Genomic DNA, 115,343 nt, shown 5'->3' with positions numbered 1-115,343 from the left:
CGGGCCGTTCGGCATCGCGGAACGCTTGAACTGGGCGAACGCGAAGAACCGGCGGCAGAAGGTCTCGAGCCAGTGGCGAATCTCCGGGAGGTCGTACGCGATGCGCTTGGGCTCGGGGAAGTTCGGCGGCCACGCCCCGCCGGTCGCGTCGTGCCACGCGTGCCAGGCCAGGAAGCCGATCTTCGACGGGCGCATGCCGTAGCGGAGCACGTGGAACAGGGCGAAATCGTGCAGGGCGTACGGGCCGATCGTGCTCTCGGTCGACTGAAGCTGCTCGCCCGGCACCAGCTCGGGGCTGATCTCGGTGTCGAGCACCGCGCTGAGCACGTCGCCGACCTCGTCGTCGAACAGCCTGCTCGACACGACCCAGCGGATCAGGTGTTGCATGAGGGTCTTGGGTACGCCCCCATTGACGTTGTAGTGGCTCATCTGATCGCCGACGCCGTAGGTGCACCAGCCCAGCGCCAGCTCGGACAGGTCGCCCGTGCCCAGCACGATCCCGCCGCGCTGGTTGGCCAGGCGGAACAGATAGTCGGTGCGCAGCCCGGCCTGCACGTTCTCGAACGTGACGTCGTACACGGGCTCGCCCGAGGCGAAGGGGTGATCCATCTCCGACAGCATCAACTTGGCGGTCGCCGTGATGTCGAGCTCGGCCGAGGTCACGCCCAGCGCCTGCATCAGTCGCAGAGCGTTGTCCTTGGTGTTCGCGCTGGTGGCGAAGCCCGGCATGGTGAAGCCCAGGATGTCGCTGCGCGGCCGGCCGGCCCGGTCCATCGCCTGCGCGGCCACCAGCAGAGCGTGCGTCGAGTCGAGCCCGCCCGAGACCCCGATGACGACCTTGGGGTTCCCGATCGCGCCGAGCCGCTGCTGCAGACCCGCGACCTGAATGTTGTACGCCTCGTAGCAGTCCAACGCGAGCCGCTGGACGTCGGCCGGCACGAAGGGGAACCGCTCGACCCGGCGCCGCAGGCCGAGGTCTTCGTCAGGGGCGTTCAACTGCCACCGTACGGTCCGGAAGCCGCTCGTCCGGGCGGCATGGGTGCGCCGGTTGTCGTCGAAACTGCCCATCCGCAGCCGTTCCTGACGCAACAGGTCGAGGTCGACGTCGGCGATCGCCATGCGGTCGTCGATCGGGAACCGGTCGGTCTCGGCCAGCAGACTCCCGTTCTCGTAGATCATCGTCTGCCCGTCCCACGACAGGTCGGTGCTCGACTCGCCCAGACCCGCGGCGGCATAGAGGTACGCGGCCAGGCAGCGCGCCGACGCCGACTTGCACAGCAGCCGGCGGTCCTCCGCCCGCCCGACGGTGATCGGGCTGCCGGAGAGGTTGAGCAGCACGGTCGCCCCGGCCAGGGCCGCCTCGGCGCTGGGTGGGATCGGCACCCACATGTCCTCGCAGATCTCGACGTGCACGACGAGGCCCGGAATGTCCTCGGCGGCGAAGAGCAGGTCGGTGCCGAACGGGATGTCGTTCCGGTAGAAACCGCCACGCTCGTCGTCACCGGCCGCGATCTGGCGCTTCTCGTAGAACTCACGGTAGTTCGGCAGGTACGACTTGGGCGCGATGCCGAGGATCCGGCCCCGGTGGATGACGACCGCGCAGTTGTAGACCCGGTTGCGGTGGCGCAGCGGGGCGCCGATGACCAGCAGCGGCATCAGGTCGGTCGAGCCGGTCACCACGGTGGCCAGGGCAGTCTCGACGTCGTCGAGCAGGACGTCCTGCATGAGCAGGTCCTCGATCGAATAGCCGCAGAGGCCCAACTCGGGGAAGAGCGCCACGGAGACGCCCTGGTCGGAGCATTCGCGGGCCAGGCGAAGAATCGCGGCGGCGTTCGCGGCCGGATCGGCGATGACGGCGTGGTTGGTGCACGCGGCAACCCGCGCGAACCCGTGCTGATAGATCGACCGGAAGTTCACAGCCCCATCATTCCCCGCGCCCCCGACGAAATCTTCCGGACCCTGGCGGCCGCGCCCGGGTGCCCGTCGGGGCGGGTGGGGGTTCTGGGGGCGTTCGTCAGTAACTTGCGCCGACGATGTGCCGCAGATCTCGCGACAGCGATGACAGATGCGCGGCCGTGTTCCTGGTCTGTACCGCGTCGGCTTCGGTCTTGCGGGTGATCCGGGCGGCTTCGCCGGCGGCGATGGTGATCTGTTCGACCGCGGAGGTCTGCTGCTCGGCGGACAGCTTGATCTCGTGGCCGGCGTCGTCAGCCGCCGACAACAGCGCGGCGACACGCCGAAGCGACGCTTTCCGCCTCGGACACCTCGCTGAGCAGGCGGAGTGCTCTCGGATCCTGAACCTCCGCGCGAAGATCCGCGGACTTGGCGAGGAACTGCTGGCGGTCGACGGCGAGGGCCGTCAGAAATTCCTGTGAACCGTTGAGCAGATACGCTCGGTAGTGTTCGATGCGTCGTTCGATGGAGATACTGAGTTCCAGGCTGTCGGACAGTTGCTGGGTTCCCAACGCCACCACCACATCCTTGCTGCGGATGACCGTGATCACGGTGGCGATCGACGCGACCCCGACAAGCACCGTCAGCGCGACGATCACGGTGAAACCACCGACGAGGCGCCGCCTGAAGCTTTTCTGGGCGTCACCCGACGCTCAGTCGGCGGTGACACGATAGATCCCTCTGTTCAGCAGCGGATCTTTCCTGAGCTCGACCGTGATCTCATCGGCGATGTCCCACCCGCCCGACCCCACGAAATTCGCTTGGCTTTCCGCCAGGCATTGGGCGAGAAGCTGTACCACCGAGAAATAGGACGAGAAGTCGTCGCCCGACAGGCTCACCGTGTAACGGTGTGGCACCCATCTGTCCCCGTCGGCCGAGACGACGATCCGCGCGGCTTCACGCTGCAGCCGGTTCATGACGTCATGGAAGTCGATGGTGCCCGAGACGTGGGGGCCGACGATCCGGCGGAGCGAGGATTCGAAGCGGGCCCAAACGGGCTCTTCGATTCGCCTCGGCCGCACCGGCACGGAGATGAAGCGCTCCAGCGGATATTGGAGGCGTTGCGGGCTTTGGCCGGCGTCGTCGGTCAGGTCGACGACGGCTCGTGTGACATTGCCGAAGAGCCGGTTGCGGGCGATCGAAAGTTTGTCGATGGTTTTGGTGCCGGATCTCTGCGGTTCCGGAAGGTTCTCGCTGAGGAGGCTGGTGCGCAGGCGTAGATAAATTTCATCCAGGGTCCAGAACTCGGGACCTTCGGGGTCACCGTCGTTCAGAAGACTCAGAAGCCGGCCGGTGAAAGCGGTGTACCGCTCTCCGGGAATGACCAAAGCCTCGCGGTTCGCGGGTGCGGCGGTCAGGGTGAAGGTCCCGGAGATACTGACCTTGTCGAGAATTCCCGCCATCGTCGCCGACAGCGGCTCGCCGATCGCCCGTCCGCTGTAGCAGCAGTCCAGGATGACCAGGCGGCGTCGCGCCCGGGTGTCGGTGCAGAACTCTTTGACGTCCTCGAAGTCAAGGGCCGAGAGATTGAGCCACTGGTGGTCGGTGTCGGCGAGGGCCAGGTAGAGCGCGCCGCGCTTGCTCACGAGGCCGTGCCCGGCGTAGTAGACGACCAGGAGGTCAGTGGCCGCTCGACTTGCGACGTGCAGCGCCTTGCCCACTTCGCGGGCATCGGCGTTCGCCGACACGACAGTGCAGTGCGAGGTTGGCAGGCTCAATCCGTGGGCGCCGGTCAGGAGACTCGCCATGCCGGCAACGCTGTCGCCGATCGCGGGATAGTTCGACAGGGAGTCGGATACGAAAGATCCGGATCCGATCAGGACAGCCCGTGACGATGCCGGGTCAGGAAGCACTGATTTCGTGCTCGCCTTCTGTGCGGTCGGCAAAAGCTTCGCTGATCAGCCTTTCTGGATCCTTCACGCGTTTGGCGTCGATGACCACGGACCGGCCCGCTCCGTCACGAATCTCTATCCGCACGTCGGCATTGCGCGGCTGGCTGAGCCAAACCCCCAGGGACGCGGCCAGGACCGACAGCGTCCCTCCGCTGCCCACCGCGACGAGCAGCGCATCCGTCGTCCACGAGAGCACACCCGGATTATTGGCAGTTGGCAAGGGAGTGACCAAACCCGTCAACTCCGGCTCGTAGCTGAGCCAATCTCGCAGGCTCCCCATCATTTCGATGCTCTCGTCCGCGGAGACGGACAGCGTGATTTCCATGACTTCGCCTCCACGAGAACGTGATCCTTTTGTCTCAACGAGGCACGCCGATGCCGGTGACGATCACGGCCACCGAAGTGGCCGAACTCGCAGGGAGTCCGATCGGCCTTGACCCTCACTCGGGTCAGGCTCGCAGAATCGGCGTTGTGAAAGAAGATCGATGGCAGATCGGACAGTTCGCCGAGCTGGTCGGGCTCAGCGTTCCGCAACTGCGACGGTACGACCGGCTGCGGCTGCTCGAGCCGGACGGGCGCGAAGAACAGTCCGGATACCGCTATTACACGCGTGGGCAGACCGGCGCGGCGCGGGTGATCGCGTTGCTCCGGTCGTTGGACATGCCCATCGCCGACGTTCGCCGCGTGCTGGCCGGCGCCGACGAAACCGAGCGGCGCCGGATGTTCCTCGAGCATCGCGCGCGGCTGGAGGCCCGCCTCGACGAAGTCCGCCGCCTGCTGGAGGCCGTGGACGCGCTGACCAAGGAGGACACGATGACCACAGACCCCACGACCTGGCTGCATATGATGCCCCGGCTGCCCGTCACCGACCTGGACCGTTCGATCGCCTACTACCAGGACGCGCTCGGTTTCCGCCTGGCCTGGCGCACCGCCGACGACAGCCTCGCCGCCCTGGCCAGCGGGGAGATCGAGATGCTGCTGCTCGTACCCTGGGCGGGCGACGAGCCGCCCAGGGCCCAAGAGTCGTACGTGTACGTCGAGGATCCCGACGCCCTGTGCGCCGAGTATCGCCAGGCCGGCGCCGACATCGTCGACCCCGTCGCTTCCCGCCCCTACGGCATGCGGGACTTCGTCGTCGAAGACCCGGACGGGCACCGCTTCACTCTCGGCCGCGGCGAGCAGCGGCTGTACGAGGTCGCCGGCCACTACGGCCTGACCCCCGAGACGATCTCCAGGGGCAAATAGGGTTTGACAGCACCGGTCGATGATCATCAGCATGGCCGCATGACAACTCGGGGCGGCATCGCTGAATCGACCGGTGCTGTGCGCCGACTGCCGGGCCCCCGATGACCCTGTAAGAGCAGCAGCGCACCTCCTGGCACCGGGAAAGCCGAGTCTTCCCGGAGCGATCACGCATGTCCCCGTACGGTCTCTATCTGCTCCTCTGCGGTGTCGGCTCGTTCGCCGCCAAGACCGCGTTCACCCTCAACCTGATCTATCAGGCGACGGTCGTCGGGCTGTCGCCGCTTCAGCTCGTGCTGGTCGGCACCCTGATGGAGGCTGTCTGCTTCGTCGCGCAGGTGCCGACCGGTGTCATCGCCGACCGCTACAGCCGTCGCCTGTCGGTGGTCGTCGGCTATCTGCTGATGGGCGCGGGCCTGCTCGTCTGGGGTCTGCTGCCCACCTACGCCGCGATCCTCGTCGCCAACGTGATCTGGGCGATCGGCGCGGTCTGCGTCGACGGCGCCGAGGAGGCGTGGGCCTCCAGCGAGATCGATCAAGAGCAAGTGACCAAGGCCTTTGTACGCGGGGGTCAGCTCGCCCAGGCCGGGACGCTGCTCGGCATCGGCGCCGCGGTCGCCCTCACCGCCGTCGAGCCGGCCCTGCCCATCGTAGTCGGCGCCGTCCTCACCCTGGCCCTCGGTGTTCTGCTGGCCGCAGTGATGACGGAGAACAACTGGACCCCGGCAACGAGAAAGGGCGGCGTGCGGCTCAGTGGTGTCCTGGTCGCCATCGTCGGCGGCACCCTGTTCGCCGGCATGAGCAGCGAGGGCTTCGACCGTCTGAGCCAGCCCTTCCTGCTGCCGCTGCTCGGCGACCACCCCGTCGAGCTGGTCTTCGGCGCCCTGGCCGCGTTCGCCGCGCTCGGGTCCATCGTGGTCACCGGCCTGGCCGGGCGGTGGATCGACGTCGTACGGCCGCAGCGGATCGGCCGCGTCCTGGCGGTGGTGCAGGCGGCCACCGCCGTCGGCATGATCGCTCTAGGCCTGAGTAATCACTGGTGGACGGCGGTCGGTCTCTACCTGGGCGTACGCCTCCTGCGCGACTCCGCCGCACCGATCCTGAACATATGGCTCGTCTCGGCGACCGAACCCGGTTCCCGGGCCACCGTTTTCTCGATCGTGGCCCAGGCCGATGCCCTCGGCCAGGTCGCCGGTGGCCCGCCGGCCGGCGTGGTGGCGCAGCGCGGTGCGATCGGCTCGGGCATCTCGGTCGCCGGCCTGTTCGTGCTGCCCGCGGTCGTGCTCTACGCCCTGGCCGCTCGAGTCAAGCCGGCGGCCGCCGTGCGGGACGCGAGTCAGGCCGGTGGCCTCCGCAGCAGATAGGTGTCCATGATCCAGCCGTGCCGTTCGCGGGCCTCGGTGCGAGCCGCGACGATCTCGTCGCCCACGTCGGCCACGCGACCCGAGCGCAGGATCTCGTCGGGCGTCCCCACATAGGCGCCCCAGAAGATCTCCGCCTCGGGGTAGGAGGTGAAGGCCTGCTGGGCGTCGAGCATGACGACCACGTCGTCGACGCCGTCCGGCCAGCCCTGGGCCAGTCGCCGGCCGGTCGTCACCTCGTACGGCCGGCCGACCCGGTTCAGCGGCGTGCGGTGCTTGGCGGCGAGCGCCGACACGCTGCTGATGCCGGGGATCACCTCGTACTCGAAGCTGATCTCACCCCGGGCGAGGATCTCGTCGAGGATCGCGATCGACGAGTCGTAGAGGGTCGGGTCGCCCCACACCAGGAAGGACCCGGTCTCGTCCTCGCGGAGATGTTCGACCAGCATCTCCTCGATGGCCAGCGCGCGCCGGTGCCGCCAGTCGACGACGGTGCCCTCGTAGTCGGCCGGCGTACGGTCGCGGTCGGGGTCGGGCAGCGAGACCATGCGGCGGGTCGGCTTCGAGTAGCCGCGGATGATCCGCTCCCGCAGGTCGATCATGCTGGCCTTGATCTCGCCCTTGTCGAGCAGGAAGAAGACGTCGGTACGCCCGATCGCCTTGGCCGCTTGCAGGGTGAGGTGGTCCGGGTCGCCCGCGCCGATCCCGATCAGACTGATCTTCCGCACCCGCACCAGTGTGCCCGAGCCCTTGAAGCGCACGGCAGAGCGGGTCACTCGAAGCAGTTCTGGCTTTTCACGACGAGCTGAAGGTAGCTGCAACCCCCCACCAGAACCGAAACCGTACGTCGCATCGTCTTCCCTTTCCCCCCGCTGTTTTTGTTTCGTACGACCGTTGTGATGCGCTCGGCGGGGCTTCAGTTCTGGCTTTCAGGTCACGGAAAGATAACGGGTCAGTCGGGGAGGATCGGGACGGATGGCCCGAGCTCGCGGCCGATCGTGGCCGCGCGGGTCAGCGACGTCGAGCCGAAGCGGTCGCGGACGGCGTCCATGGCCACGTCGAGCCGCTCGTCGCTCGCGGCGTCGAAGAGCGAGAGCTGCACGTGTCCGTCGCCGTCGAGGTTGGTCACCGCAACCCCGACCAAGGTCAGTCCACGTACGGCGATCAGATCGTGGGCCTCGTGCAGCAGGTCGCGGGCGGTCGTGGCGATCGTGCGGGTCTGCATCGTGGCCTTGAGCAGAGACCGCGAGCGGGTGGCCCGGCCGAAGTCGTCGAACCGCAGGCGCACCGTGACCGTGCGGCCGGCCCGGTGGGCGCCGCGCATGCGCCGGGTCACGCGGTCGACCAGGGCGTCGAGCGTGGCCTCGATCTCGGTGAACGGGCGCGGGCGGCGGCCCAGGGCCGACTGGGCGCCGATCGAGCCGCGGCGGTGCCCGACCCGCACGCGCCGGGGGTCGCGGTTGTGGGCGAGGTTGTGCAGGTGGCGCCCGGCGCCGGGCCCGAGCATCGCCACCAGCGCGGCCTCGCCGACCCGGGCCACGTCGCCGACCGTGTCGATGCGGCGTTCGCGCAGTTTGCCGGAGGTGACCGGGCCGACGCCCCAGAGCCGCTCGACGGGCAGCGGGTGCAGGAAGGCCAGCTCGCCCCCGGCCGGCACTTCGAGCAGGCCGTCGGGCTTGCCGACCGCGCTGGCCACCTTGGCCAGGAACTTCGTGCCGGCGATGCCGACCGTGATCGGCAGGCCGACGCGTTCGCGCACCTCGGCCCGCAGGCGGGCGGCGATCTCGCGCGGGGTGCCGCTGACCCGCAGCAGGCCGCTCACGTCGAGGAACGCCTCGTCGATCGAGATGCCCTCGACCAGGGGCGTCGTGTCGCGGAAGATCTCGAAGACGGCCTTGCTGGCGGTCGAGTAGGCCTTCATGCGCGGGGGCACGACGATCGCGTCGGGGCACAGCGCCCGGGCCCGGCCGAGTGCCATCGGGGTGCGTACGCCCCGGGCCTTGGCCTCGTAGCTCGCGGCGAGCACGACACCGCCCCCGACCAGCACGGGCCGGCCACGCAGCCCGGGGTCGTCACGCTGCTCGACCGACGCGTAGAAGGCGTCGAGGTCGGCGTGCAGGATGGCCACGTCGCCACTATAGAACACGTGTTCGAAGAGCGCGTCATCACGCTGAGTGCTGACGACAAAAAGCACCGAGCGATGCCGGGGGCCAGCCCTTGATCACGTAAAACGCCCTGGCCAGCAGGGATACGGCGGGTGGCCGGCGAACGGCAGGACGACAACAGATCGTAACGAAAGATTCGGCCGGATCGTGACGCCGGTCATGTGCGTAGGGGAATTCCGGGGCGAGAATCTCCGTTGGTCAAAACCGGGCCTGGTCCTACCTGTCAGGTCCCCGCAGAAGAGAACTCCGCCTGGAGGAAACCAAAATGTCGCCTCACGGCGCGACGGTTCGGGAGCTCGATCAGCTCACCTGCCGCGTGTTCGACACCACCCGCAGCTCCGGGGCGCGCCTCGCCGCGTACCGGATCGACGGGACCTTCTATGTCGACATCGATCTGCCGGGCATCGACAAGGCCGACATCGACGTCTCGGTGGACGACGGTGTCCTGACCGTGCGCGCCGAGCGCCGCGCGACCGAGGACGTGGCCGGCACACCGGCCGTCGCCCCGGTGACGCGCGAGGTCGACCTGTCCGCGACCGAGAACCTCGACACCGACCGGCTCGAGGCCAACTGTGACGGCGGAGTGGTGACGCTTCGCATCCCGGTGGTCAACGACCCCCGCTCGAGCGAACTGGCGGCCGCCGCCGCCTGACACGAAAAAGCCGCGCTGGAATCAGCGCGGCTTTTTCGTGTGCGGAACTCAGGCGATCTCAGCCACGATCGACTCGACCGGCGGCTCGGCGAAGTGGCACGCCACCCGCTGGCCCACGGCCTTCTCCTCGAGAGCCGGGTCGTTGGTCGTGCAGATGTCCTGTGCCTTCCAGCAGCGCGTACGGAACCGGCAGCCCGACGGCGGGTCGACCGGGCTGGGCACGTCACCGACCAGGCGGATCCGGTTCTTCGGCGGGACGCCGCGCACCACGCCGATGTCGGGCACCGCGGAGAGAAGAGCCTGGGTGTACGGGTGCTGCGGCTTCTCGTAGAGCGTGTCGCGCGGACCCTCCTCGACGACCCGGCCGAGGTACATGACGGCGACGCGGTCGCAGAAGTGCCGCACCACGCCGAGGTCGTGCGCGATGAAGACGAACGCGATGCCGAGTTCCTTGCGCAGGTTCTCGAGCAGGTTCATGACCTGGGCCTGGATCGACACGTCGAGCGCCGACACCGGCTCGTCAGCCACGATGATCTTCGGCCGGGCCGCGAGCGCGCGGGCGATGCCGATGCGCTGGCGCTGACCGCCGGAGAACTCGTGCGGGTAGCGGTTGTAGTGCTCCGGGTTCAGGCCGACGACCTCGAGCAGCTCCTGCACGCGAGCCAGCTCGCCGCTCTTGGCCACCATGTCGTGCGTGCGCAGCGCGGTGCCGACGATCGTGCCGACCGTGTGCCGCGGGTTCAGCGACGAGTACGGGTCCTGGAAGATGAGCTGGATCTCGCGGCGGTAGGGGCGCAACTGGCGCTCCGACATGTGCGCGATGTCCACGCCCTGGTAACGGATCTGGCCGTTCGTCGGCTCGAGCAGCCGGGTGATGAGCCGCGCGGTGGTCGACTTGCCGCAGCCGGACTCGCCGACCAGGCCGAGCGTCTCGCCCGGCTTGAGGGTCAGGTCGACGCCGTCGACGGCCTGCACCCACTTGGTGCCGCGGGACAGGAAGCCGTCGCCCTTGGTCTTGAAGTGCATCTTGACGTTCTCGAGCTCGAGCAGCGGCGCTCCGGGCACCGAGCGGACGCCCGACTTCTTCGCGGTGGTCTCAGTGGTCATGGTCGGTCCTAAGGCAGCCGGGGCAGGACGTCGATCTCGAAGATCCGGTCGGGGTCCTTCAGGTGGCACCGCGAGGTGCGACCGTGGTCCGACGTCCGCGAGATCAGGTCCGGCTTGAGGGTGGTGCAAAGGTCACCCGGCACGCGGTCCTTGAACTCGCACCGCGGGTGGAACGGGCAGCCGCTCGGCACGGCCAGCAGGCTGGGCGGCGAACCGGGGATCGGGTGCAGCGGCTGGGGTTCACCGGTCAGCGCCGGGATGCTTTCGAGCAGACCCCAGGCGTACGGGTGCAGGGGCTCGCCGAGAATCTTGTTGACCGGCCCGTGCTCGACGGCCGTGCCGGCGTACATCACCAGGATGTCGTCGGCGATCTCGGCCACCACCCCGAGGTCGTGCGTGATGAAGACGACCGCGGAGCCGAAGTCACGCTGCAGGTCGGCGATCAGGTCGAGGATCTGCGCCTGCACGGTCACGTCGAGGGCCGTGGTCGGCTCGTCGGCGATCAGCAGCTTGGGGTCGTTGACCAGCGCCATAGCGATCATCGCGCGCTGCCGCATGCCGCCCGAGAACTCGTGCGGGTACTGGTCGACGCGGCGGCGCGGGTTCGGGATGCCGACCCGGCCGAGCATGTCGATCGCCCGGTCCTTGGCCTTGCGCTTGCTGACACTGTGGTGCGCCCGGTACGACTCCACGATCTGGTCGCCGACCGTGAAGTAGGGGTGCAGGGACGACTGCGGGTCCTGGAAGATCATCGCCGCGTCGCCGCCGCGGTAGCCCTCGAGGTCCTTGTCGCTCATGCCGACGACCTCGCGGCCACCGACCTTGATGGACCCGGAGATGCGGGCGACCTTGCGGTCGTGCAGGCCCAGGACCGCCATGCTGGAGACGCTCTTGCCCGAGCCGGACTCGCCGACGATCGCCAGGGTGCGGCGCAGCGGGACCGAGTAGCTCAGGCCCTGCACGGCCCGGACCAGGCCGTCGGCCGTCGGGAACTGCACCTGCAGGTCGGTGACCTCGAGATAGGCCTCCTCGCTCGCCGCCGTCTCGCGGGGAACGCGGGTCACCGTCTGCGGGCCCGGAGTGGTCGTGTCGCTCATGCTGCCGCCTTCGTGCTGCGGGGTGGGGAGAGGGGAACGCTGCGCGGGGTCATCCGAGGCGTACCCGGGGGTCGAGGATGGTGTACGCGATGTCCACGACGAGGTTCATCAACACGAGGACCACCGAGCCGACGAGCACACCGCCCAGCAGGACGGGCAGGTCGTACTGGCCGAAGGCCCGCAGGGTGAGCTGGCCCAGGCCGGGCAGGCCGAAGATGCTCTCGGTGAAGATCGCGCCGGTGAGCTGGAACGCGAGGTCGATGCCGAAGATCGTGACGACCGGGGTGAGGCCCGCGCGCAGGCCGTGCCGATAGACGACGCGGCGGCGGCTGATGCCCTTCGAGGTCGCGGTGCGGATGTAGTCCTGGCCGAGCGTCTCGATCATCGAGGCCCGGGAGTAGCGCGTGTACGCCGCCGCGTTGGTGACGCCGATGCAGAGCCAGGCCGCGAGTAACCCGCTGGCCCAGGTCAGCGGATTCTCCAGGAACGGGGTATAGCGCGTTTCCGGCAGGAAGGTGGCGTAGAGGGCCACGATCAGCGCGAAGACGAAGTAGGGGATCGACTGCACGAACAACGTCGTGCCGACCACCGCCTTGTCGAGCGAGCTCCCTCTGACCTGGGCGGCGATCGTGCCGGCGAGGACGCCGACGATCAGATAGACGACCGCGCCGCCGATGACGATCGAGATGGTGACCGGCAGCGCCTGCGCGAGGAGCTTGGTCACCGGCTGGCCGAGGGTGTACGAGTAGCCGAGGCAGGGCGCGTCACAGTGCTGGACGGTGCCACCGGCGCTGTACTCGCGCCCGACGACGATGCCCTTCATGTAGCTGCCGATCTGCTCCAGCGCCGGCTTGTTCAGGCCGAGGCTGTTCTCGATGTCGGCCACCCGGTCGGGGGTGCAGCGCGGGCCGCAGATCACGCCGGCCGGGTCGGTGGGCGCCAGGAAGAACAACGCGAAGCTGGCCACCAGCGTCACGATCACGACGGAGATCGCGCTCAGGACGCGTTTCAAGATGTACAGCAGCACCGCTTGCTCCTCTTTCATCACGGCGCCGGGTGGGTGTTCCCGGTGGTTTACGACGGCGGGCGGGAACGGTTGCCGTCACGCCGGTTCGACTTACGCCCGGGGTGGCCCAGCCCGCCGTCGGAGGACGCGGACCGGACCACCCCGGTTTACTGCTTGTTACTACCGTCTAACGCGGACTTCAGCTCTTGAGGTACATGTTGCCGAAGTTCGGGACGCCCATCGTCGGGTCGCCGGTCGTGGTGCCGACGTTCTTGCCCTTGATGACGGCCATCTTGTCGTAGTACCACGGGATCGCGACGTACTGCTCCAGGATCTTCTTGTCCAGAGCAGCCCACTTCGACTGCGACTGGTCAGCCGGGAGGCTGGCGATGTCGTCGATCTCCTTGTCGAGAGCCTTGTCGCTCAGCATGCCCCAGCTCTGACCCTCGTCGATGCTCTGCGAGCGGAAGAGGACCGGGAACCACGAACCGCCGGACGGCCAGTCCGAGCACCAGCCGGCCGGGCTCTGGCCCATGTTGACCGGGGCGTCGTAGTCGCCGACCTTCTTGCGGAGGTCGGCCGTGGCGACACCGATCGGCTTGACGACGAAGCCGGCCTTGGTCAGCGCGTCGGCGCGAACCTGGGCGACCTGCTGCGCGATCGGCTTGGTGTTGTCGTAGTACCAGCTGAGCTCGAAGCCGGCCTTACCGGCGGCCTCCAGCATCGCCTTGGCCGCGGCCGGGTCGCCCGCGCCCTCGCCGTCCAGGTCCTCGACCGGGGTGTACTTCTCGTAGCCCGGAACCGAGGGCGGCAGGATGGTGCTGGAACGCTCGGCGACGTAGTCGCTCAGACCAGCGGCCTTGTAGATCGCGTCGTACGGGTACGCCTTGGCGATCGCCTTGCGGACCTCCAGCGGGATCTTGCGGGTGTCGAGCTGGAACACGCGGTTGCAGGGGCTCTCGCCCTGAACCAGCTGCTCCTTCTTGTCACCGGTGAGCTGCGGGATCAGCGTCGCGTCAACGTTGTCGTAGTTGATCGAGTTCGCGTCTTCCGTGCCCGAGCTGTTCAGGATCGCCTGCTGCGCCTTGACGGCGTCAACGCCCCACTTGAAGTTGACGGTGTCCGGGTACTGGTGGCGAGCCGGGTCGGTGTTCGGGTCCCAGTTCGTGTTCTTCTCCAGGACCAGCGAGGTGCCGGCCTGGTAGGACTTGAACTTGTACGGGCCCGTCGACAGCGGGTGGTTCTTGTACTCCTGCTTGGTGTCCTTGGCCTTCGGGATGGGGGTGAACATCGGGAAGGTCAGGTAGAACGGCAGGTCCTGGAACTGCTTCGACAGGTGGATGATCAGGGTGTCGGTGCCCTGGGTCTCCACGCCGGCGTAGGTGTCGCCGTCCTTGTACGGGCCCTTGTACTTGTCGCCGTCCTTGAAGTACGACATCTGGTACGTGGGGCCGTTCTGGAACACGTCGTGCGCGAAGGACCGCTTGATCGAGTACGCCAGGTCCTCGACCTTGACCTCGGTGCCGTCCTCGTACTTGATGCCGGGCTGCATCTTGAACGTCCACGACAGCTTGTCGGCCGACGGGGTGCCCAGGTCGGTGAGGTCCGGGACGAGCGTGGGCTTGCCGTCACGGATGTCGAACTGGGTCGGCGTGCGGAAGATCATCTTGCCGATCTCGTTCGAGTCGACGTAGTAGATGTCCGTCGGGTCGAACGTGTTCGGCGTGACCTGCGCCTGCACGGTGAGGTTGCCGCCCTTGCGGGAACCGGGAACGTCCTTCGCCGGGCCCTTCGCGTTCGGGTCGGTCGCGTTGGCGTGCTGGGTGATCTTGCCGGTGTCGTTCGCACCGCCCGTGTTGTCGTTGTTCGACGACGGGCTGCTGCAGCCTGCGAGGCCGAGCGCCGCGGCGGCGGTTGCCGCTACAGCGACAGTAAATCGCCTTGCCATTTCTCCTCTTCTCATTCTGGGCGTCACCACGTCACCGTCGGGTGCGGGGATCAAATGCGTCACGGATCGAGTCACCGAGCAGGCTCAGCGAAAGCACGACGATCGTGATGGCCGCTACCGGGATCCACAGGTAGAGCGGATCGGCCCGGTAGAAGGTCTGCGCGTTGGCGATCGTCAGGCCCCAGGACGGGGTCGGCTCGGTGAGACCGACTCCGAGATAGGTCAGGCCGGCCTCGGTGACGATGTAGGTCGGCAGGGCCAGCGAGACCGAGATGACGATGGGCGCCACCAGATTCGGCAGCAACTCCTTGAAAAGGATCTTGTGCGTCGGCACGCCGAGCACCTTCGCCGCGGCGACGAACTCCCGCTCGCGCAGCGAGAGCACCTCGCCGCGGATGAGCCGCGCGAGGCTGGCCCAGCCGAAGAAGGAGAGCACGATGATCAAGGCGTAGAAGCGTGCCGTCGACACGTCTTGCGCGGCCGCGTCCTCGGCTGTGCCGACGAAGAAGGAAAGCAGCACGGCCGGGACGGCGATGGCGAACAGCAGGTAGGGCAGGCTCAGGACGAAGTCGATGACCCAGGAGATCACCCGGTCGAGCCAGCCACCGATGAAGCCGGCGATGAGTCCGAAGCAGACGCCGATGATCGTCGTGATCACGGTGACCGAGCCGGCGACGATGAACGACGGCCGTGCGCCGTAGACGAACCGGGCGAACAGGTCGCGGCCCAGGCGTGGCTCGACGCCGAACCAGTGCTCGGACGTCGGCCCGATCGTCGGGAAGCCGTACTGGTCGATCAGGTCTTGATGAAGGGTGGTCGTGTCCTGACCCTCCAGCTTGGCCAGCAACGGCGCGAAGATCGCGACAAGTACGAAGAACAGGAAGATGCTCCCGCAGACGACTGCGACCTTGTCCTTGCGCAGGCGCGCGAGGGCGATCTGGGTCGGCGACTTCCGCCGGGTGTTCACCTTCGTGTTCTGCCCACCGGTCGGCGCTGCCATCGCGTCGGTCGGCGCGCCTGTGCGGGCGAGCTCGGCCTCTTCGATCAGCGGTTCCAAGCGACGGTCACCTCCATCGAACGACACACCTCACATGCGTCGTGCGTGAGAGGTTTTCGGATGCTGCGGGGGGAAAGGTAACCCGAATCGGGGGCGTAGGAAATGAGTTGACGCATCGAATGAATAACGGCCCGCTGAAAGTCGTGCATGATCAACGTCACTGCGAGTGCCCCCTGTGGACGGTGCGAAGCCCCGCGCTCCCCCTCAAACCACCCATATCGACGATCAACTTTGTCTCCGATGTCCGCATTGGAAAGTCAGAGGGCAATCGTACTGTTGCGCAAAGTTATCGAAGATGAACGGGGTTGACGGCAGGTCGCTGTTTCGGCCGAGTTTCCGCGCAGTGTCGATCGTGGCCGGTGGGCGCCGTTGATTCCTCCGGTCAGGAACCCCAGGTGACGCAAGATCTGCGGTCGCGACGTGAACCCGGGACCGTATCGACGGCCATCCCGCCGTACGGGACGCGGTTCCGTGGTGGTCGCGCCAGCCCGACGGTGCGGCCGGGACTACGCGGAGTAAGCCTCGGAATGGGTCCGATAGGGCGGCGCGGGCCATTCCCTATAACGATTGGGACCCCCATTCGGGGCTATTCCACGGTTCGAAGAGCGTCTACGCAGAACTGTCGGTGACATAGACGAAGAGCTACCCCGGAGGTACTCCCGGCTATGACAGGCGGACCGATGGGAGCGTGGGCCACGTCACGTGCTTGCTGCCACGACGCCCCGTGACAACGCTGTCAGCCGGGCAGCGAGGGCTAGATAACACAAAGTGACGTCAACGGCGCGGGGCCAGCGCCGTGAGGATCTCCTCGGCGCGTTCCCGGGCCACCCGCGGGTCGGCGTCGGGCGCCCCGATCAGCGGGTCCCAGTTGAGGTCGTAGAACAGTTCCGTCACGCCCGCGGCCGCGTAGCGATCGGCGCCGGCCCGGATCTGATCCCACCCACCGGACAGCGGTACGGCATCGTCGCGCAGCCCCGGGTGCACGACGGCGCGCACCACGATGCGTACGGCGTCGGGGTCTCGACCGGCCTCCTCGGCCGCTCGCCGCACGATCTGGGTGCCGCGCGCGACCTCGTCGAAGCTCAGCCGGCTGCTGCTGACCCAGCCCGCGGCCAGCCGGCCGGCCCGCCGCAGCGCCACGTCGGCCGTACCGCCGAGCAGCACCGGCGGCCCGCCCGCCTGCACCGGCGACGGCGCCATCGTGCTCGGCGGCACCCGGTAGAGGTCGCCGTCGAAGGACGCCACCGGGTCGTTCCACAGGGTGCCGAGCACGGCCAGGTATTCGGCCACGCGCCGGCCGCGCGGGTTCGGGTCGGAGCCGGTGGCCCGGAACTCGGGCTCGGACCAGCCGGTGCCCAGGCCGAGGTCGAGTCGCCCGCCGGACAGCACGTCGAGGGTCGCGGCCTGCTTGGCCAGGTAGGCCGGCGACACGTACGGAATGTTGATCACGGCGACGCCGAGGCGGATCGTGCTGGTGTGCGCGGCGGCCCAGGTCAGCGCGATCATCGGGTCGAGCACGCTGTGATAGACCGGCAGCATCGCCTGCTCGGCGCCGACCAGCAGCCGCTGGAACGACCAGAGCCCGCTGTAGCCGAGCTGCTCGGCCCGCGCCGCGAACTCGCCCAGCGACACCGGGCCGGCCCATGCTCCCGCCACCGGAGCCCCGCAACTGATCAGCATCAGCTCAGCCTAATCGGCCGCGGCTCTCGCGTATTCGGTGCTCAGGGCCGCGCCGAGCTCGGCCAGCCTGGTGTCGCTCGCCGCGGCCTGCACCGCGGTGATGAAGGCGCCGTAGGCCGCGGCGAGCGCGAGCCGGTCGTCGTCCTGCAGGAGCAGCATGTAGGTGGCCTCGGCCACGCGGCGAAAATCGGCCGGGGTCTCGGCCGGCGGCCCGGCCGGACCGGGTGGGTCGGGTGTCTCGACCGGCTCGTCGGCCTCCAGCGGCGGCTCCGGCCCGGCGAGCTCGGCCCGCAACCGCAGGCTGGCGCTGAGCAGCCCGACCGGCGAGCCCTCGAACAGCGAGGCCGGCTCGTAGTCGCGGGCCACCAGGCCGGCGCCGCGCGCGACCATCTCGTCGTGGTCGGTGCGGATGCGGGCGCCGCCCCAGCCGAGATAGCCGGCCAGCCGGTCGCGGATCGCCGGGATCCGGGTCGACCCGCCGGCCAGCACCACCTGGTCGATGTCGGCCCAGCTCACGCCGTGCGCGGTGCGGGCCGCGGCGATCGCCTCGGTGAGCAGGTCGAGCGTGCGCTGCAGGTCGGGCTCGATCATCGCCTCGAAGTGACGCCGGTTCAGCGACACGCTGGCACTGACCGTGGCGGTGAGCAGCGGCAGCTCGAGCGTGGTGTTGTCGGCGGTCGACAGCTCGCGCTTGCGGATCTCGGCCTCCCACCGCACCCGGCGGCGGATCGCCGGGTCCTGGCTGAGGTCGACGTGGTGCCGCTCGCGGATCTGGCGCAGCGCGTGACCGACGATCAGCTCGTCGAAGTCGTCGCCGCCGAGCCGCTCGTCGCCGGCCGTGCCGAGCACCTCGACCGTGCCGTCGTCGACGCGCACGACCGAGGCGTCGAAGGTGCCGCCGCCGAGGTCGTAGATCGCGTAGACGCCCGGGCGGGTGTCCGCGCGCAGCGCCATCGCGGCCGCGACCGGGTCCTCGACCAGGCGGCGCACGTTGAGCTGGGCCAGCCCGGACGCCTCGCGCAGGGACCGCCGCTGCTCCTCGCCGGCCGCCGCCGAGACGGTCACGACCGCGTCGTGGACGGGCTCGCCGATGAACGCCTCGGCCTGCCGCTTGAGCTCGATGAGCAGGAACGCGCAGACCTCACGGGGCATGTAGGTGCGGCCGCGGAACCGGACACGCTCGCCGCTGCCGAGCCGGCGTTTGATGCCGGCGATGACGTTCTCGGGGTCCTCGGCGGGCGGGACGCCGGCGATCACCTGACCGGACCGGTCCTGACCGACCGCGGCGGGCAGGGTGATGGCCCCGGTCGGGCCGCGCACGAGCTGAAGCTTGGCGCCGTCCCACACCGAGACCGCGCACGAGCTGGTGCCGAGGTCGATCCCGACCACACGATGGTAAAACGGGTACGCGTCGGGATGCTCGGTCAAGGCCGCCCCCTGTGACCAGCAGTGCTCGGTGCTCCGACCCTGAATTTACGGCCGCCGGAAGTCACCGCGATCGATTCGTCGGACATCCGACTGTCAGAGGACAGCCGTTCGAGGATCAGGCGGCGGCGCGTTCGGCGTCGGACAGGGCGTGCTCGGCCCAGCCGATTCGCTGGGCCGAGAGGCCGGCCTTGCGGGCCTGGTGCACGGCCTCGCGCAGCAGCCGCAGCGCCTCGGGCAGGTTGCCCGCGGTCAGCTCGGCCTCGCCGAGCGCGAGGGTGCCGGTGGCGATCCGGCGCGGGTCGCCGTAGCGTTCCCGCAGCACCTGGGACATGCGCAGGTGCCGCAGCCCGCGCTCGGAGTCGCCGGCCACGAAGACGTGGAAGAAGCCGATGTGGCGGTGCACCTCGGAGCGCACCATCTCGTCGGCGTAGCGCTCGGCCAGCTCGAGCGCCTCGGTGTAGAACGGCATCGCGGTCGCCCAGTCGCCGCGCAGCACCTGGTGGACCAGGCCGAGTCCGAAAAGCGACTCGGCCGCCCCGGCCGCGTCGCCCGCCTCGCGCTGGATGCGCAGCGCCGCGGTGAACAGCCGTTCCTCGGTGGCCCAGTCGGCCCGCCGCAGGTCGCCGCCGATCGCCGCGAAGTGGGCCAGCATGCCCAGCCGGCAGAGGGCGGCCGCCTCTTCGACGAGTTGCTCGGTCTCGCAGGCCTGGCGGCGCGCGCCCTCCAGCAACTGCCACGCGGGGAGGAAATCGCCGGTGCGGAAGGCGGCCTCGAGCATCGCCTCGCTGCCCGCGGCCAGCAGCGCGCCCGCGTCCGACTCGCTCCCCATGAGCGCTACGTTAGCGCCTGTTCACCCTCCGATGTGGTGTCAGAACCGGAGGGCCTCGTCGATCGGGGTGGTTCCGGCGAACAGTTCGAAGGTCTGCCCGATCGTGGCCGGCGTGGTCAGGCAGGCGGCCAGTACGGCGGCGACGTCGTCGCGGGGAACCGGGCCGCGACCGCCCATCTCGCGGCTGACGGTGACCAGGCCCGTGCCGGGTTCGTCGGTGAGATGCCCGGGGCGCACGATCGTCCAGTCAAGGTCCGCGCGCGAGGTCACGTACGCGTCGGCCTCGCCCTTGGCGGCCAGGTAGGGGCCCATCGAACCGGCGCCCGAGGACGGGTCGTGGGCGCCGATCGAGGAGACCATCACGTACCGGCGCACGCCCTGGTCGACGGCGGCGTCGGCGAGCTTGACGGCACCGCCGAGATCGACAGTGCGCTTGCGTTCGGGGCCGCTGCCCGCACCGGCGCCGGCCGCGAAGACGACCGCGTCGGCTCCTTTCACGTACGGCGAGAGGGACGCGTCGTTTTCGAGGTCACCGATCACGGGCACCGCCCCGACGGCCTGAAGATCAGCGGCTTGGGACGGCGTACGGATCAGGCCGCGGGCGGTGTGACCCTGATCGGCGAGCAGCTTGAGCAGGCGAAGGGCGACCTGGCCGTGGCCGCCGGCAACGAGAATGTCCATACCCCCAACCTATGCCGAGTCGCGCACGACCAGGGTGGGTTGGAACGTGACCGAGCGCGGCAGCCGGCCCGGCGTCGCGATGTGGGCCATCAGCACCTCGGCCATCTCGGCGGCCATCTCCTCGACCGGCTGACGCACCGTGGTCAGGAGCGGACGGCAGTCGAGCGCGGCGCTGCTGTCGTCGAAGCCGACCACGGCGATGTCGTCGGGCACCCGCCGGCCCAGATCTTGCATAGTGCGCAGGGCACCCTCGGCCATCAGGTCATTCGCGACGAAAAGCCCATCGGTGGCCGGGTGGTCGTCGAGCAGCCGCCGGGCCGCCGCCTCGCCACCGGCCCGGGTGAAGTCGCCCTCGACCGCCGGCACGTCGCCGAAGCCCCGCTGGGCCAGGAACGACCGGAAGCCGTCGAGGCGGTCGAGCCCGGACGGGATGTCGAGCGGCCCGCTGATCGTGGCGAGCCGTCGGCAGCCCCGCCTGAGCAGGCGCTCGGCCGCGAGCCGGGCGCCCAGCCGCTGGTCGACGTCGACGTAACTGACCGCGATCGGCGAGGTGGGCCGGGCCGAGACCACCGCCGGGATGCCCAGCTCGTGCACCTGGCGGGGCAGCGTGTCGTGCTCGTGGCTGCTGATCAGCAGAACGCCGTCGACGTGGCCCTGCCGCAGGTAGCGGATCACCTGGTGGTGGTCGCTGGAGTCGGTGGGGATGACGACCAGGTGGATGTCGTGCGGGCGCAGCGCCCCCGTGGCGCCCGCCGTGACCCGCCCGAAATAGGGGTCGGTGAAGATGCGGTTGAGGAACGAGTGGTTGTCGGGCCGGTCGGGCTCGCTGATCACCAGCGCGACCGAGTTGGAGCGGCGGGTGACCAGGCTGCGGGCGGCCACGTTGGGCACGTACCCGGTCTGGGCGATCGCGCGCTGGACCATCTCGCGGATCTTGGCGTCCACGCTCGGGGCGCCGTTGATCACTCGGGAGACGGTGGCCCGGGACACCCCGGCCGCCTCGGCGACCTGATCCATCGTCGGGTGCTGCCCACCGCGCGCGGGCCGGGTTGTCATGCGGTCCGTTATAGCAGCGCGCTGGGGACGGGTGCCGCCGCCGTCAGGTCCTCCGCCGGCGACACCCGTGGTCATCAGGGTCGTCCGTCGGTGCCGCACTTGACGATGACGCGGATGCAGTCGTTCACCCGCCGCGCCAGCTCGTCCACCGGCCAGGCGTTGAAGAAGTCGCCGTGCATCGTGTAACCCGCGCCGGAGGCCAGCCGGAACTGCGCCGGGTTGCCGTTGACCGGATAGCGCATGACCTGCCGCAGCTTCGGCACGACAACCGGGTGGCTGGACGGGCACGCGTTGTTCACCGGGTAGGCCATGTGGCTCTTGTGATCGGCCGAGTCCAGGTTCACGCCGTCCCAGCAGTGCGGGAAGTCCAGGTAGGACTCCAGCATCGTGCCGGCCGGGCAGGTGACGAAGTCGGGTGACGAGCCGACGTGCCCGGCGTGCAGGCACGACCAGCGCGCGATCGTGTTGTCGCTCGGGCTGGTCGCCCGCGCGTTGCCGGCCACGATCCGCAGGCCGAGCGGGAACGGCTGGGTCTGCGCGATCAGGTCATCACGGACGCCCTCACCCAGGTAGTAGAAGATGCCGGTGGTCGGCTCGACCGGGGTGTTGTTGTTGTAGAGCGTCGGGATCCAGTACGACGACTTGTCGATCGACGGGTTGCAGTTGCTGTTCGCGTTGAGCAGGTCCTGCGTGGTCGAGTAGGCGTTGGTCACCGTGCTGCCGAAGAAGCTGTGCATGTGCGAGGCGCCCGGCATGTTCGGGAAGATGATCGGGTCGTCCGGCAGCCGGTGGCTGAACGGGCAGTCGGCGAGGAACTCCGCGACCCGTACGGCCCCCGGCGGGATCGTCGGCGTGGTGCCCCCGCCTCCCACCCCGTACACCTGGAACTCGGTCAGGGAAACGCCCCACTGCGTTGCCCGTACGGTGGTCTCGAGCCGGACGTAACGACCGGTGCCGCTGACCGTGAGCGCCTGACGTCCGCCGGTGCCGTTGGTCGTCGAGTGCAGCGTGGTCCACGAGGTGCCGTTCGCCGAGATCTTCACGCTGAAGGCCCGCGCGTACGCGGACTCCCAGTTCAGCACCACCGAGGAGACCGTGGCGTTGGCGCCCAGATCGACCTGCAGCCACTGCGGGTCGCTGAAGGCGCTCGACCAGCGGGTGCCCAGGTTGCCGTCGACGGCGTTCGACGCGGGGAACGCGGCCGACTCGGACGAGGACGCGGTGGCGGTCTTGCCTTGCGAGATGAGGGGATCAGCGGCGCTGGCCCGGCTGCCGACGACCAGGATCGAAGCGACGAGAAGGGCTGCGGCGGTCAGTGCTCTCTTTCTCATTTGCTGCCGTCCTTGGGGGAAGGGCCGGGGACGACGAGCGCCCCCGGCCGGGCAGTCACTGATAAACGCGCACGTAGTCGACGAGCATGCGGGACGGGAACGGGGTGGTGGCGTCGATCGGGCCGGGGAAGTCGCCGCCGACCGCCAGGTTGAGGATCAGGTAGAACTTGTGGTCGAAGATCCACGGGCCGCGGGTGGACTCCACGGTGTCCTTCTTGGCGTCGAAGACCTGACGGCCGTCGAGGAAGAAGCGGATGCCTTTGCTGTCCCACTCGGCGGCGTACAGGTGGAAGTCCAGCGACAGGTCCACCCCGGCCGCGTTCTTCTGGCCGTACCCGCCGCCGCCGTTGTAGGCCGGGGCGTGCAGCGTGGTGTACATCTCGCCGGTGTTGCGGCCGAGAACCTCCATGATGTCGATCTCGCCGTTGTAGGGCCACGGGCGGCCGCTGAGGAAGTCCTCGCCCATCATCCAGAACGCCGGCCAAAGACCGTTGCCCTTGGGCACCTTGATGCGCGCCTCGAACCGGCCGTACTGAGCGCTGAACTTGCCGCCGGTGTTCATGCGGGCCGAGGTGTACTGACGGCCCTGGTAGTCCTGGCGGCGAGCCTCGATGACCAGGTTGCCCCCGCCGTCGGTCTGCGCGTTCTCGCTGTTCGGCGTGTAGTACTGGATCTCGCCGTTCTGCGGGACCCCCGGGTCGTAGGTCCACTTCGCGGTGCTCGGCTTGGTGCCGGCCGCGTCGTTGAAGTTGTCCTCGAAGACCAGCCGGGTGGCCGGGAACGTCGGGTCGGCCGGCTTGGCCGGCGGGTTCACCGGGGCGCCACCGGTGCCGTAGATACTGAACTCCCACAGCGAATAGCCGTACGCGCTGCCGCGAGCCGTGCCGTACAGGCGCACGTAACGGCCGGTGCCGGTGGCGTTGATGACGTCCTTGAGACCGTCACCGGTGGTGGTGCTGAAGATCGGGGTCCAGTTGGCGTTGTCGGCCGAGACCTGGATCTGGTAGGCCCGGCCGAACGCCGGGTCCCACTGCAGCACGACCTGGCTGATCTGCGCGGTCGCGCCCAGGTCGACCGAGATCCAGCCCGGGTCGACCCAGCCGGTGGTCGAACTGGTCGCCCAGCGGCTGGCCGGGTCGTTGTCGAACGCCTTGTCCGGGCTGCACGGGTTGCAGTTGACGTCGTTCTGCCAGCTCGACGACTGGGCCGGCTTGCTGTACGACAGCAGGCGCGCGCCACCGGTCGGCGGTGGAGTGGTCGGCGGTGGGGTGGTCGGCGGCGGCGTGGTCGGCGGGGTACCGCCGCCCGAGAACACCTGGAACTCCCAGAACGAGTAGCCGTAGATGGCCAGCGCCCGCTCGGTCAGGTTGATGCGCACGTAGCGGGCGTTGCCGCTCACGGCGATGCTCTGCTGGCCGCCTGTTCCCGTCGTGGTGGCGTACGCCTGGGTGTAGCTCGTGCCGTTGGTCGAGAACTGGATCGTGAACGCCTTGGCGTAGGCGCCCTCCCAGTTGATGGCGATGCGGCTGACGGCGGTGGAGGCGCCGAGGTCGACCTGCCACCACTGGGTCGCGCTGAACGCGCTGGCCCAGCGGGTGCCGTTGTTGCCGTCGACCGCCTCGCCGGGCTGGTAGGCGCCGGCGACCTCGGTCGAGGACGCGGTGGCGGGCTTGCCCTGCGAGACGAGCACCTCGGCGGCGCTGGCCGGTGCGGTGGTGGTGATCAGGAAGGCGGCGAACAGGCCTGCGAGGGCCGAGCCGAGAGCGATGATCCGGGCCGGGGACAGCCGTCTGATCGGCGGTGTCCCGAGCCCGTCCAGGACCGGGGATGTCATGGGGGACTCCTGGGTTCGGGGATGTGTCGGAGCGATTTCGGCCTGGGGAACGGCGTGTGAAAGCGCTCTTCGTGACGACACTGTGAACCGGAGCGTCTAAGCATGTCAATGCCTCGGGAAGCGCTTCCCGGGCATCACCGCAGGTAGACACAGAAAAGCCCGCACGGTTCCGGAACCGTGCGGGCTTGATCAGATCAGCGGCAGAACATGGCTGCCTTAGGCTCGGTAGCGGTAGGCGCCTTCTCCACCCCCGCGTCCTTCACTCCGGACATCTTCGAAATCTCGGGGACGCCGTCACAAATGGACCTGTTCGTCCGAACTGGCAGCTCGAAGTACTCGGACGCCGTCGCCTCGGACATCGTGTCCGGGAGCGGAACGTCCCCCATGATCTCCTTCATCTTGGCGATAGCCTGGGCCTTTGAGTGGAAGACCAGTTCGCCGCCGTCCGGCACCTTGCGCAGCACCGCATCCACGGCGGCCGTCTGGTCGGTGGTGGCGTCCGGCTTCATGACGATCAGCAAGGTGTACTGCTGCACCGCGGGCGGCCGCCAGCCAGCCATAAACAGCGCCGACCCGGTGGCTCCAGCCCCGACGAGCAGCGACACCACCGCAACCGCGGCGATCAGCAACGGTATCCACTGTCCCCGCGGCGGCATGGGTGCCGGCGCCGCGACATCGATGATCTGCTCAGTCACGGCCGCAGACCCTAGCAAGCCGGATCACGGTCTCCGGGGCGTCACCCCGGGCTGGCAACGCCCGCCGCCGTCACTGGTTTGTGGTGACGTGTCAGTTGTCTTCCAGGTCGCCTTCGGTTTCCAGGTAGAGCTGCCGCAGGGCGGTCAGCGTCTCGGGGTCGGGCTCGGCCCAGAGTTTGCGGTCGGCCGCTTCGAGGAGGCGTTCGGTGATGCCGTGCAGGGCCCACGGGTTGGACTGCTGGAAGAACTTCTGGTTCTCCGGGTCCAGGGCGTACGTGGTGGCGAGCTGCTCGTACATCCAGTCGGTGACCACGCCTGCGGTGGCGTCGAAGCCGAACAGGTAGTCGACTGTCGCGGCCAGCTCGAACGCGCCCTTGTAGCCGTGGCGACGCATCGCGGCGATCCAGCGCGGGTTGACCACGCGGGCCCGGAAGATGCGCGCGGTCTCCTCGGTCAGGCTGCGGGTGCGGGTGGCGTCCGGGTTGGTCGAGTCGCCGACATAGGCCGCGGGTGCCTTGCCGGTCAGCGCGCGCACCGTGGCGATCATGCCGCCGTGGTACTGGAAGTAGTCGTCCGAGTCGGCGATGTCGTGCTCGCGGGTGTCGATGTTCTTCGCGGCCACGTCGATCCGGCGGTACGCGTTCTCCATGTCGGGCCGGGCCGGCACACCGTCGAGATCACGGCCGTATGCGAAGCCGCCCCACACGGCGTACACCTCGGCCAGGTCTTTGTCGTCGCGCCAGTTGCGGCTGTCGATCAGAGGCAGAATACCGGCACCGTACGCCCCCGGCCGCGATCCGAAGATGCGCGTGGTGGCCCGCCGCCAGTCGCCGTGGTCGTCCCGGTCGGCCAGGGCATGTTCGCGCACGTAGTTGTCGGGCTCGTCGAGCTCGGCGATCATCGTGAAGGCGTCGTCCATCATGGCCACGACGTGCGGGAACGCGTCGCGGAAGAACCCGGAGATGCGCACGGTGACATCGATGCGGGGGCGGCCCAGCTCTTCGCGCGCGATCGGCTCGAGACCGGTGACCCGTCGTGAGGCAGGGTCCCAGATCGGGCGAACGCCGATGAGGGCCAGAATCTCGGCGATGTCGTCCCCGGCCGTGCGCATGGCGCTGGTGCCCCACGCCGAGAGCCCGACCGACCGGGGCCAGTCGCCGTAATCGGTGCGGTAGCGGGTGAGCAGCGACTCGGCCATGGCCTGCCCGGTCTCCCACGCGAGCGCACTGGGAATCGCCTTGGGATCGACGGAGTAGAAGTTGCGCCCGGTCGGCAGGACGTTGATCAGCCCTCGCAGCGGCGACCCGCTCGGCCCGGCCGGCACGTAGCCGCCGTCCAGCGCGTGCAGCAGATTGGACAGTTCATCGGTGGTGCGCTCAAGCCGCGGCACGACTTCGGTTGCCGCGAACGCGAGCACATCCTGGACCTTGCCCAGGTCAACAACGCCGCCAGTCCCCGTCCCCGCCTCGGGCATTTCCGAGACCTCGGTGACGTCGGCGAGGCGACGGAAAGCAGGAAGCTGAGAGATGCGATCGCGGTCGGTCGGCCAGCCGGCCTCTTCCATCGCGGCGACCAGCTCGCGGGCCAGCGTCTCGACGCGGTCGGTCTCGGCGGTCGAGGCGTCCTCGGCCAGGCCCAGCGCCTCGCGCAAACCCGGGAGCGCCGCCACCTGACCGGCCCACATCTGGCGGGCTCGCAGCATGGCCAGCACGAGGTTGATCCGCGCCTCCCCCACCGGCGCCGCGCCCAGCACGTGCAGGCCGTCGCGGATCTGCACGTCCTTGACCTCGCAGAGCCACCCGTCCACGTGCAGGATGAACTCGTCGAACTCCTCGTCGCCGGGGCGGTTGTCGAGGCCCAGGTCGTGGTCCATGCGGGCGGCCTGGATCAGGGTCCAGATCTGGGCGCGGATCGCCGGGAGCTTGGCCGGGTCGAGCGTCGCGATGTTCGCGTGCTCGTCCAGCAGTTGCTCGAGGCGGGCGATGTCCCCATAGGACTCGGCCCGCGCCATCGGCGGGATCAGGTGGTCGACCAGCGTCGCGTGGGCCCGGCGCTTGGCCTGTGTGCCCTCGCCCGGGTCGTTCACCAGGAACGGGTAGATCAGCGGCAGGTCGCCCAGCGCCGCGTCGGTGCCGTCCGAGGCCGACATGCCCACGTTCTTGCCCGGCAGCCATTCCAGGTTGCCGTGTTTGCCGACGTGCACCACCGCGTGCGCGCCGAAGTCGTCGGCCACCCAGCGGTACGCGGCCAGGTAGTGATGACTCGGCGGCAGATCGGGGTCGTGATAGATCGCGACCGGGTTCGCCCCGAAACCGCGCGGCGGCTGCACCATGACCACGACGTTCTCGTCGCGCAGGGCGGCCAGCACGATGTCACCACCGTCGACGTAGAGCTCGCCGGGCGGCGGCCCCCAGTGCCGCTCGACCGATTCGCGCAGGTCGTCGGGGAGGGTCGAGAACCAGGCCGCGTACGCGTCGCCGGGGATACGTACCTTGTTCTCGCTCAGTTGATCTTCGGTGAGCCAGTCGGGGTCCTGTCCGCCGGCCGCGATCAGCGCGTGGATCAGGCCGTCGCCGTCGTAGGACCCGAAGTTGCCGATCTTGTAGCCACGGGAAGCGAGAGCCGCGAGCAGCGCCACCGTGGACGCGGGAGTGTCGAGCCCGACCGCGTTGCCGATGCGCGAATGCTTGGTCGGATAGGCCGAGAGCATGAGCACGATGCGCCGCTCAGCGGTCGGGATGTGCCGCAACCGCGCGTGGGCCACCGCGATGCCGGCGACACGGGCCGCCCGCTCCTCGTCGGCGACGTAGACCGACAACCCGTCCGGGTCGATCTCTTTGAACGAGAACGGCACCGTGATGATGCGGCCGTCGAACTCGGGGATCGCCACCTGGGTCGCCGCGTCGAGCGGGGAGAGACCGTCGTCGCTGGCCTCCCACGCCGAGCGGCTGCTGGTCAGGCACAGGCCCTGCAGGATCGGCACGTCGAGCCCGGCCAGCACGCCGACGTCCCACGCCTCGTCGTCGCCGCCCGCGCCCACGGTCGCCGGTTTCGTGCCGCCCGCCGCGAGCACGGTCACCACCAGCGCATCCGCCTTGCGCAGCTCAATCAAGAGCTCTTCGGACGCCGTACGCAATGAGGAAGTGAACAGGGGCAACGGGCGCCCGCCCTTGGCCTCGACCGCGCGGCACAGTGCCTCGACGAACGCCGTGTTGCCGGCCATGTGGTGAGCGCGGTAGTAGAGGATCGCGACGGTCGGCCCGGTCGCGGTCGTCTCGCGGGGCAGCGGACCCCAATCGGGCGCGGCCTGCGGCGGGGCGAAGCCGTGACCGGTGAGCAGCACGGTGTCGGAGAGGAAATCGTGCACCGCGGCCAGGTTGTCCGAGCCGCCCTGGGCCAGATAGGTGTGGGTCTCGGCGGCGACGCCGGCCGGAACCGTGGAGAGCTTCATGAGTTCGGCGTCCGGGGCCTGCTCGCCGCCGAGCACGACCACCGGGACCGGCCCGGCGAGCAGTGCGTCGAGGCCCTCTTCCCAGGCCCGCCGACCGCCAAGAATGCGTACGACGACCAGGGAGACGCCGTCGAGCAGGGCGGGGAGGTCGTCGACGGTGGTGCGGGCCGGGTTGGCCAGGCGCCACGGCGAACCGCTGGCACGGGCACTGAGCAGGTCGGTGTCGGAGGTCGACAGCAGCAGGAACACCAAGAGCTCCCCTCGGGGTCCGCGCCCCGGGTAGTAGAGACCACGGCGACCGGAGTTCCTGGCTCCCGGGCCTCTCGGCTCGGTGACAGTGGCGGGACCGCGCCGGAATCGCACCGGCTTCCTCCGCGGCGTCGCCGCTTATGACCCTCCACCCTTCCGGGTGCCCGTGGACGCCGTCAAGGCGGGTCGCGCGGTGTGACGATCCCGACCCGAGGATGCGGATCTGTCGGGGGTCGAACGTAGTATCCGGGCCGTGCCTGCCCGCCAGTCCGACGTCGACGCGTGCCCCGGCGCGCTGCGCCTGCATGCCGCGGCCGACGGTCCGCTCGCCCGCGTGCGCCTGCCCGGCGGGCTGCTGACCGGCGAGCGCCTGGCCGTCCTGGCATCGTTGGCCGCGACCTACGGCGACGGCCACCTCGAGCTGACCTCGCGTGCGAACGTGCAGATCAGAGCGCTACGAGAGGCAGACCCGACCGTGCTGGCGGCCCACCTGCACGCCGCGGGCCTGCTGCCGTCCGAGACCCACGAGACCGTACGCAACATCGCCGCCCCGCCGTTGGCCGACGCCACGCTCCGCGGGTTGGTCGCCGGCCTCGACCGCGCCCTCTGCGCCGACCCGGCCCTGGCCGCCCTCCCCGGCCGCTTCCTCTTCGCCGTGGGCAAAGTCCCGCTGACCGCCGACGTGGCCGCCGTCCCCGACGGAGACGCGTTCACCCTGCACCTGGCCGCCCACGACACGGGCCTGCGCATCCCAGCCAACCGCGTCGTCGAAGCCCTGCTGGCCGCCGCCCACGCCTTCCTGACCGAACGAGCCCGCACCGCATCGAAAGCCTGGCGCCTCCACGAACTCCCCGACGGCCCGAATCGGGTCGCCGCCGAACTGGGCCCGTCGCTCATGAGTGCGCCGTCGTCCGCCGCCGTCGAGGACGAAACATCGATGATCGGCCTGCTGCCGCAGCCGGACGGGCTGGTGGCGGTGGGAGCCCTGGTGCCACTGGGGCGGCTCGGCGGGAAGGCGCTTCAGCTGCTGACGACAGCTCGCCGCCTGGTCTTCACGACGTGGCGCGGGGTCGTGGTGCCCGATCTTACCCACGAGGACGCCCGGCAGTGGGCGCGGGCGCTGGCTGAGGCGGGACTGCCGGTCGACGCCACGTCGCGCTGGGCCGGGGTCACCGCGTGTGCGGGGCGACCCGGTTGTGCGAAATCTCTGGCCGATGTGCGCGCCGATGCCGATGACACCAGCGCCTGGTCGGACGGGCTGCCGGTGCACTGGATCGGCTGCGCGCGCGGCTGCGGCAGCCCGCCCGGCCCGCACGTGCGGGTCGAGGCCACCCCCGCCGGCTATGCCGTGACCCGGCAGCCGGGCGGGGAGACATTCACCGGCGACACGGCCCACGCGGTCGCCGCCGCTAGGAGGAACTGATGGATTACGAGAAGGACGGCGCTGAGATCTATCGGCGTTCCTTCGCCACGATCAGGGCCGAGGCCGATCTGAGCGGCCTGCCCGCCGAGGTCGCCCGGGTCGCCGTGCGCATGATTCACGCCTGCGGCATGGTCGATCTGGTGCGCGATCTGGGCTACAGCTCGCAGGTCGCCGTCGTGGCTCGCAAGGCTCTGCTCTCGGGCGCCCCGGTCCTGTGCGACGCCGAGATGGTCGCCTCCGGCATCACCCGCAAGCGCCTCCCGGCCGGCAACGAGGTCGTCTGCACCCTGCGCGACCCCAGCGTGCCCGAACTGGCCGAAAAGCTGGGCACCACCCGCAGCGCGGCCGCCCTCGACCTGTGGCTCGACCGCCTCGAAGGCTCCGTGGTCGCGATCGGCAACGCCCCGACCGCGCTCTTCCGCCTGCTCGAGATGATCGAGGCCGGTGCCCCGCGCCCGGCGGCCATTCTGGGGATCCCGGTCGGCTTCATCGGTGCGGCCGAGTCGAAGGACGCGCTCGCCGCCACCGACCTGGAACACCTGATCGTCCGGGGCCGCCGCGGCGGCAGCGCCATCACCGCGGCGGCCGTCAACGCCCTGGCCTCCGAGGCGGAGTGAAGTGACCGACAACCCCAGCACCACCGGCAAGCTCTACGGGGTCGGCGTCGGTCCGGGCGACCCCGAGTTGATCACGCTGAAGGCCGCGCGGCTCATCGAGTCGGCCGGCGTGGTGGCCTATCACGCGGCCCGGCACGGACGCAGCAACGCACGGGCGATCGCGGCCGGGCTCCTGCGCGAGGGACAGATCGAGGAACCCCTGATCTACCCGGTGACCACCGAGGACACTGATCACCCGGGCGGCTACCAGGGCGCGATCGACGAGTTCTACGCCGAGGCGGCAGCACGGCTCGCGGCCCACCTCGACGCCGGCCGTGACGTGGTGGTGCTGGCCGAGGGCGACCCGTTCTTCTACGGCTCCTACATGCACATGCACAAAAGGCTGGCCCACCGGTACGACACCACGGTCGTCCCCGGCGTCACGTCGGTCAGCGCCGCGTCGGCCGTACTGGGCCGGCCGCTGATGGAGCGCGACGAGGTGCTGACCGTGCTCCCCGGCACGCTGCCGCCCGCCGAACTGGCCGCCCGCCTGGCCGCCACCGACTCGGCCGCCGTCATGAAGCTCGGCCGCACCTTCGACGGCGTCAAAGAGGCCCTCGCCAAGTCGGGCCGCCTCGACGACGCCTGGTACGTCGAGCGCGCCACCACCGACCGCGAACGGCAGTCGCCGCTCGCGGACGTCGACCCCGAGTCGGTCCCCTACTTCTCGCTGGCCCTCCTGCCGAGCCCGGCCGCGACCGCGTTCGTGGAGGGTGAAAGGGAGTCCGCCACCGACGGCGAGCAGGGCGGGGCGGATGGGCGCGAAGGTTCCGCCCGCGGGCCCGAAAGCCGCGAACCCAACAGGGGCAGCGTCACCGTCGTCGGGCTGGGGCCCGGGGATCCGTTGTGGCTGACGCCGGAGGCACGGGCCGCGCTGGCTCAGGCCGACGATCTGATCGGGTACGTGCCCTACCTCGAGCGGGTTGCTACCGGATCGCACCAGCGGAAGCACCCGTCCGACAACCGGGTCGAGGCCGAGCGGGCCGCGTTCGCCCTCGATCTGGCCAAGCGCGGGCGACGCGTCGCCGTGGTCTCGTCGGGCGATCCGGGGGTGTTCGCGATGGCCGCGGCCGTTCTCGAGGTCAGCGAGGACCCGCAGTGGAAGGACGTCCCCGTGCGGGTCGTCCCCGGGCTCACCGCCGCGCAGGCCGTGGCCAGCCGGGCGGGCGCGCCGCTCGGGCATGACTTCTGCGTCATCTCGCTCTCCGACCGGCTCAAGCCGTGGGACGTGATCGCGGGCCGGCTGGCCGCCGCGGCGAGCGCCGACCTGGTGATCGCGATCTACAACCCGGCCTCGAAGACCCGGCGCGAGCAGCTTGTCAGCGCCAAGGAGCTGCTGCTCCAGCACCGCGACGGTGACGCCCCGGTGGTCGTGGGCCGCGACGTCGGCGGGCCTGCCGAGGCCGTACGGGTCACCACGCTCGCCGAGCTCGACCCGGCGACGGTCGACATGCGCTGCCTGCTGATCATCGGCTCGTCGCAGACCCGCGCGGTCCTGCGCGGCGACGGCGAGACCTTCGTCTACACCCCGCGGCACTACCCGGCCGGGTAGCCGAACGAAAAGCAGCGGCCGGGCACCGATCAGGGTGCCCGGCCGCTGCACCATGCCCGCACCCAGCGGCAACGGCAATGCAATCAGCGATTCCGATACCAGGAAACCATCCGACCGATTGGAGGGGTCGCTCCCGAACCCGTTCCGTACACCTAACGAAGGGCACACCCACGTGATCTCCCCTCGCCGCTTCGCCGCCGTCCTGGCCTCGTCGCTGCTCCTGGGTCTCGCCCTTCCGGGAGCCGCCACCGCCGCCCCGGCAAAGCCCGCCGTCAAGACCGCCGCCGCCAAGACCGCCGCCAAGACGGCTGCCGCGAAGGCGGCCAAGGCGAAGGCCGCCCAGGCCGCCGCGGCCAAAGCCGCCGCCGCCAAGAAGGCCGTCACCGCCAAGGCCACCACGACCGCCAAGACCACCACCGGCACCACGGCCAAGGTCGCCGCCACGACCACGACCGTCCCCACCCTCGCCTCGCGCCTCGCCGGGGTGAAGACCGCCAAGTCGCTCAACTACTACCCGTCCGGCGCCGGCTGGTCGAAGATGTGGACGAACTGGGACCCGGCCAAGATCGACGCCGACCTGGCCAAGGCCGACGCCCTCGGCGCCGACAACGTCCGGATCATCATCTTCCCGTCCACGTTCGGCTGGCCCCGGCCGTGGAACGGCTACCAGGACCGTCTCGCCACGTTCGTCGACACGGCCGCCGCCCGCGGCATGACCGTCAAGTTCACCCTCTTCGACTGGTGGAACGGTTACGGCGAGGTCGCCAACAGCACCTCGTGGGCCACCACGATCCTCAAGCGTTACAAGGACGACAAGCGCGTCCTCTCGGTCGAGCTGCAAAACGAGTTCAACCCGAGCGACGCCGCCGCCGTCGGCTGGGCCAAGAAGATGGTCCCGGCTATGCGTTCGGCGTTCCCGACGATGCCGCTGACCTTCTCGGTCGACGGTCAGAGCGGCGCCCCCGGCATGGCCAAGATCAAGGCTGCGCTGACCGCCAGCCCGCTCGACTACTACGACTTCCACTACTACGGCAACTCCGAGCGCGCGCTCGCCGTGATCAAGAACGCGCAGGCCACCGTCGCCCCGGCCCCGCTGGTGATCGGCGAGGTCGGCCTCAACACGCTGCAGAACACCGAGGGTGAGCAGGCCGCGTTCCTGGCCCGCGTGTTCGAGGGCGCGAAGGCGGCCGGCGTGCAGTCGGTGGCGCCGTGGACGCTCAACGACTTCGTCCAGGGCGCGATCCCGTCGTCCGCCGTCTCCCGCATCCCGGCGCAGTACAGCTACGGCCTCTACCGGGTCGACGGCAGCGCCAAGCCGGCCGCCGCGGTCGTCAAGGCGGGCTGGACCGGCACCGCCCTGCCGGCCTCACTGATGGACCCCAGCTTCGAGTCGACCGTCGGCCTGACCCCGTGGCGGGCCTACCTGCCCGAGCTCGGCCTGGCCGTCAAGACGCAGAGCATGGCGCGCACCGGCAAGTGGTCGGTCAGCATGACCAACACCGGTAAGACCTCCGCCGGTTCGCCGTCCTACCGGGTCGCCCCGATCGCGCCGGTCAAGTCGGGCCAGAAGTGGCACGGCGAGGTGTGGGCCCGGGGCAACGCCGCCACCGGCACCACCCAGATCGCGCTGAGCTGGTTCGACGCCAACGACAAGTGGCTGGGCGGCGCGTCCTCGACGTGGCTGCCGGTGGGCACCACGGGCTGGACCAAGCTGGTCGTCGACGGGGTAGCCCCGGCCGGCTCGGTCAGCATGCAGGTTCACCTCAAGTCGGGCGAGAACAAGGGCACCGTCTGGTTCGACGACGCGCTGATCTCGGCGTCCTGAGGAGCAGACCGAGTAGCGAACCGAGGAGCGGGCTCAGGAGCGGGCTCAGCGACGATCACGCCCATCCGGGCGAACAAGCGAGTGAAGGCGGCCACCGACTGCTCCCACGAGGAGGGGTCGGTGTGCCGCCTTCCGGCGTTCGCGGTGGCGGTCACGATCGCCCCCGCCAGCGCCGACGGCGACCCGGCCGGCACCAGGGTCGTACCGGAATAGCGGGAAGCCGCCTCGACCAGCCCGCCCACGGCGGTGACGACCACCGGAAGCCCGTGACTCATCGCGATGTGCAGCGGCCCGCTGGCCGAGCTGCGCCGATAGGGCAGCACCACCACGTCGGCCGCCGCGAAGAACCCGTCCACCTCGGAGTCGGCCACGTAGCGGTTGACGAACGTGATGCGCGAGCCGGCCGGTGAATCAGCGATCATCGAGGCCGGCAGGGTCCAACCCTCCCACGTCTCCCCCACGACCGTGAGCGTGTAATGCGACGGCAGCTTCCCGAACGCCTCGATCAGATCTTCCAGGCCCTTGTACGGCCGGATCGTCCCGAAGAACAGTAGGCGGCACGATTCAGAAGACGAGCGGGCGGAGGGCACGCAGACGGGCGCTGGCACGGAAACGGGCACGGGCGCTGGCACGGAAACGGGCACGGAGACGCGCTCAGGCACGGCGTGGTGGTCGAACGGCCCGTGCAGCGCGACCTCGTCCGGCACACCTCTGAGGTCGTACGTCTGACGCAGCGCGACCCGGTCGAAGCGGGAGTGCACGACCACGCCGTCGGTCCGCCGCAACAGCGGTTTGATCAGTTTGCGGCAATACAGCGAAGCCCACCGGTGCCGCGCCTCCCCCGTGTCCTGCACCTCGTGGAACTCGATCACGACCTTGATTCCGCACAGTCGTGCGAAAAAGCAGAGCACCAGGTACGAGTGCAGCACGGTGCCCGTCCACCACTGCAGCACCAGCACCTCGGGCCGGAACGCGCGCAGAAACCGCACCGCGCGGATCAGGCTCGGCACCCCCCACCAGTCGACGCCGTCGAAGACGCGCACCTCAGGACCGTACGAAAGCTCACTGAGCCGCTGACCGACCCGCTCGCGGCCGGGGTAGAGCCGCGTGGGCAGCAGTTGCCGCATGAGAATCACGCCGACGTCGTAGCGCGAGGAGAGCGCGTTGCTCAGCCGGCAGGTGTAGTAGCTGATCCCGGAGAGGAATCGCCAGCCGGAGCCGACGACCACGACCCGGGTGCGGCCGTCAGCGGGAAGCGGTGGCGGAAGCGGTGGCGGTGGCGATGCAGGCACGGTAGACCTCCTCGATCTGGGGGACGACGCGGGCGGCGGTGTAGTCCAGCCCGCGCTGGTGACCGGCCGTGCGCAGCCGCGCGGCCAGCCCGGGTTCGGTGAGCAGGCGCTGGATGGCGGCCGCGAGCGCGTCCGGGTCGCCGACGGGAATCTGCAGCCCGGTCTCGCCGTCGCGGATCATGTCGGCCAGCCCGCCCGCCGCGGTGGCGATCAGTGGCGCCCCGGCCAGCAGCGCCTCGACCGCGACCTGCCCCATCGGCTCGAACACCGACGGCACGATGCCCGCCGCCGCACCGTGCCAGGCCGCCATGACCTCGTGGTGCGCGACGTTGTGCCGCACGACGACGCCGGGCGGGATCGGCGGCGTGTCGGTCCGCGGGGTGCCGAGGCAGACCAGAGCGGGCTTCGGCTCGGGCAACCGGGCGTACGCCTCGAAGAGCACGTCGATTCCCTTGTGCGGCCCGAGTTGCCCGACGAAGAGCAGGTACGGCCCGTCCGGCAGCCACCCGGGTCGGGGCGTGGCGCGGGCCAGCGCGTCGAGCCCGTCCGGCACCAGGCTGCTGATCACGCGGATCGGCAGGTCGTCGGGCACCCGGCCGTGCCCGACCCCGTCGGCGACCGCGGGCGAGATCGCCGTGAGCGCGTCGATCCCCCGGTGCCGCTGGACCCGCAGCCCCGTCGCCAGCAGCGCCGACTTCGGCCGGCCGTACTGCTCGGACGCGCACGGCACGCAGCGGCTCAATCGCGGCCCGCCGCACCCGCGCCCGCCCGTCGTGAACGTCTTCTTGACGCAGGTGAACCCGAAGTCGTGGGCCGTGTGCACGTGCGGGCGACCGTCGGGGCCGTGCCGCAACGGCAGGTAGCTGTACATCATCCAGTCGTGGCTGTGCACCACGTCGTAGTCGCCGGTCCGCAGCACCCGCCGGATCGCCGCCGTGGTCAGCGGGTCGGCCGTGGTCGGGTGGAACGGCTTGGTCGCGTCCTGATTCATCCCCGGCAGCAGGGTGTTCGCGATGCTGCGTACGCGCTTCACCCGTACGCCCCTGATCTCCTCGTCGTGCGCGGCGAGCGGCGTCGCCAGCGTGAGCACGGTGACCTCATGCCCGCGCCGCACCAGCTCCTCGCTGCTGGTGGCGATGCTGCGCTCGAGCCCGCCGATCACCGGGGCGTACAGGTTGGACAGATGAAGGATCTTCATGCACGGGCCTTTCGGGCGCGGAGGATGACGCGGGAGACGACGACCACGGCCCCGGCGGTCTGACCGGCCAGCCAGGCGAGCCCGGCCGCCGCAATGCCGGTGCCGGGCAGCCAGAGCCAGGCCAGGGTCAGGCAGACGGTGGCCATCAGCAGGTTGAGGCGCAGGCAACGGCGGAACCGGCCGAGTGAACGCCAGTGGGCGACGGCCAGGTTGGTGATCGCGTCGGGCAGCGCGGCGAGCACGAGAATGCGCAGCAGCAGCTCGCCCTCGGCGGCGTAGCCCGCGCTGAAGAGCCCGAGCACGCGGTCGCCGGCGAAGAACAGCAGCAGCGCCGGGGGTCCGGTCACGGCGACCACGACGGCTACGGCGCGCGGCAGGCCGGCCGAGCCCGCGTTGGTGCGCTCGGCATAGAACGCCGACGCCACCGCGGGCGACACCATGAAGAGCACCGCCGCGGTCATCCAGGCCACGTAGAAGTGGGCGTTGGCCTCGGACCCGAGCCGCGCGGTGACGAGCACGGGTAGCAGCGCGGTCGGACCGGCCTGGGCGAGGTTGATCAGGTGGTGGCCGCCCAGCGAACCCTGCACGTGCCGCACCTCGGCGCCGATCCCCGCCCCACCCAACCGCGCGCCGGGCCGCAGCCGAGGCACCATCGAGACCAGGGTGTACGCCGTGACGGCGACCGACGGCACTGTCCAGGCGAGCAGCACCACGCCCGCTCCGCCCCACCCGGCTCCGGTGAGCACCGCGAGGGTGGCCAGTTTGCCGCCGGCCAGGGCCAGGTTGCGCCCGAGCATCCCGTGGCTGGCCCGGTGCGCGACGAAGACGTGGTCGAGCAGGGTCGACGCGGTCAGCGCGACGGACGTGACCACCAGCGCGGCGACGCCGGACGAGCTACGCAGGAAGGCGAAGTTCGCGGCCAACGAGGGCAGCACGCCGGCCGCGGTGAAGGAGGCGACCGTGGTGGCGCCGCAGCCGAGCAGCAGGCCGGCGCTGACGATGCGGGACCACGCGGCCACGCCGGTGCCGGGCAGCCGCTGGATGAACAGGTGCCCGATGCCCAGATTGGACACCATGCTGACCACGGTCGCGATCGAGATGAGGGCGGTGGCGGCGCCGATCGCGGGCTGGGCCAGCTCGCGGGCGGCCAGCAGCCAGTAGAGGTAGCCGAGCCCGGCGGTGGCGACCGTGCTCGCCATGATCAGCACGCTGTTGCGGGCCAGCGAGTCGCGCGCGACGGTCCTCAGCACCCGGCCGACCCCCGCCCGGCCGGACCCCGACCGTAGAAGACAGTGCTGGTCACGCCGAGGCTGATCTCGATGCGGTGCAGGCAACTGTCGGGCGGCGCGGGCACGTGGACGAAGAACGCGCGGGTGACCCCGGGCTCCACGGCGAGAGCGCGGCCGGAGACGAGCCGCGCGCCGACCCGTACGCGAAGGGGCTCTGCCGCAGCGGGAAGACCGGCTCGGCTCACCCGCAGGGGAACGACCACGCCGCGGGCCGGAATGGAAAGCGGACCGTCGATGTCTCCGGCCCAGCCGTTGAGGGCCAGACTCGTGTAGCCGGGCTCGGGCGGGCGCGGCATCCGGTCGTACGCGGACAGCGTCAGGAACCCGGTCAGCACCGCGAGCAGAGCGGGGATCGTGACCGCGGCGATCGCTCCCGGCAGACGCGGATCGCCGGGCGGGCGACCGGCGCGCTCCCGCAGAAGAACGATCGCGCCGAGCACCGTGACCACGAGCGCGAGCCCGGCCCCGATCGAGCGGGCCCGGATCCCGACGCCGGCGACGTGCAGCACGATCGCCACGAACGGCAGGCTGACCAGCCCGGCCGCGGTGGCCAGACCGATGCGCAGCACCGGGGGCATCGCCTCGCCGGCCAGCGCCCGCAGCCACAACTCGCCCGCCGCGACCAGCACGACCACGCACAGGGCGGCGAAGACCCACGGCCGGCCGGCGCCCAGGACGCCGGCCAGTTCGTCGCCCAGGCCGAGCCCGATCAGCGCGGCGCAGGCCAGCAGGATCAGGCGGGGCGTGGTCATCGGCGCACCGGCTGGTCGAGCGAGTCGAAGTCGAACCGGTAGATCGCGATGTTCCCGCTGTCGTAGATCTTGATCGTCCAGGGGGTGGCGTCGAACTTGGTGAGCTGTCCGAGCGTGAACGCGGGTTTGTCGCTGTGCGGGACCGGCTCGTTGGTCTCGAAATAGATCTGGATCTCCGGCACCTCGCGGGCCATCCGCCGGTCGACCACCAGATAGCCGAAGTTCCACGAGCTGAGCTGCTCGATCAGCCGCGGCGAGACCGCCCGGCCGGGCTGGGCGAGGTAGAGGTCGTAGGTGGGGAACGAGTGCGAGCCGGTGACCGGCCGCTGCCCACCGTACGAGCCGAAGATGAGCCCCGAGTAGCGGTCGGCGACGATCCGCAGATCGCGGCCCTGGGTGGAGCGCAGCCAGTCGGAGGCGGCCTGCACCTCGGGGGTCGACGAGCGGGTGTCCGAGCCGAAGACGGGCGGGCCGGGGAAGCGGTAGGACGGGTTCATGCCGGCCGCGGTGTTGCCGACCATCACGACCGCGCAGACGGCGAGCAGGGCGAACTTCGCCTTCCGCTCGAGGATCGCCACCACGACCGGGGCCACGACCAGGGCGATGCCCAGGTAGCTGAACGCCCACGAACGCCGCGCCCCCTCAGCGCCCGACGGGGTGAGGATCAGCAGTGCCGCCGGGAAGTAGAGCGAGCCGAGCACGAGCATGGCCAGCGCGCCGCTGCGCGACACCGCGTCGCCCTCGGGCCGGCTCCGCAACCGCAGCGCGGCCGCCAGCATCGCGATCGCCGTGACGCCCTGCGCGCCGAACGCGGCGAGCTGCTCCCACCAGGGGGCGACCGACTCACGGAACAGGGTGCGGCCGCCCTCGCCGCTGTCGCCGGCCATCCCGGCGATCTGGTCGAGGGCGCGGGCCAGATAGGGGTCGAGGTAGCCGGCGGTGCGCGGCGCGACGACGCTCAGCCAGGCCACGACGAGCGCGGCGGCCGCGCCGGTCAGCGCCCAGGCGGTCCAGGTGACCGCGCGCGGGGTGCGGCGGCGCAGCGCCCGCACCGAGGCGACCGCGCAGAGGATCAGCATCATGCCGATCAGCCCGAGCGCGGTCAGGTGGTGGGTGGCGATGGTCGCCGCGCAGAGCATGAGCGTCACCGCCGACCAGCCGAGCCGCACCCGGCCGGCCGGCCCGCGCATCGCCCGGTGCAGCGCGACGAGGGTCCACACCAGCAGGGCGATCGCCACCGACTCGTACCCGAACTGGGTGTCGAAGAAGAGGAACGAGCTGTTGAGGCTGTAGATGATCGCGGCCACGGCGGCGGTGCGACCGTCGCGCCAGATCTCCTCGGCCAGCACAGCCACCCCGAGTACGACCAGCAGGTGCGCGACGACCAGCACGAAGAGCGCGGCGTGCCAGATCGAGATGCCGGTGAGCGCCGAGACCGACGCGACCGTCGAGTGCAGACCGGGGAAGTCGCCGACCACCTTGACGATCGGGTTCTGCTCGAAGAGCCGGCCGTCGAGCAGGATGTCGCTGGCCTGGCGCCAGTGCGCGAACTCGTCGTGGAAGAGCGGGCCGTCCGGCGTACGCAGCAATTTCGGCAGGTAGGTGAAGCAGGCATAGGCGGTGAGGATCGCGACCCGCAGGCGGGCGCCGGTGCGGCGGCGCACCAGCCACGCCACCGCGGGCAGCGTGAAGACCAGCATGCCCAGCCAGAACAACCCGAACTGGTGGCCGGTGTCCCACTCGGCGGCGTTGGTCGCCGCAACCAGCAGCGCGGCCCCGGCGGCGCCGGTCACGACCAGCGTGGCGGCACACCAGCCGGTTCTCTCGCGGGCGGGGGCGGGGCTGGGAACGGTGACGGCGAGCTCGAGACGGTCGTCGGGGACCAACCGTGTCAGGGTCATCGGTCGCCGGCCCCGGCACCCGCCCTGGCCTGCTGGATGACGTGGACCGGAGGCGCCACGCTCGCATAGATCTCGCGGGTCGCCAGCACGACGTCGCTCCAGGTCGGCAGCGTGTTGCGGCCGTGCTCGGCCCGGGGGCTGCCGGCCGCGACCCGCAGCGCCTCGGCCAGCGCCACCTCGTCATCCGGGTTGACCAGCCAGAGCGGCGCGCCCGGCGCGGCCATCGCGGCCAGCTCGCGGTGCGCGGGTATGAACGACGCCACGGTCGGAAGGCCGGCGGTCAGCGCGTCGGCAACGGCCATGCCGAACGCCTCGTGGGCCGAGGCCGACACCACCGCGGCGGCCGACGCCATCCGGGCGTGAAAGGCGGCGTCGCCGAGGCGGCCGTGGAAGACGACCCGGTCGGGGAGCAGGCCGAGCCGGGAAGCGAGCTGCTCCCACTCCTCGCGGGCCGGTCCGGCGCCGACGACGTCGAGGCGGTGCTCGGCCGAGAGCTGAGTCATCGCGCGGATCACCCGGTCGACCCGCTTGTAGCGCTCGAGCCGTCCGACGCAGAGGATGCCGCGCCCCGGCTCGGGGCTCACCACCAGGTCGGGGGCCGGGTCGGTGCCGTTGGGGACGACCACCATGCGGCGGCGGGCCTCGGGGAAGTGGCTGGTCAGCAACTCCCGCTCGGCCCGCGTAACACAGACGATGCGGCCGGCGCGGGCCACGATGCGGCGGCCCAGCGGCCGGTAGAGGGGGTGCAGTGCGGCGCGCAGCCGGCTGTGCCCGGTGCCGTGGTAGTGCGGCGTGAACACCAGCGGGGTGCTGTTGGTCAGCGCGGCCGGCAGCGCGGCCAGCGCGTGGTAGCTGTGGGCGTGCAGCACGTCGTAGCGGCCCGCGTTGCCGCGCAGCCAGCGCCACAGCCCCAGCGAGAAGCGGTAGTTCGAGGCCGAGACGGTCAGCGGGAAGCGCCGCACGACGACGCCGTCGATCGTGTCGACCGAGCCGGTCGTGTGCTGGGTGAGCACCTCGACCTCGTCACCGGCGGCGACCAGCGCGGCGCACAACCGGCGTACGTGGGTCTCGACCCCGCCCACGTCGGGGTGGTAAGCGCTGGTGACGACGCCGATCCTCACCGGCTGCGCTCCACCGCGCGGTGGGCGCCGGCTCGGGCGGTACGGCGGCGCGGCCACTCGCGGGCGATGGTGCGCAGCACCCGCAGGCCGTCGGTGAACGCGTTGAGGTTGCTCTCGCCGTGGATGCGGCGCTGCTCGAAGCTGGGGATCTCGACGATCTGCAGGCGGGCCCGGGCCGCGCGCAGGTTGAGCAGGGTCTCGATCTCGAAGCCGTCACCCCAGAGGCGGCGGTCGGCCTCGGTGGTGCTGTCCAGGTCGAACACGTCCAGGTGGCGGGCCCAGAAGGCGTTGTAGCCATAGCAGAGGTCGCTGTAGCCGGTGCTGAACAGCACGTTGACCAGCGTGCTCAGGCAACGGTTGCCGGCCCGGCGCAGCCGCGTGATGTCGGCGCTGCCACCGGCGCCGGAGAACCGCGACCCCTTGGCGAAGTCGGCGCCGGAGCGCAGCGCGGCGATGAAGCTCGGGATCTCCTTCGGGTCGGTCGAGCCGTCGGCGTCGATCATGACCAGGATGTCGCCCGTGGCGGCGGCGAACCCGCAGGCCAGCGCGTTGCCCTTGCCGCGGCGGTTCTGCTGCACGATGCGGATGCCCGGCATCAGGCGGCGGGCGACGTCGACGGTGTCGTCGACCGAGCCGCCGTCGACCAGGATGACCTCGTCGACCTCGGGCAGCGCGGCCATCACGTGCGGCAGGTTCCGCGCCTCGTTGAGGGCCGGAATGATGACGCTGACCAGGGGCTCACTCGCGCCGACGACCACCGGCGGGGGCAGCTCGGTTCCCGCCTGGGGGCGCGCGTAGGGGACCGTAGACATCACTTCACTCCAAGACTCGGTGGGGACGTGCGGGGATGCCGCCGGTGCCGCGTTCGGCACCGGCGGACTACCTGGTCAGGCGCTGGACCCGTCGAGGGTCCAGGAATAGATGTCCTGCTTCGACAGGCCGGTGCCGGTGGAGGCGGTGAAGCCCACCCACGCCGCGTCGTCGCCGACGTGCTCGGCCAGGTCGATCTCGTGCTCCAGCACCAACCGCTCGGTCGCGCCGGAGCTCAGCCGCTTGATGTAGACCCGCAGCAGGCCGTCCTCGGCGTCGTAGACGACCCGGGCGCTGAACGGCCGGCCGAACAGCGAGATCGGCGAGTCGGCGACGTCCGACTGGTAGTTGGGATTTCCGCCCAGCACGACGGCCAGGTGATTGCTGTTCGGGTCGTACGTGTTCTGGTAGGTGTCGAATTCGACCGCCAGGCTCGGCTCGATGCCGCGGTAGCCGACGCCGCCGCCCCAGCCGCCGAGCGCCCGCGGGCCCTCGGTCTGCACGACGAACGCGATGCCGTCGGCGCCCGGCCGGAAGTGGTGAAGGTAGGCCTTGAACGTCGACTCGAACGACTCGGTGACGTCCAGCTTGGTGGTCGACCAGGCCGAGCCCGACTGGCGGTAGCCGCCCGGCGTCAGCCGCAGGATGCGCTGCTTGACCTTGCTGCCCGACGAGACGATGAGGTCCGCGGCGCCGTTACGGTCCAGGCTGTCGGCGGCGCCCTTGAAGGTCGGGTAGTCGATCAGCGGATCCGCGGTGGCCGCCGACGCGCCGACCGGGGTTATGGCGGTAGCTATCGAGAGGGCGAGGGCGGCTACTAGGCCAGCCCCGGCCACCCTCGTGGAACGTGAAGAAGACACAGTTCTGCGCTCCGATTCGGATGATTTGCCCCACTAGGACTGGCTAAAAGTAGGACAGTGCGCAGAGCCTTGTGACCGAGTCGAGACTATTTACCCCGAATCTGATGCAGTCGGTCCGTTACCCACGAATGGAACGCGCCGATGTGGTGCTCACTCGGCACGAGCACACCCCCCTGGGCGTACGCCCGTGAGGCCATCGAAGGCTGGCAGCGCTCGCACGCCTCGAAGTCCTGCCGATTCACCCGATCGAACAGCTCGACCGAGGGACCGAGATCCACCCCGGACGCGACGACCTCGGGCAGGAAGAGCCAGTCGCACTCCACGATCGTGCGGTCGGCGGCCAGCGGGAACATGCGGTGAACGATCGCGTGGTCGGGCACGAGGTTGACAAAAACCTGCGGCTTGATCGTGATCGCGTAGTAGCGGCGGTCCTGCTCGGCGGCGATGGTGCCGATCGGGGTGACACCCTGACCTCCGTCCACGGTGAAGCCCTCGACGCCCGGGCCGAACTCGGCGCCGTGGCCCACGTAGTACTGCGCGGCGTAGCCACCGGCGAACTCGGGCAGCACGCGCACCAGCTCGGGGTGGATCGTCGCGCAGTGGTAGCACTCCATGAAGTTCTCGATGATGAGCTTCCAGTTGGCGCGGACGTCGTACCGGATGCGCCGGCCCACCTCGAGCGCCTCCAGTCCGTAGCGTTCGATCGCGCCGAGGTCGCCCAGGCGCTCCTCGCAGGCCCCCATCACGTCCTGCTCGAACGAGGGCGGGTCATCGGCCAGGCACACCCACACGTAGCCGAGCCACTCCTTGACCGCGACGCTTCGCAAACCGTATTCAACCTGATCGATGTCTGGCATCTTGACCAGGTTGGGCGCCGCCACGAGCTTTCCTTCAAGTGAGTAGGCCCAAGCGTGATAGTCGCACCGAAATGTACGCTTCACCGCGCCCGATTCCTCCGTGCACAGCCGCGCTCCCCGATGCCGGCAGACATTGAGGAAGGCCCGCGCCAACCCGTCCGCGCTTCTCGTGATCAGCAGGTTCTCCCGGCCGACCTGCACAGTGCGGAACGCGCCCGGCGTGCCCACGTCGGAGCTGCGGACGGCGCAGAACCACATGCGCTCGAAGATCAGGTCCTGCTCGCGGGTGAAGATCGACGGGTCGGTGTAGTAGTGGCCGGCGAGCGTGGGGATCAGCGACGAGGCCATGGGGTTACTCCACGGTAGGCGTGAACCGGCGGGGGTCGAAGAGTCCGATCGGGTGAACGGTCGCGTCGCAGGTAGCCAGGTCGGCCAGGATCTCGCCGACCACCGGCACGAACTTGAAGCCGTGGCCCGAGAAGCCGCAGGCCACGACGACCGCCTCGTGCGCGGGGTGGCGCGCGATCACGAAATGCTCGTCGGGGGTGGTGCTGTACATGCAGGGCTCGCCGCGCAGGAACCGGCCGGGCAGGTCGGGCAGGCGCTGCCCGCAGTACTCGACCATCTCGGCGATCTCGCCCTCGTGCACGTCGGTGTCGAGCGTGTCCGGCGTGGTCAGGCTGCCCCGGCGGAAGAACGCGATCTTGGCGCCGCCCGCGGGGCCGTCGATCGCCGGGAAACCGTAGATCTGGCCGCCCTCGGTGTCCTCCCAGATGTAGATCGGGTGCCGGTCGGGCAGGAACGGCTCGACCCCGCCGCGGGGCTGGTACCAGTGCTGCACCTGGCGCTCGATGCGGAACTCGACGCCCAGATCGGCGAGCAGCTCGGGTGCCCACGGGCCGGGCGTCATCACGAGCCGCCCGGCGGTGTAGGAGCCCTGCCCGGTGGTGACCCGCACCCCGTCGCCGACCGGTTCCCAACTCGTCATCGGCTCGTGGAAGCGCAGGTCAGCGCCGTACTTGCCGGCGAGTTCGAGGTTCGCGGCGACGGTGGCCTCGGGGCGTACGAAACCGGCCTTGGCCTCGAAGAGCGCGATCTCGTCGGGCCGGGGCGCGAGGGTCGGGAAGCGGCGGCGCAGCTCGGTCGCGTCGAGAATCTCGTGTTCGAGGCCCCACTGCTCGGCGCTGGCCCGGCTGCCCGCCACCGTCCGGCTCTCCGGGCGGCCGATCATGACGCCGCCGGTCAGGGTGATCACGTCGCGGCCCGAGTCGACGGCGAGCTGGTCGAACAGGTCGTAGGCGCGCAGCAGCAGCGGCACGTATTCGGGACCCTCGAAATAGGACTGCCGGGTGACCCGCGAGCCGCCGTGACTGGCCCCGTGGCTGTGCGCGGGACCGTACTTCTCCAGGCCCAGCACGGTGTGGCCGCGCGCCGCGAGCTGCAGGGCGGCCGCGCTGCCCATGCCGCCGAGACCGACAACGATGACGTCGTACGCCGACATGACGCCTCCTCTAGGTGCGCAACCGTTCGTGAGCGGGGTCGAACAGCGGCTCGGCGGCGACGGTGGCGCCCAGCCGTCGGTCGAAATACCCGATCTGCAGCCTCGTGCCCGGCTCGGTCAGGGCGGTCGGGAGCCAGGCGTACGCGATGGGCGCGCCGATCGTGGGCCCGAAGGCCGCGCTGGTCACGAAGCCGACCGGCGCCCGTCCCGCGTACACCGGCTCGCGGCCCATCGGCACGATACCGACGTCGTCGACCCGCAGGCACGTGAGCTTCTTGGGTGGTGGCGTCTCATCTCGCAGCTCCCGACGCACGGCGAAACCGAGACCCGCTTCGTACGGGGTGTCCTCGGTGCTCATGTCGACGCCCCAGAGCCGGTAGCCCTTCTCGAGGCGCAGGCTGGTGAAGGCGGCCCGTCCGGCGGCGACCAGCCCCAGGTCACGGCCGGCTTCCCAGAGGGTGTCCCACAGCCGGAGCCCGTACGCGGCCGGGGTGTAGATCTCCCAGCCGAGCTCGCCGACGTAGGAGAGCCGCAGCATGGTGACCGGAATCGTGCCGAGATAGCCCTCGCGGGCCTGGAAGTAGCGGAACGCGGCCGGTCCGACGTCGATGTCGGTCAGTGGGGCGACCAGGTCGCGGGCTCGCGGACCCCAGACGCCCAGGCCGCAGGTGCCGCTGGTGACGTCGCGCGCGTCGATGCCGTTCTTCCGCAGCCACAGCAGGTCAAGCGGGCCGTTGACACCGAGCTGGAAGCGCTCCTCGCCCAGGCGGGCCACGGTGATGTCGCTGCGCACGCCGCCGGCCTCGTCGAGCAGCAGGGTGTAGGTGACCGAACCGACCGGCTTGTCGATGTTGTTGCTGGTCAGGCGCTGCAGATCGGCAACGGGCGCCTCGACGGCCAGACGCATGAGCGGGGTCATGTCATAGAGGGCGACGCGCTCCCGCGTGAGGCGGGCCTCGGTCTCGGCGATCGGGGACCAGTGGCGGCTCGACCAGTCATCGCGCGCGTTCGGCGTCGCCGGGGCGGCGTTGGACTCGTACCAGAGAGGTCGCTCCCACCCGGCCGCCTCGCCGAACACGGCGCCGAGCTCGCGCTGGCGGGTGTGGAAGGCGCTGACCCGCACGTCGCGCACCGACGGCGGGTCGAGGGGATGGATGATGTCGTAGACCTCGACAAAACTGCGGACAGACCGTTCTTTCGTGTACGCCGGGGCGAGCTGGGCGTCGTCGAAGCGGTTGAGGTCGCATTCGTGCAGGTCGAAGGTGGGGCGGCCGGTGACCAGCCACTCGGCCAGCTCGCGGGCCGCGCCGGCCGAGTGGGTCACCCAGATCGCCTCGGCGGTCCAGAAGCCGGGCAGGTTCTTGGACTCGCCGAGCAGGGGGAAGCCGTCGGCGGTGAAGGAGAAGACGCCGTTGAAGCCGTCCGTCCGTTCGGCGTCGCGCAGGACGGGAAGCAGGTCGGCGGCGGCGTCCCAGGACTCGGCGAACGTGCCGGCGGTGAACGGGAGCATCGACGGGTGCCCGCCCTCGGCCAGCTCGTCGAGGCTCACCGGCATCGGATCGTGCAGGTAGGAGCCGATGCCCAGCGACTCACCGTGCGCCCGGAAGTAGAGGTCGCGGTCTTGATGGCGGACGATGGGCATCGTGTCCGCAGCGCCGACCCCGCTCGTGCGCACGTATTGGTGGGCCATCGGGAGCAGCGGGATCGTGGTGCCGGCCAGCTCGCCGATTCTCGGACCCCAGAAGCCGGCGCAGCTCACCACGACGTCGGCGAGGTGTTCGCCGGTCGCGGTGCGCACGCCCGCCACCCGGCCGTGCCGCTCGAGCACCTCGGCGACGCGGCTCTGCCCGATGAATCGGGCACCCCGGCCTTCCGCCCGGCGCGCCTGCGTCTCGGCTGCCTTGATCGACCGGGCCAGGCCGTCGGTCGGCACATGCAGCCCGCCGAGGACGCGGTCCTTGTCGAGCAGGGGGAAGAGCTCGGCTGTCTCGACCGGATCGAGCACGGCCGAGCCGATCCCCCACGACTGGCCGAACCCGAACCGGCGGTGCAGCTCACGCAGCCGCTCGGGCGTGGTCGCCACCTCGAGGCTGCCGACCTGGTCGAAGCAGTCGAGCGCCGAGTATTTCTCGACGGTGTAGCGGGCGAGCCGGGCCATCGTGCGCGACGGGTTGGTCTGGAACACGAGGCCCGGCGCGTGTGAGCTGGACCCGCCGGTCACGAAGAGCGGCCCCTGCTCCAGCACCGTGACGTCGGTCCAGCCGCGCACGGTCAGCTCGTCGGCGAGCGCGCACCCGACGATGCCCGCCCCGACGATGACGACCTTGGGGCCGGTCATCGGATCCAGGGCTTCCAGGTGGCCTCGTGCTCGGCCGCCCATTTCTCGGCCGCCTTCTCGGGCGTCATCCCCTGATTGGTGATGTAGTCGGAGACGAGGTTTTGGTCGTCGTTGGTCCACGTGAAGTTCTTGATGAGCTGGTAGGCGGTGCTGTTGGCGTCGGCGAACTTCTTGCTCGCGATCTTGTCGAGCACGTAGTCGGGGTAGTCGCAGGCGACCTTCTTCGGGTCGGCGTCGCAGCCCGTTTTGTAGGCGGGCAGCTTCACCCGCACATACTTCTCCTTCGCGAACAGCCACTGCGGCTCGTAGAAGTAGAAGAGCAGCGGCTTCTTCTGCGCCGAGGCCTGCTGGGCCGCCTTGATGATCGCCGCCTCGCTGCCCGAATAGACGACGGTGTAGTCGAGCTTGAGGTTCTTGACCAGGGCGGCGTCGTTGGTGACGAAGGACGGGTCGCCGGCGAGGAACTGGCCCTTGCCCTTCGACTCCGAGGTCTTGAAGAGGGCCGCGTACTTGTTGAGGTTGTTCCAGTCGGTGATGTCCGGGTGCTCGTCGACCATCCACTGCGGTACGTACCAGCCGATCGTGCCCTTGTTGCCGGTCGGGCCGACGTCGACGGCGACCTTCTTCTGCTCGATGTAGGTCTTCTTCAGGTCGGCGTGGCCCCAGTTCTCGACGATCGCGTCGACCTCGCCGGTCTCGAAGCCCTGCCAGGCGATCTCCTCCTTGAGCTCCTTCTTCTCGACCGTGTAGCCCAGCTCCTTCTCGAGCAGGTGGGCGATGACCGCGGCGTTCGCCTCGTAGCCGACCCACGGGTTGATCGCGAGGTTGACCGTGCCCTTCGGCCCGGCGCTCGGCTCGCTCTCCTCCCCCGCGCCCGAGGTGGCACCGCCGCACGCGGCCAGGCTCGCTATCAGGGCCGCGGTGGCGGCCGTCCGAAGTGTTCTCATCGGCGAGGTCCCTTCGAGTCGTGGAAACCCTGGGTCAGGCGGTCGAGCACGATGCCGAGCAGGACGATGGCGAGACCCGCGGCCAGCCCCTGGCCGAAGAGCTCGCGCTGGGAGAAGCCGGCGACCACGTCGTAGCCGAGGGCGCCCGCGCCGACCAGGCCGCCGACGACGACCATGGCGAGGACCATGACGATTCCCTGGTTGGCCGCGAGCAGCAGGCCACCGCGGGCCATCGGGAGCTGCACCTTCCAGAGCAATTGCCGCGGGGTCGAACCGGCCGAGCGGGCCGCCTCGACGACGGCCGGTGGCACGTCGCGCAGGCCTCGCTCGACCAGCCGCACCACGGGTGGGACGGCGAAGATGACGGCGGCGACGATGGCGGTGAAGCGGCTGGCGCCGAAGAGGGCCACGGCCGGGAGCAGATAGACGAACGAGGGCATCGTCTGCGCAGCATCGAGCACGGGGCGCAGGGCGGTGGCGAGGCGGTCGTGGCGGGCGCAGACGACGCCGGTCGCGACGCCGATCAGCATGGTGAGCACGATCGCGACCAGCACGGTGGCGAGGGTCTGCATCGAGTGCTGCCAGAGGCCGAGCCCGGCCAGGCCCGCGGCGGCCGGGGCGGCCACGGCGGCGGCCCGCCAGCCGCTGATCAGAGTGCCGAAAGCGGCGACCGCGGCCACGAAGAGCCACCACGGGCTCGTGACCAGCACGGTTTCGAGCGGGTCGAGAACGCCGGCGCTGATGCCGTTCTTGAGGCCCTCGGTCACGTCATACCAGTGCAGCTCGATCCAGCCGACCGCGTCGTTGACGGGCGCGGCGAAGGAGTAGGCGGGGAGATCGGCGCTGCCCAGCGGGATGAACGCGGCGGCAACGACGGCAATACCGACTCCGATGCCGCCCCGGATGCTGAGGGAGCGACGGACGCGACGGGCGGCGTTCGTCGTGATCCGGTCGAGCACGACGGCCAGGATCACGATCGCCAGCCCGGCGTCGAAGGCCGCGCCGACGTTGACCCGTTGCAGGGCACTCACGATGTTCTGCCCCAGCCCGGGCGCGTCGATCAGGGCGGTGATCACGACCATCGACAGCGCCAGCATGATTGTCTGGTTGACCGCGAGCACGATGGTCGGCCGCGCCATCGGCAGCCGCACCTTGCGCAGCAGTTGCCATCGCGTCGAGCCCAGGGCCGTGGCCGCCTCGACCGCGGACGGCGACACCTCGCCGATGCCGAGCGCCGTGATCCGGATCGTGGCCGGCACGGCGTAGATCATCGTGGCGATCACGGCGGCCGGCTCCCCGATGAGGAAGAGCAGCGTCATCGGTGCGAGATAGGCGAACGTCGGCAGGATCTGCATGACGTCGAGCACCGGACGCAGCGCCGCCCCGACCCACCGCACCCGCGCAGCGAGCACCCCGAGCGGCACGCCGATCGCCACCGACAGCAGCACCGCCGAGACCGTCAGCACCAGCGTGTCGACGCTCTGCTCCCACAATCCGAGCACCGCGAACGCCAGAAAACCGCCGAGCGCCAACAACCCCGTACGCCAGCCCGCGAGGACCACCCCGAGGCCGGTGATCGCGGCGACCAGCCCCGCGAAGCCGAGCCCGGAGAGCGCCGCCTGCACCGCGTCGACCAGGAGCCGCACCCCCAGCCGCACATAGTTGATGCCGTAGAGGAAGACCGGACTGCTGTCCCGATTGGCGTCGACCCAGTCGCGCACGCCGTCGAAGAACCGGAACGCGGCGGCGTCACCGTCCTCTGTGGCCCCCTCAGTCCGAAAGACGACATAAGCAGCCACCGTCACAACACCCAAAACCACGGCCCACAAACGCCGCCAGGGCCGCCTCCGCCGCCCGACCGCCGCCACCTCCCCGGCCGTGGGCGTCACCCTCCCGCTCCGAAGAGCCGGCGGGGGAACGGTGGCTGTCATGCGGGCACCTGCCGGTGATGGCCGATCAGGGCTGGGAGCAGGCGGTCGGCGTCGATCACGCCCACCCGGCGCACGCCGTCGACGACGGGGATCGGGCGCTCGGCGCGCAGCACGCGATGCACCGCGTCGCGGATCACCGTGTGCTGGCTGAGCGGCTCGTCCTCGCAGCGTTCACCCGGGGCCGGCTCACGCATGATCCAGCGCAGCGTCAGCACGTCCGAGCGCGGCACGTCCCGCACGAAGTCGGCCACATAGGAGTCGGCCGGCGCGCCCACCAGCTCTTCCGGGGTCCCCACCTGCACCAGCGCGCCGTCGCGCAGAACGGCGATGCGGTCGCCCAGGCTCAGCGCCTCGGACAGGTCGTGCGTGATGAAGACCAGCGTCTTGCCCACCTCGCCGTGCAGCCGCCGCACCTCGGCCTGCATGTCGCGCCGGATCAGCGGGTCGAGCGCGCTGAACGGCTCGTCGAAGAGCAGCACCTCGGGATCGGTCGCGAGCGCCCGCGCCAGTCCGACCCGCTGCTGCATCCCGCCGGAGAGCTGGTCCGGATACTGGTTCTCGTGGCCTTCGAGGCCCACCAACGCGAGGGTCTCACCGGCCCGGCGATGCCGCTCGGCCCGCGACCTCCCCTGGATCTCCAGGCCGTAGGCCACGTTGTCCAGCACGGACCGGTGCGGCAACAACCCGAAGTGCTGGAACACCATCGCCACCCGGCGCCGCCGCAGCTCCCGCAGGCGCGAGGGGTTCATCGCGCGCACCGGCTCGCCCCCGATGCCGATCTCGCCGCTGGTCGGCTCGATCAGCCGGGTCAGGCACCGCACCAGCGTCGACTTGCCGCTGCCGGACAGCCCCATCACCACGAAGACCTCGCCCGGCCGCACGTCGAAGCTGACCCCGCGTACGGCGATGACGCAGCCCGTACGCTCGCGCAGCTCGGCCCGGGACAGGTCGGCCAGCGGCGAGCCGACAACCCGTTCGGGGCGGGGGCCGAACACCTTCCACAGATCCGCGACCTCGATCATCGGTGTCATCCGGCCCTCGATCCCTAGTGTCCGGCCAGCTCGGCGCTGATCAGGTCGGCCGCGCGTTCACCGATCATCAGCACGGTCACCATCGGATTCACCGAGGTCATCGTCGGGAAGACCGAGGCGTCGGCGACGCGTACGTTGGGCACGCCGCGCAATCGCAGCAGCGGGTCCACGACCGCGGCGTCGTCCGTTGCCGCGCCCATCCGGCAGGTGCCCGCCGGGTGATAGACGGTGTGATGAGCAGCCCTTCCGTACGCCGAGAGCTGCTCGTCCGTGCGCAGAGCGGGACCGGGCGCGATCTCCCGCGCGATCCACGACGCGAACGGCTCGGTCGCCGCGACCTCGCGGGCCAGGCGCAGACCGTCCACGATGGTCCGCTCGTCATAGCCGCCCGGGTCGGTGAAATAGCGGAAGTCGAGCAGCGGCTTGGTCGCCGGATCGGCGTCGGCCAGCGTCAACCGGCCGACGCTGCGCGGGCGCGGCACGTTGGGCGTCATCCCGAAGCCGTGCTCGGGCACGTCGTAGCCGAGCCGTTCGGTGTTGAACGTGAACGGGATCTGATAGAGGTGGAACATCAGATCGGGCCGCGTGGCGCCCGGCTCGCGGCGCACGAACAGTCCCGCGTCGGAGTCCATGGCCGACATCGGCGGGATCGGCCGGCTCGCCTCCCAGAGGATCAGCGACTCCGGATGGTCGAGCAGGTTCTTTCCCACGCCCGGCAGGTCGTGCCGCACCGCGATCCCGAGCCGCTCGAGCTCGGCGGCCGGCCCGATGCCCGACAACAGAAGTAGTCGCGGAGTGTCAATCGCCCCCGCACACAACACGTACTCGTGCCTGGCCTTAATGATCTTGGTTTGGCCGCCCGAGGACACCGAGACGCCGCGCTCCGGGTCGAGGCGGAAGGCCCAGTGCTCGGTGAGGATGTCGAGGTTCGGCCGGTCGAGATGCGGATGCAGGTAGGCGACCGAGGCGGACGACCGTACGCCGGTCTCGGGGTGATAGCCGACCGGGAAGAACCCCGTGCCGTCGGCGAACGGGGCCGCGTTGAAGTCGTCGTGGACCGGAACCCCGAGCGCGCTGTGACAGGCGGTGACAAAGTCTTCGGCCAGCGGGTTCCGGTCACGTTGGGCGACCGGGGCGATCGTGACCGCCAGGCGTTTCCACAGGGGCACCATTTCCTCGTACGACCATCCGGCCGCACCCGCGTCGACCCAGTCCGCGAAATCCTCGGGCGGTGGCATAAAACTGATCATGGTGTTGTGCGACGAACAGCCGCCCAGAACCCGCGCCCGCGCATGCCGCAGATGCGAGTTGCCGCGGGGCTGCGCGACGATCGGATAGTCGTAGTCGAACTCGCCCTCGAGCAGGTTGATCCAGTTGCGCAACTGAAGTATCCGCTGGTCACCCACGTCGGAGGGACCGCCCTCGATCAAGGCGACCCGCACCCGCGGATCCGCCGACAGCCGCGACGCGACCACCGACCCGGCCGTTCCCCCACCGACGACGACGACGTCGTACTCGATCGTTTCCAGGGCGCGCCACCTTCCCCGAGACGTTGACAAAGAATCATCAAAGTCAACGTCATCGGTCAATGTCATCGCCGGACTTTTACCTCAGTGCAACAAAGCAGGCGAGCATCCCCCGGTGGACAACCGCGCCGTCGAGGCGCCGCCGACGGTAGCCTGGCCGCCACGCCGACCCCCTGCGTGGGCTGGGAAGCAGGCTGGTGCTCCATGGCGCTTAAGATCAAGGTCGTGCCCTTCCTCGACGGCTCCGTGCCGCTCGCCTTCGCCCACCGCGGAGGCGCGGCCGACGGCGACGAGAACACGGTCGAGGCTTTCGAGCGCGCGGTGAAGCTCGGCTATCGCTACGTCGAGACCGACGTGCACGCGACCTCGGACGGCGTAGCGGTCGTTTTTCACGATGCCACGCTCGACCGCGTGACCGGCCACACCGGCGCGATCTCGTCGCTGAGCTGGGCCGACCTGCACTCGGTGCGCATCGGCGGCGCGGCGCTGGTGCCCCGGCTCGACGAGGTGCTCGACGCCTGGCCCGAGATCCGCTTCAACATCGACATCAAGGCCGACACGGGTGTCGCCCCCACCGTCGGCACGGTGACCCGCTCCGGCGCCACCGACCGCGTGCTGCTGGCCTCGTTCGACGACCGCCGCCTGACCCGGGCGCGGGCGCTGGCCGGCCCGTCGATCGCCACGTCGCTGGGCTCCCGCTCGGTGGCCCGCCTGCGCCTGGCGTCCCTGGCCGGGCTCCCGCTGCGGTTGCCCGCGTCGGTCGCCGCCGTCCAGGTGCCCCCGCGCCTCGGCCGGATCACCGTGGTCGACCGCCGGTTCCTGGCTCTGGCCCACCGCCTGGGCCTGCAGGTGCACGTCTGGACGATCGACGACCCGGCCGAGATGGAACGCCTGCTCGACCTGGGCGTCGACGGCATCATGACCGACCGCCTGACCGTCCTGCGCGACGTCTACCGCACCCGCGGCCTCTGGCCGAGCTGAAGAGGTCTCAGAGCCGGGCGCTCGAGGCCCTCGGGCACTCGGCGCCGCACGCATCGGGGACGAATCCGCCGCGGCGGTTCAAATGAGGGCCGCTCGAAACTTACAGGACAACTAATTGCTCGACCGGGAGTCGGCAATTCAAGTCGACCTGGACTGTCAGGAAGACCGCCTCAAAGCCCACCAAAGGCACGGTCGGGTAGCGGCTATTCCCACCCTTGCTGATTTCGCAACACTATCCGACCAACAGCCTACCCAACGATCATGACCTATGCGGCACGTTCGCGCAAGGGCCATTGATGCCGACACCCGGTAAGCCCCGCCCGTGTCGAAGCCTTGGGAAGAACGGTGATCTTCACCATAGGCAGAGGTGGCCGGCCCACGCCCGCGACACGCGCGCACGCTGGTCAGCACCGTAAGACTTGCTCGCCCCGGGGAACCAAACACTGACGCACATGGACATAGCCGCGGATCGATCAAGGGGTTGCGACCGGACCGAAACGACTACTAATGTCTGCGGCAATGGTCGGCTCCCTTGTGGATTCTCGGATTTCACGTCAATTCCGATAGCAACACCTTCCGCCTTGCGAAGGGGGCCCCAGAATCTAGCGCCTGCCTCGTCGTACAGGTCTCCTGGCAGGTGCTTAAACCATTTCGCACCACCGAAAGGGAATGTCGTGCGCACTTTTACCAGAAAATTGATGGGCGTCTTCGCCGTGGCGTCCGTTGCGACGACGTTGATGGTCGGCGTGCCCACAGCCGCTCAAGCCGCCACCTGTTACGCCTCCACCTGCGACAACAAGGACCCCGAGGCGACCGGATGCGGGGCTGACGCCGAGACCAAGCAGAGCCTGGCCAACCCGGACGGAGGCTACCGGCTCGAGCTTCGGTACAGCCCGACCTGCCGTGCCGCGTGGGCCAGGGGAGTCGCCTATCAGTCATTCAAGGTGCAGAGCTTCAGCGGCGGCACCCTGCGAAAGACCGCCTATTACGACGCCCCGACCACCGGCAGCCCCACAGGCTTCCGGTACACCCGCATGGTCAACGACGCCGGCCTAGTTGCGCGGGCGTGCATCGGCGGACCCAGCCAGCCGGAGTCCACCTGGGCCTGCACCGCTTCATACTGAGAATCCTTAAAAAGGGCAAAAAGTGCTTATGTATCGATATCATCGGGGTCGGCTCTACAGAGCCGCAGTCATCGGGTTGGTCCTAGGTCTCGTGGGAGTGACCAGCACCGGTCCAGTGGCTGCCGCCGCGGCGCCCCCCTCCTCGCCTCCCTCCTCCCCCGATCCGGCCCTGACACGAAGCGTGAAAGAAGAAACGACGAAGGACGCCGTCGACCCGCGTCGGCGGGATCAGGTCCTCCGGTCCGGCTGGCAGAAGTCATCGGACGTCGCCTGGACGCTCAACGGCGACGCCGATGGCCTCCATGTTCTGGCGGCCACTGCGCACAGCGGCTACACCTGGAAGAACGTCACCACCCTGATGGAGCCGGGCTTCGACGCGGACGCCTGGATCGGCAATGCGTGCCTCACAGGATCCGGGCGTCGCCTAGTTGTCGTTTACGCGCCACGGACCTTCACCAACAAGCCGGATCTCTTCGACCGCGGAGGCTTCGCCGCCACGGTGGACATCTTCACTGGAGCCGTCACGAAGCTGCCGGTGCAAACCTCTCTCGCCTACCACAACCCAGGTTGCGGAGCCGGCGAGAAAGCGGCCCTCAGTCAGTACGGCGGTGAACGCGTCGACGACCCGAAACAGCCGGTGCGCAGCCGTGTCTTCACGGTCGACGCCGCCAAGGGGCAACTCGCCGCGCCGATTCTGCTCAACACGGAGTTGAGCTCGCCGGTCCCCGTAGGCGACAAAATCGTCGCTGCGGGCAGCGGCGGGTTGGTCGAGGTCGACCGCTCGGCGCGGATCAAGCGACTGGCCGAGACGGACGGAGTTCCCTTCCGTCTTGTGCCCGACGCCGCCGGCAACGTGACGTTCATGGACATCGCCGAGGACCGCGTCCGAGTCAAACATCTCGCCCGCCGATCCGGCGCCAAGCCAAGCACGCTGGCCGAAGGCCGCCAGGCCGAGGTGGGTCTGGTCCGTGGCTCCGGAGGCCGGTCATTCGTCACCGGCACGGTCACCGACGTGGCCCCGTTGCCCGCCGGAGTACGCCGGCTCGCCGTACCCGTGACCAGTGAGATTTCGTCGCTGGGAGAACTCACGCTGACCCGGGTGCGAGCGGCGGGCGCCGAGGACCCCCGGTTGCGGACGGCCGATCCGGCCGCCGCCGAGCCCGTACGCATCGACGCGAAGGTCCAGGCGACCGGAGCAGCGCTCCAGTTCGACGTCGTGCCCGACGGGAACCAAGCTGCTCTCACCGAAGGCAGGGAGTCCAGCCCGGCGCTGGCCTCGCCCGCTCCGTCGAAGCGGGCAGCCGCCGCGGCGGGTTCGCCGTCGGAACCGTCGGAGGGCACCGACGAGCGGTACTGCGCGATCGCGCGTAACGACCCGCGCGCTCAGGCCGTACAGCCGAAGCCGCGCCAGGTGGAATGGGCCGTCGACCAGGTGGTCACCGGAGCGCTCGACCTCAAGCGGTCGGCGAACTGGAAGAACCTCGGCATGCCCGAGTACACCCTCCGGCAGTACTTCCCCCGGGTCGACCTGGTCAACGGCGGCCGCGTCCCGCCGCAGATCCTTCTCGGTGTGATCGCTCAGGAGTCCAACATGTGGCAGGCGGCCCGATACGCGCTGCCGGGTGTCACGGCCAACCCCCTGATCGGAAACTTCTACGGCCGGGAGATATACAACACCAGCGAGGAGGACGACTGGGACATCGACTGGAAGGACTCCGACTGCGGGTACGGTCTCACCCAGGTCACCGACGGGATGCGGCTCGCCGGCAAGGAGAAGACCGACGAGAACGGCAACAAGATCGAGACGTCACTGGCCTACCCGATCCAGCAGGCCGTCGCCCTCGACTTCGCGGCCAACGTCGCGGCCGGTGCGCGGATCTTGCAGGACAAGTGGAACCAGACCTACAACGCCGGCCTGCGGGTGCACAACGCCGATCCGGCTCAACTGGAGAACTGGTTCTTCGCCCTCTGGGCCTACAACTCGGGGCTCTACCCCAACAAGGCGGACGGCAAGCCGTGGGGCGTCGGCTGGTTGAACAATCCGATCAACCCCCGCTACGACCCTCAGCGCAAACCGTTCCTGGAATACACCTACGACGACGCCCGCAACCCGCAGCGTTGGCCGTACCCCGAGAAGGTTCTGGGCTGGGCGGGTCACCCGATCACCTCGGCCGAGTCGCCGACCACGGACGTGGCCGGTTATCGGGCCGCGTGGTGGACGTCGGTCGAGGACCGCATCAAGGTCAAGCCCGACGCCAAACTGTTCTGCAACGCGTCGAACAACTGCGACCCCGCCGCGTCGCAGAAGCCGAACGACCCGGACGTCGTCAACGAGCCGGCCGGCCCCTGCCTGAACAAGAACGACAAGGGGCTGTACGACCTGCGGTGCTGGTACCACGAGCCCGTCGGCTGGAAGGCGGCCGTGGGCCAGCCGTGCAACACCTGCGGCAACGAGGTTCTTCGTTTCGATCCGGGCTACGCCTACCAGGACGACGGAGTCAGCTTCCCGCCGAAGTGTGACACTGCTGGGCTACTCGCCGGCGCGAAGGTGATCGACAATATCGAGAAGAGCGTGCCGCTCGCGCGGCCGTGTGCCCGGGACTGGACCGATGGTGGCGACTTCTCCCTGAGCTTCGCCGCCGACTCCAAAGGTCTCTACTCGTCCAAGGTGGACTTCCACCAGATCGGAGCCGGCTTCGGCGCCCATTTCTGGCGGGCTCACACCCGCAAGCCCGGGCATCTGGGCGGGAAACTGAAGGTCACCGGTGTCTGGCAGTTGGCCGAGTCGATGACTGGCTGGACCCGCGTCCAGGTCTCCGTTCCGGACCACGGAGCCTGGAGCCAGCAGGCAAAGTACGTCATCAACCTCGGCAACGGACAGACCCGCTACCGGGTGGTCAATCAGACCTGGCAACAGAACCGCTGGGTCGATCTCGGCGTCTTCCCGCTGGCCGGCCGGGCCAGTGTGTCGCTGACAAACGAGAGTCCGGACGGCACGGGCAGCGACAGCATCGTGTTCGACGCCGTGGCGTTCACCCCGACGACGAAGCCGACCGCTCAGTACGTGGCGCTCGGGGACTCGTACTCCTCGGGCGAGGGTACGGCGCCGTACGATCGCAACAGCGACCTCAAGCGGGGCAACGGCGGGCCGACCGACAAGAACGCCTGTCACCGTTCGACCGCCGGAGCGTTTCCCCGGCTGATCAAGCTGCCTGGGCAGGCCGAGACCATCGAGCAGCAGGCTGGTCAGGGCAAGGCCTCCTTCGCCCTCATCGCCTGTTCCGGGACGACGACCGTCGGCGTCGCGGCCGAAGCGGTCAACAATCCCCCCGCTGCCTCAGATGCCGGGGGACACACCGACTGGGGAGCGGCGAAGTTCCAGCACGGTGAGATGACCCAGGTCGATCAGGGCTATCTGGACGCGGACACCACGCACGTGACGATCTCGATCGGTGGCAACGACGTCCGTTTCGCCGAAGTGATCCGAGGCTGCATCCTCCGGCTGGCCGACGGCTGCGAGGTGGACGACTACAAACTGACCCGCGACAACGGCAATGTCGACCCGGAGCCGCTCTATCGCTACGAGACCGATCTCATCAAGAACCGGCTCCCGGCCAAGCTCAAGGCGACGTACCACGCGATCCACGCGCGGGCGCCGCAGGCGAAGATCATCGTGGTCGGTTACCCGCAGATGCGTCCCGACGAGGGGGCGCACGGTACGTGCTTCGGCATGAGCGCCAGAACCCAGCTCTTCCTCAACGAGCTGACCCATCATCTGACCGCGGCCACCATGAAGGCGGTCTCCGAGGTCCACGACGAGGGCGTGGACATCCGCTACGTCAACTCGACCCTCAAATGGCGGCTCATCAGCGACGGCGGCAAGCACTGGGCCTGTCAGAACATCTTCTCGGGCGAGGACGACCACCGATGGACCGAAGCGGTGATAGGCGCGTCCGAGGACGGCAGCGGCACGTCGGATCCTGGTTCCGGCAGCTGGCACCCGAACGACGTGGGACAGCGGCAGTTCGCGGCCATGGTGAACTCGGTGCTCCGCGGCGACAGTTCGCTGCAGACGATCAAGCAACGAATCATCAACTACGTGGACACGCGAAGGGGCGACCGCTGGACCATCACCGAAGCTCAGGCCGAGGACGCGGCTCAGCGCTGCCTGGATCTGACACGTCGCGGCGGCATGTTCGACGACCCGTGCATGAACATCGCGATGTTCTTCCCCACGGTCGCCGACGCAGCAGGGGCCGCCCGCAACGACGATGCCGGCCTCCGGCGCTACCCCGCCTGGGTGGTCCAGAACTACGCCAGCGAGGACGAGAAGAAGAAGAGCTGGCCGCGGGATTGGCTCAATCAGGCACAGTACGGGCAAACCACCTGCCCGACCCCTCGCCCGGAAGGCCCGGACGGCAAGCCGTACAACTGTGACGAGTTCCCGTTCTACTCATCCGAGCAAGGCGTCTCCTGGGCCCGCTACACCGGCGGCGAGAACGAGCCGATCAGCACGCAACTGGGTCTGGTCTCGGACACCGAGAACAAACAGGAAGGATCGCTGCTGAACGGCATGTACAAGAAGACGGAGTGTGCCTTCAGCACCGCCGAGTGGGGCCTGGAACTGGTCACTCCGCCGATCACCAAGAACGGCACCCCGTTCTTGACCATTCCGCTCGTGGCTCCGGTCCACAGCACGAACAAGACGTTCTACGTCTGCTGAACGCATCGCTGAGCGGCCGGCCGTGGCCGGCCGCTCAGCCCCTCACAGAAGTTTCCGGGCGTTGGGGTCAGCGGGCAGCCGTTCGGGACCGTTCCAGCGTTCCGACGACGGGTCGAAGGTGTATTCGCCGCCGCGCAACAGCTCGGTGAAGACCGCGACCGCGGCGATCCAGGACGGCGCTCGCACCGTGTAGGGGTCGTCCGGCGTACGGGCCCACAGGCGCACCGACGAGTGCGGCGCCCGGGGCGCCCCGGCGGTGATGAAAAGGTAGTTGCTGTCGTAGCCCACGACCGGCAGCCACTCGGGGAGCCACCGGACCTCGTCGTCCTCGACGAATTCCGCGGTCAGCTCGATCAGGGACGCGCGGTGGGCCAGCGCCTCCGACAGCGACAGAAGATCCCAGCCACCGGCCCCCAGCCGGCTTTCCGGCCCCAGCGCGGTCCCTGGGACCCGGCGTTGCACCCCGTCGTGCCACCCCCACCACCGGCGCATCTCCGACGGAAGAACCAGCCCTGTCGACGCCTCGACCGCGTCCAGTTCGCTGTCGTCGAGGCCGGGACGAAGGTGGTCCGCAACGGGCGCGCGATGGTTCATCCACTCGTGCCGGAGTTGTTCGAAGACGACGACCCCGTTCTCCTCGTCGGACATGCCCTCGATCTTGGCACAGCCGGCCCGGGGCCGCCCACCGACGGCGGGCGGCCCCGGTCGGTCATCCGCTGTAGGCGGACCCGCAGGTGTGCGTCGCCGATCCAGCCTCGACGAACGCCACCGCGTCGTACGCGATGTTGACGCTGCCGTCAGCGCCCTCATACATGTTGTGCAGCTGCACCCTGGCGCCCGGCTTCAGCGTCCGGGTGCCGAGGTAGACCCACTTGTCCTCGGTGGTGTCCTGGTTGATCACGCAGGGGGTGGCCGCGGGAGTGAGAGAGTCAGCCCCGTCGTAGAAGAGGTACTCCGCCCTGTTCCAGGTGCCGCCGTGACTTGGCAGATTGACCAGGATGTCGTACTTCCCGGCGCTGGTCAGGTTGGGTGTCCACGTGCCGACGACCTTACGGATCGGCGCCAGGTCAGGCTGATCGGCGTGCGTGAACCACATATGGCCCTGGTACCCGGCGCCGAGCTGGTGCAGATCCCATTGTCCGTACTTGGAGTAGGCGACCATATATGTCGTACTGCCGGTCGCCATGTTGTAGGTAGGCACGTCACCGGTCGGGGCTCCGGCCCGGATGGTGAACTTACCTCCCTGGGTATCACCTGGGCAGCCCAACACGTTCTCGGTGCCGTCGCTCAGGTCGTCCACCATGAATACCGTCTTGCCGCTCGGACGGGAGAACCGGGTGCAGTTCCGCGGGTACGACGGCTCCACCGCCGGCTCGGGATCGCCGGGCCGATAGACCACCCGTTCGGTGGCACAGGACACCACGCAGTCCGCCCAACCGGTCGATCCGTGCCACCAGCAGGTGCTGTCGTTGGCCGGGCAGGGGTTCGGGAAGTTCGACCCCTTGCAGGTCTGCCACAGCCCGTTGCAGAAGTGCAGGTAGGTCGGCGACTGGTCGTACGGCAGCTCGAGCTGGAAAACGTCGGCATTGGTCGAGCCGTATGTCGGTCCCAGGTACTTCTGAGCCGGAAGGCCGTCGACCCAGTGCCACTGGGGCCGCTCGGCCCACCCCATGATCTTCTCCTGGTAGGGCCAGTCCCCGGGGTGGCTCGCGTCGTCGAGGCTGCCCCGCAGGAATGGCAGGCGGTTTGCGGGATAGCGCGGATTCGCCGGGTTGTTGAACCAGCCCACACCATAGGGGTTCGTGCCACCCGTCGGGTTGTAGATCCCGCTGTTGTAACCCCAGACCGCGAGATACCAGTTCTCGATGTAGTTCGGGTCGTTGTTGTTGATGTGCATGTCGATCGCCTGCAGCTGGTTCCACTTCTGAACCAGAATGTCGAGCGATGCGGCGATGTTGGCGGCATAGTCAGTGGCGATCGCCACCTGCTCCATGATGGTGACCTTGACGCCGGTGTCGGAGCTTCGCATGCCGTCGGTCACCTGGCCGATGCCGTATCCGCAGTCCGACTTCTTCCAGTCGATCACCGGGACGACTCCGTCGCCGTCCCCGTAGTAGTCACCGACGAGCGGATTGCCGGCATCGCCGGGCACCGCGCGCCAGGACGCCTGCGCGAGGTTGGTCTCCTGGGCAAGAATCGCGAGCACGAGCTGGGACGGAATTTTTCCAATCGCACCCGCGGCCAGCGGCCAATAGCCGATGCCTTGGATGCCGTATTCCTCCATGCGCGTGTTCAGGTAGTTCTTCGGCCGCCGGATGGTAAGCCCGCTGTGGACCGCCAGATCGACAGCCCACTCGACCTGGTTGTAGCTGGGCTGCGGCACCTGGACGTTCAGCGAGTTACGCCCGACCGAACAGCCCGGCGTTTCTCCGGGGTCAGGGAAATAGCCGCCGCCCGGGTCTTCCCAGCCCGCCGTCGTCGCCGTCTTCGTCGCGCTCCCGAGCGCGTTTCCCCGGGCCGCTGCCGTGGCCGTCGCGGCTTGCGCTCGGGTGTCCGTGTCGACCGTCGCGACGGCGATCGTTCCGGTGGCGGACCGGCCACTGCCGACAGTCCGCACCTCGACGTCCACGTCGGTGGCAGTGATCGGGTCGTGGGCGACGGACAGCTTGCCTACCCGCGCGGTGAGCTGGCGGCTCTGCGCGCGGTTCAGCAGCAGATGCCCCTCGCTCGACACAGCCCGCACCTGTTCGCTGCTGGCCAGCTTGGTCAGGCGCGCCTTGCCCTCGACGTTGACACCGGAGACCTCGCCCACCAGGGCGTTACGGCCGCCGGAGAGGCCGAGAAGGGCCAGACCCGTGCGCGGGCCCGAACCGAGCTTCGTCAGCACGCCGGCGTCGAATCGCTGCGCGACAGCCTTGGCGTCCTCGGCGGTGAGCACGTCGATGGCACCGCTACCGGTTGAGCGGACCGCGAAGGCCGGCCCGTCGAGTGTGGCGACGCGATGCACCTTGCCGGCCGAGTCCAGCCGGGCCAGATCGCCTCGTACGATGCCGTAGTCACCCTTCGGCCCGGCGGTCGGCGCGGTGACCTGGGCGTCGATCTTGCGAGTGCTGAGCACCTTGCCGGCCGCGGCGTCCACCGCGATCAGCTCGGTCTGCTCGTCGTGCTGGCCGAGCGAACGGGTCAGCAGAACCCGGTCGGTGGGCCCGCACGCAGGGTTGTAGTACGCCAGCTCGACGCGGCTGGCAACCTGGGTCACCTTGCCGGTGGCCACCTCGACCACGGCGGCGAATCCGCCCGCCTTGACCATCGCCGGCTTGTTGACGGCCATGGCCGGGGCGTAGACCGCAACCGCGTACTTTCCGGATCCGGTCACGCACGTGTAACCGGTGACGGCGCCGAGGTCGGTCAGCCTGGTCCCGAGCGTGGCCAGGGTCGTCCAGGCGTACGCGTCCTTCTCGCGGGCCACCATGATGTGATAGCCGTTGACGTCGGCGACACCGTGAACCAGGACGTCGGAGGACTGGCGATAGTCGCCGCCGAGCGCCTTGGCCGGGTCGATCACAGCTCCGTCAGCGCCGCTGAGACGGAAGTCCTCGCGTCCCTGCGCGGCCTGGGCCGGTCCGTTGACACCGGCGACGGCACCCAGGGCGAGCACTGCGGTCAGTGCCACACCTGTGCGCAGCCGTCGTCTGCTGAACATCGATTTTCTCCCGAAGAGCAGGGTTGCCCGCCGTTCGCGACGGGCAAGAGCGCGGATCACGACCATGGCGTGCAGAAACCTGCCGTGTCGTAGATGTTCTTGCCGTCGGGGTCCAGGTCGGTGAGCGAGCCGACCGGGGACCAGTAGTAGCAGCCCTTGATCGAATAGTCCCAGCTGACCAACCGGCTTGCGGACACGGTGCTGCTGGCCGAGACGACGTCGTTCCGAACCTTCGCCCGGCTGCTGTACTGCGGCGTGTAGAACATGCCCAACGCCTGCGGGGTGTTCGGAAGGGGCTCGAAGACCATTTCAAGGTAGGCCGCACGGCAGGTCTTGGAGTAGCGGAGGGTGATGATCGCCCGATCCTCGCTGCCGGCCTGAAGGTAGGGGACGAACGATCCGCAACCGCTGGTGATCGTCGCGTCGAAGGGGCTCTTGCCGTCACAACTCTCGGCGTAGCACGGTGTGGCGGCCAGAACGGGTCGTGCGACCGTCATGGACACGAGATTGGCCAGTAACAGCACTATCACCGCCCAGGACAGACGCCGTCTGGTGGTTCTCACATGGATCTCCCCGTTGGTGGGACATGCGGCGCGCAGAAGACGCGCCATGGTCGCGCCGAAGCTAGATCAACCCAACCATGTTGATCAATGGGTGACACATCACAGTGGACTTCCAGGAACTGTCAGGCATCGATGCCTTAGTCTCGCCTGTGCGCTCTAAACGATCTTCAAGGAGACCAGTGCGGGACTCGCGAGCACGACAACTGAGCACCGACGCGTCGCGAGCGAGGAGGACGCGGGAGGTTACAGCTGTGACAGCCCTGCTGGCCGGACTGCTCGCCGCCGCCGGTTGTTCGGCTGACGCCGGGCCCACCGGAACGGCACGGTCACCGGGATCCGCGGCGGCCACCGCCGCATCAGCGGCCACAAGCGCCATGCCGTCCACCGCGTCCACCGCATCCACCGCCTCGTCCACGCCAGCGGCGCCGGCGCGGACGAGGCAATCGGGCGCCTGGGATTTCGGAGCGATACCCGGCCCGAACGGCCAGGCGGTCGCCCTGGCACTGGAAAAGCGCTGGAAGTTGAAACAGACCTACCGACGGACGACAAGCAAGGGCTGGTCCGAGAGCGAGCACCACGTGGGCGCGGCCAAACCGGAGAAGGGCCGCATGTTGCTGGCCGTGATCGACGTGGATCAGCAGAACCAGTTGCGGTATCTCTCCTGCTCCGGAGGCGGCCAGGGAGTGAACCGGCGCCAGGACGGCAACCTGCACGACTACATCTTCGACTGCGCGAAGCAGGCCGTGCCGCCCGCCGAGTGGGCTGGTTATCAGAAATGGCTCACGGAGGCCTACCTCCAACAGAAGGCTCCGATGGACCGCTCGGGCACGCGGGGCGCCGGCTACGGCTCGACCGTCACGGTCTACGACAACTGGGCCGTACTGGAGATTACCGGCCCCTGACTCACCTCCGCGACCGCACAGCGCGGCGACCGGCCAGACAAGGCCCTCCTCGCGCACCGCGCCGTTCTTCATACTCCCCCGATGTCCGGACGGCCGCGACACGAACGGTTGAATTTGTCGTGGGAATCGCGGAAATGAGCTGCGGGAATACATTTCTCAGTCACTTCCAAGGGTGCATCGGGCCGTTCGTGCCTTACATTTCCAAGCAGACGTGGCGACCCCGAGGGGCTTCGGCCGGTCCGCGGCGGCCTCAGACGGAAGCCGCAGGTCAGTAAGTTTTTTGCGATCTTGGTTGAACCCTCGGCATCATCCGTTCGGGGGATGCCCGAGGTTCGAGGCGAACCCCATATTTCTTCTTTAAGTTTCGCCTAAGAATTCATCAATTTCGCTCGCGGAATTGCTTTCCCGCCGGACGGCTCATACCGTCTGGGAGCCGGTCGGAATTTGGGCCGGGTGGATTCTGCGAAGATGAGGTATCACGCATGCGTAGGTCTGCTTACCGCCGTGCGACCGCCGCGCCGTCGGGACGCAACCGACGGTTGTTCGCGGTCGGAGCCGTGATCGCCGCCCTGGGTGCGACCGTGGCTTTCGCCCAGATCTCGGGCGCGGCCGAGAACGACGCGCCCGAGGGCAGCGGCGCCGGCAAGGTCGTCAACGGCCAGGTGATCCTGACCGACACGTGCATCGACAGCAATCTGGCGCCGCACGACGGTTTCCAGCTCGGCAGCAAGTGCGTCTCCACTGAGTTCGGTGAGCTCGCCGAGGCCAAGGACAACCCGAGCCTGCTGATCACCAAGGCGCCCAAGCAGGTCGCGGCGAACACGCCTTTCTCGCTGACGATCAGCACCCGCAACCTGATCCGCGACCGCTTCCTCGCGGCCGGCAAGGGCGGCTACTACGTGGAGAGCTCGGTCCTCAAGGACGGTCTCGTCCGCGGCCACTTCCACACCGCGTGCCGCATGCTGCCCAACGCTGACGAGGCGCCCGCGCCCGAGCCGGTGCCGGCGTTCTTCGTCGCCACCGAGGACAGCAAGGGCGGCGCCACGCCCGACGAGGTCGTCATCCAGGTTCCGGGCATGCCGACCGACGGCATCGCGCAGTGCGCCTCGTGGGCCGGTGACGGCTCGCACCGCACGCCGATGATGCAGCGCGCCAACCAGACCCCCGCGATCGACTCCGTCCGCATCACCGTCGGCAACCGGGGCGGGAACAACGGCGGCGGGAACAACGGAGGGAACAACGGCGGCGGGAACAACGGCGGCGGCGGCAACAACGGAGGGAACAACGGCGACGGCGGGAACAACGGCGGCACGCCGGGCAACCCCAACAGCACCGTCGCGCCCACCAAGCCCCCCACCAAGGCTCCGACCCAGGCCCCGACCAAGACGCCGACCAAGCCTCCCGCGACCGCCCCGACGGTGAAGGACGACTTCACGCCCGACCCGACCAAGGCGGCCACCACCCCGGCCAAGCCCCCGGCGAACGGCCCGAAGTCGACCACCAAGCCCCCGGCGAACACCAACGAGGACGAGTCGCAGACCAACGGCGACGAGGAGACCAAGCCCGCGACGAAGGCCCCCAAGCCCCGCGCGAGCAGCAGCAGCGCTCCCGCCGCCGGCACCGACTACACCTACGAGGACGGCCAGTTCAACTCCGGCAACAAGGCGCCGGTCGAGGAGCAGGTCGCCCAGGTGCAGGCGGCCAGCACCAAGAAGAACGACGACGGTGGACTGCTCGCCCTGACCGGTAACAACACGGTCGCGGTAATCGGCGGCGCCGCGGTCCTGCTGATGGTCGGCCTGATCATCATGGCCTTCACCCGGCGACGCCGCGTCGGCGGCACCAGCTGGGAGTAGAAGCCAGGCACACATCATGAGGGGCGGCCCGCGTTTCGCGGGCCGCCCCTCATGTGTCACCCAGCGGCATAGGAGGTGAGGGTAGCCTTACCAATCGGCACCCCAACGCACAGCGAAGGAAGAGGGGTACGACATGGCGAACAGGCCCGCACGTCCGGTGACCGAGGCGGTCGTCAGCCGGGTTGAGCAACTCAGCCCGCACATGGTCCGCGTCGTTCTGGGCGGCGACGCCATCAGTGGGATCGCGGCCGGCACCTGCACCGACCACTACGTCAAGGCCCTCTTCCCGCAGCCCGGGGTCGTCTATCCCGAGCCGTTCGACATGGGCGTGATCCGCGAGAGCCTGCCGCGCGATCAGTGGCCCGCCGTCCGCACGTATTCGATCCGCAAGTGGCTCCCCGAGGTCTCGGAGATGTGGGTCGACTTCGTCGTGCACGGCGACGAGGGCATCGCCGGCCCGTGGGCGGTCGCCGCCAAGCCGGGCGACCCGTTCCGTTTCATGGGCCCGGGCGGCGGCTACGCTCCCGACCCGGCCGCCGACTGGCATCTGCTCGCCGGTGACGAGAGTGCCCTTCCGGCCATCGGCGCCGCGCTCGAGGGCATGCCCGCCGATCGTCCGGTCCGCGCGTTCATCGAGGTCGAGAACGCCGACGAGGAGCAGAAACTCGAGTGTCCGGGCCTCGCCGACATCACCTGGCTGCACCGGGACGGACGTCCCGTGGGCCACGCGTTGATCGAGGCCGTGCGTGGCTACGAGTTCCCCGAGGGCCGGGTGCAGGCTTTCGTGCACGGCGAGGCGAACTTCGTGAAAGACCTGCGGCGCTTCCTCAAGATCGAGAAGAGCATCCCGATGGACCAGCTCTCGATCTCGGGCTACTGGCGCGACGGCATGAACGAGGACGGCTGGCAGTCCTCCAAGCGCGAGTGGAACCAGCAGGTGGAACAGGAGCAGGACAGGGTGTGACCCCGATCTTCGGGCAGCCCATGATGTGTAAGTGGTGACAGCCGAGCAAGCCCTGACGTCGAAACGCCGGATGACCGCGCTGGTGGCCCTGCTGCTGGCCGCCGTGAACCTGCGGCTCGCGGTCACCAGCGTCGGCCCGGTGCTCGACGAGATCCGGGACGGCCTGGGCATGAGCTCGACCGTGGCGGGCCTGCTGACGTCCGTGCCCGTCATCTGCTTCGCCGCCGTCGGTCTGACCGCGCCCCGGCTGGCCGCCCGTTTCGGCGCGTCCCGGGTGATCCTGGCCGGTCTGGCGGTGCTCGCGGCCGGGCTGGCCGTCCGCCCGTACGCTCCCGGCACCGTCCTGTTCCTGCTGCTCAGCCTGGTCGCACTGGCCGGCATCGCCGTGGTCAACGTGCTGCTGCCGTCGGTCGTCAAGGACCGCTTCCCCGACCGGGTCGGCGCCACGACGGGTCTCTACTCGGTGGCGCTCAACGTCGGCGCCACCACCGCCGCCGCGGCCACGGTCCCGCTCACCGATCACGCCTTCGGTGGCGACTGGCGTCTCGGTCTGGCCTGCTGGGCCCTGGTCGCGATCCTGGCCGTGCCGTCCTGGCTCCCGCTGGCCCGCGAGCCCTTCGAGCGCCCCACCGAGATCAAGACCGAGGCCCTCGTACGGGTCAGCAGGCACCCGGTCGCCTGGGCGCTGGCGATCTATTTCGGCATGCAGTCGACGTCCGCGTACGTGATCATCGGCTGGCTCCCGCAGATCTACCGCGACGCCGGCGTCTCGGCCGAGCGGGCCGGGGTGCTGTTCGCCGTCACGTCGTTCCTGGGCGTGCCCCTGGGTTTCGCCCTCTCCGCGCTGGCCGGCCGTCTGCGCTCGCAGAGCTGGATCGCCGTCGGTCTGGGCGTCTTCGGCCTGGCCGGATACGGCGGCCTGTGGTGGGACCCGGCCGCCGCCCCCTGGTTGTGGGCGGTCTTCCTGGGCATCGTCAACACCGCGTTCCCCCTGGTGCTGACGATGATCGCCCTGCGCGGGCGCACCCCGGCCACGGTGGTGCGGCTGTCCGCGTTCGCTCAGAGTGTCGGCTACATCCTGGCCATCCCCGGCCCGTTCCTGGTCGGCGCCCTGCACGACGCGACCGGCGGCTGGCGGGGCCCGCTGACCCTGGTCCTCTGCCTGATGGTGCCCCAGATGATCGCCGGCTTCTTCGCCGGCCGCGATCGCCAGATCTGATGCCGCAGATGGTTCACTCGTAGCAGTCCTGGGTCTTGAACTGCAGCGCCAGCTGGGCCACCTTGCCGTTCACGGTCGCAATCCGGTAGTTCGCCTTGGAGTTGCCCGGCACGGCCACCAGACCCCGCCCGTCGGCTTCCGGGTTCTCCTCGGCGATCGGGCGCCACGTGGGATAGGCCTCGAGCAGCGCGGCCTTCGAACTGCCGATCCGGATCCCCTCGGGCGTACGGATCCTGCCGTAGGCGCTGATGACGATGATGCCGCGGTCCTTGCCGCCGTACACCGTCGCGTCGTCGCTAGGCGCCTCCTTCAGCGGCGCGGTCATGCTGCAGCCGCCACCCTCCGGAGTGGTCGCTCCGGTCGCCGGGTTGACCCACTTGCCGATCAGCCCGGTCGCGCTGGCCGCGGACATGCTCATTCCGAGCCGCACCGCCCCGAGACCGCGCGGGCCGATAACCGTCCCCAGCTGGGGCTTCTCGGTGGTGGCGGGCTTCGTCGTCGCGGCCGGCGCGCTCGGCGAGGCCGAGGTCGCGGTCACGACCGGTGCGGACGCCGGCGACACCGGGGCGGTGGACGGGGCGGGCGAGGCGCCGAACGGCACCGCCGAGCCCTCCAGGTGGGCCGCGCCCGATCCGCAGGCACCGGTGAACAGCACCAGACCGGCGAGACCGCTGAGACCGAGGGCGAGGGTGGCACGCTTCATCGGGGTTTCCTTTCGCATCTGCTGAGTCATTCAATGCGATGCGGGCTCGCGGACTTTTGTTCTGACCAGCGGGTCACGAAGCGATAACGACAATCTTCGATCGGGAAGTAGCCCTCGGTATCCACAGGGCTTCATACCGTGTCCCTCGTGAGGCAGAGTCAGGGCATGAACGGGGATGTCTGGCAGGTGGGCGACGACTATGAGGCTTATGTCGGTCGGTGGAGCCGCAGGGTGGCCACCGAGTTCGTTCGCTGGATCGACGTGCCGCCCGAACGGCGTTGGCTCGACGCCGGCTGCGGCACCGGGGCGTTGAGCTCGGCGATCATCAGCGCGGGTGCGGCCGGCGTCGTCGGGCTCGACCCGTCGCGCGGCTTCCTGCGATCCACACCCGACGGTGCTCGCGCGGTCGCCGGTGACGCCGCCGCCCTGCCTCTGCGCAACGGCCGTTTCGACGCGGTGGTCAGCGGGCTGTCCCTCAATTTCGTGCCCCGCCCCGAGAAGGCGATCGCCGAATTCGTACGGGTCGCCGCCCCGGGCGCGGTCGTCGCCGCCTACGTCTGGGACTACGCGGCCGGCATGCGCATGATGCGCCTGTTCTGGGACGTCGCCGCCGAGGTCGTGCCGGCCGCCGCCGACCACGACGAGGGTTCGCGCTTCCCGATCTGCCAGGAGGCCGCGTTGCGGACCGCGTGGGCCGGCGCCGGCCTGGTCGAGGTCTCGACCCGCCCGATCGAGATCCCCACGGTCTTCGCGGGTTTCGACGATTTCTGGCTGCCGTTCCTGGGTGGTCAGGGCGCCGCCCCGGCCTACCTGGCCACGCTCGGCGGCGACGTGCGGGCCGAGATCCGTGAGCGGCTGCGGTCGCGGCTTCCCACCTCGGCCGACGGCACCATCGCCCTGACCGCGACGGCCTGGGCGGTGCGGGGCCGCCGGCCAGGTGAGATCAGCCCCGCCCGTCGCATGGTCGAGATCGGCATCGTGCAGGCCGGCGATCCGGCGATCCGGGCCACCGCCCACCCGTTCGATCTTCCCCGCGAGGCGCCGGAGGCCCAGGCGGTCGTCGAGCGCCTCCGGGCCACGGCCGACCGCGTCGTGCGCGCCTACCCGTTCGCCAAAGGCATGGGCCTGGCCGCCCCGCAGATCGGCATCGACCGGGCCGCTGCCGTGGTGCGTCCCGTCGCCGGCCGCAGCGGGCCCGCGGGCGGCGAGCTGATCCTGCTCAACCCGCGGGTGGTCGACGAGTCACCGCAGCGCGACGTGCAGTACGAGGGGTGTCTGAGCTTCTTCGACGTGCGCGGCGAGGTCGAGCGCCCCACGCGCATAGCGGTCGCCCATCAGCAACCCGACGGCCACGCCGAGATCACGACGTTCCACGGCGAGACGGCCCGCATGGTGCAGCACGAGATCGACCACCTGCACGGCCGTCTCTACACCGATCGAATGCCGCCCGGCACGAGCGTCGTCCCGCTCACGCGTTACGCCCGGATCCCTAGGCAGCGCGGTCGGTGACACCCGTGGGGGCGAGCTCGGCGAAGCGCCAGCGCAGGCGCACCTGGCTGGTGAGCAACAGCTCGCGCAAGCGCAGCGTGTAGACGACCGTGCCGTTCTCGCCGAGCGACTCGGTCGGCGAGAAACCCTTGATGCCCGCGTACGAAAGGATCTCGGCACTGACCTCGCCGGCGAGGGAGGCCGGCAGCCGCAACGACATCGTCAGCGCCCGCGTCGGGAAACGGATGTCGCGCTGGAACCACTGACCCCACAGGCTGGCCGGCACGCGGTACGAATAGGTCACGCGCGTGCGCTCGCCCGGGTAGAGCGGGAACCGCGCCCGAGTGTTGCCGAAGACCAGGATCATCTTGAGGTACGCGTCCGACGAGCGGGTGACCCGCACCTCCATCGGCTCGGGCCGCTCGTCGCCCGCCGACGCCTCGAAGTCAAGGTCGGAGAGCTGCAGTGGACTCTCGGCATAGAGCCGCCGGGAGACGCCCGGCTGGTCGGGGAAGCGGTCGACGTCGACGCGCACGGGGTAGCAGGTGACGGGCCGGTCGCCGACGTTGCGGACGACGCGGTCGACCCGCGCGAAATACCACCCCTCGGCGTACGAGAGGGTGGCGTTCTCCTCCTCGATCACGAGGGTGGCCGGCAGCATGGGGCTGGCCTCGTAGTCGCTGCGGACGGTCGGGGCAGGCGCGGGCTCGCCGGCGGCCTGGCGGCACTGCTCGTAGCGCGCGATGATCTCGCCGCCGCTCGCCAGGACCGCCTCGGCGCGGCCGGCGAACTCGAAGGTCGCGTGGTGACGCAGGCTCTCCACGTGGCTGATGTAGGACGGGTGGTAGCCCATCGACGCGGCGAGCTGCTTCTTGGACAGGCCCCGCCGGGTGCGCCAGGCGTTGAGCACCTGGGCGAACGCGGTGCGGGCCGCGAGCTCGAGCTGTGAGGTCATCACACACTCCTGAAGGGACGCTGTCCGGTCATGATGCCCCACCCTGTTGCGCCCTGCCAGGGGTAACGATGTCACTTTACGAACTCATAAGATTACGCAGCGTTCAGTTGAATCGCCGTTCACCATGTTGAATCATGCGCAACCGGCCGCGTACGCGCGCAAGGGTTTTCCCTGATTCGGTGACGCTCATCGATGCCTAGCGTCTCCCTCAAGTCGTCCCGACGAACCTTGAGCCCGCCCGTGACCCCGGGCGGGGAAGGAGCAACCGCGTGAAACGTCGAATCCCCCTGATCATCGCGCTGGCGGCCGGCACCGCGGCCGCCGGCGCCCTGGTCGCGGTCACCGGCCCGGCCACCGCCGCGCCGAAGGACCCCGCCGCCTCGGCCGACGCCCTGGTCGGAAGCCGTCCCGCCATCCTGCACGCCGGCTCGCACGAGTCCTTCCAGCGCAAACCGGTCATCGAGTCGGCCGGTCTGTCCTACGTGCCCTACGAGCGCACCTACAACGGCCTTCCGGTTCGCGGGGGCGACTTCGTGGTCGTGACCGACGCGGCCGGCCGCACGAAGCACACCTCGGTCGCCCAGAGCACCCCGATCGGCGAGCTCTCCACCACCGCGGCGATCAGGTCGGAGGCCGCCGCCACAATCGCGAAGAACCAGCTCAAGACAGTGACCGGCGTCGAGGGTACGAACCTGGTGGTGCTCGCCGAGGAGAGCAAGCTGGCCTGGGAGACGACGGTCAACGGCACCGGCGCCGACGGCGTGAGCCGCCTGACCGTCGCCGTCGACGCGGCCACCGGCAAGGTGCTGCGCACCACCGAACACGTCACCGGCGCGGCCGGCAGCGGCACCGGCTGGATCAACGGCTCGGTCTCGATCGACACCACCCAGTCGGGCTCGAACTTCCTGTTGCAGGACCCCAGCCACACCACGATCCGCTGCCAGGACTCGGCGAACAACACGACGTTCAGCGGCCCGGACAACGTCTGGGGCAACGGCACCGGCACCAACCGCGAGACCGGCTGCGTCGACGCCTTCTACGTGGCGCAGAAGCAGTACGCGATGCTCTCGTCGTGGCTGGGCCGCAACGGCCAGAACGGCAGCGGCGGCGCCTGGCCGATCCGCGTCGGCCTCAACGACCAGAACGCCTACTACGACGGCACCCAGATCCAGATCGGCAAGAACACGGCCGGGAACTGGATCGCGTCGGCCGACGTAGTCGGGCACGAGCTGGGCCACGGCATCGACGACCACACCCCGGGCGGCATCTCGCGCGGCGGCACCCAGGAATTCGTGGCCGACACCATCGGCGCGGCGACCGAGTGGTTCATCAACAACCCCAACGACGCCCCCGACTACCAGGTCGGCGAGGAGGTCAACCTGGTCGGCAGCGGCCCGATCCGGTACATGTACAACCCGTCGCTCGCCGGGGACGACAACTGCTACTCCAGCAGCACGCCGGGCGACGAGGTGCACGCGGCGGCCGGCCCCGGCAACCACTGGTTCTACCTGCTGGCCGAGGGCACCAACCCGGCCAACGGCCAGCCGGCCAGCACCCGGTGCAGCGGCTCGGGTGCGATCACCGGCCTGGGCATCCAGAACGCCATGAAGATCATGTACAACGCGATGCTGATCAAGACGTCCAGCTCGTCGTACCTGAAGTACCGCACCTGGACGCTGACCGCGGCCAAGAGCCTCTTCCCGAACGGCTGCACCGAGTTCAACACCGTCAAGGCGGCCTGGGACGCGGTCAACGTGCCCGCGCAGTCGGCCGACCCTACCTGCGGCACCACGACGCCGCCGCCCACCGGCGACTGCGCCGGCACGAACGGCACCGACGTGTCGATCCCGGACGCGGGCGCCGCGGTGAACAGCACGATCACGATCTCCGGCTGCGCCCGGGCCGCCTCGTCGAGCTCGACGATCGCGGTGAACATCGTCCACACCTACCGCGGTGACCTGCGGGTCGATCTCGTCGCACCGGACGGCACGGTCTACAACCTGAAGGCCACGTCGACCTCCGACAGCGCCGACAACGTCAACACCACGTACACCAAGAATCTGTCGAGCGAGACCGCGAACGGGGCCTGGCAGCTGCGGGTGCAGGACACGTACGCCCGCGACACCGGCTACATCAACACTTGGACATTGACCGTCTGACCCCCGCAAAACAGACCCGGGAGGTAGCGGCTTCGTTGCCCGCCGTTGCCTTCCGGGTCCTTCGTTCAATCCGGCCCGGCCCGGCCCGAACTGATCCTCGACCGCAGGAGCCGAGGAAAGGGCCACACCTTGAAGCGTTTCGTCCGCCGCGCCGTCGTCACCGCCGCCCTCATCGCCGTCCCGACGCTCATCGGCGCCCCCGCCTACGCGGCCGCCACCGCCGAGGCCCCGCGCAAGAAGGTTGCCGTCGTCGACCAGGCGGCGTACGAGACCGAGGTCGTGAAGCTGACCAACGCCGAGCGCGTCGCCCAGGGCTGCAAGGCCCTGCGCGTCGACGACCGCCTGACCGCCTCGGCCCGCGCGCACAGCGCCGACATGGCCCGCACAGGCACGATGAGCCACACGGGCTCCGACGGCAGCAACTTCGTGACCCGCGAGGTGCGGGCCGGCTACCCGCGCAAGGACGCGGCGGCCGAGAACATCGCCTACGGCTACCGCACGCCGCAGCAGGTCGTGACCGCGTGGATGAACAGCAGCGGCCACCGCAAGAACATCCTGAACTGCGCGAGCAAGGCCATCGGCGTCGGCGTCGTCAGCGCCTCGGACGGCACCGCCTACTGGACCCAGAACTTCGGTCGCGCCTGACTCTCCGTGAGCAGAAAAGCCGCACAGCCTCGGGCTGTGCGGCTTTCGCGCCATTCGATCAGCGCCGTTCGAGCAGTTTAGCTCGCGGCCCGAAATCGTTCACCGGAATGGGTGAGGACCGCCCCTGAAAACCATTCAGAGTGCGGGTGCCGCGACGCCCGGTAATCAGGGCCACGGCACCCGATGGAGTCACGCACCGGAGAGGGTTTACTTTGCGTAGGCACTTCCCATCGGTGCGTGCCTATGGGTAGGCTCTGCGCTCAGGAATTGATGTCGAACTCGCCGTCCTTGGCGGAGTCGACGAAGGCGGTCCATTCCGCCGTCGTGAACATGAGCGCGGGGCCGGAACGGTCCTTGCTGTCCCGGACGGCGACGCCCTGGTCGAGGAAGGCGACCTCGACGCAGTTGTTGCCACCGTTGCCGTTGCTGCGACTGGCCTTCTTCCAGACCGCGCCGGTGAGAACAGCAGCGTTGAACTGGTGCGTGAGCAAGTCAAGCACCTCCCTTCATATGCGGTTGTCTCGGGATCGTGGTGCCTACGCGACGAGCAGGCTCTCGATCATCTTGATGGTCATTCGGCGATCCAGCGCCAGAGCGCTCAATCGCTCGAACTCTTGCCGGTAACGGGCAACCTCGGATGGTTGCTCTTCGTAGTAGTCTCCCGCAAGACCTTCAAGATAGACAACATCCAAATGGGTGGTCTCCCGGAACTCCAAAAGGGCCGCTGAACCGCCGAGGAACGTGTGTTCGCCGGCGCCGAAGGGCAGAATCTGCAACATCACATTGGGTAATTGAGCAACCTCGATCAGATGCCGAAGCTGATCGTTCATCACCTCGCCGCCGCCCACCACGCGGCGCACGACCGACTCGTCGATGATGGCGGTCAGCTCGAGAGGACGATCCCCGCGCATGCGGCTCTGGCGGGTCATGCGCAACGAGACCCGGCGGTCGGTCTGCTGTGGTGACTCGTTCGAGCGACCCGTGCGCATGAGCGCGCGCATGTAGGCCTCGGTCTGCAGCAGGCCCGGCACGATGATCGGCTCCCAGGCGCGCATCGCCGCGGCGGCCGCCTCCAGACCGACGAAGTTGCCGGGCCGCATGATGTCGCGGTAGTCCGTCCACCACGTGCGCTCGCGGGAGAGCCGGGCCAGTTCGACCAGCGCCTCGCGATAGTCCTGATCACCGACGCCGTACAGCGTCAGCAGGTCTTTGACGTCGCGCGGGGTCACGGCGACGCGCGCCGTCTCGATGCGCGTGACCTTGGCGGCGTGCCACTCGAAATGCCTGGAGACGTTCTCCTGCGTCAGCCCCGCAGCCTCGCGGCAGCGCTTGAGTTCCGCTCCGAGACGGCGGCGGCGCAGGGTCGGTCCTTCATCAACGGACACCTGGACTCCCTCGGTCCTGATGGGACCGATACTACGGGTCACGCCTCCATGATCCAAACACGGCGTACCAAACAAAAAGTACTAGCCTTCTTGTATTGGCCCTTCGCCCGGGTACATGATGCGCGGACATCGAGTCACAACGTTCTCTACCGACAGTGATCATCACGGTCATGGTGGTCACGAAATCCGACCGCACATCAACAACCGTTGTCTAAGGGGCGTGGCGGCGTGTTGGCTGACCAGTACTTCCTGATCGCGCACGAGGACCGCACGGGCCGGTCTCGTCTCCATCCACGAGCGACCGGCCTGGGCCTGGCCGCCGCGCTGCTCGGCGAGCTGATCCTCGAAGGACGGATCGGCATCTCCGACGGAGACCTGATCATCCTCGACCGGCATCCGCCGTCGGACTCGCTCGCGCACGACATTCTCGACCTGTTGGTGGCCCAGCCGCAACACAGGGACGTACGAATCTGGCTGGCTTTCCTCTCGCAGGACGCGGCGATCAGGGTCGGCGAGCGGCTCTCCCGCCTCGGCGCGGTCGAGCCGGTCACCCGGCGGCGCATGTTCTCGGCCACCGAGACCCTCTACATGCCCAACAGCGCGGCGCAGCGCAACGCCGCCGCGTGGGCGCCGGCCCGGCTGGCCAACCTGTTGGTCCGCGGCATCGGCATGAGCATCAGTGATCGGGTGCTGATCGGCCTCGTGGCCGCGACCGGCCTCACCCGGCACGTCCTCTACGACTTCGAGGCGCATCGGCACGCGTTCCAGACGCTGCCCAGCGCCGTCGGGTCGCTCCCCGCCGACCTGCGGGAGCTCGTCGAATACACCGAAGCCTCCGTGGGTTCGGTCGTCACTGTCGGCCGGCGGTGAGCGCCACGGGGCGCCACCACCTGCGGCACAACAACTCTGACCATTGGGCCGGGAGGCTGCTGGTGCAACGCATGGAACCCGAACAGCCGGACATCGTCTCGAAGGCGCTGGCCAAGAACCGGCTGGGCGTACCGTCGGTGGTCTTCTTCGGCGTCGCGGGCGCGGCTCCGCTCACCGTGATCATCGGTTCGATCACGACGATCTACGCGATCATCGGCAGCACCGCCGTCCCGATCGCCTACCTGGTGACGGCCGGCCTCCTCTCCCTGTTCACGGTCGGCTTCGTCGCCATGAGCCGGCACATCGTCAACACCGGCGCGTTCTACTCCTACATCAGTCACGGCTTAGGACGCGTCGTCGGCGTGGGGGCGGCCTTCGTCGCCCTGCCCGCCTATTCACTCATGCAGATAGGTCTGTTCGGGCTCTTCGGCTCGGTCGCCAGCGGCATCCTGGCCGCGTTCGGGCTCTCCGTGCCCTGGTACGCCTGCGCGATAGCGGCCTGGTTCGCCGTCGCGGTCCTCGGCCTGCTGTGGGTCGACCTGAGCGGCAAGGTCCTGGCGGTCCTGCTCGTTCTCGAAATCGCGATCGTCATCATCTACGACCTCGTGATGGTCACGAACCCGGCCGACGGCCACCTGACCTTCTCGCAGTTCTCCCCCGCGCCGCTGGCCACCCCGGTGGTCGGCATCCTGCTGGTGCTGGCGATCGCCGGTTTCGTCGGCTTCGAGGCCACCGTGGTTCTCTCCGAGGAGGCCAAGGACCCCAAGCGTACGATCGCCCGCGCCACCCACATCGCGGTCATCCTCGCCGGCGTTCTCTGCGCGCTCTCGGCCTGGGCAATGTCGGTCAGCACCGGCCCCGACCAGATCGCCGCCAGGGCTGCTGAGCACCAGACCGACCTGGTCTTCCAGCTCGTCGGGCCGCACCTGCCCGGCTTCCTGGTCGACCTGGGCTACATCCTGTTCCTGACCAGCGTTTTCGCGGCCCTGCTGGCGTTCCACGCGGCCGTGTCGCGCTACCAGTTCGCCCTCGGCCGTGAGGGCGTGCTGCCGGCCGCCTGGGGACGCACCCACCCCCGTACCGGTGCTCCGCTCCTCGGCTCCATCACCCAGAGCGTGCTGGCGATCATCGTGCTCAGCCTCTACGCACTCGTCGGTTCCGACCCGCTGGTCTTCGTCTTCGCGTGGCTCACGACGATCGGCGGCCTGGGCGTCCTCATCCTGATGTGGGCGGCCTCGGCGGCGGTGCTGGCGTTCTTCATGCGCAACCGGCGCCGGGAGAGCATCTGGAAGGCCTACATCGCTCCCGCGGCGGCCTTCCTGCTGCTGACCGTCGTGCTGGCGGCGACCTGCATCGGCTTCGGCGAGCTGCTTCAGGTCGACGGCGATTCACCGTTCCAGTGGCTCATCCCGACGCTCTATGTCGCCGTCGCCGTGGTCGGGTTCGTCTGGGCGCTGATCATGCGGGCGGCCCGGCCCGAGGTCTACGCGGCGATCGGTCGCGGCACCGAGGGGCGGGTGAATGTCATCCCCGATAGCTCATCGATGCTGCGGGCCATGCACGCCGACCCGGTCGGCGCCTCCCGCAGCAGCGGCTATCCCTATTGATCCAAACGCGGTGACCTGCGGCGTCTGCAGATCAAGGTAGGCACCGCATAACCACATTGACCGCCCCCAACGGCCTTTCGGCGCTCCGGGCCGTTCCCCCTCCGCCGTTGGGGGCCGACAACCGAAACCGACTGAAGGAGGTAGCGACCGAGCCCGGCGATTCCGCACAGCACTCGGTTCGATGTGGAGGTTGCCTATGTCATGAAGGTTTCCCCCCAGCTCCGCGGCAGACCGTCACCCTCTCGGGACGGCCTGCCGCGTTATGCGCTGACGGGTGCCGCTGCGCGCTGCGGAATGCGCGATCAAGCCGCCGTCGGGAATTCGTAGAGCCAGTACGACTGCTGGTCGATCCGCGTGAACTTCATGTTGTCGGACAGCCGGCTGACCATCATCCGGAACACCCGGGACATGCGCCGCACGTCGTCGTTGTGGTTGCAGATGTCCAGGCAGACCAGGCCGTTCTGGGCCGAGGCGACCATGTACATCTGCTCGACGAGCTGGGCGAACGCCTCGCGGCCCTGCGCGTGCGGACTGACCGCGACGAAGCCGATGTACCAGATCTTGTGGGCTGCGTAGTGGTCCGGCCAGTGCTTTTCGAAGTACTGAGGGGCGATCAGCGGAACCGCCAGAAGATCGTTCGTGTAGGTGGCTACGCCGCAGATGGTGCCGTCGTCATCGAGGGCAAGGTACTTGTCGACCCGCGTGTCGGCCATGACCGCGTCGAACTCTGACCGGAACATCAGATGCCGCTGAACAGCCAGTGTGTTCAACTCCTCGAACGCATCCTGGTACATCTTCCACATTGTCTCGTGGAGCGCTTGGTCGGTGATCCGGTCGATGACTTTGATAAGCATGCTCGGCTCCCCCGCAGGCCGCCGCCAGGTCGGCCCGCTTCTCGCACTCATCTTGATCGATGATTGTTGACCATCAGAGTACGAAGCGTGACCTCAGTACGACAATGCGTACCGGTCGATTGAATGTGCCAATTCATCTACCGGACACGTTGAGTGCCCGTTTTGGCATGCAACTTGCAATGGCAGGCATGGATTCGTCCCTCGAACCAGCAAATGGTCCTGGCCTGAAAGTACTAGACACGGTGCGCATTACACCTGGTGCAGGCCCTTGGTCATCGCCCACAGAGGATGATCCAGCATTCTCCTCCGACCATTGATCAACGATCAAGAGAATTCGAGATCAAGCCCTTGTACGACCCCAGGATCGCCCTATCGTAAGCGGCCCACCCGTGACTGTCAGTGACGAGCGTCGGTGGTGTGTCGGCGCAGAAGACCGTCGACGCTGTGCGGCGCGACCTCGTGCAGAACGATCGACGTCGACGTGCGGACCACCCCGGCCGAGGCGACGACCAGGTTGGTGATGCGGTAGAGATCCGCGGTGTCCTTCGCGACGATGCGCACGAGCAGGTCGCCGTCGCCGGTCGTCGCGAGGATCTCGACCACCTCGGGAATGCGGACGATCTGCTGGGCGGCCAGGTCGCCCTCGCGCTGGCTCAGCGACAGCGTCATGAAGGCCATCAGCGGATAACCGAGCGCGGCCGGCTCGACGCGACGCGAATAGGCGCCCAGCGAGCCCGACTCCCGCATGCGGCGCAGCCGGGCCTGAACCGTGTTGCGCGACATCGAGAGGCGCTCGGCCAGCGCGACCACGGTGGCGTCCGGATCGCTGTCCAGGGCCAGCAGAATGCGCGCGTCGGTCGCATCCAGAGATCGCATCGTTGCATCCTCCCCCGTCGGCGGCCATTCTCCTGGGCAAACCGCTCAGGAAGCAACCTAGGAGGACGCAGGATGCTCAGCGTCCGCCGCTCATCCAGTCGGGGAGGTGGTCGCGGCGCTCGACTACCGGGAAGACGCTCGAATAGGCCTGCCAGGCCGGTCTCGGCGGCGCCGCGGTCAGGGCCAGCAGCCGGGCCAGGGCCTGCAACGCGTCCTGCAAGGCCTGATGCAGGCGCGGATCGGTGACCAAGCCCAGGTCGTCGACGGCGGCCGGGTCGATCGGCAACCGGATGCAGGCGGCCCGCAACACCTTGGCGCTCATATGGTCAAGAACGGTCTCGAGCGTCGTGCGCGCGCCGTCGTCCTCGTTGGCGTGGGCGACCGACAGCCAGGCGACCGGTTTGCCGGCGAGCAGGTTGTCGTCGAGCAGCCAGTCGAGCAGATTCTTGAGGGCGCCCGGGATCGAACCGCCGTACTCCGGGGTGCTGATCAGCACGGCGTCGGCGATGCGCACCTGGTGGCGCAACAGGACGACGGTGTCGTGCGGCTCCTGCTCGCCCGGCACGTAGGCGGGCACACCCCGCAGCCCCTCGAACAGGCCGGCGTTGATCTCTTCGGGCGCGACCGAGGCCGCCGTGCGCAGGGCGGCGGTGTGCAGGGAGTCCTCGCGGGTGCTGCCCGAGATCAGCAGAATGCGGGTCATGCCGCCGAGCGTAGAGCGCGGTCGGATGCCGCTGTTCGTGGGAGGCTGGGCCGGTGGCAGACGATGTGGAAATCTTCCTGGGCACGATCACCCACGAGCAGCGGCAGAGCGACGCGCGCCTGCTGGTCGCCCTGATGACCGAGGTCACGGGCCAGCCGCCGGCGATGTGGAGTGGCGGCATCATCGGGTTCGGGTCGCGGCACTACAAGTACGAGTCCGGCCGCGAGGGCGACACACCGGCGATCGGCTTCGCACCCCGCAAGGGGCAAACTGTCCTCTATCTGACGGGCTACCTGGACGCCTACGAGGATCTGCTGAAACGGCTGGGCCCGCACACCAACGGCAAGGGCTGCCTGTACGTGAAGCGCGTCGATCAAGCCGACCAGCAGGCGCTACGCGAGATCGTCGCGCGGTCCTACGAGACGGCCGCGGTCATCTGACAAGCCCATCCAGATCTCGACCATGGTGGTGACCGGCCCGAGCGCGGAGACGAGGTCTGTCGCGTCGGCCGCGTCGAGGACGGCCGGCGAGACACCCGCGAGATCGGTCGGCAGATCAGTGCCGGCCTTGACGACCGTGAACACACGCTCGCCGAGGTGGGTCTTCCCCGCGGTCGCGCCGCCGAGCAGATTGTCGACGGCTTTCCCGAATGGACCCGTCCCGCCGAGAAGCCGGACGGCGTCGGCGCAGGAAAGGCGCCGCGGCATCGCCTCATGATGTCGTACGCCCTAGAGTCGGTCTCGATGCGCGCCAACGACTGGCACGACCCGCTGTGGCGGGAGTCGGCCCATTCCTGGATCGGCGAAACGCTGTCCGCGATGGGCACTCCGGTGCTCGGCGAGATCGAGGAGACCCGCGTACGCCCGTGGTCGGTGACCCATCGCGCCACGACCGCGGACGGCGTGCGCTGGTTCAAGGCGAACACGATGGACTGCGCTTATGAGGCACGTCTGGTGCCGGTGCTGGCGGCGCGCGCGCCCGATTCGGTATTGACGCCGCTCGCGGTCGACGAGGACCGCGGCTGGCTGCTGACCGCCGACGCGGGACCGACATTGCGCACCTCGCACGGCCCCGACCAGCGACGCGACTGGCGCGAGATGCTTCAGGCGTACGCCGTTCTGCAGCGCGAGATCGTCCCGGCGGTGCCCGATCTGCTGGCCGTCGGTGTGCCCGACATGCGGCCCTCGACCCTGCCCGCGGTGCTCGATTCGCTGCTGGCCGGCCCTGGAATCCCCGATGACCTCGCAGTCGATTCCGCGGCATTCGCGCAATGGTGCACCGAACTGGCCGCCGACGGCATTCCGGCGTCCCTGCAGCACGACGATCTGCACGACGACAACGTGTTCCCCGGGTTCCGCTTCTTCGACTGGGGCGACTCGAGCGTGAGCCATCCGTTCGGCTCTTTGCTCGTGGCCCTGAGCTCGGCGTCGTTCTTCATGGATCTCGGGCGGGCCGAGCTCGAGGAATTGCGCGACGCCTATCTGGAAGTGTGGACCGACCTGGCGCCGCTGCCCGATCTGCGGCGCTCGGTGAGCCTGGCCTGCCGGGTGGGCCGAGTCCCGAAGGCGGCGGCCTGGCAGCGAGCCCTGCGCGACGCCGCGCTCCCGGTCGACGAGGGTTTTCGCACGGCCGTGCCGGAATATCTGGCCGAGCTCCCCGAGCCCACACCGGTCTGAGCGGATCTCCCGTTCCGGCGCCGTGGCCAGTACCTTTGGGGCCATGAGCCGAGGATCCGACCTGGTCACGCTGGGTGGCGCGGCCGTCGCCGGGATCATCTCGATCAGCTCGGCCGAGGGTCGCTACGAGCCGTTCGACGCCACCGTGGGCATCGTCCTGGCGATCCTGCTCGCCTGCTTCTACCGCCCGCCGGCGCCGAGCGGCTGGCCTGACGCGCTGCGGCAGGCGGCGGCCGCGGGGGCGGTCTTCGCCCTCGTGTTCTGCCTCGTGATCGCGCCGATCGTCGACGCGTCGGTCGCGCCCCTGTCCGCGAATCTCAGCGACGCCCGCGCAACCGAACTGACCGTTGTGGTGAGCTATCGGCTGTTCTGGACGTGGCTGATCGCCTTCGTCCCGCTCGTGATGGTGACGTTCGGCTTCGCCGTGCGCCCACGGAACGCATCTCCGCAGGCCAAGGCACTGACACTGGGATAGCGTGCGGCTATGGGTGAGAACGACCTCGCGGCCGCCGTCCGCACCGGTTACGCGTTCACCGGCCCCGCCCTCGAACTGGGCGCCCTGGTGACCGGGCCAGGCTGCGACCCGACCGCCCGGGTGCGGATCCCGCTGTCGATGGTGAACCGGCACGGGCTGGTGGCCGGGGCGACCGGCACCGGCAAGACCAAGACGCTGCAGGGGCTGGCCGAGCAACTGTCGGCGGCCGGGGTCCCGGTGTTCCTCGCCGACATCAAGGGCGACCTGTCGGGCATGGCCGCGCCCGGAACACCCAACGACAAGGTCACGCAGCGGGCGACCGAGATCGGGTACGAATGGGCGCCGTCCTCCTACCCGGTGGAGTTCTTCGCGCTCGGCGGGCACGGCAAGGGCGTCCCGGTGCGCGCGACGATAACGTCGTTCGGGCCGACACTCCTCGCTCGCGTGCTCGGGCTCAACGACGTACAGGAATCGTCTTTGGGTCTGGTCTTTCACTACGCGGACAAGCACGCGCTGCCGCTTCTCGACCTGGCCGACCTGCGGGCGGTGATCCAGCACCTGACCTCGCCGGACGGGGCCGCTGAACTGGCCGAACTGGGCGGACTGTCCAAGGCGACCGCCGGGGTGATTCTGCGCGAACTGATCGCCTTCGCCGACCAGGGCGCCGACGACTTCTTCGGCGAGACCGAGTTCGACACCCGCGATTTTCTACGTACGACGCCCGACGGCAAAGGCGTCGTCAGCATTCTCGAACTGCCGAACCTGCAGAACCAGCCGGAATTGTTCGCCACGTTCCTGATGTGGTTCCTGGCCGACCTGTTCCAAGATCTGCCCGAGGTCGGCGATGTCGACCAGCCCAACCTCGTGTTCTTCTTCGACGAGGCGCACCTGCTGTTCCGCGACGCCTCCAAGGATTTCCTGCGGGCGATCACCCAGACCGTACGGCTGATCCGGTCGAAAGGCGTGGGGATCTTCTTCGTGACCCAGACGCCGAAGGACGTGCCTTCCGACGTGCTGGCGCAGCTCGGCAACCGGGTGCAGCACGCGCTGCGGGCCTACACGCCCGAGGATGCGAAGGCGCTCAAGGCCACCGTCTCGACGTTCCCCAAATCCGGGTACGACCTGGAGGAAGTGCTCACGCAGCTCGGAACCGGGGAAGCGATCATCACCGTGCTCTCGGAGCGGGGCGCGCCGACACCGGTGGCGTGGACCCGGTTGCCGCCACCGCGCTCGCTGATGGCCCAGGTGGACGCGTCGATCGCCGACGCGATCGTGGCGGCATCGCCGCTGCTGGCCCGCTACGGCCCGCGGGTCGATCGCCAGTCGGCGTACGAGATGTTGCTCGCCAAGGTCGCCGTGCCCCCACCGGCAACTCCCGCGCCCGCCCCCTCTCGCCCTTCCGCCCCTCATTCCGCCCCTCGTTCCGCTCCTCCTTCCGAGGATTCGTTCCTGGAGAAGGCGCTCAAGAACCCGACGGTTCGCAACACCCTGAAGTCGGCCGCGATCTCGGCCGGCCGCGAGATCGTACGTTCGATCTTCGGTACGGCTCGTCGCCGGCGCTGATCTCTACAGGGTGCTTCTCTACAGGGTGCTTCTCTACGGGGCGCTGTCCAGCCCTCGCTGGGAGATCGTGCCGACCCGGCTGCTCGGGATCCGTCGCCGCAGGCGTTGACGCTCGAGCGCGATCCAGTCACGGCCGTCGGCGGCGATCGCCTCGAGCACCCGCAGTGCGCTGGTCACTCCGGACGCGTCCAGGGCCAGCTCGGCCAGCCGTTCGGGGTTCTCCCACAGGCAGGCGATCGACTCGTCGGCGAAGTCGTCCAGCTTCACCTGGATGCTCTGCCCGTTGACTAGGGCCAGCAGGAAGACCTGCCGGGTCACGATCTTCTGTCCGAGATGCCCGTCGTCCTGGCGCAGGCCCACCTCGCTGACCTGCACCGAGCCGATCGCGTCGTAGCGGAACGTGGTGCGGCGCTCGGCCGAGAAGTTGCCGGTCGCGGTGTCGAGGCGCACCCGGACCTGCCGGACGCCGCCCTCGGTGAGCAGGAACAACAGCACCGTGTAGGCCGAGTGGCGGAACGGGCCACCCACGTCGCGGGCCCGTTCGCTGCCCGGCGCGGCCTCGGTCAGCGACAGGTGAGTGAGCAGGTCGCGGTTGGTCAGGCGGTAGTCGCCCATCACCTCGCGCTTGAAGAACGCCAGGTCGAGGCTCAGCCAGCGGCCCATCTCGACGTCGGTGGGCCGGTCGGCCAGCCACGCCGTCCAACGCCCATGAGCCTCGATCTCGGCGTTCCATCGTTCGGCGAACTCGGCGTTGTCGACCGCGATACGCCGCCGCTCGCCGTAGAGGGTGAGGCTGCCCTGCTGGGCGAACCGGCCGCCGAAGAACAGCATCGGCGCGGCCACCACCAGCAGGCACGCGGTCGTCGCGCTGAACGTCAGCAGCACGATCAGGCCGGCCAGAGCCAGCGCGGCCAGGCCACCGAGGAAGGCGGGCGGGAACGCCGCGGGGCTGTACCGGCGACGGAAGTCGTCCAGGGTGCCGGCCTGCCACTTCCGGCCGATCCGTTCGGCGTGATGGAAGACGAGCCAGCGGACCGCCTCGGCGCGCACACCCCTGAGGCCGTACAGGTCGACGAGATCGGCGTGCAGCGCGGTGCGCAGGCCGTACGTGTCCCGCCAGAACTCGTCCCGGGCGGGCTGATCGGTGGGCTGCTGCTCGGCGAAGGCGCGGGCCACGTACTCATCGATGGTCTTGCTGAACGTGCGGGGCAACGAATCGCCGCCAGGCCCGCTGAACGGTGCTCGCGTCCCGGCGGTGAACTCGGCCTCGCGCGCCGCTCGCCACCGGTTGAGCAGGGCACGCTCCGAACCGCGCCGGATCACCGCGTAGGCGCCGCCGGCCAGCAGCAGGAAGACCACGACGGCGGCCACCGAACTGGACGCTCCGACCCCCGACGCCAGCACCACCGCACCGAGGAGCGCGAGCGCCCCACCGCCGAGCAGCGGCAGCCAGGTGGCATCGACGGACGCCGGCCGCGCGACCTTGGCGACCGGCTCGGCGGGATCGGCCTCGAAGAACTTCGGCACACGCACCGTACGGTCGTCGCCTACCCGATCGATGCGGATCTGCTGGGCGTTCAAGCTCTCGATGTAGTCCTGCGCGACGCCGGACAGGATCAGGCTGAGGTGCCGTTCGATGTCCTGCCGGAGGGCGTACTCAAGCTCGCTGTATTGACGCAGAGCGTGGTCCAGCGGCTCGGGACCGTTCCCGAGCAGGGCCGAGACCAGGGTGCGCAGGGTCGCGGAACCGCGCCACCACCGGCCGCTGGCGTGCTGGCCGGCCATGGCGAACGCCTGCTCGAGCTGCTCCAAGTCCTGATCACCGAGGCCGGCCAGGGAACGGCCGCTGAGCACCGACAGGGCCCAGAAGTACGCGACCTCGGCCGAGCTCAGCCGGTGGGCGTAGACGACCTCGTGAATGCGGCGGCGCGCCTCGCCCGGTGAGCCGCCCTGCAAGTAGTTGACCGCGACCTGGAACTGTTCCTCGGGGGTGGCGGTCGGTGCGGTCTGGTAGACGTACGCGTTTCCGTGCAGCGTGCCGATCTGAGCTCCGACGGTCGCGTTGCCGTCGGCCTGATTGCCCTGCTGCCACGGCACGGTCATGACAGGGCCTCGACGGCTGCGACTGCTGATCCGATGATCGCGCCGAGGCCGGCGACGCCGTCGAGCATGCCCGCGACCCTTTGCAAGGCTCGTTTCGCTCGGCCGCGGCCCTCGTCGCCGGGCTCGGCGAGCGCCGCCCGGGTCACCTCGAGCTCGTGCTCCGAGTCGGACAGCGTGCCGGCGTCGATCGCACCGTCGCGGTGGGCCTGGCGCAGCGCTCGGACGAGACGGTCGAGCTCGACGTACCCCGGTTGGGAGGCCTGATGGACCGACACGGTTCCGGTGTTCTGGCCCATCTGGACGCCGACGTGCGCGTTGCCGGTGGCGACGTTCTGGAAGTACTGCGGTCGGCCGGGCTCCTCGTGAATAGCCATGATCTGCTCTCGATAGCGCGAACGTGGACGCTCGGCATTGTCGTAGCGGCCGGGCCCACGGCGAGAGCGAGATTGTCCGCCTCTTTTCAGAGCAAGCCGGTCACCAGGGGAAACTCACTTGTGCCGGTTCGGAGATTCCCCCGATCGATATCCTTCACCGCAGGTCGATCACGGCTCCGCCCGAGAGCAGGGAATCGTGCAGCTTCAACGACGTCAGCTTGACCGCCTTCGGGACGTCGAAGACGAGCTTGCCGGTCACCCGCTCGCCCGGATCGAGCTTCTGCAGGAACGTCTGGGTATCGCGGTTGGCGTAGACACCGGCGATCTCGTCACTGCCGTACGACTTGCCGGCCGCGTCGAACGCCTTCTGCGCGTGGCCGAGGAAGTACTGCGACTCCTTGGCGATGTTCCGCACCCTCAAGCTGACGACGCAGTATTTGCCGTCGGCGGTCCGCTCGAAATGCTCAAGACCGACCTCCGTACGAGAGCAGTCGACCTTGGTGACCACGAACTCGAACTTGCCGTCCCGCACGGCGTCCCCGAGCCCCGGCGGCGGTTTGGTGGTTCGCTTGGTCGTGGGCGCCGGGCTGCTCACCGTGCCGGCGGCGGCCGGCACCTCGCCGCTGTTGATCTGCTGCGCGGCGACCCCGGCGAAGAAGAGCACCACCACCGCGCCGCAGGCGAGCAACACCGTCAGCAACGGGTTGAGCGGCGCCCGGCGCCGAGGCCGCGGATCGGCCTGGCGCTGCGTCTGAGGATCGTGCGTCATCGGGCCACCCCACGGACCGGTCTGACTCGCTACCCTTCACTCTCGGTCATCCCACGACCCTGAGCGACCGTTTCGCCACGATCCGACACCTCAAAGACCACCGCGCTCAGGGCTCCGAACTGGTGTTCGTCGAAGCTGGCCTGGCTGATCGCCGACTCACCCGAGCTGGGGCGACATCGAGAAGGACTTCGCGACTCACCGCTGGGCCCACGGGTCAACAACCGCGCCGTCGACCAGGTCACGGTCATCGGCCCAGTAAGGGCCGGTCGGCTGCTCGAAGACCCCGGCCACGAGGAAGGCCAGGCACCATAACGGTGACCTGGCCTTTTGACTGATGGACCATAGTTGGCAGAATAAGAAAGCCCTCGGAGTCGAACCCGGAATTGCGTGGCCCGCAGGTGTGCCCCGAGAATCCCGACCCCAGACGAAGACACAGCTCGCCACGCCTGCGAACCGCTTTCGGCTCTTCGGCCGCGACCGGGAATGCGATTCAGGCACCCTCGTCAAAGGGCTGCCACGGGTCGATGATCTCAACGCCCGCGGGCGCGAAGTCGGCCACATTACGAGTGACGACCGGCATGCCGTGCACGAGGGCGGTCGCCGCGATCAGCGAGTCACGAACGGGCCGCGGATCAAGAACGTGCAGAGTAGCGCTGCGCCGCGCAACGGCGGTGTCGACCGGGAGGATCCGCTCGACGAACGCGGGCAGCACCTGCGCTTCCAGCCAACGGCGCAGGATCGCACCCTGCGCCGGATCGCGCCGCTCGGCCAGCAAAACCCCGATCTCCAACTCCTGAACGGTGATCGCCGAGACGAACACGCTGCTGGCCGCAGCACCTGCCGCCCACGCGACGACGTTGGAGTCAGCCCGACCCGCCTTGGCCTTGCGCAGCTCGGAGACGACGTTCGTATCCAGCAGAAACATCAGGTCAGGTCCGCAGGCCGGGCCAGATCGCGCGACGCGGTGATCTCGAACTCGACGTCAGCCTCATCCGGAGACAAGCCGAGAAGGTCGACAATGCTCTCCTGGCCACCGGTCAGCCGCTCGTAGTCCTCGAACGTCAGCAGCACGTGCGCCGGCCTCCCCCGGTCAGTGATGAAGACCGGTCCGCTGCGAGCCGCGTTCTTGGCTCGCCCCGTGTCCTGGTTGAATTCCCGGCTCGACAACCTGGTGACCGTCACAGTTCCCACCTCCAAACACGTGTAGCAATGTTACTACGCGAAGGAGGCAGGTGACACCGCCGGTCCACGCCCGCCGTGCCCGCGATGTCCGGATCGCAGGCCAGCATCGCTACATCGGTGATGGGCCGCAGTCGGGGCGCCCAGCATGACGGACTTTGATTACACGATGTGATGATCGTTTAATCCAGACCGAAAGCGGCGCCGCTGACCGAGTGGCCATAAAGGGCACGCCCGCAACCCCGGTCAGGGTGGCCCGAGCTACGCGCCGACTATCAGCAAGATCAGGTGCTCACACATGTGGCGTCCGTCGGCTGGATGCCGGGCGGGGCGTGCGCTGGATGCCGTTGAGGATGATTGTTAGTCCACGCTCAAATTCCTGGCCTGTGAACGCGGCGCCGATTGGAGCTAGTTCCGCCAGAGTGGGTAGCACGCCCTGTGTAAGCCCTTCGATCCGTTGGGCAGCTGAGGCGGGGTCTTTCTCGTGCGATAGCCGACCGGCCAGCTCGTTCTGCGCGATGCCCATGACGAACGCCGAGACGGTACGGAACGCGACGAACAGATCGACGCCGTCCAGACCTCCGCGCGCGAGCGCTGCCGCGAGCGCCTCGGCCGGGGCGAGGCTGGCGCGGGAGGAGGTGCGGCGGGTGAGTACGAGCGGGATGGCTGCCGGATGCGCCCGGAACGTTCGCCACAGGGCGGTGGCCACCGCGCGTGTGTCGGCCAGCCAATCGTCGGTTGGCTCCGGTATCTCGACGAGGGCGGAGACGGCGTCGACCACGAGTTCCTCAAGGGCTTCGCGACTGTCCACGTAGTTGTAGAGAGTCATAGCACCCGTCTGCAGGGACCCCGCGAGTGAGCGCATGGTGAGCCCGACAAGACCGTCCCGGTCGACGATCGCCAAGGCGTGTTGCTGAATGTCAGCGAGGGTGAAACGGGCTCTCATGCTGACAACTCCTGACTTAGGTACGGCGTACGTATCTGACCCTACTCCGGCCTCATGCGCTCTGGTTGCGTCGCACCGGGCCGGCATCCGGACCCTGGGTGCTCCACATCACTTGACACGTACAACGTACGCAAGTCATGGTTACGTACGTTGTACGTGTCTTGTGGGAGTGCACGAACGGCCGCTCTGCGAGAAGCAGACGAGTCCCGGCTGACTGCCCCCGCAAGAGCGCGACCGGACGGGACAAATTTCTCACTGGAGATTTGAAGGATTGCATGCTCAACATCGACAACGAACTTCTCGAGGCCGCCAGCGCGATCGCAGCCGCAGTCCCACCCACGCCGCCGCTTGTTGATGACTGGAAGACGCGACGGGCGAACATCGACGCTCTCTACGCCGGACTGGCTGCCGCCAACACACCCGACGACCACATCGAGGTTGTGGACTTCACCGTGCCGTCTTCGGACGGGCATACCATTCCGCTGCGCCTGTACAAGCCAGAGAACCTGCCGAACGCACTTGTCGTCTATGTCCACGGTGGTGGTCTTATCGCCGGAAGCCTCGACGGCTACGACCACGTCTGTAGCCGCTACGCCTTGGAGGCCGGGGTGGCGATGATTGCGGTCGATTACCGCCTGGCGCCCGAATCGCCGTTCCCAAAAGCGGTCGAAGACTGTATCGCCGCGGTCCAGTGGGCAATCGAGCACGCTGCGGAGCGGGTACCCGGGGCTTGCGTCGCGCTGATGGGTGACTCCGCCGGAGGTGGTCTCGCGGCAGCGACGGCGCTGGTCTGTCGCGATCGCCGGATCGGGCCGCTAGCGGCGCAAATCCTGGTCTATCCGATGCTCGATGACCGTACTGCAGTTGCCGACCCGGCGGTCGAGCCGTTTCTTGCGTGGTCGGTGGCCGACAACATCACCGGCTGGCGGGCCTACCTCGGCGACAAATACGGCACCGACGACGTGCCTGCCTCCGCTTCCGTCGCCCGCGCGGGTTCACTCCACGATCTGCCGGCGGCTTACCTCGAGGTCGGTCAACTGGATCTCTTCTGCGCGGAGACGGTCACCTACGCCACGCGCCTCATGGAACACGGCGTGGCCGTGCACCTCTGCGTACGCCCCGGGGCATTCCACGGCTTCGACCAACTCGCGCCCGCGTCCCGCGTCGCACAGAGCGCATTCGCGGATCGCGTCGCCTTCCTCCAGGGCCTCTAGCACCGACTGCTGCCCGGCCCACGTCATCCGATCACATCCCTGGACTGTCAGAAACCACCAGCAAGGAGTTCCCTTGAGCACCAAGACCGCCCTCATCACCGGATCGACGAGCGGAATCGGTCGCGCCACCGCGCTCAAGCTCGCCCGCAACAGCGTCCGTGTCGTCGTCTCGGGCCGTGACGCGCAACGAGGGCAGGAAGTAGTGGAAAAGATCCGCTCCGAAGGAAACGAGGCCCACTTCATCCGTGCGGACCTACGTGACGCACAGTCCGCTGTCGAACTCGCGGCCAAAGCCACCGAGTTCGCCGGCGGAGCCCTCGACATCCTGGTGAACAACGCGGCGATCGGGGCCGGCGGCCCAACCGCGGGCACCGAGGAGTCGACCTTCGACGCGGTACTGGCCACCAACCTGAAGGCCCCGTTCTACCTGGTCGCCAACATCGCGCCCGCAATGGCCGCCCGCGGTACCGGAGCGATCGTCAACGTGTCCACACTCGCCGCCAAAGTCGCGCTCCCCGGCCTGTCGGTCTACGGGGCGAGCAAGGCGGCCCTGGACCTGTTGACCAGAAGCTGGGCAGCCGAATTCGGCCCCGACGGCGTGCGCGTGAACTCCGTCAGCCCCGGCCCGACCCGCACTCCGGGATCCGAATCCCTGGGAGATTACCTGCAACAGCTCGCAGCGCAGGCCCCACTCGGCTTCGTCGCCAACCCGGAAGACATCGCCGCAGCCATCGCGTTCCTCGTCAGCGACGAAGCACGGTTCATCACCGGCACTGTGCTGGACGTGAACGGCGGCCGCACCATCATGTGAGATTGGTCCGGGGGGCTACGACTGAAGGGTGGCCACGAGGTCGGCCAGCTCGGACTCGATGCGGCCACCTCGGCGGCGAGCTTGGTCATCTTCGCGTGCTGGTCGCGGGCGGCGGACGTGACGGTTTCACGGGCGCGATCGGACCGAGGATTGCCGCTTGCGCTTGCTCGTGCCCCAGTCTCACCTCGGCACCAAGTATGACCGCATGATCCTCAGCGGGTCCCGTCGCGATCGACGCGGCGAGCGAGACCACCCGCCCGGCCTTGCCGTTGACGCGCCGACCCCTGACATCCACAGACGTTAAAAGTATAGAAGGAGGTTGACTGGCATGACGACAAACACCCCTCGGACCTGGTTCATCACGGGAGCATCGCGAGGCCTGGGCGTCCGGTGGGCGCAAGCCGCGCTCTCTCGCGGCGACCGTGTCGCCGCGACCGCCCGATCCGTCGACGCGCTGGGCCCCCTCGTCGAAAGTTATGGCGACCTGGTTCTACCGCTCGAACTCGATGTCACTGATGAGGCAGCGGCGCATCAAGCCGTCGAAACGGCCGAAGACCAATTCGACGGAATCGACATTCTGGTCAACAACGCAGGATTGGCGGTGATGGGCGCCATTGAGGAAGTCAGCGCGGCGCAGGCCCGAGTGCAGATGGAGGTCAACTACTTCGGCGCTCTGTACACGACGCAGGCCGTTCTACCGCGTATGAGGGAGCGTCGCAGTGGCCGGATCATCCAGATCTCGTCCATGGGTGGGGTCATCGCCACCCCCGTCCTGGGGACCTACCATGCGACGAAGTGGGCGCTGGAGGCAATGAGCCAGGCTCTGGCAGCAGAAGTCTCAGAGTACGGCGTTCACGTGACGCTCATCGAGCCGCTCACGTTCCCGAGCGAACTCGGTACCCCGGCTCCCCAGATGCCCGAGTACGACCATGCCCGCAAGGCGCTGATAGAGGGGTTTGAGGGAACCGGGATCGCTCCGGGCGATCCGGCTGCGGCCGCCCAGGCGATGCTCGCCGTCGCTGATGACCCCAATCCGCCGCTGCGAGTGCTGTTCGGCGCGAACGGTCTTAACTTGCTGCGTCCGGAGTACGCACGCCGAATTGCGGTGTGGGACGAGTGGGATCACCTGGCCCGGCTCGCACAAGGCATATCGCCTGCCTGAGGTTGGTGACCTGCCGAGTCCCGGCGGTTCGTTTCCGCGCAGCACCGGCGCGACCGTAAGAACCCATTGCGCCGCACCGGGCCGCACCGGCGGCACCGTTCAGGGTTTTGGAATGGGCGGAGATCCACGCCGCGTCTCGCCGGTAGAGGTCGACACCGTTCGACCGGTCTTCAAGCTTCCGCTTGCCGGGAACGAGGAAGAGCCAGACCCTGACGGGCCTGGCTCTTACTGACTGTGACGCATCGGTTTACGCACTGCTAACTATGGTGGGCGATACTGGGATCGAACCAGTGACCTCTTCCGTGTCAAGGAAGCGCGCTCCCGCTGCGCCAATCGCCCTCGGGTAATACAACCTCTTGCGAGGTGGAGACGGGATTTGAACCCGTGTAGACGGCTTTGCAGGCCGTTGCCTCGCCTCTCGGCCACTCCACCGAGCCGGCCCAGCACGTGTCTGTGAAGGCCTCTCCGAGCGGACGACGGGATTCGAACCCGCGACCCTCACCTTGGCAAGGTGATGCGCTACCAGCTGCGCTACGTCCGCATGTCGCCGTCTGGCTCGTTGTCCGGGCTTCCCCGGCGACGGATGAAACATTAGCGGGTCGCCGGGGGGCTTGCCAAACCGGGGTACCCCGGCGCGTCGCGGGCGGGGTTCACCAGGGCGTCCCGAGTTATCCACAGCCTGGAAATCCCACGGGCGGGCGGCGGCCCTCCCGGTGTTGGATGAACGCATGGAGTTCCGAAGGATCAGCGCGACCGAGCGCACGGCGACCATGTACCCCCTGCAGTCGTACGCGTTCTTGGGCTCGCCCTCGCCCGAGGGCGACGAGGCCGCCTACGAGCGCCGCAACGGCTTCTTCGAGACGGCCATCAGCATCGTCGCCGAGGAGGACGGCACCGCGCTGGCCTGTGGCGCCTCGCTGTCGATGCGGCAGAACGTGCGCGGCAAGGTCCATGACATGGCGGGCATCGCGTCGGTCGCGTCGCACCCGTCCGCGCGCCGGCGGGGGCTGGTGCGCGGGGTGCTCGAGCGGCTGCTGCGCCAGGCCCGCGACGAGGGGGCCACGGTCAGCGCGCTCTACCCGTTCCGGCCGAGCTTCTACGCGCGGTTCGGGTTTGTCGGAATTCCTCGCCACCGCATCGCGCAGTTCGCGCCCGAAGGGCTGTCCCACCTGACGCGTGCCGTGCTGCCGGGCGCGGTCGAACGGCTGACCATGCGGGACGGGTTCGACGAATGGCAGGGCCTCCAGCAGCGGCTGCTCGGCGAGCGGCACGGGTTCGCGGTGTTCGACGAGACGCGCGCGGCCGAGTTCCGGGAAGACAAGCGCTGGATGGCGATCGCCCGCGTCGACGGTGAGGTGGTCGGGGCCGCCTCTTACCGCGTCACGGCGTACGGCGGTGAGCTTCTGGCCTCGAACCTGCTGACCACCGACCCGGTCGGGCGGGCGCTGCTGCTGCAGTTCTTCGGCCGGCACGTCGACCAGGTCGCGCGCGTACGCGTGCGGGTGAGCAGCGACGACGTCCCCGAGCTGTGGGGCACGGATTTCTCCGTGACGACGGAAGCGAAGGTCGACCAGCCGAGCCACAGCGGGCCGATGGTGCGCGTCCTCGACATGGCCGCCCTGACGGGCACCGCGGCCGGCGACGGCGACGTCACCATCGAGATCCCCGACGACGACCTGGTCGGTGGCGTCTGGCGCCTGGTCGGCGAGGGTGGCCGGCTGACCGTGACCAAGGGCACCGGCGCCCCGGCGGCGACGCTCTCGGTCGGCGGGTTCAGCGCCCTGCTGTACGGCGTGCTCGACCCCGTCGAGGTCGGGCTGCGCGGGCTCGGCCAGGTGGACAAATCGGCCACAGGACCGTTGACCAGTATTTTTCCTCGCCAGATGCCCTACATCTGTGCCGACTTCTGACGGTCCGAAGGGTGGCGATCGGACGAGTGCGACACCGGGGAGCAAGGTGGTCGTTGTTCAGCGGTCACGCCCGGATTGACTGGCACGCGTCTAACCTGGGGAAAGGAAACTGTCGTACATCAGCCTTAGGGTGAGTTCCCACGGCAGCGCGGCTATGCCACCATGCGGACAGAGCGGAGGGAAGAGTGACGACAAGAACATCTGACGATCTCGTCCCCGAGGTTCACGAGGTCAGTGCCGACGAGGGCGCGGCTCTGTTCGACAAGACCGCTCGCAAGCTCCTGGGTATCCCCGGCGACGAGTTCCTCGCTCGGTGGGACCGCGGTGAATACACGGACGACGAGCGCATGGCCGTAACCAAGGTCGCCATGCTCATACCCTTTGCCAGGTAGATCCTCCTCCGAAGCTGTCTCCAACTTTCTTGAACCCCTGCAACGGGCGGCGTCCTGCGTCACGCGGACGCCGTTCGTCGTGAGCCCGGGAGGGCGGCACGATCTCGGCAAAGTGCACACGCTGACCTGGACGAACGCTGAGCCCGTCCCGGTGCAGTGCCTGAACGGGGAGATCTTCGCTCTAGATCTCGCCATTCAGTACGAGATCGTGCACCTTCCGACCGACCGGGACCGAGGTCCATACAAAGTCTCCACACGCGGCTACATGCATTCGGTGCAAACGCTCGACGAGGCCGAAGTGATCGCCTTCCACTGGCACCCCGGCGGCAAGAGCCACTTCACCGATCCGCACATGCATCTCGGCTCGACTCAGCTGAATCCTGCCGGTGTACTCAGCAAGAAGCACCACATTCCCACCGCCCGCATGTCGGTAGAAGGCGTGCTTCGGTTCAGCATCGAGCAACTCAAGGTCGAGCCGTTGCGGGACAACTGGTCGTCGGTGTTGTCCGACAGTGAAGACCTGTTTCGCATGTGGGCAACCTGGACTGCGGCGCCCGCGCCAGACCTGGGCTAACCGCCGCGCGGAGGCGATAATCGCGGGATGAAGGACAGATCGATCCTGTCGTACAAGTCCGAGGGGTCCGTGCTCAGCATCTACTCGAAGGGGTCGGTGTTGTCGATCGGGTCTGTGGGGTCGTCGCTCTCCATCGGGTCCGTGGGGTCCAACCTGTCGATCCTGTCGATCGGGTCGTGGCTCTCGATCGGGTCGATCATGTCGGCCATCTCGATCGGGTCGGTCATGGCCTGGCGGTCCAAGTGGGGGATCATGTCGGCGCCGGCCGAGGATCTCAAGCTCGTGCGGGCCAACCTCCGGAAGTACGGGGCCAACGGGCAGCGCAAGCCCGGCATCGGCCTGCGCACACGCGGGCACTGACCAGCCGCCGGACCGGCAGCCGCGAGGGTGCGGAGCTGCGGGCCGCCACGGACTCAGCCGGGCGACCCGGGACTCGGGCTCAGCGCGTCGGGACGTCCAGATAAGAGCCGCCGGTGATGACGATGCCACGGTTCGGGGCGTTGCTGTCGTAGTAGAGGGGGTCGACGGTGTCGATCACCAGGGTCAGGGAGTGGCCGGCGGGGACGTCGTAGGCGGCGGCTGAGAGGGCCAGATCCACCTCGCCTGCGGCCGACCACGTCACGGGAGCGTGGGTGATCAGGCGCGCGGTGCCTAGGGTGTCGAGGTCGTAGAGGTAGGCGACCAGTGATCCCTGGGTGGGGCTTCCGGTCAGATTCAGGTGTACGCGGGGGATGCCTCGGATCTTGAGCGGGGTGCTCGGGCGGGCTGCGGCCCACACGCCGGCCCGGAAACGGTCTACCGTCGGGAGCCAGATCGACGGGCGCTGGTTGGTGAAGGCGGCCACGCCGTTGGTCAGCAGGACCACGCCGCCGGAGGCCGTGGTGTCGCGATCGGTGGGTAGCGTCTTGCGCCAGCCGGTCGACGGGGCGCCGCCGAGCAGGCCGGTGCCGTCGAGCGTGCGGATGCGGCCGAGACCGTAGCGGGTGGTCGACGTGCTCTGGGACGGCCAGTCGGCGTACGTCTCGGTGGGGGCATTGTCCGGGCCCAGCAGCACGGGTGGACGAGTGCCGCCGCCCGCACCGGCCAAATGCTGGTCGAACCAGTCGCGTACGCCGGTCCAGACGTCGTTCTCGAAACCGAAGACGCCGCCCAGTTCGGCGATCGCGTGGTCGCCGGGGCGCAGTTCGAGGCGCTTGGGCACGGTCAGCGCCTCGTAGAACTCGACGAGCTGGTTGGGCGGGAAGAACGAGTCGCCCCAGGCGTTCGCGATCAGCACGGCGGGGGCGTTCGCGTTGATCTGGGCCAGGTAGGTCGCGGGGGAACGCACGCGGGCCCACGCCATCACGTCGGGGACGTTGCGGTTGGCGTTGAAGTCGGCGAGCTTCCCGCTGAGGTCGGCACCCGGGTTGCCGAGCAGTTCGGCCGCCAGTTCGAGCAGGCCGGCCGACTGGCGGTGGCGGGTCGCGTCGCCGTAGAGCGAATAGACCAGGTCGGTCCAGCCGCTCATCATGGCGACAGCGCGGATCCGGTTGTCGAAGGCCGACCCGAGCAGGCTGATCCCGGCCCCGTACGAGATTCCGGCCGCGCCGACGCGGGCCGGGTCAGCGGTCGTGTTCGCGAGCGTCCAGTCGACGACCTTGGACAGGTCGGCCATGTCCTTCGGGCCGGCGGTGTCGATCTCGCCGCCGGAGGACCACCAGCCGCGCGGCGTGTACGAGACGACCACGTACCCGCCCTCGGCCAGCTTCCGCGCTTGGACCAGGTATTCGAGGTCGTTGAGGCCCCAGCTCGCGGGGAGCAGCACGGCGGGGTGGGGGCCGCCGGTCTTGGGGGCGATCACGTTGGCCTTCAGCACCACGCCCGACCCCGGGATGTCGACAAACCGGAAGCCCGTCGTGGCGACGGCCGACGCGGAGGCCACTCCGGAGTGGGCGGAGGCGCGGGACGACGCGGTTTCGGAGTGGGCGGAGGCGCCGGACGACGCGGTTTCGGAGTGGGCGGAGGCGGGGGCGACGTTGGAGAGGATCAGGCCGGCGGTCAGGGCGACGCTGAGCAGGATCTTGCGGCGGGGCTCCATGCGCACTCCTCGGGCAGGGCGAGGGCGACGAGCCGAGGCGGCGGACGTGGGGAGGTCCGCGCGAGTCGGGATCGTCGATGGGGGCTGGAGCGCTCCGGTTTCGGCAGCGTAGGAGCCGGTTCCGAGAAATTGAACTTCATGACATTATCGTTACTTGCCAGTAACGTAGGTCACTTCGACGAGGGCTGAGTGCGGAAGGACCGAGGCGGACAGGTCGGAGATGCGGGAGCCGCGCCAGGTGACGGCCGGAAGCCCGTGGACTCGGGAGGAACGGGCCGATGCTGTACGGGGTTCAGGCGCCGCGGAGGCGGGACGCGCAGCGGAACCGGGTGGCTATCGTGCGGGCGGCCTGCGATCTGATGGCCAGTGGGCGCGCGGCCGTGGGCATGCCGGAGATCGCGCGACGGGCGGGCGTCGGCCAGGCAACGCTCTATCGGCATTTCCCTGACCGGTACGCCCTCACGGCGGCGGTCATCGCTTTTCAGGTGGAGCGGCTCGAGGCGTGCGTGGCCGCGAACGGGCAGCAGCCGGCGGCCTTCCGCGCGATGCTCGACGCCGTGTTGCGGGCTCAGGTGACCATGCGGCCGCTCGTGCGGCTGGCACGGCGGCTCGAACCGGCGGTGCAGGGACGCTATCTGCGCCGGATCGTCGCCCTGCTGGCCGAGCCGCTGCGCCGGGCCCAGGAGCACGGCTATGTGCGCCGCGACCTGGAACCCGGCGACCTGATCCTGATCTTCACGATGGTCGAGGGCGTCCTCGAAGGCTCCCTCGACGGCGAAGGCCGGGCCGCCGCCGACCGCACGATCACGATCGCCCTGGACGGCGTCTTCCGCGCGGCGTGACAGCCGGCCCGCACGGCCCGCACGGCCCGCACGGCCCGCACGGCCGGCCGCCGCGGCCGCGCATCAGACGGCGAGGCTCAAGCGCGGCAGGCACGGTCGGTGCACGCGGAAGCCGCGCGTCAGCCGTGCCAGGAGTTCCACAGCGCGGCGTACGGGCCGGAAGCGGCGACCAACTCGTCGTGGGTGCCGACCTCGATGATGCGGCCGTCGTCCATCACCACTACGCGGTCGGCGTCGTGGGCCGTCTGCAGGCGGTGTGCGATGGCGATCACCGTACGTTCGTGCAGCACGGCCGCCAGGGCGCGTTCGGCCGTGCGGGCCGCGGTCGGGTCGAGCAGGGCCGTCGCCTCGTCGAGGATCACCGTGTGGGGGTCGGCCAGCACCACGCGGGCCAGGGCCAGCTGCTGGGCCTGGGCACCGTCGGGCGGGTGCTCCCCCAGGTCGCGGTCGAGGTCGTCGGCCCAGTCGGCGCCGACCATCTTGAGCGCCCGGCGCAGCTCGTCGTCGGGGGCGGCGATCATCAGGTTGCCCCGCAGGGACTCGCGGAAGACGTGATGTTCCTGCGTGACCAGCACGACCTGACGGCGGAGCACGTCGGGCGGCAGGTCGGCGACCGGCACCCCGCCCACGGTCACCGAGCCCGCCCCGGGACGGTCGACCCCGGCGACGAGCCGGCCCAACGTGGACTTGCCCGCCCCGGACAGACCGACGATGGCGAGCCGCTCCCCCGGCCGTACGGTCAGGTTGACGTCGTGGAGCACGTCGCGGCCCTGGTCATAGGCGTAGCGCACGCCGGTGATCTCGATGCGGTCGTCGGTCGGCACGGTCGTGGCGGGCGGCGGGACGGCGGGGACCGCGGCCAGGCCCTCGATGCGGGCGAAGGACGCGCTGCTGCTCTGCAACGACTCGATCCAGATCAGGATCATGTCGAGCGGGCCGACGAGCTGGCGCAGGTAGAGCACCGCCGCGCTGACCGTGCCGAGCGTGACCCGGCCCTCGAAGTAGAGCAGGCCGCCGAGCATCAGCACGAGGACGGCGGGCACCGCGTAGGAAATCTCGACCGAGGGGAAGAAGACGCTGCGCAGCCGCAGGGTGGCCAGGCGGGTGCGGCGGGTCTCCGCGATCGCCGCGCGGCCGGCGTCGAGGCGGCGACCGGCCAGCCCGAAGGCCTCGATCGTACGGGCGCCCGCGGTGGTCGCGGACAGCTCGTCGGCGAGCCGGGAGTTGGCCTCGCCCTCGATGAGGTAGGCCGGGCGGGCGCGTCGCAGGTACCAGCGGGTGGAGAACCAGATGCCGGACAGGCCCAGCACGCCGACGACGCCGAGCAACGGGTCGAGGGCGAGCACCGCGATGACGATGAAGATGATCTGGACGACGCCGACGAAGATGCTCGGCAGGATGTCGCGCAGGGTGGCGGCGACCGCGTCGACGTCGGTGGTGCCGCGGGCCGTTAGGTCACCGGCCGGCACCCGCTCGATCACGGCGGCGGGCAGGCCGAGTGCCCGGCGCAGGAAGCCCTCGCGGATGCGGGCGGCGGTGCGCTCGCCGAAGCGGTAGCCGATGGCCAGCGCCTGGCGCGACAGCACCGTCTGGGCGATCGCGCAGACCAGCACCCCGGCGGCGAGCCGGTCGACCGCGCCGACGCCGTCGCCGCCCGCGACCGCGTCGATGATGCGGCCGAGCAGCCAGGGGCCGCCCAGCCCGGCCAGCGCGGCGAGGGCGTTCAGCGTGATCAGGAAGGTGACCGCGCGACGGTCGGCGAGCACCAGCCGCCAGGCCGCGCGAGCAACCTGGCGCTGGTCAGCAACGGGAAGAGTGGCGGTCACGCGTCCTCCTCGTCGAAGACGCGGGTCACCAGGGCCCGATAACCGGGGTCGGCCACCAGCAGCTCGCGGTGGGTGCCGCTGGCGGCGACCCGGCCGTCGACCAGGTAGTGCACGACGTCGGCGCGGTCGAGCAGCACCGGCGACGTGGTGGCCACGACCGTGCCGCGGCCGCGCCGGGCCGTGCTGAGACGTTCGGCGATGGCGGCCTCGGTGTGCGCGTCGACCGCCGAGGTCGGCTCGGCCGCCAGCAGCAGTTCGGGGTCGGCGTGCACGGCGCGGGCCAGCCGCACCCGTTGCCGCTGACCGCCGGAGATGTTGCGCCCGGCCCACTCGACCGGACGATCGAGGGAGGCCGCCACGTCGTGGGCGACGGCCGTGCGGATGGCGGCGCGGACGCGGTCGTCGTCGGGGTCGTCGCGGCCGGCGACCACCTCGCGCAGCTCGCCGGCGAACAGGGCGGCGTCGGGCTCGGCGACCAGCAGGCGCGCGCGGATCTCGGGCTGGGCGATCTCGGCCAGGGGCCGGCCGCCCCAGGTCGCTTCGGTCGGCCCGTACGCCCCCAGGCGGTCGATCACCCCGGCGGCGTCGGACGGGCGAGCACCGGCCAGCGCGGTCAGCCGGCCCGGCTCGATCACGACTCCGGAGGCGGGGTCGTGCAACACCGCCGGCCCGTCGGGCGCGGGCCCGCCGGCGAGGTCGTCGGCCGGGAGCCGCAGGAAGTCGACGACGCGGCGGGCGGCGACCAGACCGCGGGCGACGTCGAAGGAGCAGAAGATCAGCACGTTGGCCGGGATGACGAGCATGGCCGTGTAGCCGTAGACGGCGACGAGCTCGCCGACGGACAGGCCACCCTCGACCGCGAGCCGGGCGGCCAGCCAGACGACGACCGCGAGGAACACGACCGGCAGCCCGTCGCCGAGCGCGCCGATCCAACTGAACGGGCCGCCGACGCGATAGCCCTGGTCACGCAGTCGCGCGGACTGACGGTCGTACCGCTCGAGGTGGGTCTGTTTGCCGCCGAGTCCATTGAGGATGCGCAGGCCGCCGAGCACGTCGACCAGGCGCGCGTTCAGTTCGCCCTGCTGTTCGCGATAGCCCAGGCCGGCACGCTGGCCGCGCTGCAGCAGCGGGCCGACGAACAGGGCGAGCACCGGCACGCCGACCAGCACCACGACGGCGAGCATGTGCGACGTGCGGAACAGAACGACGGCGACCACGGAGATCGCGAGGATGGCCGCGACGCCGACGCCGCCGACGTTCATGGCGCGGCCGATCGTCCACACGTCGGAGATGCCGATGGTGACGACCTCACCCGCGGTGACACGCCGGGGCAGGGCCGAGCCGAGCCGGGTCGCGTGGCCCAGCACCAGGTCGGCGGTCTGCAGGGCGGCGGCCAGGCGCAGCTTGGTCATGCTGCGGTGCCGCATGATGCCGAGGCCCGCGCTGGCCGCGCCGACGACCAGCACGGCCGCGGACCAGGCGGCCAGCATGCCGGGGCGCCGCGGTTCAAGACCGTGGTCGATCGCCTGGGAGAGCAGCCAGGGCGCGGAGGCCAGGCTGAGGAACCAGAGCGATCCGAAGAGCGCCCCGAGCCCGACCTTTCCCCGGTTATGGCGGCCTAACGATAAGAGAAATCTTGCCGGTCCCCGTATGTCCACGCGGCCATGCTGCCAAATGAGCGTCGATGAACGCTGCCCAGTTTCGCCCGGTTGTGGACAACCCCACGGACTCCGCACCGGATGTCCACAAGGGGTTGACAATCGGTCAGACGGCGGCCGGCAGGTTCGCCGAACTGAACGCGCGACCGTCGTCGGTCACGACCGCCGAGTCGTATCCGTCGGCTGCCCGCTTGGCGAGCCACACGATGCCGGCCTCTCCCATCGCCAGGGCCGCCGTGGCGTAGGCGTCGGCCAGCGACAGATCGGGCCCGACCACGGTCACCGACCGCAGCCCCTTCGCGGGCCGGCCCGTACGCGGATTGATCACGTGATCGCCCCGCTCGTAGGTGCCCGACGTCGCGACGGCTCCGTCGTTCAGCGTGAGCACCCAGCTCAGCTTGTCGGCCTCCCACGGGTGCCGGATGCCGACCCGCCACGGACCGCCGTCGGGGTGGTGGCCGCGCATGCGGATGTCGCCGCCCGCGTTGATGTAGTGATCGTGCGACCCGGCGGCCAGCAGCCGGGCCGAGGCCATCTCGACCGACCAGCCCTTCACATAGCCGGACGGGTCGAACGACCCCGCAGCGTGTGCGTCGAAGTAACCGTCCGTATCGCGCCAGAGATCGGCGCAGGCCTCGACGACGTGCCGCAGGTCGGCCGACCCGTCCTCCAGGCGCAGCTCACCCCGGCCGAACCGGGACACCTCACTGTCCGGTTTGTACGTACTGAACCGGGCGTCAACCTCGTGCAACCAGGCGCAGACGTCCGCGATGAGCTCGCGGAGCCCGGCGTCCGGCCTGTCCTCGGTCAGTTCGATGCTGACCGTCGTACCCATCACGTGTTCGACATGGCGCACGGAGCGTGACCCTACGCCTTGGCCGCGTCCAACGCCGCCTGGAGGGACTTGACGTACGACTCGCTGGTGTAGGTCGCCCCGGAGACGGCTGCGACGTCGGCGTTCTGCGCCTGCAGCGTGGCCTCCTTGAGGGCGGCGATGGCGGGCGGGTTGATCGTCGCGCTGTCGTTCGCCGTCGGGTAGGTCGCGGCGGCGTTGGTGATCTTGCCGCCCTCGATCTTGATGGAGACCTGGATCTTTCCGTACGGGTTGGCGGCCGAGCTGCCCTTGAAAACGCCATCCTTCAGGCCGCTCTTCGGCTTGTCAGCCGGCTTGTCAGCGGGCTTGTCGGCCGCCTTCTTGTCGCCGTCGCCCTTCGCGGGGGGCTTGGCGGACGCCGCGGGCTTCTTCGCCGCGGGCGGCGGGGTGCTGTCGTTCAGGTCGGCGACCTGGGACTGGGCGACCGGGGCCTCGGGCGGCGTCACGCTCAGTCGAACCCCGATGATCAGGGCGGCGCCGGTCAGGGTGCCGACGGCTGCCGCGGTACTACGTCGCATCGCGAGAACTCCTCGTTGTCGTCGAAGTCAGAGGTCCGGAAAGCCGGAAGTAGGGGGAGTCGGGGGTCAGAATTCGAACGGGTCGAGGTGAAGCTGACTGTCGGGGACGTCGAGCTCGCGCAGCGTTCCCACCGCGGCCTCGACCAGCCCGGGCGGGCCGCACAGGTAGACGTCGCGCCGGCTCACGTCGGGCACCAGGCCCAGCAGACCCTCGGGGGTGAACAGCCGGCGCGGGCCGGGATCGTTGCGACCGCCCACGATGTAGCGCACCCACGCGTCGCGCTGCTCGGCCAGCTCTTCCAGCTCGCCGCGGAAGACCAGCTCGTCGGGGCGGCCGGCCCGGTAGATCACGATCGTGTCCGGCGGCATGTCTTCGAGCAGCGCGCGAATGGGGGCGATGCCGCTGCCCCCGGCGATCAGAAGAGCACGGCGACGCGTACGCCGCTGGGCCGTGAACACTCCGAACGGACCCTCGGCCCACACCGGCGTGCCCGGCTTCATCAGGCCCAGCCGCTGGGTGTGCCCGCCGACCGCGGTCACGGTCAGCCGCAGCCACTGCGCGTTGGGGGCGGCCGACAGCGAGAACGGGTGCGACTGCCACCAGCCGTTGCGGGTCAGGAAGCGCCAGCGCATGAACTGGCCGGCCTGCGCGGGGATCTTCTGCAGGTTCTTGCCGTCGATGTAGATCGAGAACGTGTTGCCGCCCTCGGAGACGACCTCGGCGACCTCGAAGCGGTGCCGCAGGTTGAGCCAGAGCGGCTCGATCAGGCGGCCCCAGACCAGCGCCGAGATGACCAGCGCGGTCAGGCCCGGCCAGAAGATCGAGGCGAACTTACCGCTCAGGTTGGCGCCGGTCGCGACCTGGTGGCCGTAGCCGAGCAGCAGCACCAGGTAGCCCGTGAGGTGGATGAGGTGCCACAACTCGTACGGAAGCTTGCTCTTGGCCGCCCGCATCGAGATCAGGCTGATCACTACCAGGATGATCGTGGCAGCGGTGGCGCTGAGCATCTCGGGCAGCGTCGTGATGATCGTCCAGCCCTGCTCGACGACGCCGGTCTCGGCGGTGAGCGCGTAGCCGTAAACGATGAGGACGACGTGGGCGAGGACGAAGAACGTCAATGACGTGCCGAGCCATCGATGCCAGCGCAGCAGGTCACGAGCGCCGACCCACTCTTCGAGCCAGCTCACCCGGCTCATCATCAGCAGCTGGATGAAGAGCAGGTAGCCGCCGATCAGACCGGTGATGCGCCCGGCCGCGAGCATGAGCGTGGCGGTGTCGGCGACCTCGCCGGCCTGCGTCTCGAAGAGCCAGAGCGCGACGCTGGTGGCCAGGCCCCCGAAGAACAACAGGACGGTGAGCAGGCGGTTGCCCGAGACGGCCTCGGCGGGCGGACGGTCGTCGGGCATGGGCGGCTGCGCGGGACCGGTGGCCTTCCAGCCGGTCGGGTCGGTCTGCGACTCGACCAGGATGTCACTGCGCCGGTACGGGTCGTCGCGGTGGGGATCGTCCGGCCACGGGTTGACGTCGGGCGTGTTGCTGCCCCACGTCTCGTACGCGTCGGCCTGGCGTCGCTGAGCGGGCCATTCGTCCTCGGCCTCGGCCGGGCGCCGCTGAGCCGGCCACGGGTCTTCGGCGGGCGCCCCGCGCAGGTCGGCGAAGTATTGCTCGTCCTCGTCGGGCGCAAAGCGCTGATCTTGGAACGTCTCGAACGTCGGCGGTCCCTGCGCCATGGTTCTCACCCGTTCAGCGGTCGGTGCGGCGTCTGCCACCCCCTGCGGCCGACGTGACGACCCGGTCTCGGGGAGCCGTCTGGCTTAGGTACGCACCCGGCGCTCCCTTCGCTCAACCGGATCCGGAAAATCTCGCCGGGGCGCCGCGCGATAGGTTCGGCGCATGATCGCCGACAACCCCGACCTGGTCACGGTGGTCGGCATCGGCGCCGGCGGGTGGGGCGACCTCGGACGTACGGAACGCCGCGCCCTCACGTCGGCCCAGGTGGTGCTCGGTAGCACCCGCCAGCTCGCGCTGTTGCCGGCCGAGGTCGAAGCGCGGCGGGTGGCCTGGCCGTCGCCGCTGCTCCCGGCGCTGCCGGGCCTGCTCGAGGAACACTCCGCGTCGCGTGTGGCCGTGCTGGCCAGCGGCGACCCGATGTTCCACGGCATCGGGTCGACGCTCGTGCGGCTGGTGGGAGCCGACCGCGTACGGGTTCTGCCGCACCCGTCGTCGGTGGCGCTGGCCGCCGCGCGCCTGGGGTGGCCGCTGGCCACTACCGAGGTGGTGAGCCTGGTGACAGCCGACCCCGCGGTCGTACGGCGTGGGTTGAACCCGGGACGGCGGCTGCTGGTGCTGGCTCGTGACGCGGGGACACCCGCGGTTGTCGCCGAGCTCGTCGCGACGGCCGGATTCGGGTCGGCGCAGCTCACCGTGCTGGAGCAACTGGGCGGGCCGTCCGAGCGGATCGTCTCGGGGACGGCGGCGTCGTGGGAGCACCCGCCGGGCGACCCGCTGAACGTGATCGCGATCGACTGCGGCCCGGTCGGCCCGGCGACCTCGATCGTGCCCGGGCTGGTGGACTCGGCCTACGAGACGGACGGGCAGCTCACGAAGCGCGAGGTGCGGGCGGTGACGCTGGCCGTGCTGGCGCCGGTGCCGGGCGAGCTGCTGTGGGACGTCGGGGCTGGGTCGGGCAGCATCGGGATCGAATGGATGCGCAGCCACCCGTCGTGCCGGGCGATCGCCGTGGAATCGGCGGCCGAGCGCGTGGCGACAATCGCGACCAATGCCGCGAAGCTCGGCGTTCCGGGCCTGAAGGTCGTGACGGGTCGCGCCCCCGGTGCCCTGGCCGGTCTGCCCGCGCCGGACGCGATCTTCATCGGTGGCGGGGTGACCCGGGACGGTGTGCTCGACGCCTGCCTGTCGGCCCTGCGCCCCGGCGGCCGGCTGGTCGCCAACGCGGTGACGGTCGAGTCCGAGGCCGTGCTGGCGGCGGCCCACGCCGAACTCGGCGGCAACCTGATCCGCCTGTCGGTGAGCCGCGGCGCCCCGGTGGGCGGCTTTACCGGCTGGAAGACGATGATGCCCGTGACGATCTGGTCGGTGACGCGATGACGGTCCACTTCATCGGGGCCGGTCCCGGCGCCGCCGACCTCATCACGGTGCGCGGGCAGCGCCTGATCGCCACATCGGCGGTCTGCCTCTATGCCGGCAGTCTCGTGCCGCCGGAGCTGCTGGAACACTGCCCACCCGGCGCCCGCGTGATCGACACGGCCGGCCTGACCCTCGACGAGATCACCGCCGAGCTGGTCGCCGCTCACGAGTCGGGTCACGACGTCGCCCGGCTCCACTCGGGAGACCCGTCGGTCTTCAGCGCCGTCGCCGAGCAGATGCGCCGCCTGGACGCGGCCGGTGTCCCCTACGACGTGACCCCCGGCGTTCCGGCCTTCGCCGCGGCGGCCGCCGCGCTGTCCCGAGAGTTCACCGTGCCCGAGGTGGCCCAGACCGTAATCCTCACCCGCACCGCGGAGCGCGCCACCGCCATGCCCCCCGGCGAGGACCTGGCCACCCTCGGCGCGAGCCGCTCGACGATGGTGCTGCACCTGGCCGTCCAGCGCATCGACGCCGTAGTGGCCGACCTGATCCCCAACTACGGCACCGACTGCCCGGTCGCCGTGGTCGCCCGGGCCAGCCGCCCCGACGAACTGATCGTCCGGGGCACGCTCGCCGACATCGCCGCCCGCGTCAAAGAGGCCGGCATCCGCCGCACAGCCGTGATCGTGGTCGGCGCCGCCCTGACCGCCTCCCAGTTCCCCGACAGCCACCTGTACTCAGCAAACCGCTCCCGTGCCTGACCCGCGCGTTCTGATCCTGGGCGGCACCAGCGAAGCACGCGCGCTCAGCGGCGCGCTGCCGGGCGTCACCGTGATCACGTCGCTGGCCGGCCGCACCTCCTCGCCCCTGCGGCCCGCCGGTGAGGTGCGCGTCGGCGGCTTCGGTGGGGTCGACGGCCTGACCGCCTATCTGCGGTCGGAAGGCATCGACCTGCTCATCGACGCGACGCATCCTTTCGCCGCGCGCATCAGCGACAACGCGGCCGCCGCGGCGACCGCGACCGGGATCCCGCTGCTGGTCGTGCGACGGCCCGGCTGGCTTGAGCAGCCGGGCGACGTGTGGCACCGCGTACCGGATCTGGAGGAAGCCGCCGCCCTGCTGCCCCGGCTCGGCCACCGTGTCTTCCTGACGGCCGGCCGGCAGGGCATAGCCGCCTTCGCCGAGGTCGACGCCTGGTTCCTGGCCCGATCGGTCGAGCCACCGGAGCCGCCGATGCCGAGCCGCCTCGAGACCGTGCTCGATCGCGGACCGTTCACGCTGGACGGTGAGCGGCGACTGCTCGCCGAGCACCGCATCGACGTGATCGTCAGCAAGGACAGCGGCGGACCCGGCGCCAAGCTGGTGGCGGCCCGCGAGCGCGGCATACCGGTCGTCATGGTGGATCGCCCCCGCGCCCCGGCGGCGGCCGGCACGGTCGCCTCCGTCGCCGAGGCCGCAGCATGGGTGGCAAGTTCATGGCCCTGAGCCTGCCCCCGGGGTACGACAGTTTCAACGCTTGGTCAGCACCTCGAGAATCTCGGCCGTCGTGCCCGTCTCGGCCAGCCGGGGGAAGATCCGCTCGACGCTGTTGCGGTGAGTGGCCTCGTCCAGATCGGACACCGCGTCGGTGGCGACGGTGACGTTGTAGCCGTGCTCGTGCGCCGCCCGCGCCGTCGACTCGACCCCGATGCTGGTCGCGATGCCGGTGAGCACGACCTGCGTGATCCCCCGGCGCCGCAGTTGCAGGTCGAGATCGGTGCCGTAGAAGGCGCCCCAGTTGCGCTTCGTGACCACGATGCCGTCACCGAGCTCGGGCACCAGGTCGGAGAAGTTGGCCGGCCGCGCCCCCGAACCGCGCGACCCGGCATCGGTGCGACCGGGCACCGCGTCGGCGCCGTCGGGGCTGGTGGTGACGTGCACCAGCACGACCGGCAGGCCCTGGGCCCGGAACGCGTCGGCGAGCCAGGCGGTGCGGGCCACGACGTCGGCCGACGGGATCGGGGTGACCGGCGCCGCGACGATGCCGGCCTGCAGGTCGATCACGACGAGTGCGGTGTGGGGGTCGAGAGTGGTGATGGGCATGAACGTGCCTTTCAGCGAGGAGCGGAACGGGAACCGAGACCGCTCAGCGAGCGGTCGACGAGAACCATGACGAGCAGCAGCGAAGCCACCACGGTCAGGAAAATGGCCAGCTCGTGCAGGCCGTGGGTGTTGACTCCGTGGGCGAAGAAGATGCCGGTGGCCGCGGACGAGACCATCGCCCCGAGGTAGGTGAACGTCCGCAGCAGGCCGGCCGAGGCGCCGAGGCGTACAGGATCGGCCTGGAAATAGACGGCGTTCTGGTTGGCCAGGGAATTCAAGCCCTGCGGCAGGCTGCACACGACCGACAGCAGCACCGGCAGCCATAGAGGACTGCCACCGTCGAGCAGAAGCATCAGCAGGCTGACCGCGAGCTGGCCGACCGTACCGACCAGAAGTTTGGCCCGGAAACCCGGACGACGGCCGCTGATCGTGGACACGCCGATGGCCAGCAGCGACATCGGCAGCAGGACCAGACCGGCATGCGCGGCGCTCAACCCACGGCCCGCCTCGAGCCACTGCGTGAAGCCGTACAGATAGGCATAGGCGGCGGTCTGCGCCAGCAGGGCCCGCAGGTAGGTGGCGATCAGTGGGAGGTTTCCGCCGAACACGCGAAGATCGAGGAAGGGCTCGGCCGTACGCAGCTCGCGCCACCCGAATGCGCCGCCGCAGGCGATCACGATGGCCAACAGCCACAGAGCGCCGACCGTGGGGCGCATCAGGAAGAGCACGAGCGCGGTCAGCATGCCGGCGAACAGGCCGATGCCGAGCACGTCGAGACGCTCCCGGACGCCCGGCGTGAATCTGGGCAGGCGCAGCAGACCGAGGATCACGCAGGCCACGGCGAGCGGGATGTTCACGGCGAAGATCGCTCGCCAGCCGGCCACGCCGATCAGCAGGCCGCCCAGGCTGGGGCCGATCACCACGATCGTCTGGGCCGCCACCGACAACGTGGTGAGCACGCCGCGAGGGCTGTCGGCGCCGGTGCGGCGGGACTCGCTGCCGATCAGGTACATCGCGGCCGGGAAGCCGGCGCAGGTGCCGAGGCCGAGCAGCACGCGGGCGACGATGAGCACGCCGATCGAGGGGGCGAGCAGGCCGATCACGCCGGCCAGGCCGACCAGGGCGCTGCCGGCCAGATAGAGGCGGCGGGGGCCGTAGCGGTCGACGAGCCGGCCGACGACGGGCTGACCGGTGGCGGTGGCGAGGTAGAGGCCGGAGACGAGCCACGCGGTCGCGGCCGGCTGGGCGTGCAGGGCCAGACCGATCGGGACCAGGGCGACCGCGATCATGGACGAGTTGATCGGGTTGAGGATGGCGCCGAGAACCATCGGCGCGATCAGCTTGCGATCGAACGTCGTGACCGCGGTCGCGGTCGTCACCGGTCGGCCAGCCGGTCGAGCACCGCCATCGCCTCGATCACCGTACGTCGTTCGGCCTCGGTGCAGTCGTCGGTGAGCACGCGGGCCAGCCAACCCTCGCGGCTGCGGCGCGTGACGGCGATGGTTTCGCGGCCGGCCTCGGAGAGCTCGATGAGCTGGCGGCGGCCGTCGGCGGGGTCGGGGCGCCGGGTGATCAGGCCGTGCTCGGCGATCGCGGCGAGGGTGGCGGCCATCGACTGGGGGCGCACCTGCTCGGCAGCGGCCAGGTCGCTCATCGTGGCCGGGCCGACCTTGTCGAGGCGGCTCAGCACCGACGTCTGGGAGGGCGTGAGGTCGCCGAACTCGGCCACCTCGCGGAGCCGCCGCCGCAGCCGGCTGAACACGACGCGCACGTCGGTGGCGGCCTGGACGGCGGACTCCGGAATGTCGGTCACGAACCCCACAATAATTTCTTCAGCTAAGACTGACCAGTTTTAACTGAAGAAATTACTGGCCCAGCAGCCAGCGGTGCGGGGCGGCCAGCCTGCGGGCGGCCGTCGGGCCCCACGACCCCGGCGCATAGCCGATCGGGTTCGGCCGGTGATCGAGCAGCGGCCCGACCGTCTTCCACGTCGCGCTCAGCCCGTCGGGCCGGGTGAACAGCGACCGGTCCCCCAGCAGCACGTCGTTCAGCAGCCGGGCGTACGGCGGCAGCGGCTCGGAGCCGGGCAACGAGTCGAGCGGCAGCCGCACCGACGCCGGTTCCAGCTCGGTCGACACCCCCGGCCGCTTCACCAGCAGCGACAGGTCGATCGTCCCGCCCCCGGCCAGATCGAAGGTCACCACGTTGGCCTGCTGCGGCAACCCGCTCAGCGGATGCGTCGGTGTGCGCAGCACCAGATTCACGACCTGTCGGCTCGAGGCCAGCCTCTTCCCGGTACGCAGCAGGAACGGCACGCCACGCCAGCGCGCGTTGTCGATCCAGAGCTTCGCCGCGACGTACGTGTCGGTCGTCGATCCTCGCCGCACGCCGGGGATCTGTTTGTAGCCCGTGTACTGCCCCAGCACCACCTCGGCCGGGTCGAGCGGCCGGAACGACCGGATCACCCGCTCCCGCGCCGACTGCAGATCGGTCGCCTGCAGCGAGGCCGGCGGCTCCATCGCCACCTCGGCCGCGACCTGGAACAGATGGGTCACCAGCATGTCGAGCACGGCCCCGGTGGCGTCGTAGAACCCGGCCCGGTCGTCCACCCCGAGCGTCTCGGGCACGTCGATCTGCACGCTCTCGATGTGCTCGCGCTTCCACAGTGCCGCGAACGCCTCGTTCGCGAAGCGCGCCACGTGCAGGTTCTGCGTCGCCTCCTTGCCGAGGAAGTGGTCGATCCGATAAACCTGCTCCTCCGCGAAGACCCGGTGCACGACCCGGTTCAGCGAGCGGAACGTCTCGGGTGACGTGCCGAACGGCTTCTCGTAGACGACCCGCGACCCGTCGGCCAGCCCGTGCTGCCCCAGCGCCTTGGTCGTCTCCTCGAACGCGACGGGCGGGATAGCCAGGTAGTGCACCAGTTGCGGCGGATCCTTCAACTCCTGCCGGGCCAGCGAGATCACGTCGAGCAGCGAGCCGGGGTCGTCCGTGCGGAAGCCGCCACCGGCGAAGCGGAGCCGGGCCGAGAACTCCTTCCACGGCCCCTTCGACGGCGCCGGGCCGAACTCCTCGAGCGATTCCGCGACGTGCTTACGGAAGTCCTCGTGCGAGACGTCGCCGCGCCCGTTGCCGACCAAGATCCAGTTCTCGGGCAGCAGGCCCTCGATCGCGAGCGTGTAGAAGGCCGGCAGCACCATGCGCTTCGCCAGATCGCCGGTGGCTCCGAAGAGCACGAATACGGTGGGGCCGGGTGACTTCGCCATGGCCGGTGGTTGCCCCGGCAAACAAAGGTTCACACCGGCTGTGACGACCGGAACGTTCCCCGGTAGGCCTGCGGCGTCGTCGACAGGCGCTGCGCGAAGTGGTGCCGCAGCGTCGCCGCGCTGCCGAAGCCGGCCCGCTCGGCGATCGAGTCGATGCCGAGGTCGGTGTCTTCGAGCAGGCGACGGGCGAGGAGCATGCGCTGGCTGGTGAGCCAGTCGTGCGGCGTGGCCGCTGTCTCGTCCCGGAACTTGCGGGCGAACGTGCGCGGGGCCATGTGGGCCAGCGCGGCCATCGTCTCGACCGTGTGCGGCTGATCGAGGGTCGAGAGCACAGAATTGAGTACGGGCTGGAGCGTCTCGCACTCGACCGGTTTCAGCGGGGTCTCGATGTACTGCGCCTGGCCGCCTTCGCGGTGCGGCGGCACCACCATGCGGCGCGCGAGCATCGTGGCCACGGCGGTGCTGTGCTCCTGGCGAATCAGATGCAGCCCGGCGTCGATGCTGGCGGCCGTGCCGGCGCTGGTGAGCACGCGGCCGTCCTGCACGTAGAGCACGTCGGGGTCGACGATCGCCTCGGGGTAGAGCCGGGCCAGGCGAGCCGCGTGGAGCCAGTGGGTCGTGCAACGGCGGCCGTCGAGCAGGCCGGCGGCCCCGAGCGCGAAGGCCCCCGTACAGACGCTCATGACCCAGGCGCCGCGATCGTGAGCCCGGCGCAACGCGTCGAGCACCGCCTCAGGTGGCCCGAACGCGGGGTTGTCGAAGGGGGCGACGACGACCAGGTCGGCCTCGTCGGCGCGGGACAGGTCGTGGCGCACGGTGATGTCGAACCCCGCGCGGCTGGCGACCGGCCCGCCGTCGACCGAGCAGACGGCGAAGTCGTACCCGGGAAGGCCCTCGGCTGTGCGGTCATAGCCGAACAGCTCGCAGAGGACGCCGAGCTCGAAGACGGCCACGTCGGGAAGGGCGATGACAGCGACGTTGCGCAGCATGTGACGCAGCCTACGGCCGTTAGGCAGGATTTTGAAGAGGTATGGCATCACTGCCACTGTCAACCAAGTGCGAGGGAGACGATGCTCTATGTCATGGAACTTTTCATCGCGCTCCTCTTCCTGATCATCCTCATCGCCGCCATCACCGGCCACGTCGCCGACACGCGCGACAGCGCCGACTGGAAGCCCTCGGACGGCGGCTTCCGCCACACCTAGAAGCCGCCGCCGGGAACAACATCAGCTCGCTGGAATCAGAATCGACTCGGGCAACGGCGCCGCGATCGGGGGCCGCTGCTTGCCGGTCGTGGCGGCCATCGAGGCGGCCGCGGCCGGCACCGGCGTGCGGAAGGGCTGCAGCGAATCGGTACAGACCTTGCCCTTCGGTGGTGTCTTACCCGTCAGCAGATAGTTGTCGATCGCCCGGGTGACGCAGACCCCCGAGCCGTACGCCGTATGCCCCCAGTTGTTGCTGGAGAGCAGACTGGCGTTCGGCGCCAGCCGGTCCGCCGCCACCGCGCCCCGATAGTTGGTCGCCGGGTCCCAGTAGTTGCCGACGATCAGGAACGGGTTGCCGGTGCGCCGCGTGAAGGGCCCGGTGTACGCGTCGTCGTCGCGCACGGTCCAGGTCGAGTTGGCGCACTGGCTGTCGATCCAGCCCCACGACCGGCCGAAGTACGGCGCCTGGCGATCACGACGGTCGACGGCGGCCGGCCACGACGACGCGTTCGCCGGGTGCCTGCCGTCGGTGCAGATCACCGTGCTGCTCGCGTCGACGCCGTTCTCGTACGGGAAGTCGTACGCTCGTGAAGCCTTGGCCGCCTTGACCCGCTGCAGCAGCGCGGCCGTCGAGCCGCCCTCCTGCGCCTTGGCGATGTCGGCCGCGATCGACGTGACCATCGCGCCCGCCTCGGTCGTGTAGAGCGACCCCAGCACGGCACTGATGAACACGGCGTACGTGACCCGGACCGTTCCGCCCGCCCCGTCGGGGAACTCGATCGGGTCGGTCCTCAGCCGGTTCGCGATCTGGGCGAAGCGCTTGACCGGATCACCCTGCGCGAAGACGCAGAACTTCTCGCCCGCCTTGTCACAGCGGGTAAGGATCTCGATCAGCGCCTTGTGTGCCCCGTCGCTGGAGCGCATGCGCTGGTCGAGGATCTGCCGGGTGTTGCCG

General features: G+C 69.4%; 100 protein-coding genes, 3 tRNA genes and 1 riboswitch (2 of these 104 only partly in view). Of the genes, 35 read left to right on the top strand and 68 right to left on the bottom strand.

Annotated elements, in window-relative coordinates:
• The 5 genes from EER30_RS18495 to EER30_RS18475 form a co-directional block, all read right to left on the bottom strand.
• Positions 1-1,917, bottom strand: the 5' portion of a protein-coding gene (locus EER30_RS18495; RefSeq protein WP_127501729.1) for an NAD(+) synthase. 126 nt of this gene lie to the left of the window's left edge; only the first 1,917 of its 2,043 coding nucleotides appear in the window; it begins with the start codon at positions 1,915-1,917; its stop codon lies beyond the left edge, outside the window.
• 97 nt (positions 1,918-2,014) lie between these two features.
• Positions 2,015-2,221 carry a hypothetical protein gene (locus EER30_RS18490; protein ID WP_127501728.1) on the bottom strand — a complete coding sequence of 69 codons (207 nt, stop codon included), beginning with the start codon at positions 2,219-2,221 and terminating at the stop codon, positions 2,015-2,017.
• Positions 2,208-2,552: a hypothetical protein gene (locus EER30_RS18485; protein WP_127501727.1), complete on the bottom strand. Its 345-nt coding sequence runs from the start codon at positions 2,550-2,552 to the stop codon at positions 2,208-2,210. Before EER30_RS18485 ends, EER30_RS18490 begins: the two co-directional genes overlap by 14 nt.
• 54 nt (positions 2,553-2,606) lie before the next feature.
• A complete protein-coding gene (locus EER30_RS18480) occupies positions 2,607-3,806 on the bottom strand; it encodes a caspase, EACC1-associated type (RefSeq protein WP_240670124.1) in 1,200 nt (399 codons plus the stop codon).
• Positions 3,796-4,170, bottom strand: coding sequence for an effector-associated constant component EACC1 (locus tag EER30_RS18475; RefSeq protein WP_127501725.1), 375 nt, complete (start codon positions 4,168-4,170; stop codon positions 3,796-3,798). Before EER30_RS18475 ends, EER30_RS18480 begins: the two co-directional genes overlap by 11 nt.
• Positions 4,171-4,316: 146 nt before the next feature.
• Here EER30_RS18475 and EER30_RS18470 point away from each other — a divergent pair, with 146 nt between their 5' ends.
• Both EER30_RS18470 and EER30_RS18465 read left to right on the top strand, forming a co-directional pair.
• On the top strand, positions 4,317-5,090 hold the full coding sequence (locus EER30_RS18470; RefSeq protein ID WP_164842373.1) for a VOC family protein: 774 nt from the start codon (positions 4,317-4,319) through the stop codon (positions 5,088-5,090).
• Positions 5,091-5,260: 170 nt separating this feature from the next.
• The gene (locus tag EER30_RS18465) at positions 5,261-6,451 is read left to right on the top strand and encodes an MFS transporter (protein ID WP_127501723.1); all 1,191 of its coding nucleotides are present in this window, start codon (positions 5,261-5,263) and stop codon (positions 6,449-6,451) included.
• Here the strand turns inward: EER30_RS18465 and cobF are convergent.
• Together cobF and dinB are read right to left on the bottom strand one after the other, a co-directional pair.
• Positions 6,424-7,176: a precorrin-6A synthase (deacetylating) gene (gene cobF / locus EER30_RS18460; RefSeq protein ID WP_127501722.1), complete on the bottom strand. Its 753-nt coding sequence runs from the start codon at positions 7,174-7,176 to the stop codon at positions 6,424-6,426. The genes EER30_RS18465 and cobF overlap by 28 nt on opposite strands.
• Positions 7,177-7,400: 224 nt before the next feature.
• A complete protein-coding gene (gene dinB, locus EER30_RS18455; RefSeq protein ID WP_127501721.1) occupies positions 7,401-8,594 on the bottom strand; it encodes a DNA polymerase IV in 1,194 nt (397 codons plus the stop codon).
• Positions 8,595-8,878: 284 nt separating this feature from the next.
• Here dinB and EER30_RS18450 point away from each other — a divergent pair, with 284 nt between their 5' ends.
• Positions 8,879-9,265, top strand: a complete 387-nt coding sequence (locus EER30_RS18450; RefSeq protein WP_127501720.1) for an Hsp20/alpha crystallin family protein — start codon at positions 8,879-8,881, stop codon at positions 9,263-9,265.
• Between the two features lie 48 nt (positions 9,266-9,313).
• Here the strand turns inward: EER30_RS18450 and EER30_RS18445 are convergent, their stop codons facing one another.
• The 14 genes from EER30_RS18445 to cobN all read right to left on the bottom strand — a co-directional run bounded on the left by EER30_RS18445 (position 9,314) and on the right by cobN (position 28,717).
• Complete coding sequence (locus EER30_RS18445; protein ID WP_127501719.1) at positions 9,314-10,372, bottom strand: ABC transporter ATP-binding protein; 1,059 nt, start codon at positions 10,370-10,372, stop codon at positions 9,314-9,316.
• 8 nt (positions 10,373-10,380) lie between these two features.
• Positions 10,381-11,469: an ABC transporter ATP-binding protein gene (locus tag EER30_RS18440; RefSeq protein ID WP_127501718.1), complete on the bottom strand. Its 1,089-nt coding sequence runs from the start codon at positions 11,467-11,469 to the stop codon at positions 10,381-10,383.
• Between the two features lie 49 nt (positions 11,470-11,518).
• Positions 11,519-12,496 (bottom strand): ABC transporter permease, encoded by a 978-nt coding sequence (locus EER30_RS18435; RefSeq protein WP_240670121.1) that lies wholly within the window; start codon positions 12,494-12,496, stop codon positions 11,519-11,521.
• Positions 12,497-12,674: 178 nt separating this feature from the next.
• Positions 12,675-14,423, bottom strand: coding sequence for an ABC transporter substrate-binding protein (locus tag EER30_RS18430; protein WP_127501716.1), 1,749 nt, complete (start codon positions 14,421-14,423; stop codon positions 12,675-12,677).
• 31 nt (positions 14,424-14,454) lie between these two features.
• Positions 14,455-15,480: an ABC transporter permease gene (locus tag EER30_RS18425; RefSeq protein ID WP_205650284.1), complete on the bottom strand. Its 1,026-nt coding sequence runs from the start codon at positions 15,478-15,480 to the stop codon at positions 14,455-14,457.
• Between the two features lie 774 nt (positions 15,481-16,254).
• Positions 16,255-17,160: a TIGR03619 family F420-dependent LLM class oxidoreductase gene (locus tag EER30_RS18420; protein ID WP_127501715.1), complete on the bottom strand. Its 906-nt coding sequence runs from the start codon at positions 17,158-17,160 to the stop codon at positions 16,255-16,257.
• A gap of 9 nt (positions 17,161-17,169) precedes the next feature.
• Positions 17,170-18,549 (bottom strand): Hsp70 family protein, encoded by a 1,380-nt coding sequence (locus tag EER30_RS18415; RefSeq protein ID WP_127501714.1) that lies wholly within the window; start codon positions 18,547-18,549, stop codon positions 17,170-17,172.
• A 154-nt stretch (positions 18,550-18,703) separates the two neighbouring features.
• Positions 18,704-19,417, bottom strand: coding sequence for a tetratricopeptide repeat protein (locus EER30_RS18410; protein WP_127501713.1), 714 nt, complete (start codon positions 19,415-19,417; stop codon positions 18,704-18,706).
• 39 nt (positions 19,418-19,456) lie between these two features.
• Positions 19,457-20,098: an SDR family oxidoreductase gene (locus tag EER30_RS18405; protein WP_127501712.1), complete on the bottom strand. Its 642-nt coding sequence runs from the start codon at positions 20,096-20,098 to the stop codon at positions 19,457-19,459.
• A gap of 9 nt (positions 20,099-20,107) precedes the next feature.
• Positions 20,108-21,154 (bottom strand): LacI family DNA-binding transcriptional regulator, encoded by a 1,047-nt coding sequence (locus EER30_RS18400; RefSeq protein WP_164842372.1) that lies wholly within the window; start codon positions 21,152-21,154, stop codon positions 20,108-20,110.
• Between the two features lie 74 nt (positions 21,155-21,228).
• Positions 21,229-22,485 (bottom strand): DUF1996 domain-containing protein, encoded by a 1,257-nt coding sequence (locus tag EER30_RS49710; RefSeq protein ID WP_127501711.1) that lies wholly within the window; start codon positions 22,483-22,485, stop codon positions 21,229-21,231.
• A gap of 55 nt (positions 22,486-22,540) precedes the next feature.
• Positions 22,541-24,319 carry a galactose-binding domain-containing protein gene (locus tag EER30_RS18390; protein WP_127501710.1) on the bottom strand — a complete coding sequence of 593 codons (1,779 nt, stop codon included), beginning with the start codon at positions 24,317-24,319 and terminating at the stop codon, positions 22,541-22,543.
• Between the two features lie 194 nt (positions 24,320-24,513).
• Positions 24,514-25,014 carry a permease-like cell division protein FtsX gene (locus EER30_RS18385; protein ID WP_127501709.1) on the bottom strand — a complete coding sequence of 167 codons (501 nt, stop codon included), beginning with the start codon at positions 25,012-25,014 and terminating at the stop codon, positions 24,514-24,516.
• Between the two features lie 91 nt (positions 25,015-25,105).
• Positions 25,106-28,717 carry a cobaltochelatase subunit CobN gene (cobN, locus tag EER30_RS18380; protein WP_205650283.1) on the bottom strand — a complete coding sequence of 1,204 codons (3,612 nt, stop codon included), beginning with the start codon at positions 28,715-28,717 and terminating at the stop codon, positions 25,106-25,108.
• Between the two features lie 49 nt (positions 28,718-28,766).
• Positions 28,767-28,838: riboswitch (cobalamin riboswitch) on the bottom strand.
• Positions 28,839-28,967: 129 nt separating this feature from the next.
• Here cobN and EER30_RS18375 point away from each other — a divergent pair.
• From EER30_RS18375 to EER30_RS18360, 4 genes are all read left to right on the top strand, one after another.
• Positions 28,968-30,137 carry a nitrite/sulfite reductase gene (locus tag EER30_RS18375; protein WP_240670119.1) on the top strand — a complete coding sequence of 390 codons (1,170 nt, stop codon included), beginning with the start codon at positions 28,968-28,970 and terminating at the stop codon, positions 30,135-30,137.
• Positions 30,137-30,754, top strand: coding sequence for a precorrin-8X methylmutase (locus EER30_RS18370; protein ID WP_127501706.1), 618 nt, complete (start codon positions 30,137-30,139; stop codon positions 30,752-30,754). Before EER30_RS18375 ends, EER30_RS18370 begins: the two co-directional genes overlap by 1 nt.
• Position 30,755: 1 nt before the next feature.
• On the top strand, positions 30,756-32,345 hold the full coding sequence (locus tag EER30_RS18365; RefSeq protein WP_127501705.1) for a precorrin-2 C(20)-methyltransferase: 1,590 nt from the start codon (positions 30,756-30,758) through the stop codon (positions 32,343-32,345).
• A 172-nt stretch (positions 32,346-32,517) separates the two neighbouring features.
• Positions 32,518-34,170: a glycoside hydrolase 5 family protein gene (locus EER30_RS18360; RefSeq protein ID WP_240670118.1), complete on the top strand. Its 1,653-nt coding sequence runs from the start codon at positions 32,518-32,520 to the stop codon at positions 34,168-34,170.
• On the opposite strand, the gene EER30_RS18355 is transcribed toward EER30_RS18360, so the two are convergent.
• From EER30_RS18355 to EER30_RS18290, 15 genes are all read right to left on the bottom strand, one after another.
• Positions 34,104-35,462: a glycosyltransferase gene (locus EER30_RS18355; protein ID WP_164842371.1), complete on the bottom strand. Its 1,359-nt coding sequence runs from the start codon at positions 35,460-35,462 to the stop codon at positions 34,104-34,106. The genes EER30_RS18360 and EER30_RS18355 overlap by 67 nt on opposite strands.
• Positions 35,416-36,660 (bottom strand): glycosyltransferase family 4 protein, encoded by a 1,245-nt coding sequence (locus EER30_RS18350; RefSeq protein WP_127501703.1) that lies wholly within the window; start codon positions 36,658-36,660, stop codon positions 35,416-35,418. Before EER30_RS18350 ends, EER30_RS18355 begins: the two co-directional genes overlap by 47 nt.
• Positions 36,657-37,910 (bottom strand): lipopolysaccharide biosynthesis protein, encoded by a 1,254-nt coding sequence (locus tag EER30_RS47110; protein ID WP_164842370.1) that lies wholly within the window; start codon positions 37,908-37,910, stop codon positions 36,657-36,659. The genes EER30_RS18350 and EER30_RS47110 overlap by 4 nt, the downstream gene beginning before the upstream one ends.
• A complete protein-coding gene (locus EER30_RS18345) occupies positions 37,904-38,701 on the bottom strand; it encodes a hypothetical protein (protein ID WP_127501702.1) in 798 nt (265 codons plus the stop codon). The genes EER30_RS47110 and EER30_RS18345 overlap by 7 nt, the downstream gene beginning before the upstream one ends.
• The gene (locus tag EER30_RS18340; protein WP_127501701.1) at positions 38,698-40,602 is read right to left on the bottom strand and encodes a DUF6541 family protein; all 1,905 of its coding nucleotides are present in this window, start codon (positions 40,600-40,602) and stop codon (positions 38,698-38,700) included. The genes EER30_RS18345 and EER30_RS18340 overlap by 4 nt, the downstream gene beginning before the upstream one ends.
• Positions 40,599-41,723 carry a glycosyltransferase family 4 protein gene (locus tag EER30_RS18335; protein WP_127501700.1) on the bottom strand — a complete coding sequence of 375 codons (1,125 nt, stop codon included), beginning with the start codon at positions 41,721-41,723 and terminating at the stop codon, positions 40,599-40,601. The genes EER30_RS18340 and EER30_RS18335 overlap by 4 nt, the downstream gene beginning before the upstream one ends.
• A complete protein-coding gene (locus EER30_RS18330) occupies positions 41,720-42,535 on the bottom strand; it encodes a glycosyltransferase family 2 protein (RefSeq protein ID WP_127501699.1) in 816 nt (271 codons plus the stop codon). Before EER30_RS18330 ends, EER30_RS18335 begins: the two co-directional genes overlap by 4 nt.
• A gap of 75 nt (positions 42,536-42,610) precedes the next feature.
• Complete coding sequence (locus tag EER30_RS18325) at positions 42,611-43,369, bottom strand: L-type lectin-domain containing protein (protein ID WP_240670116.1); 759 nt, start codon at positions 43,367-43,369, stop codon at positions 42,611-42,613.
• A 110-nt stretch (positions 43,370-43,479) separates the two neighbouring features.
• Entirely contained in the window at positions 43,480-44,598 is a 1,119-nt protein-coding gene (locus EER30_RS18320) for an aromatic ring-hydroxylating oxygenase subunit alpha (RefSeq protein WP_127501697.1), read from the bottom strand.
• Between the two features lie 4 nt (positions 44,599-44,602).
• The gene (solA, locus tag EER30_RS18315) at positions 44,603-45,751 is read right to left on the bottom strand and encodes an N-methyl-L-tryptophan oxidase (protein ID WP_127501696.1); all 1,149 of its coding nucleotides are present in this window, start codon (positions 45,749-45,751) and stop codon (positions 44,603-44,605) included.
• A 10-nt stretch (positions 45,752-45,761) separates the two neighbouring features.
• Complete coding sequence (locus tag EER30_RS18310; RefSeq protein ID WP_127501695.1) at positions 45,762-48,089, bottom strand: GcvT family protein; 2,328 nt, start codon at positions 48,087-48,089, stop codon at positions 45,762-45,764.
• Positions 48,086-49,036 carry an ABC transporter substrate-binding protein gene (locus EER30_RS18305; RefSeq protein ID WP_127501694.1) on the bottom strand — a complete coding sequence of 317 codons (951 nt, stop codon included), beginning with the start codon at positions 49,034-49,036 and terminating at the stop codon, positions 48,086-48,088. The genes EER30_RS18310 and EER30_RS18305 overlap by 4 nt, the downstream gene beginning before the upstream one ends.
• Positions 49,033-50,967 (bottom strand): ABC transporter permease, encoded by a 1,935-nt coding sequence (locus EER30_RS18300; RefSeq protein ID WP_127501693.1) that lies wholly within the window; start codon positions 50,965-50,967, stop codon positions 49,033-49,035. Before EER30_RS18300 ends, EER30_RS18305 begins: the two co-directional genes overlap by 4 nt.
• Positions 50,964-51,998, bottom strand: a complete 1,035-nt coding sequence (locus EER30_RS18295) for a quaternary amine ABC transporter ATP-binding protein (RefSeq protein ID WP_127501692.1) — start codon at positions 51,996-51,998, stop codon at positions 50,964-50,966. The genes EER30_RS18300 and EER30_RS18295 overlap by 4 nt, the downstream gene beginning before the upstream one ends.
• Before the next feature lie 14 nt (positions 51,999-52,012).
• Positions 52,013-53,557 carry a GMC family oxidoreductase gene (locus EER30_RS18290; RefSeq protein WP_240670114.1) on the bottom strand — a complete coding sequence of 515 codons (1,545 nt, stop codon included), beginning with the start codon at positions 53,555-53,557 and terminating at the stop codon, positions 52,013-52,015.
• 171 nt (positions 53,558-53,728) lie between these two features.
• Between EER30_RS18290 and EER30_RS18285 the strand changes: the two genes are divergently transcribed.
• From EER30_RS18285 to EER30_RS18275, 3 genes are all read left to right on the top strand, one after another.
• Positions 53,729-54,505 (top strand): glycerophosphodiester phosphodiesterase family protein, encoded by a 777-nt coding sequence (locus tag EER30_RS18285; protein WP_127501690.1) that lies wholly within the window; start codon positions 53,729-53,731, stop codon positions 54,503-54,505.
• Positions 54,506-55,203: 698 nt separating this feature from the next.
• A complete protein-coding gene (locus EER30_RS47105) occupies positions 55,204-55,629 on the top strand; it encodes a DUF2690 domain-containing protein (protein WP_164842369.1) in 426 nt (141 codons plus the stop codon).
• A 181-nt stretch (positions 55,630-55,810) separates the two neighbouring features.
• Positions 55,811-60,352 carry a golvesin C-terminal-like domain-containing protein gene (locus EER30_RS18275; RefSeq protein ID WP_127501688.1) on the top strand — a complete coding sequence of 1,514 codons (4,542 nt, stop codon included), beginning with the start codon at positions 55,811-55,813 and terminating at the stop codon, positions 60,350-60,352.
• A gap of 42 nt (positions 60,353-60,394) precedes the next feature.
• Here the strand turns inward: EER30_RS18275 and EER30_RS18270 are convergent, their stop codons facing one another.
• From EER30_RS18270 to EER30_RS18260, 3 genes are all read right to left on the bottom strand, one after another.
• On the bottom strand, positions 60,395-61,000 hold the full coding sequence (locus EER30_RS18270) for an SMI1/KNR4 family protein (RefSeq protein ID WP_164842368.1): 606 nt from the start codon (positions 60,998-61,000) through the stop codon (positions 60,395-60,397).
• A 61-nt stretch (positions 61,001-61,061) separates the two neighbouring features.
• Complete coding sequence (locus EER30_RS18265; protein WP_127501686.1) at positions 61,062-64,055, bottom strand: golvesin C-terminal-like domain-containing protein; 2,994 nt, start codon at positions 64,053-64,055, stop codon at positions 61,062-61,064.
• A gap of 56 nt (positions 64,056-64,111) precedes the next feature.
• Positions 64,112-64,552, bottom strand: a complete 441-nt coding sequence (locus EER30_RS18260) for a DUF2690 domain-containing protein (RefSeq protein WP_164842367.1) — start codon at positions 64,550-64,552, stop codon at positions 64,112-64,114.
• Between the two features lie 317 nt (positions 64,553-64,869).
• On the opposite strand from EER30_RS18260, the gene EER30_RS18255 reads away from it, so the two are divergent.
• The 4 genes from EER30_RS18255 (at position 64,870) to EER30_RS18240 (ending at position 69,559) form a co-directional block, all read left to right on the top strand.
• Positions 64,870-65,520: a hypothetical protein gene (locus EER30_RS18255; RefSeq protein WP_127501684.1), complete on the top strand. Its 651-nt coding sequence runs from the start codon at positions 64,870-64,872 to the stop codon at positions 65,518-65,520.
• A gap of 482 nt (positions 65,521-66,002) precedes the next feature.
• On the top strand, positions 66,003-67,376 hold the full coding sequence (locus EER30_RS49705) for a hypothetical protein (protein WP_127501683.1): 1,374 nt from the start codon (positions 66,003-66,005) through the stop codon (positions 67,374-67,376).
• 133 nt (positions 67,377-67,509) lie between these two features.
• Positions 67,510-68,340 carry a siderophore-interacting protein gene (locus EER30_RS18245; protein ID WP_127501682.1) on the top strand — a complete coding sequence of 277 codons (831 nt, stop codon included), beginning with the start codon at positions 67,510-67,512 and terminating at the stop codon, positions 68,338-68,340.
• Positions 68,341-68,371: 31 nt separating this feature from the next.
• The gene (locus tag EER30_RS18240; protein WP_240670113.1) at positions 68,372-69,559 is read left to right on the top strand and encodes a CynX/NimT family MFS transporter; all 1,188 of its coding nucleotides are present in this window, start codon (positions 68,372-68,374) and stop codon (positions 69,557-69,559) included.
• A 13-nt stretch (positions 69,560-69,572) separates the two neighbouring features.
• Here the strand turns inward: EER30_RS18240 and EER30_RS18235 are convergent, their stop codons facing one another.
• Positions 69,573-70,262 carry a hypothetical protein gene (locus EER30_RS18235; protein WP_127501681.1) on the bottom strand — a complete coding sequence of 230 codons (690 nt, stop codon included), beginning with the start codon at positions 70,260-70,262 and terminating at the stop codon, positions 69,573-69,575.
• A gap of 147 nt (positions 70,263-70,409) precedes the next feature.
• Between EER30_RS18235 and EER30_RS18230 the strand changes: the two genes are divergently transcribed.
• The gene (locus EER30_RS18230; protein WP_127501680.1) at positions 70,410-71,771 is read left to right on the top strand and encodes a peptide deformylase; all 1,362 of its coding nucleotides are present in this window, start codon (positions 70,410-70,412) and stop codon (positions 71,769-71,771) included.
• Here the strand turns inward: EER30_RS18230 and EER30_RS18225 are convergent.
• A complete protein-coding gene (locus EER30_RS18225) occupies positions 71,752-72,705 on the bottom strand; it encodes a helix-turn-helix domain-containing protein (protein WP_127501679.1) in 954 nt (317 codons plus the stop codon). The genes EER30_RS18230 and EER30_RS18225 overlap by 20 nt on opposite strands.
• A 269-nt stretch (positions 72,706-72,974) precedes the next feature.
• Here EER30_RS18225 and EER30_RS18220 point away from each other — a divergent pair, with 269 nt between their 5' ends.
• Complete coding sequence (locus EER30_RS18220; RefSeq protein ID WP_127501678.1) at positions 72,975-74,864, top strand: M4 family metallopeptidase; 1,890 nt, start codon at positions 72,975-72,977, stop codon at positions 74,862-74,864.
• Between the two features lie 129 nt (positions 74,865-74,993).
• The gene (locus tag EER30_RS18215; protein ID WP_127501677.1) at positions 74,994-75,509 is read left to right on the top strand and encodes a CAP domain-containing protein; all 516 of its coding nucleotides are present in this window, start codon (positions 74,994-74,996) and stop codon (positions 75,507-75,509) included.
• A gap of 260 nt (positions 75,510-75,769) precedes the next feature.
• Here the strand turns inward: EER30_RS18215 and EER30_RS18210 are convergent, their stop codons facing one another.
• Both EER30_RS18210 and EER30_RS18205 read right to left on the bottom strand, forming a co-directional pair.
• Entirely contained in the window at positions 75,770-76,000 is a 231-nt protein-coding gene (locus tag EER30_RS18210) for a DUF397 domain-containing protein (RefSeq protein ID WP_127501676.1), read from the bottom strand.
• Positions 76,001-76,045: 45 nt separating this feature from the next.
• Positions 76,046-76,894 (bottom strand): helix-turn-helix domain-containing protein, encoded by an 849-nt coding sequence (locus EER30_RS18205; RefSeq protein ID WP_127501675.1) that lies wholly within the window; start codon positions 76,892-76,894, stop codon positions 76,046-76,048.
• Between the two features lie 228 nt (positions 76,895-77,122).
• Between EER30_RS18205 and EER30_RS18200 the strand changes: the two genes are divergently transcribed.
• Positions 77,123-77,764: a GOLPH3/VPS74 family protein gene (locus EER30_RS18200; protein ID WP_127501674.1), complete on the top strand. Its 642-nt coding sequence runs from the start codon at positions 77,123-77,125 to the stop codon at positions 77,762-77,764.
• Between the two features lie 71 nt (positions 77,765-77,835).
• The gene (locus EER30_RS18195; protein WP_127501673.1) at positions 77,836-79,371 is read left to right on the top strand and encodes an APC family permease; all 1,536 of its coding nucleotides are present in this window, start codon (positions 77,836-77,838) and stop codon (positions 79,369-79,371) included.
• Between the two features lie 302 nt (positions 79,372-79,673).
• Here EER30_RS18195 and EER30_RS18190 read toward each other — a convergent pair whose 3' ends face one another.
• The 3 genes from EER30_RS18190 to EER30_RS18180 all read right to left on the bottom strand — a co-directional run bounded on the left by EER30_RS18190 (position 79,674) and on the right by EER30_RS18180 (position 81,804).
• Entirely contained in the window at positions 79,674-80,225 is a 552-nt protein-coding gene (locus tag EER30_RS18190) for a GNAT family N-acetyltransferase (protein ID WP_127501672.1), read from the bottom strand.
• Between the two features lie 396 nt (positions 80,226-80,621).
• Positions 80,622-81,101, bottom strand: a complete 480-nt coding sequence (locus EER30_RS18185) for an Lrp/AsnC family transcriptional regulator (RefSeq protein ID WP_127501671.1) — start codon at positions 81,099-81,101, stop codon at positions 80,622-80,624.
• Positions 81,102-81,177: 76 nt separating this feature from the next.
• Positions 81,178-81,804 (bottom strand): NAD(P)H-dependent oxidoreductase, encoded by a 627-nt coding sequence (locus EER30_RS18180; protein ID WP_127501670.1) that lies wholly within the window; start codon positions 81,802-81,804, stop codon positions 81,178-81,180.
• A gap of 53 nt (positions 81,805-81,857) precedes the next feature.
• Here EER30_RS18180 and EER30_RS18175 point away from each other — a divergent pair, with 53 nt between their 5' ends.
• Positions 81,858-82,244, top strand: coding sequence for a DUF1801 domain-containing protein (locus tag EER30_RS18175; RefSeq protein WP_240670109.1), 387 nt, complete (start codon positions 81,858-81,860; stop codon positions 82,242-82,244).
• Here EER30_RS18175 and EER30_RS18170 read toward each other — a convergent pair.
• Positions 82,197-82,511: an NACHT N-terminal helical domain 7-containing protein gene (locus EER30_RS18170; RefSeq protein WP_127501669.1), complete on the bottom strand. Its 315-nt coding sequence runs from the start codon at positions 82,509-82,511 to the stop codon at positions 82,197-82,199. The genes EER30_RS18175 and EER30_RS18170 overlap by 48 nt on opposite strands.
• Before the next feature lie 36 nt (positions 82,512-82,547).
• Here EER30_RS18170 and EER30_RS18165 point away from each other — a divergent pair, with 36 nt between their 5' ends.
• From EER30_RS18165 to EER30_RS18155, 3 genes are read left to right on the top strand one after another with little or no spacing between them, the layout of a single operon-like run.
• Positions 82,548-83,480, top strand: coding sequence for a phosphotransferase (locus tag EER30_RS18165; RefSeq protein WP_127501668.1), 933 nt, complete (start codon positions 82,548-82,550; stop codon positions 83,478-83,480).
• Between the two features lie 43 nt (positions 83,481-83,523).
• Complete coding sequence (locus EER30_RS18160) at positions 83,524-83,955, top strand: hypothetical protein (protein WP_127501667.1); 432 nt, start codon at positions 83,524-83,526, stop codon at positions 83,953-83,955.
• Positions 83,956-83,964: 9 nt separating this feature from the next.
• Entirely contained in the window at positions 83,965-85,518 is a 1,554-nt protein-coding gene (locus tag EER30_RS18155) for a helicase HerA-like domain-containing protein (protein WP_127501666.1), read from the top strand.
• Positions 85,519-85,551: 33 nt separating this feature from the next.
• Here the strand turns inward: EER30_RS18155 and EER30_RS18150 are convergent, their stop codons facing one another.
• From EER30_RS18150 to EER30_RS18125, 6 genes are all read right to left on the bottom strand, one after another.
• Positions 85,552-87,621: a hypothetical protein gene (locus EER30_RS18150; RefSeq protein WP_127501665.1), complete on the bottom strand. Its 2,070-nt coding sequence runs from the start codon at positions 87,619-87,621 to the stop codon at positions 85,552-85,554.
• Positions 87,618-87,995, bottom strand: coding sequence for a hypothetical protein (locus EER30_RS18145; protein WP_127501664.1), 378 nt, complete (start codon positions 87,993-87,995; stop codon positions 87,618-87,620). Before EER30_RS18145 ends, EER30_RS18150 begins: the two co-directional genes overlap by 4 nt.
• A gap of 154 nt (positions 87,996-88,149) precedes the next feature.
• A complete protein-coding gene (locus tag EER30_RS18140) occupies positions 88,150-88,764 on the bottom strand; it encodes a DUF4352 domain-containing protein (RefSeq protein ID WP_240670107.1) in 615 nt (204 codons plus the stop codon).
• A gap of 490 nt (positions 88,765-89,254) precedes the next feature.
• Complete coding sequence (locus EER30_RS18135) at positions 89,255-89,689, bottom strand: type II toxin-antitoxin system VapC family toxin (protein WP_127501663.1); 435 nt, start codon at positions 89,687-89,689, stop codon at positions 89,255-89,257.
• Positions 89,689-89,946 (bottom strand): type II toxin-antitoxin system Phd/YefM family antitoxin, encoded by a 258-nt coding sequence (locus tag EER30_RS18130; RefSeq protein ID WP_127501662.1) that lies wholly within the window; start codon positions 89,944-89,946, stop codon positions 89,689-89,691. Before EER30_RS18130 ends, EER30_RS18135 begins: the two co-directional genes overlap by 1 nt.
• 289 nt (positions 89,947-90,235) lie before the next feature.
• A complete protein-coding gene (locus EER30_RS18125; protein ID WP_127501661.1) occupies positions 90,236-90,889 on the bottom strand; it encodes a TetR/AcrR family transcriptional regulator in 654 nt (217 codons plus the stop codon).
• Positions 90,890-91,164: 275 nt separating this feature from the next.
• Here EER30_RS18125 and EER30_RS18120 point away from each other — a divergent pair, with 275 nt between their 5' ends.
• The 3 genes from EER30_RS18120 (at position 91,165) to EER30_RS18110 (ending at position 94,076) form a co-directional block, all read left to right on the top strand.
• The gene (locus tag EER30_RS18120; protein WP_127501660.1) at positions 91,165-92,103 is read left to right on the top strand and encodes an alpha/beta hydrolase; all 939 of its coding nucleotides are present in this window, start codon (positions 91,165-91,167) and stop codon (positions 92,101-92,103) included.
• A gap of 73 nt (positions 92,104-92,176) precedes the next feature.
• Positions 92,177-92,914: an SDR family NAD(P)-dependent oxidoreductase gene (locus EER30_RS18115; RefSeq protein WP_240670105.1), complete on the top strand. Its 738-nt coding sequence runs from the start codon at positions 92,177-92,179 to the stop codon at positions 92,912-92,914.
• A 328-nt stretch (positions 92,915-93,242) separates the two neighbouring features.
• A complete protein-coding gene (locus EER30_RS18110; RefSeq protein ID WP_127501659.1) occupies positions 93,243-94,076 on the top strand; it encodes an SDR family NAD(P)-dependent oxidoreductase in 834 nt (277 codons plus the stop codon).
• 264 nt (positions 94,077-94,340) lie between these two features.
• Here the strand turns inward: EER30_RS18110 and EER30_RS18105 are convergent.
• From EER30_RS18105 to EER30_RS18095, 3 genes are all read right to left on the bottom strand, one after another.
• A tRNA-Val gene (locus EER30_RS18105) sits at positions 94,341-94,415 on the bottom strand.
• 22 nt (positions 94,416-94,437) lie between these two features.
• Positions 94,438-94,508, bottom strand: a tRNA-Cys gene (locus tag EER30_RS18100).
• 36 nt (positions 94,509-94,544) lie between these two features.
• Positions 94,545-94,617, bottom strand: a tRNA-Gly gene (locus EER30_RS18095).
• A gap of 187 nt (positions 94,618-94,804) precedes the next feature.
• Between EER30_RS18095 and EER30_RS18090 the strand changes: the two genes are divergently transcribed.
• The 4 genes from EER30_RS18090 (at position 94,805) to EER30_RS18075 (ending at position 97,312) form a co-directional block, all read left to right on the top strand.
• A complete protein-coding gene (locus EER30_RS18090) occupies positions 94,805-95,986 on the top strand; it encodes a GNAT family N-acetyltransferase (protein ID WP_127501658.1) in 1,182 nt (393 codons plus the stop codon).
• A gap of 185 nt (positions 95,987-96,171) precedes the next feature.
• Positions 96,172-96,378, top strand: coding sequence for a hypothetical protein (locus tag EER30_RS18085; protein ID WP_127501657.1), 207 nt, complete (start codon positions 96,172-96,174; stop codon positions 96,376-96,378).
• A gap of 112 nt (positions 96,379-96,490) precedes the next feature.
• Positions 96,491-96,952: a hypothetical protein gene (locus EER30_RS18080; protein WP_127501656.1), complete on the top strand. Its 462-nt coding sequence runs from the start codon at positions 96,491-96,493 to the stop codon at positions 96,950-96,952.
• A gap of 27 nt (positions 96,953-96,979) precedes the next feature.
• Positions 96,980-97,312 (top strand): hypothetical protein, encoded by a 333-nt coding sequence (locus EER30_RS18075; RefSeq protein WP_205650282.1) that lies wholly within the window; start codon positions 96,980-96,982, stop codon positions 97,310-97,312.
• 79 nt (positions 97,313-97,391) lie between these two features.
• Here the strand turns inward: EER30_RS18075 and EER30_RS18070 are convergent, their stop codons facing one another.
• Positions 97,392-99,029 carry a CocE/NonD family hydrolase gene (locus tag EER30_RS18070; protein WP_127501655.1) on the bottom strand — a complete coding sequence of 546 codons (1,638 nt, stop codon included), beginning with the start codon at positions 99,027-99,029 and terminating at the stop codon, positions 97,392-97,394.
• 278 nt (positions 99,030-99,307) lie between these two features.
• Here EER30_RS18070 and EER30_RS18065 point away from each other — a divergent pair, with 278 nt between their 5' ends.
• Positions 99,308-99,871: a TetR/AcrR family transcriptional regulator gene (locus EER30_RS18065; protein ID WP_127501654.1), complete on the top strand. Its 564-nt coding sequence runs from the start codon at positions 99,308-99,310 to the stop codon at positions 99,869-99,871.
• A gap of 119 nt (positions 99,872-99,990) precedes the next feature.
• Here the strand turns inward: EER30_RS18065 and EER30_RS18060 are convergent, their stop codons facing one another.
• The 5 genes from EER30_RS18060 to EER30_RS18040 form a co-directional block, all read right to left on the bottom strand.
• A complete protein-coding gene (locus EER30_RS18060) occupies positions 99,991-101,697 on the bottom strand; it encodes an ABC transporter ATP-binding protein (RefSeq protein ID WP_127501653.1) in 1,707 nt (568 codons plus the stop codon).
• On the bottom strand, positions 101,694-103,253 hold the full coding sequence (locus EER30_RS18055; RefSeq protein WP_432417555.1) for an ABC transporter transmembrane domain-containing protein: 1,560 nt from the start codon (positions 103,251-103,253) through the stop codon (positions 101,694-101,696). The genes EER30_RS18060 and EER30_RS18055 overlap by 4 nt, the downstream gene beginning before the upstream one ends.
• A gap of 208 nt (positions 103,254-103,461) precedes the next feature.
• The gene (locus EER30_RS18050; RefSeq protein ID WP_127501909.1) at positions 103,462-104,190 is read right to left on the bottom strand and encodes an FAD:protein FMN transferase; all 729 of its coding nucleotides are present in this window, start codon (positions 104,188-104,190) and stop codon (positions 103,462-103,464) included.
• Positions 104,191-104,222: 32 nt separating this feature from the next.
• Positions 104,223-104,747, bottom strand: coding sequence for an FMN-binding protein (locus tag EER30_RS18045; RefSeq protein ID WP_127501652.1), 525 nt, complete (start codon positions 104,745-104,747; stop codon positions 104,223-104,225).
• Positions 104,748-104,813: 66 nt separating this feature from the next.
• A complete protein-coding gene (locus EER30_RS18040; RefSeq protein ID WP_127501651.1) occupies positions 104,814-106,478 on the bottom strand; it encodes a ferredoxin reductase family protein in 1,665 nt (554 codons plus the stop codon).
• Positions 106,479-106,641: 163 nt separating this feature from the next.
• On the opposite strand from EER30_RS18040, the gene cbiE reads away from it, so the two are divergent.
• The 3 genes from cbiE to EER30_RS18025 are packed head-to-tail and all read left to right on the top strand — an operon-like array spanning position 106,642 to position 109,320.
• Positions 106,642-107,856 carry a precorrin-6y C5,15-methyltransferase (decarboxylating) subunit CbiE gene (gene cbiE / locus EER30_RS18035; protein ID WP_127501650.1) on the top strand — a complete coding sequence of 405 codons (1,215 nt, stop codon included), beginning with the start codon at positions 106,642-106,644 and terminating at the stop codon, positions 107,854-107,856.
• Positions 107,853-108,596, top strand: a complete 744-nt coding sequence (cobM, locus tag EER30_RS18030; protein ID WP_127501649.1) for a precorrin-4 C(11)-methyltransferase — start codon at positions 107,853-107,855, stop codon at positions 108,594-108,596. Before cbiE ends, cobM begins: the two co-directional genes overlap by 4 nt.
• Positions 108,589-109,320: a cobalt-precorrin-6A reductase gene (locus EER30_RS18025; protein WP_127501648.1), complete on the top strand. Its 732-nt coding sequence runs from the start codon at positions 108,589-108,591 to the stop codon at positions 109,318-109,320. Before cobM ends, EER30_RS18025 begins: the two co-directional genes overlap by 8 nt.
• Positions 109,321-109,344: 24 nt before the next feature.
• On the opposite strand, the gene EER30_RS18020 is transcribed toward EER30_RS18025, so the two are convergent.
• The 5 genes from EER30_RS18020 to EER30_RS18000 are packed head-to-tail and all read right to left on the bottom strand — an operon-like array spanning position 109,345 to position 114,172.
• A complete protein-coding gene (locus EER30_RS18020) occupies positions 109,345-109,917 on the bottom strand; it encodes an isochorismatase family protein (protein WP_127501647.1) in 573 nt (190 codons plus the stop codon).
• 11 nt (positions 109,918-109,928) lie between these two features.
• Positions 109,929-111,296, bottom strand: a complete 1,368-nt coding sequence (locus tag EER30_RS18015; protein ID WP_240670102.1) for an MFS transporter — start codon at positions 111,294-111,296, stop codon at positions 109,929-109,931.
• On the bottom strand, positions 111,293-111,730 hold the full coding sequence (locus EER30_RS18010; RefSeq protein WP_127501646.1) for a MarR family winged helix-turn-helix transcriptional regulator: 438 nt from the start codon (positions 111,728-111,730) through the stop codon (positions 111,293-111,295). Before EER30_RS18010 ends, EER30_RS18015 begins: the two co-directional genes overlap by 4 nt.
• A gap of 52 nt (positions 111,731-111,782) precedes the next feature.
• Positions 111,783-113,183, bottom strand: a complete 1,401-nt coding sequence (locus tag EER30_RS18005) for a glucose-6-phosphate dehydrogenase (protein ID WP_127501645.1) — start codon at positions 113,181-113,183, stop codon at positions 111,783-111,785.
• A gap of 29 nt (positions 113,184-113,212) precedes the next feature.
• Positions 113,213-114,172, bottom strand: a complete 960-nt coding sequence (locus EER30_RS18000; RefSeq protein WP_127501644.1) for a GlxA family transcriptional regulator — start codon at positions 114,170-114,172, stop codon at positions 113,213-113,215.
• A 93-nt stretch (positions 114,173-114,265) separates the two neighbouring features.
• Here EER30_RS18000 and EER30_RS49400 point away from each other — a divergent pair, with 93 nt between their 5' ends.
• Positions 114,266-114,388, top strand: a complete 123-nt coding sequence (locus EER30_RS49400) for a hypothetical protein (protein ID WP_255436683.1) — start codon at positions 114,266-114,268, stop codon at positions 114,386-114,388.
• Between the two features lie 21 nt (positions 114,389-114,409).
• Here EER30_RS49400 and EER30_RS17995 read toward each other — a convergent pair whose 3' ends face one another.
• On the bottom strand, positions 114,410-115,343 hold the 3' portion of the coding sequence (locus tag EER30_RS17995) for an alpha/beta hydrolase (RefSeq protein WP_127501643.1). 737 nt of this gene lie beyond the right edge of the window; 934 of the gene's 1,671 nt are visible here — the last part of the coding sequence; its start codon lies off the right edge, out of view; it ends in the stop codon at positions 114,410-114,412.

Origin of the sequence: Actinoplanes solisilvae, from assembly GCF_003999975.1 — a bacterium.
GTDB classification, from domain to species: Bacteria; Actinomycetota; Actinomycetes; order Mycobacteriales; family Micromonosporaceae; genus Actinoplanes; species Actinoplanes solisilvae.
Note: the sequence above shows the minus strand (reverse complement) of the source record. Positions and strands in the feature narration are given on the sequence as shown.

Excerpts from the sequence above, each read along its gene's own strand:
- EER30_RS49710 (WP_127501711.1), bottom strand. The coding sequence starts at position 22,485 with ATGAGAAAGAGAGCACTGACCGCCGCAGCCCTTCTCGTCGCTTCGATC.
- EER30_RS18110 (WP_127501659.1), top strand. The coding sequence starts at position 93,243 with ATGACGACAAACACCCCTCGGACCTGGTTCATCACGGGAGCATCGCGA.
- EER30_RS18440 (WP_127501718.1), bottom strand. The coding sequence starts at position 11,469 with ATGAGCGACACGACCACTCCGGGCCCGCAGACGGTGACCCGCGTTCCC.
- EER30_RS18000 (WP_127501644.1), bottom strand. The coding sequence starts at position 114,172 with ATGCTGCGCAACGTCGCTGTCATCGCCCTTCCCGACGTGGCCGTCTTC.
- EER30_RS18090 (WP_127501658.1), top strand. The coding sequence starts at position 94,805 with ATGGAGTTCCGAAGGATCAGCGCGACCGAGCGCACGGCGACCATGTAC.
- EER30_RS18330 (WP_127501699.1), bottom strand. The coding sequence starts at position 42,535 with ATGTCTACGGTCCCCTACGCGCGCCCCCAGGCGGGAACCGAGCTGCCC.
- EER30_RS18005 (WP_127501645.1), bottom strand. The coding sequence starts at position 113,183 with ATGGCGAAGTCACCCGGCCCCACCGTATTCGTGCTCTTCGGAGCCACC.
- EER30_RS18195 (WP_127501673.1), top strand. The coding sequence starts at position 77,836 with ATGGAACCCGAACAGCCGGACATCGTCTCGAAGGCGCTGGCCAAGAAC.
- EER30_RS18165 (WP_127501668.1), top strand. The coding sequence starts at position 82,548 with ATGCGCGCCAACGACTGGCACGACCCGCTGTGGCGGGAGTCGGCCCAT.
- EER30_RS18295 (WP_127501692.1), bottom strand. The coding sequence starts at position 51,998 with ATGACACCGATGATCGAGGTCGCGGATCTGTGGAAGGTGTTCGGCCCC.
- EER30_RS18185 (WP_127501671.1), bottom strand. The coding sequence starts at position 81,101 with ATGCGATCTCTGGATGCGACCGACGCGCGCATTCTGCTGGCCCTGGAC.
- EER30_RS49705 (WP_127501683.1), top strand. The coding sequence starts at position 66,003 with ATGCGTAGGTCTGCTTACCGCCGTGCGACCGCCGCGCCGTCGGGACGC.
- EER30_RS18145 (WP_127501664.1), bottom strand. The coding sequence starts at position 87,995 with ATGGCTATTCACGAGGAGCCCGGCCGACCGCAGTACTTCCAGAACGTC.
- EER30_RS18040 (WP_127501651.1), bottom strand. The coding sequence starts at position 106,478 with ATGGCGCAGGGACCGCCGACGTTCGAGACGTTCCAAGATCAGCGCTTT.
- EER30_RS18300 (WP_127501693.1), bottom strand. The coding sequence starts at position 50,967 with ATGACAGCCACCGTTCCCCCGCCGGCTCTTCGGAGCGGGAGGGTGACG.
- EER30_RS18445 (WP_127501719.1), bottom strand. The coding sequence starts at position 10,372 with ATGACCACTGAGACCACCGCGAAGAAGTCGGGCGTCCGCTCGGTGCCC.
- EER30_RS18125 (WP_127501661.1), bottom strand. The coding sequence starts at position 90,889 with ATGAGAGCCCGTTTCACCCTCGCTGACATTCAGCAACACGCCTTGGCG.
- EER30_RS18310 (WP_127501695.1), bottom strand. The coding sequence starts at position 48,089 with ATGACCGGCCCCAAGGTCGTCATCGTCGGGGCGGGCATCGTCGGGTGC.
- EER30_RS18285 (WP_127501690.1), top strand. The coding sequence starts at position 53,729 with ATGGCGCTTAAGATCAAGGTCGTGCCCTTCCTCGACGGCTCCGTGCCG.
- solA (WP_127501696.1), bottom strand. The coding sequence starts at position 45,751 with ATGTCGGCGTACGACGTCATCGTTGTCGGTCTCGGCGGCATGGGCAGC.
- EER30_RS47105 (WP_164842369.1), top strand. The coding sequence starts at position 55,204 with ATGGGCGTCTTCGCCGTGGCGTCCGTTGCGACGACGTTGATGGTCGGC.
- EER30_RS18020 (WP_127501647.1), bottom strand. The coding sequence starts at position 109,917 with ATGCCCATCACCACTCTCGACCCCCACACCGCACTCGTCGTGATCGAC.
- EER30_RS18160 (WP_127501667.1), top strand. The coding sequence starts at position 83,524 with ATGAGCCGAGGATCCGACCTGGTCACGCTGGGTGGCGCGGCCGTCGCC.
- EER30_RS18140 (WP_240670107.1), bottom strand. The coding sequence starts at position 88,764 with ATGACGCACGATCCTCAGACGCAGCGCCAGGCCGATCCGCGGCCTCGG.
- cobM (WP_127501649.1), top strand. The coding sequence starts at position 107,853 with ATGACGGTCCACTTCATCGGGGCCGGTCCCGGCGCCGCCGACCTCATC.
- EER30_RS18420 (WP_127501715.1), bottom strand. The coding sequence starts at position 17,160 with ATGCTGATCAGTTGCGGGGCTCCGGTGGCGGGAGCATGGGCCGGCCCG.
- EER30_RS18405 (WP_127501712.1), bottom strand. The coding sequence starts at position 20,098 with ATGGACATTCTCGTTGCCGGCGGCCACGGCCAGGTCGCCCTTCGCCTG.
- EER30_RS18450 (WP_127501720.1), top strand. The coding sequence starts at position 8,879 with ATGTCGCCTCACGGCGCGACGGTTCGGGAGCTCGATCAGCTCACCTGC.
- EER30_RS18045 (WP_127501652.1), bottom strand. The coding sequence starts at position 104,747 with ATGCGACGTAGTACCGCGGCAGCCGTCGGCACCCTGACCGGCGCCGCC.
- EER30_RS18370 (WP_127501706.1), top strand. The coding sequence starts at position 30,137 with ATGGATTACGAGAAGGACGGCGCTGAGATCTATCGGCGTTCCTTCGCC.
- EER30_RS18400 (WP_164842372.1), bottom strand. The coding sequence starts at position 21,154 with ATGACAACCCGGCCCGCGCGCGGTGGGCAGCACCCGACGATGGATCAG.
- EER30_RS18065 (WP_127501654.1), top strand. The coding sequence starts at position 99,308 with ATGCTGTACGGGGTTCAGGCGCCGCGGAGGCGGGACGCGCAGCGGAAC.
- EER30_RS18235 (WP_127501681.1), bottom strand. The coding sequence starts at position 70,262 with ATGAAGCGTGCCACCCTCGCCCTCGGTCTCAGCGGTCTCGCCGGTCTG.
- EER30_RS18340 (WP_127501701.1), bottom strand. The coding sequence starts at position 40,602 with ATGACCCTGACACGGTTGGTCCCCGACGACCGTCTCGAGCTCGCCGTC.
- EER30_RS18225 (WP_127501679.1), bottom strand. The coding sequence starts at position 72,705 with ATGACCTCACAGCTCGAGCTCGCGGCCCGCACCGCGTTCGCCCAGGTG.
- EER30_RS18245 (WP_127501682.1), top strand. The coding sequence starts at position 67,510 with ATGGCGAACAGGCCCGCACGTCCGGTGACCGAGGCGGTCGTCAGCCGG.
- EER30_RS18120 (WP_127501660.1), top strand. The coding sequence starts at position 91,165 with ATGCTCAACATCGACAACGAACTTCTCGAGGCCGCCAGCGCGATCGCA.
- EER30_RS18155 (WP_127501666.1), top strand. The coding sequence starts at position 83,965 with ATGGGTGAGAACGACCTCGCGGCCGCCGTCCGCACCGGTTACGCGTTC.
- EER30_RS18150 (WP_127501665.1), bottom strand. The coding sequence starts at position 87,621 with ATGACCGTGCCGTGGCAGCAGGGCAATCAGGCCGACGGCAACGCGACC.
- EER30_RS18430 (WP_127501716.1), bottom strand. The coding sequence starts at position 14,423 with ATGGCAAGGCGATTTACTGTCGCTGTAGCGGCAACCGCCGCCGCGGCG.
- EER30_RS49400 (WP_255436683.1), top strand. The coding sequence starts at position 114,266 with ATGGAACTTTTCATCGCGCTCCTCTTCCTGATCATCCTCATCGCCGCC.
- EER30_RS18345 (WP_127501702.1), bottom strand. The coding sequence starts at position 38,701 with ATGACCACGCCCCGCCTGATCCTGCTGGCCTGCGCCGCGCTGATCGGG.
- EER30_RS18070 (WP_127501655.1), bottom strand. The coding sequence starts at position 99,029 with ATGGAGCCCCGCCGCAAGATCCTGCTCAGCGTCGCCCTGACCGCCGGC.
- EER30_RS18180 (WP_127501670.1), bottom strand. The coding sequence starts at position 81,804 with ATGACCCGCATTCTGCTGATCTCGGGCAGCACCCGCGAGGACTCCCTG.
- EER30_RS18390 (WP_127501710.1), bottom strand. The coding sequence starts at position 24,319 with ATGACATCCCCGGTCCTGGACGGGCTCGGGACACCGCCGATCAGACGG.
- EER30_RS18465 (WP_127501723.1), top strand. The coding sequence starts at position 5,261 with ATGTCCCCGTACGGTCTCTATCTGCTCCTCTGCGGTGTCGGCTCGTTC.
- EER30_RS18260 (WP_164842367.1), bottom strand. The coding sequence starts at position 64,552 with ATGACGGTCGCACGACCCGTTCTGGCCGCCACACCGTGCTACGCCGAG.
- EER30_RS18305 (WP_127501694.1), bottom strand. The coding sequence starts at position 49,036 with ATGAGAACACTTCGGACGGCCGCCACCGCGGCCCTGATAGCGAGCCTG.
- EER30_RS18410 (WP_127501713.1), bottom strand. The coding sequence starts at position 19,417 with ATGGGGAGCGAGTCGGACGCGGGCGCGCTGCTGGCCGCGGGCAGCGAG.
- EER30_RS18475 (WP_127501725.1), bottom strand. The coding sequence starts at position 4,170 with ATGGAAATCACGCTGTCCGTCTCCGCGGACGAGAGCATCGAAATGATG.
- EER30_RS18050 (WP_127501909.1), bottom strand. The coding sequence starts at position 104,190 with ATGGGTACGACGGTCAGCATCGAACTGACCGAGGACAGGCCGGACGCC.
- cbiE (WP_127501650.1), top strand. The coding sequence starts at position 106,642 with ATGATCGCCGACAACCCCGACCTGGTCACGGTGGTCGGCATCGGCGCC.
- EER30_RS18270 (WP_164842368.1), bottom strand. The coding sequence starts at position 61,000 with ATGTCCGACGAGGAGAACGGGGTCGTCGTCTTCGAACAACTCCGGCAC.
- EER30_RS18135 (WP_127501663.1), bottom strand. The coding sequence starts at position 89,689 with ATGTTTCTGCTGGATACGAACGTCGTCTCCGAGCTGCGCAAGGCCAAG.
- EER30_RS18265 (WP_127501686.1), bottom strand. The coding sequence starts at position 64,055 with ATGTTCAGCAGACGACGGCTGCGCACAGGTGTGGCACTGACCGCAGTG.
- EER30_RS18350 (WP_127501703.1), bottom strand. The coding sequence starts at position 36,660 with ATGAAGATCCTTCATCTGTCCAACCTGTACGCCCCGGTGATCGGCGGG.
- EER30_RS18075 (WP_205650282.1), top strand. The coding sequence starts at position 96,980 with ATGAAGGACAGATCGATCCTGTCGTACAAGTCCGAGGGGTCCGTGCTC.
- EER30_RS18320 (WP_127501697.1), bottom strand. The coding sequence starts at position 44,598 with ATGGCCTCGTCGCTGATCCCCACGCTCGCCGGCCACTACTACACCGAC.
- EER30_RS18190 (WP_127501672.1), bottom strand. The coding sequence starts at position 80,225 with ATGCTTATCAAAGTCATCGACCGGATCACCGACCAAGCGCTCCACGAG.
- EER30_RS18170 (WP_127501669.1), bottom strand. The coding sequence starts at position 82,511 with ATGCCGCGGCGCCTTTCCTGCGCCGACGCCGTCCGGCTTCTCGGCGGG.